Source organism: Kitasatospora sp. NBC_01300, from assembly GCF_041435235.1.
Taxonomy (GTDB): domain Bacteria; phylum Actinomycetota; class Actinomycetes; order Streptomycetales; family Streptomycetaceae; genus Kitasatospora.
This window is the reverse complement of the sequence record NZ_CP108408.1, coordinates 1-111,534: the sequence shown is the minus strand read 5'-3', so window position 1 is coordinate 111,534 and position 111,534 is coordinate 1. Positions and strand designations below refer to the sequence as shown.

111 protein-coding genes and 1 pseudogene (1 of these 112 only partly in view) are annotated in these 111,534 nt (G+C 74.4%); 56 read left to right on the top strand and 56 right to left on the bottom strand.

Features of this window, described 5'->3' with window-relative positions; genetic code table 11:
• A protein-coding gene (locus OG556_RS00560) for a hypothetical protein (protein ID WP_371515282.1) crosses the window boundary here: on the top strand, window positions 1-507 show its 3' portion. 234 nt of this gene lie to the left of the window's left edge; the window shows 507 of its 741 coding nt (coding positions 235-741); its start codon lies off the left edge, out of view; its stop codon occupies window positions 505-507.
• Between the two features lie 22 nt (window positions 508-529).
• Here OG556_RS00560 and OG556_RS00555 read toward each other — a convergent pair whose 3' ends face one another.
• Window positions 530-1,273 (bottom strand): class I SAM-dependent methyltransferase, encoded by a 744-nt coding sequence (locus tag OG556_RS00555; RefSeq protein WP_371515281.1) that lies wholly within the window; start codon window positions 1,271-1,273, stop codon window positions 530-532.
• A 269-nt stretch (window positions 1,274-1,542) separates the two neighbouring features.
• Here OG556_RS00555 and OG556_RS00550 point away from each other — a divergent pair, with 269 nt between their 5' ends.
• Window positions 1,543-1,857, top strand: coding sequence for a hypothetical protein (locus tag OG556_RS00550; protein ID WP_371515280.1), 315 nt, complete (start codon window positions 1,543-1,545; stop codon window positions 1,855-1,857).
• Here OG556_RS00550 and OG556_RS00545 read toward each other — a convergent pair.
• Window positions 1,841-2,326 (bottom strand): Ser-Thr-rich GPI-anchored membrane family protein, encoded by a 486-nt coding sequence (locus OG556_RS00545; RefSeq protein WP_371515279.1) that lies wholly within the window; start codon window positions 2,324-2,326, stop codon window positions 1,841-1,843. The genes OG556_RS00550 and OG556_RS00545 overlap by 17 nt on opposite strands.
• Before the next feature lie 241 nt (window positions 2,327-2,567).
• Here OG556_RS00545 and OG556_RS00540 point away from each other — a divergent pair, with 241 nt between their 5' ends.
• Window positions 2,568-2,846 (top strand): hypothetical protein, encoded by a 279-nt coding sequence (locus OG556_RS00540; RefSeq protein WP_371515278.1) that lies wholly within the window; start codon window positions 2,568-2,570, stop codon window positions 2,844-2,846.
• Between the two features lie 137 nt (window positions 2,847-2,983).
• On the opposite strand, the gene cynR is transcribed toward OG556_RS00540, so the two are convergent.
• Window positions 2,984-3,892, bottom strand: coding sequence for a transcriptional regulator CynR (gene cynR, locus OG556_RS00535; RefSeq protein WP_371515277.1), 909 nt, complete (start codon window positions 3,890-3,892; stop codon window positions 2,984-2,986).
• Window positions 3,893-4,015: 123 nt separating this feature from the next.
• Between cynR and OG556_RS00530 the strand changes: the two genes are divergently transcribed.
• The 3 genes from OG556_RS00530 to OG556_RS00520 all read left to right on the top strand — a co-directional run bounded on the left by OG556_RS00530 (window position 4,016) and on the right by OG556_RS00520 (window position 5,767).
• Complete coding sequence (locus tag OG556_RS00530; protein WP_371515276.1) at window positions 4,016-4,630, top strand: carbonic anhydrase; 615 nt, start codon at window positions 4,016-4,018, stop codon at window positions 4,628-4,630.
• A gap of 90 nt (window positions 4,631-4,720) precedes the next feature.
• Complete coding sequence (cynS, locus tag OG556_RS00525; protein ID WP_350881326.1) at window positions 4,721-5,191, top strand: cyanase; 471 nt, start codon at window positions 4,721-4,723, stop codon at window positions 5,189-5,191.
• A gap of 75 nt (window positions 5,192-5,266) precedes the next feature.
• A complete protein-coding gene (locus OG556_RS00520; RefSeq protein WP_371515275.1) occupies window positions 5,267-5,767 on the top strand; it encodes a nucleoside deaminase in 501 nt (166 codons plus the stop codon).
• Window positions 5,768-6,061: 294 nt separating this feature from the next.
• Here OG556_RS00520 and OG556_RS00515 read toward each other — a convergent pair whose 3' ends face one another.
• Window positions 6,062-6,784: a histone deacetylase gene (locus OG556_RS00515; protein ID WP_371515274.1), complete on the bottom strand. Its 723-nt coding sequence runs from the start codon at window positions 6,782-6,784 to the stop codon at window positions 6,062-6,064.
• Window positions 6,785-7,106: 322 nt separating this feature from the next.
• Between OG556_RS00515 and OG556_RS00510 the strand changes: the two are divergent.
• The 4 genes and pseudogenes from OG556_RS00510 (at window position 7,107) to OG556_RS00495 (ending at window position 12,919) form a co-directional block, all read left to right on the top strand.
• Window positions 7,107-11,089: pseudogene (locus OG556_RS00510) on the top strand (Pls/PosA family non-ribosomal peptide synthetase).
• A gap of 97 nt (window positions 11,090-11,186) precedes the next feature.
• On the top strand, window positions 11,187-11,399 hold the full coding sequence (locus OG556_RS00505; protein ID WP_371515273.1) for a DUF4287 domain-containing protein: 213 nt from the start codon (window positions 11,187-11,189) through the stop codon (window positions 11,397-11,399).
• Between the two features lie 338 nt (window positions 11,400-11,737).
• The gene (locus tag OG556_RS00500; protein ID WP_063352909.1) at window positions 11,738-12,325 is read left to right on the top strand and encodes a hypothetical protein; all 588 of its coding nucleotides are present in this window, start codon (window positions 11,738-11,740) and stop codon (window positions 12,323-12,325) included.
• An 87-nt stretch (window positions 12,326-12,412) separates the two neighbouring features.
• Window positions 12,413-12,919: a DUF6882 domain-containing protein gene (locus OG556_RS00495; RefSeq protein WP_371515272.1), complete on the top strand. Its 507-nt coding sequence runs from the start codon at window positions 12,413-12,415 to the stop codon at window positions 12,917-12,919.
• Window positions 12,920-13,034: 115 nt separating this feature from the next.
• On the opposite strand, the gene OG556_RS00490 is transcribed toward OG556_RS00495, so the two are convergent.
• The 4 genes from OG556_RS00490 to OG556_RS00475 all read right to left on the bottom strand — a co-directional run bounded on the left by OG556_RS00490 (window position 13,035) and on the right by OG556_RS00475 (window position 15,981).
• Window positions 13,035-13,676, bottom strand: coding sequence for a flavin reductase family protein (locus OG556_RS00490; RefSeq protein WP_371515271.1), 642 nt, complete (start codon window positions 13,674-13,676; stop codon window positions 13,035-13,037).
• Between the two features lie 272 nt (window positions 13,677-13,948).
• Window positions 13,949-14,581 carry a carbonic anhydrase gene (locus tag OG556_RS00485; RefSeq protein WP_371515270.1) on the bottom strand — a complete coding sequence of 211 codons (633 nt, stop codon included), beginning with the start codon at window positions 14,579-14,581 and terminating at the stop codon, window positions 13,949-13,951.
• Between the two features lie 237 nt (window positions 14,582-14,818).
• Window positions 14,819-15,442 carry a PASTA domain-containing protein gene (locus tag OG556_RS00480; RefSeq protein ID WP_371515269.1) on the bottom strand — a complete coding sequence of 208 codons (624 nt, stop codon included), beginning with the start codon at window positions 15,440-15,442 and terminating at the stop codon, window positions 14,819-14,821.
• On the bottom strand, window positions 15,442-15,981 hold the full coding sequence (locus OG556_RS00475; protein WP_363378197.1) for a SigE family RNA polymerase sigma factor: 540 nt from the start codon (window positions 15,979-15,981) through the stop codon (window positions 15,442-15,444). Before OG556_RS00475 ends, OG556_RS00480 begins: the two co-directional genes overlap by 1 nt.
• 337 nt (window positions 15,982-16,318) lie before the next feature.
• On the opposite strand from OG556_RS00475, the gene sigK (OG556_RS00470) reads away from it, so the two are divergent.
• Both sigK (OG556_RS00470) and OG556_RS00465 read left to right on the top strand, forming a co-directional pair.
• Complete coding sequence (gene sigK / locus OG556_RS00470) at window positions 16,319-16,945, top strand: ECF RNA polymerase sigma factor SigK (protein ID WP_371522508.1); 627 nt, start codon at window positions 16,319-16,321, stop codon at window positions 16,943-16,945.
• Between the two features lie 341 nt (window positions 16,946-17,286).
• A complete protein-coding gene (locus OG556_RS00465) occupies window positions 17,287-18,255 on the top strand; it encodes a MerR family transcriptional regulator (protein ID WP_371515268.1) in 969 nt (322 codons plus the stop codon).
• Between the two features lie 510 nt (window positions 18,256-18,765).
• On the opposite strand, the gene OG556_RS00460 is transcribed toward OG556_RS00465, so the two are convergent.
• From OG556_RS00460 to sigK (OG556_RS00445), 4 genes are all read right to left on the bottom strand, one after another.
• On the bottom strand, window positions 18,766-19,464 hold the full coding sequence (locus OG556_RS00460) for a fasciclin domain-containing protein (RefSeq protein WP_371515267.1): 699 nt from the start codon (window positions 19,462-19,464) through the stop codon (window positions 18,766-18,768).
• A 74-nt stretch (window positions 19,465-19,538) separates the two neighbouring features.
• Entirely contained in the window at window positions 19,539-21,200 is a 1,662-nt protein-coding gene (locus OG556_RS00455) for a molybdopterin-dependent oxidoreductase (protein WP_371515266.1), read from the bottom strand.
• A gap of 209 nt (window positions 21,201-21,409) precedes the next feature.
• Window positions 21,410-22,159: an anti-sigma factor domain-containing protein gene (locus OG556_RS00450; RefSeq protein ID WP_371515265.1), complete on the bottom strand. Its 750-nt coding sequence runs from the start codon at window positions 22,157-22,159 to the stop codon at window positions 21,410-21,412.
• Complete coding sequence (sigK, locus tag OG556_RS00445; protein ID WP_371515264.1) at window positions 22,156-22,740, bottom strand: ECF RNA polymerase sigma factor SigK; 585 nt, start codon at window positions 22,738-22,740, stop codon at window positions 22,156-22,158. The genes OG556_RS00450 and sigK (OG556_RS00445) overlap by 4 nt, the downstream gene beginning before the upstream one ends.
• A 439-nt stretch (window positions 22,741-23,179) precedes the next feature.
• On the opposite strand from sigK (OG556_RS00445), the gene OG556_RS00440 reads away from it, so the two are divergent.
• From OG556_RS00440 to OG556_RS00430, 3 genes are all read left to right on the top strand, one after another.
• Entirely contained in the window at window positions 23,180-24,682 is a 1,503-nt protein-coding gene (locus OG556_RS00440; RefSeq protein WP_371515263.1) for an SDR family oxidoreductase, read from the top strand.
• 122 nt (window positions 24,683-24,804) lie between these two features.
• On the top strand, window positions 24,805-26,127 hold the full coding sequence (locus OG556_RS00435) for a deoxyribodipyrimidine photo-lyase (RefSeq protein ID WP_371515262.1): 1,323 nt from the start codon (window positions 24,805-24,807) through the stop codon (window positions 26,125-26,127).
• Window positions 26,128-26,347: 220 nt separating this feature from the next.
• On the top strand, window positions 26,348-27,175 hold the full coding sequence (locus OG556_RS00430) for an alpha/beta fold hydrolase (RefSeq protein WP_371515261.1): 828 nt from the start codon (window positions 26,348-26,350) through the stop codon (window positions 27,173-27,175).
• 27 nt (window positions 27,176-27,202) lie between these two features.
• Here the strand turns inward: OG556_RS00430 and OG556_RS00425 are convergent, their stop codons facing one another.
• The 3 genes from OG556_RS00425 to OG556_RS00415 form a co-directional block, all read right to left on the bottom strand.
• A complete protein-coding gene (locus tag OG556_RS00425; RefSeq protein WP_371515260.1) occupies window positions 27,203-28,312 on the bottom strand; it encodes a PP2C family protein-serine/threonine phosphatase in 1,110 nt (369 codons plus the stop codon).
• 146 nt (window positions 28,313-28,458) lie between these two features.
• Window positions 28,459-29,265: a hypothetical protein gene (locus tag OG556_RS00420; protein WP_371515259.1), complete on the bottom strand. Its 807-nt coding sequence runs from the start codon at window positions 29,263-29,265 to the stop codon at window positions 28,459-28,461.
• Between the two features lie 212 nt (window positions 29,266-29,477).
• Complete coding sequence (locus OG556_RS00415; protein WP_371515258.1) at window positions 29,478-30,119, bottom strand: TetR/AcrR family transcriptional regulator; 642 nt, start codon at window positions 30,117-30,119, stop codon at window positions 29,478-29,480.
• Between the two features lie 48 nt (window positions 30,120-30,167).
• Here OG556_RS00415 and OG556_RS00410 point away from each other — a divergent pair, with 48 nt between their 5' ends.
• The gene (locus OG556_RS00410) at window positions 30,168-31,031 is read left to right on the top strand and encodes an alpha/beta fold hydrolase (protein ID WP_371515257.1); all 864 of its coding nucleotides are present in this window, start codon (window positions 30,168-30,170) and stop codon (window positions 31,029-31,031) included.
• A gap of 185 nt (window positions 31,032-31,216) precedes the next feature.
• Complete coding sequence (locus tag OG556_RS00405; RefSeq protein ID WP_371515256.1) at window positions 31,217-31,684, top strand: NADAR family protein; 468 nt, start codon at window positions 31,217-31,219, stop codon at window positions 31,682-31,684.
• Between the two features lie 35 nt (window positions 31,685-31,719).
• On the opposite strand, the gene OG556_RS00400 is transcribed toward OG556_RS00405, so the two are convergent.
• Window positions 31,720-32,547, bottom strand: a complete 828-nt coding sequence (locus tag OG556_RS00400) for a BPL-N domain-containing protein (protein WP_371515255.1) — start codon at window positions 32,545-32,547, stop codon at window positions 31,720-31,722.
• A 256-nt stretch (window positions 32,548-32,803) separates the two neighbouring features.
• On the opposite strand from OG556_RS00400, the gene OG556_RS00395 reads away from it, so the two are divergent.
• On the top strand, window positions 32,804-33,316 hold the full coding sequence (locus OG556_RS00395) for a cupin domain-containing protein (RefSeq protein WP_371515254.1): 513 nt from the start codon (window positions 32,804-32,806) through the stop codon (window positions 33,314-33,316).
• A gap of 257 nt (window positions 33,317-33,573) precedes the next feature.
• On the opposite strand, the gene OG556_RS00390 is transcribed toward OG556_RS00395, so the two are convergent.
• Window positions 33,574-34,326, bottom strand: coding sequence for a hypothetical protein (locus OG556_RS00390; protein ID WP_371515253.1), 753 nt, complete (start codon window positions 34,324-34,326; stop codon window positions 33,574-33,576).
• 467 nt (window positions 34,327-34,793) lie between these two features.
• Between OG556_RS00390 and OG556_RS00385 the strand changes: the two genes are divergently transcribed.
• From OG556_RS00385 to OG556_RS00375, 3 genes are all read left to right on the top strand, one after another.
• A complete protein-coding gene (locus tag OG556_RS00385; protein WP_371515252.1) occupies window positions 34,794-35,027 on the top strand; it encodes a hypothetical protein in 234 nt (77 codons plus the stop codon).
• 18 nt (window positions 35,028-35,045) lie between these two features.
• The gene (locus OG556_RS00380; RefSeq protein ID WP_371515251.1) at window positions 35,046-35,846 is read left to right on the top strand and encodes a helix-turn-helix domain-containing protein; all 801 of its coding nucleotides are present in this window, start codon (window positions 35,046-35,048) and stop codon (window positions 35,844-35,846) included.
• Window positions 35,847-35,925: 79 nt separating this feature from the next.
• Window positions 35,926-36,366 carry a hypothetical protein gene (locus OG556_RS00375; RefSeq protein WP_371515250.1) on the top strand — a complete coding sequence of 147 codons (441 nt, stop codon included), beginning with the start codon at window positions 35,926-35,928 and terminating at the stop codon, window positions 36,364-36,366.
• Between the two features lie 36 nt (window positions 36,367-36,402).
• Here OG556_RS00375 and OG556_RS00370 read toward each other — a convergent pair whose 3' ends face one another.
• From OG556_RS00370 to OG556_RS00360, 3 genes are all read right to left on the bottom strand, one after another.
• Entirely contained in the window at window positions 36,403-37,677 is a 1,275-nt protein-coding gene (locus tag OG556_RS00370; RefSeq protein WP_371515249.1) for an MAB_1171c family putative transporter, read from the bottom strand.
• Complete coding sequence (locus OG556_RS00365) at window positions 37,674-38,261, bottom strand: ParH-like protein (protein WP_371515248.1); 588 nt, start codon at window positions 38,259-38,261, stop codon at window positions 37,674-37,676. Before OG556_RS00365 ends, OG556_RS00370 begins: the two co-directional genes overlap by 4 nt.
• 188 nt (window positions 38,262-38,449) lie before the next feature.
• Window positions 38,450-38,896 carry an XRE family transcriptional regulator gene (locus OG556_RS00360; RefSeq protein ID WP_371515247.1) on the bottom strand — a complete coding sequence of 149 codons (447 nt, stop codon included), beginning with the start codon at window positions 38,894-38,896 and terminating at the stop codon, window positions 38,450-38,452.
• A gap of 357 nt (window positions 38,897-39,253) precedes the next feature.
• Between OG556_RS00360 and OG556_RS00355 the strand changes: the two genes are divergently transcribed.
• The 5 genes from OG556_RS00355 to OG556_RS00335 all read left to right on the top strand — a co-directional run bounded on the left by OG556_RS00355 (window position 39,254) and on the right by OG556_RS00335 (window position 43,550).
• Entirely contained in the window at window positions 39,254-39,892 is a 639-nt protein-coding gene (locus OG556_RS00355) for a PH domain-containing protein (RefSeq protein WP_371515246.1), read from the top strand.
• A gap of 140 nt (window positions 39,893-40,032) precedes the next feature.
• The gene (locus tag OG556_RS00350; protein WP_371515245.1) at window positions 40,033-40,578 is read left to right on the top strand and encodes a hypothetical protein; all 546 of its coding nucleotides are present in this window, start codon (window positions 40,033-40,035) and stop codon (window positions 40,576-40,578) included.
• A 121-nt stretch (window positions 40,579-40,699) separates the two neighbouring features.
• The gene (locus OG556_RS00345; RefSeq protein ID WP_371515244.1) at window positions 40,700-41,530 is read left to right on the top strand and encodes a trypsin-like serine protease; all 831 of its coding nucleotides are present in this window, start codon (window positions 40,700-40,702) and stop codon (window positions 41,528-41,530) included.
• Between the two features lie 128 nt (window positions 41,531-41,658).
• Complete coding sequence (locus OG556_RS00340) at window positions 41,659-42,657, top strand: aldo/keto reductase (protein ID WP_371515243.1); 999 nt, start codon at window positions 41,659-41,661, stop codon at window positions 42,655-42,657.
• Window positions 42,658-42,692: 35 nt separating this feature from the next.
• Window positions 42,693-43,550 (top strand): DUF4253 domain-containing protein, encoded by an 858-nt coding sequence (locus OG556_RS00335; RefSeq protein WP_371515242.1) that lies wholly within the window; start codon window positions 42,693-42,695, stop codon window positions 43,548-43,550.
• A 64-nt stretch (window positions 43,551-43,614) separates the two neighbouring features.
• Here OG556_RS00335 and OG556_RS00330 read toward each other — a convergent pair whose 3' ends face one another.
• From OG556_RS00330 to OG556_RS00315, 4 genes are all read right to left on the bottom strand, one after another.
• Complete coding sequence (locus tag OG556_RS00330; RefSeq protein ID WP_371515241.1) at window positions 43,615-44,508, bottom strand: helix-turn-helix transcriptional regulator; 894 nt, start codon at window positions 44,506-44,508, stop codon at window positions 43,615-43,617.
• 27 nt (window positions 44,509-44,535) lie between these two features.
• A complete protein-coding gene (locus OG556_RS00325; RefSeq protein WP_371515240.1) occupies window positions 44,536-45,342 on the bottom strand; it encodes an SDR family oxidoreductase in 807 nt (268 codons plus the stop codon).
• 466 nt (window positions 45,343-45,808) lie between these two features.
• Window positions 45,809-46,615: a class I SAM-dependent methyltransferase gene (locus OG556_RS00320; protein WP_371522506.1), complete on the bottom strand. Its 807-nt coding sequence runs from the start codon at window positions 46,613-46,615 to the stop codon at window positions 45,809-45,811.
• A gap of 62 nt (window positions 46,616-46,677) precedes the next feature.
• On the bottom strand, window positions 46,678-46,887 hold the full coding sequence (locus OG556_RS00315) for a DUF397 domain-containing protein (protein ID WP_371515239.1): 210 nt from the start codon (window positions 46,885-46,887) through the stop codon (window positions 46,678-46,680).
• Window positions 46,888-47,065: 178 nt separating this feature from the next.
• Here OG556_RS00315 and OG556_RS00310 point away from each other — a divergent pair, with 178 nt between their 5' ends.
• The 4 genes from OG556_RS00310 to OG556_RS00295 all read left to right on the top strand — a co-directional run bounded on the left by OG556_RS00310 (window position 47,066) and on the right by OG556_RS00295 (window position 49,357).
• Window positions 47,066-48,280 (top strand): helix-turn-helix domain-containing protein, encoded by a 1,215-nt coding sequence (locus tag OG556_RS00310; RefSeq protein WP_371515237.1) that lies wholly within the window; start codon window positions 47,066-47,068, stop codon window positions 48,278-48,280.
• A gap of 85 nt (window positions 48,281-48,365) precedes the next feature.
• The gene (locus OG556_RS00305) at window positions 48,366-48,560 is read left to right on the top strand and encodes a hypothetical protein (protein ID WP_371515236.1); all 195 of its coding nucleotides are present in this window, start codon (window positions 48,366-48,368) and stop codon (window positions 48,558-48,560) included.
• Window positions 48,560-48,808, top strand: a complete 249-nt coding sequence (locus OG556_RS00300; RefSeq protein ID WP_371515235.1) for a hypothetical protein — start codon at window positions 48,560-48,562, stop codon at window positions 48,806-48,808. The genes OG556_RS00305 and OG556_RS00300 overlap by 1 nt, the downstream gene beginning before the upstream one ends.
• A 75-nt stretch (window positions 48,809-48,883) precedes the next feature.
• Window positions 48,884-49,357, top strand: a complete 474-nt coding sequence (locus OG556_RS00295; RefSeq protein ID WP_371515234.1) for an NUDIX domain-containing protein — start codon at window positions 48,884-48,886, stop codon at window positions 49,355-49,357.
• 107 nt (window positions 49,358-49,464) lie between these two features.
• Here the strand turns inward: OG556_RS00295 and OG556_RS00290 are convergent, their stop codons facing one another.
• Window positions 49,465-50,418 carry a hypothetical protein gene (locus OG556_RS00290; protein ID WP_371515233.1) on the bottom strand — a complete coding sequence of 318 codons (954 nt, stop codon included), beginning with the start codon at window positions 50,416-50,418 and terminating at the stop codon, window positions 49,465-49,467.
• Between the two features lie 152 nt (window positions 50,419-50,570).
• Window positions 50,571-51,026: a MarR family transcriptional regulator gene (locus OG556_RS00285; protein ID WP_363586814.1), complete on the bottom strand. Its 456-nt coding sequence runs from the start codon at window positions 51,024-51,026 to the stop codon at window positions 50,571-50,573.
• Between the two features lie 163 nt (window positions 51,027-51,189).
• Here OG556_RS00285 and OG556_RS00280 point away from each other — a divergent pair, with 163 nt between their 5' ends.
• Window positions 51,190-52,677 (top strand): MFS transporter, encoded by a 1,488-nt coding sequence (locus tag OG556_RS00280; protein WP_371515232.1) that lies wholly within the window; start codon window positions 51,190-51,192, stop codon window positions 52,675-52,677.
• A 204-nt stretch (window positions 52,678-52,881) separates the two neighbouring features.
• Window positions 52,882-53,205 carry a DUF1330 domain-containing protein gene (locus OG556_RS00275; RefSeq protein ID WP_371515231.1) on the top strand — a complete coding sequence of 108 codons (324 nt, stop codon included), beginning with the start codon at window positions 52,882-52,884 and terminating at the stop codon, window positions 53,203-53,205.
• A 13-nt stretch (window positions 53,206-53,218) separates the two neighbouring features.
• Here the strand turns inward: OG556_RS00275 and OG556_RS00270 are convergent, their stop codons facing one another.
• The gene (locus OG556_RS00270; RefSeq protein WP_371515230.1) at window positions 53,219-54,172 is read right to left on the bottom strand and encodes an NAD-dependent epimerase/dehydratase family protein; all 954 of its coding nucleotides are present in this window, start codon (window positions 54,170-54,172) and stop codon (window positions 53,219-53,221) included.
• Window positions 54,173-54,332: 160 nt separating this feature from the next.
• On the opposite strand from OG556_RS00270, the gene OG556_RS00265 reads away from it, so the two are divergent.
• Complete coding sequence (locus OG556_RS00265) at window positions 54,333-55,967, top strand: ALF repeat-containing protein (RefSeq protein ID WP_371515229.1); 1,635 nt, start codon at window positions 54,333-54,335, stop codon at window positions 55,965-55,967.
• Window positions 55,968-56,036: 69 nt separating this feature from the next.
• Here the strand turns inward: OG556_RS00265 and OG556_RS00260 are convergent, their stop codons facing one another.
• Together OG556_RS00260 and OG556_RS00255 are read right to left on the bottom strand one after the other, a co-directional pair.
• A complete protein-coding gene (locus tag OG556_RS00260) occupies window positions 56,037-56,330 on the bottom strand; it encodes a hypothetical protein (RefSeq protein WP_371515228.1) in 294 nt (97 codons plus the stop codon).
• On the bottom strand, window positions 56,320-56,568 hold the full coding sequence (locus OG556_RS00255; protein WP_371515227.1) for a hypothetical protein: 249 nt from the start codon (window positions 56,566-56,568) through the stop codon (window positions 56,320-56,322). The genes OG556_RS00260 and OG556_RS00255 overlap by 11 nt, the downstream gene beginning before the upstream one ends.
• 271 nt (window positions 56,569-56,839) lie before the next feature.
• Here OG556_RS00255 and OG556_RS00250 point away from each other — a divergent pair, with 271 nt between their 5' ends.
• Window positions 56,840-57,664 carry a hypothetical protein gene (locus OG556_RS00250; protein WP_371515226.1) on the top strand — a complete coding sequence of 275 codons (825 nt, stop codon included), beginning with the start codon at window positions 56,840-56,842 and terminating at the stop codon, window positions 57,662-57,664.
• Window positions 57,665-57,687: 23 nt separating this feature from the next.
• The gene (locus OG556_RS00245; protein ID WP_371515225.1) at window positions 57,688-58,209 is read left to right on the top strand and encodes a peptidylprolyl isomerase; all 522 of its coding nucleotides are present in this window, start codon (window positions 57,688-57,690) and stop codon (window positions 58,207-58,209) included.
• A 50-nt stretch (window positions 58,210-58,259) separates the two neighbouring features.
• Here the strand turns inward: OG556_RS00245 and OG556_RS00240 are convergent, their stop codons facing one another.
• The 5 genes from OG556_RS00240 to OG556_RS00220 form a co-directional block, all read right to left on the bottom strand.
• Window positions 58,260-58,868: a response regulator gene (locus OG556_RS00240; RefSeq protein WP_371515224.1), complete on the bottom strand. Its 609-nt coding sequence runs from the start codon at window positions 58,866-58,868 to the stop codon at window positions 58,260-58,262.
• Entirely contained in the window at window positions 58,865-60,088 is a 1,224-nt protein-coding gene (locus OG556_RS00235) for a sensor histidine kinase (RefSeq protein ID WP_371515223.1), read from the bottom strand. The genes OG556_RS00240 and OG556_RS00235 overlap by 4 nt, the downstream gene beginning before the upstream one ends.
• An 11-nt stretch (window positions 60,089-60,099) precedes the next feature.
• A complete protein-coding gene (locus OG556_RS00230; RefSeq protein WP_371515222.1) occupies window positions 60,100-60,522 on the bottom strand; it encodes a hypothetical protein in 423 nt (140 codons plus the stop codon).
• Between the two features lie 183 nt (window positions 60,523-60,705).
• Entirely contained in the window at window positions 60,706-61,806 is a 1,101-nt protein-coding gene (locus OG556_RS00225; protein WP_371515221.1) for an RICIN domain-containing protein, read from the bottom strand.
• A 75-nt stretch (window positions 61,807-61,881) separates the two neighbouring features.
• On the bottom strand, window positions 61,882-62,997 hold the full coding sequence (locus OG556_RS00220; protein WP_371515220.1) for an alpha/beta hydrolase: 1,116 nt from the start codon (window positions 62,995-62,997) through the stop codon (window positions 61,882-61,884).
• 307 nt (window positions 62,998-63,304) lie between these two features.
• Here OG556_RS00220 and OG556_RS00215 point away from each other — a divergent pair, with 307 nt between their 5' ends.
• On the top strand, window positions 63,305-64,399 hold the full coding sequence (locus tag OG556_RS00215) for a LuxR C-terminal-related transcriptional regulator (protein WP_371515219.1): 1,095 nt from the start codon (window positions 63,305-63,307) through the stop codon (window positions 64,397-64,399).
• A 51-nt stretch (window positions 64,400-64,450) separates the two neighbouring features.
• On the opposite strand, the gene OG556_RS00210 is transcribed toward OG556_RS00215, so the two are convergent.
• Complete coding sequence (locus OG556_RS00210) at window positions 64,451-67,198, bottom strand: M4 family metallopeptidase (protein WP_371515218.1); 2,748 nt, start codon at window positions 67,196-67,198, stop codon at window positions 64,451-64,453.
• Between the two features lie 285 nt (window positions 67,199-67,483).
• On the opposite strand from OG556_RS00210, the gene OG556_RS00205 reads away from it, so the two are divergent.
• Window positions 67,484-68,137: a class I SAM-dependent methyltransferase gene (locus OG556_RS00205; RefSeq protein WP_371515217.1), complete on the top strand. Its 654-nt coding sequence runs from the start codon at window positions 67,484-67,486 to the stop codon at window positions 68,135-68,137.
• Here OG556_RS00205 and OG556_RS00200 read toward each other — a convergent pair.
• The 4 genes from OG556_RS00200 to tgmA form a co-directional block, all read right to left on the bottom strand.
• Window positions 68,116-69,567, bottom strand: coding sequence for a helix-turn-helix domain-containing protein (locus OG556_RS00200; RefSeq protein WP_371515216.1), 1,452 nt, complete (start codon window positions 69,565-69,567; stop codon window positions 68,116-68,118). The two genes, OG556_RS00205 and OG556_RS00200, sit on opposite strands and share 22 nt — an antisense overlap.
• A 284-nt stretch (window positions 69,568-69,851) precedes the next feature.
• Entirely contained in the window at window positions 69,852-70,994 is a 1,143-nt protein-coding gene (tgmC, locus tag OG556_RS00195) for an ATP-grasp peptide maturase system methyltransferase (RefSeq protein WP_371515215.1), read from the bottom strand.
• Entirely contained in the window at window positions 70,991-71,956 is a 966-nt protein-coding gene (gene tgmB, locus OG556_RS00190) for an ATP-grasp ribosomal peptide maturase (RefSeq protein ID WP_371515214.1), read from the bottom strand. Before tgmB ends, tgmC begins: the two co-directional genes overlap by 4 nt.
• Window positions 71,956-72,216 (bottom strand): putative ATP-grasp-modified RiPP, encoded by a 261-nt coding sequence (gene tgmA, locus OG556_RS00185; protein WP_371515213.1) that lies wholly within the window; start codon window positions 72,214-72,216, stop codon window positions 71,956-71,958. Before tgmA ends, tgmB begins: the two co-directional genes overlap by 1 nt.
• A gap of 278 nt (window positions 72,217-72,494) precedes the next feature.
• On the opposite strand from tgmA, the gene OG556_RS00180 reads away from it, so the two are divergent.
• The 4 genes from OG556_RS00180 to OG556_RS00165 all read left to right on the top strand — a co-directional run bounded on the left by OG556_RS00180 (window position 72,495) and on the right by OG556_RS00165 (window position 75,391).
• Window positions 72,495-73,328: a Scr1 family TA system antitoxin-like transcriptional regulator gene (locus OG556_RS00180; RefSeq protein WP_371515212.1), complete on the top strand. Its 834-nt coding sequence runs from the start codon at window positions 72,495-72,497 to the stop codon at window positions 73,326-73,328.
• Window positions 73,321-73,521, top strand: coding sequence for a DUF397 domain-containing protein (locus OG556_RS00175; RefSeq protein ID WP_371515211.1), 201 nt, complete (start codon window positions 73,321-73,323; stop codon window positions 73,519-73,521). The genes OG556_RS00180 and OG556_RS00175 overlap by 8 nt, the downstream gene beginning before the upstream one ends.
• 282 nt (window positions 73,522-73,803) lie before the next feature.
• Entirely contained in the window at window positions 73,804-74,802 is a 999-nt protein-coding gene (locus OG556_RS00170) for an NAD(P)H-dependent glycerol-3-phosphate dehydrogenase (RefSeq protein ID WP_371515210.1), read from the top strand.
• Window positions 74,803-74,929: 127 nt separating this feature from the next.
• Entirely contained in the window at window positions 74,930-75,391 is a 462-nt protein-coding gene (locus OG556_RS00165) for an SRPBCC family protein (protein ID WP_371515209.1), read from the top strand.
• 48 nt (window positions 75,392-75,439) lie between these two features.
• Here OG556_RS00165 and OG556_RS00160 read toward each other — a convergent pair whose 3' ends face one another.
• The 4 genes from OG556_RS00160 to OG556_RS00145 all read right to left on the bottom strand — a co-directional run bounded on the left by OG556_RS00160 (window position 75,440) and on the right by OG556_RS00145 (window position 79,497).
• Complete coding sequence (locus OG556_RS00160) at window positions 75,440-76,117, bottom strand: response regulator (RefSeq protein WP_371515208.1); 678 nt, start codon at window positions 76,115-76,117, stop codon at window positions 75,440-75,442.
• Window positions 76,114-77,490, bottom strand: a complete 1,377-nt coding sequence (locus OG556_RS00155; protein WP_371515207.1) for a sensor histidine kinase — start codon at window positions 77,488-77,490, stop codon at window positions 76,114-76,116. Before OG556_RS00155 ends, OG556_RS00160 begins: the two co-directional genes overlap by 4 nt.
• A gap of 190 nt (window positions 77,491-77,680) precedes the next feature.
• The gene (locus OG556_RS00150) at window positions 77,681-78,532 is read right to left on the bottom strand and encodes an ABC transporter permease (protein ID WP_371515206.1); all 852 of its coding nucleotides are present in this window, start codon (window positions 78,530-78,532) and stop codon (window positions 77,681-77,683) included.
• Window positions 78,529-79,497 carry an ATP-binding cassette domain-containing protein gene (locus OG556_RS00145; RefSeq protein ID WP_371515205.1) on the bottom strand — a complete coding sequence of 323 codons (969 nt, stop codon included), beginning with the start codon at window positions 79,495-79,497 and terminating at the stop codon, window positions 78,529-78,531. Before OG556_RS00145 ends, OG556_RS00150 begins: the two co-directional genes overlap by 4 nt.
• Window positions 79,498-79,832: 335 nt before the next feature.
• Between OG556_RS00145 and OG556_RS00140 the strand changes: the two genes are divergently transcribed.
• The 4 genes from OG556_RS00140 to OG556_RS00125 all read left to right on the top strand — a co-directional run bounded on the left by OG556_RS00140 (window position 79,833) and on the right by OG556_RS00125 (window position 83,702).
• On the top strand, window positions 79,833-80,792 hold the full coding sequence (locus tag OG556_RS00140) for a hypothetical protein (protein WP_371515204.1): 960 nt from the start codon (window positions 79,833-79,835) through the stop codon (window positions 80,790-80,792).
• A gap of 77 nt (window positions 80,793-80,869) precedes the next feature.
• Window positions 80,870-81,790 carry a hypothetical protein gene (locus tag OG556_RS00135; RefSeq protein ID WP_371515203.1) on the top strand — a complete coding sequence of 307 codons (921 nt, stop codon included), beginning with the start codon at window positions 80,870-80,872 and terminating at the stop codon, window positions 81,788-81,790.
• Window positions 81,787-82,677 carry a hypothetical protein gene (locus tag OG556_RS00130; protein ID WP_371515202.1) on the top strand — a complete coding sequence of 297 codons (891 nt, stop codon included), beginning with the start codon at window positions 81,787-81,789 and terminating at the stop codon, window positions 82,675-82,677. The genes OG556_RS00135 and OG556_RS00130 overlap by 4 nt, the downstream gene beginning before the upstream one ends.
• Entirely contained in the window at window positions 82,674-83,702 is a 1,029-nt protein-coding gene (locus OG556_RS00125; RefSeq protein WP_371515201.1) for a hypothetical protein, read from the top strand. Before OG556_RS00130 ends, OG556_RS00125 begins: the two co-directional genes overlap by 4 nt.
• A 48-nt stretch (window positions 83,703-83,750) precedes the next feature.
• Here OG556_RS00125 and OG556_RS00120 read toward each other — a convergent pair whose 3' ends face one another.
• Complete coding sequence (locus OG556_RS00120) at window positions 83,751-84,674, bottom strand: endonuclease/exonuclease/phosphatase family protein (RefSeq protein ID WP_371515200.1); 924 nt, start codon at window positions 84,672-84,674, stop codon at window positions 83,751-83,753.
• A 204-nt stretch (window positions 84,675-84,878) separates the two neighbouring features.
• The gene (locus OG556_RS00115; RefSeq protein WP_371515199.1) at window positions 84,879-85,529 is read right to left on the bottom strand and encodes a M15 family metallopeptidase; all 651 of its coding nucleotides are present in this window, start codon (window positions 85,527-85,529) and stop codon (window positions 84,879-84,881) included.
• Window positions 85,530-85,711: 182 nt separating this feature from the next.
• Here OG556_RS00115 and OG556_RS00110 point away from each other — a divergent pair, with 182 nt between their 5' ends.
• Both OG556_RS00110 and OG556_RS00105 read left to right on the top strand, forming a co-directional pair.
• A complete protein-coding gene (locus OG556_RS00110) occupies window positions 85,712-86,383 on the top strand; it encodes a response regulator transcription factor (protein ID WP_371522504.1) in 672 nt (223 codons plus the stop codon).
• Window positions 86,380-87,513 carry a sensor histidine kinase gene (locus tag OG556_RS00105; protein WP_371515198.1) on the top strand — a complete coding sequence of 378 codons (1,134 nt, stop codon included), beginning with the start codon at window positions 86,380-86,382 and terminating at the stop codon, window positions 87,511-87,513. The genes OG556_RS00110 and OG556_RS00105 overlap by 4 nt, the downstream gene beginning before the upstream one ends.
• A gap of 45 nt (window positions 87,514-87,558) precedes the next feature.
• On the opposite strand, the gene OG556_RS00100 is transcribed toward OG556_RS00105, so the two are convergent.
• The 3 genes from OG556_RS00100 to OG556_RS00090 form a co-directional block, all read right to left on the bottom strand.
• Entirely contained in the window at window positions 87,559-88,227 is a 669-nt protein-coding gene (locus tag OG556_RS00100) for a hypothetical protein (RefSeq protein ID WP_371515197.1), read from the bottom strand.
• Window positions 88,228-88,392: 165 nt separating this feature from the next.
• The gene (locus OG556_RS00095) at window positions 88,393-88,998 is read right to left on the bottom strand and encodes an SGNH/GDSL hydrolase family protein (RefSeq protein ID WP_371515196.1); all 606 of its coding nucleotides are present in this window, start codon (window positions 88,996-88,998) and stop codon (window positions 88,393-88,395) included.
• A 137-nt stretch (window positions 88,999-89,135) separates the two neighbouring features.
• Window positions 89,136-90,239: an NADH:flavin oxidoreductase/NADH oxidase gene (locus OG556_RS00090; RefSeq protein WP_371515195.1), complete on the bottom strand. Its 1,104-nt coding sequence runs from the start codon at window positions 90,237-90,239 to the stop codon at window positions 89,136-89,138.
• 304 nt (window positions 90,240-90,543) lie between these two features.
• On the opposite strand from OG556_RS00090, the gene OG556_RS00085 reads away from it, so the two are divergent.
• Window positions 90,544-91,869, top strand: coding sequence for a cytochrome P450 (locus tag OG556_RS00085; RefSeq protein WP_371515194.1), 1,326 nt, complete (start codon window positions 90,544-90,546; stop codon window positions 91,867-91,869).
• A gap of 103 nt (window positions 91,870-91,972) precedes the next feature.
• On the opposite strand, the gene OG556_RS00080 is transcribed toward OG556_RS00085, so the two are convergent.
• Window positions 91,973-92,248: a hypothetical protein gene (locus OG556_RS00080; RefSeq protein WP_371515193.1), complete on the bottom strand. Its 276-nt coding sequence runs from the start codon at window positions 92,246-92,248 to the stop codon at window positions 91,973-91,975.
• A gap of 257 nt (window positions 92,249-92,505) precedes the next feature.
• Between OG556_RS00080 and OG556_RS00075 the strand changes: the two genes are divergently transcribed.
• Together OG556_RS00075 and OG556_RS00070 are read left to right on the top strand one after the other, a co-directional pair.
• Window positions 92,506-95,019, top strand: coding sequence for a BTAD domain-containing putative transcriptional regulator (locus OG556_RS00075; protein ID WP_371515192.1), 2,514 nt, complete (start codon window positions 92,506-92,508; stop codon window positions 95,017-95,019).
• Entirely contained in the window at window positions 95,004-95,864 is an 861-nt protein-coding gene (locus OG556_RS00070) for a hypothetical protein (protein ID WP_371515191.1), read from the top strand. The genes OG556_RS00075 and OG556_RS00070 overlap by 16 nt, the downstream gene beginning before the upstream one ends.
• On the opposite strand, the gene OG556_RS00065 is transcribed toward OG556_RS00070, so the two are convergent.
• From OG556_RS00065 to OG556_RS00040, 6 genes are all read right to left on the bottom strand, one after another.
• Complete coding sequence (locus tag OG556_RS00065; protein WP_371515190.1) at window positions 95,851-97,134, bottom strand: serine hydrolase domain-containing protein; 1,284 nt, start codon at window positions 97,132-97,134, stop codon at window positions 95,851-95,853. The two genes, OG556_RS00070 and OG556_RS00065, sit on opposite strands and share 14 nt — an antisense overlap.
• 289 nt (window positions 97,135-97,423) lie before the next feature.
• Window positions 97,424-100,129: a M4 family metallopeptidase gene (locus OG556_RS00060; RefSeq protein ID WP_371515189.1), complete on the bottom strand. Its 2,706-nt coding sequence runs from the start codon at window positions 100,127-100,129 to the stop codon at window positions 97,424-97,426.
• A gap of 367 nt (window positions 100,130-100,496) precedes the next feature.
• Window positions 100,497-101,219 carry a MarR family transcriptional regulator gene (locus OG556_RS00055; RefSeq protein WP_371515188.1) on the bottom strand — a complete coding sequence of 241 codons (723 nt, stop codon included), beginning with the start codon at window positions 101,217-101,219 and terminating at the stop codon, window positions 100,497-100,499.
• A 273-nt stretch (window positions 101,220-101,492) separates the two neighbouring features.
• Window positions 101,493-102,797 carry an RNA polymerase sigma factor gene (locus OG556_RS00050; RefSeq protein WP_371515187.1) on the bottom strand — a complete coding sequence of 435 codons (1,305 nt, stop codon included), beginning with the start codon at window positions 102,795-102,797 and terminating at the stop codon, window positions 101,493-101,495.
• Window positions 102,797-103,216 carry a YciI family protein gene (locus OG556_RS00045; RefSeq protein WP_371515186.1) on the bottom strand — a complete coding sequence of 140 codons (420 nt, stop codon included), beginning with the start codon at window positions 103,214-103,216 and terminating at the stop codon, window positions 102,797-102,799. Before OG556_RS00045 ends, OG556_RS00050 begins: the two co-directional genes overlap by 1 nt.
• A gap of 169 nt (window positions 103,217-103,385) precedes the next feature.
• Window positions 103,386-104,240 carry a LysR family transcriptional regulator gene (locus OG556_RS00040; protein ID WP_371515185.1) on the bottom strand — a complete coding sequence of 285 codons (855 nt, stop codon included), beginning with the start codon at window positions 104,238-104,240 and terminating at the stop codon, window positions 103,386-103,388.
• A gap of 80 nt (window positions 104,241-104,320) precedes the next feature.
• Between OG556_RS00040 and OG556_RS00035 the strand changes: the two genes are divergently transcribed.
• The 6 genes from OG556_RS00035 (at window position 104,321) to OG556_RS00010 (ending at window position 110,154) form a co-directional block, all read left to right on the top strand.
• Window positions 104,321-104,830: a cupin domain-containing protein gene (locus OG556_RS00035; RefSeq protein ID WP_371515184.1), complete on the top strand. Its 510-nt coding sequence runs from the start codon at window positions 104,321-104,323 to the stop codon at window positions 104,828-104,830.
• A gap of 953 nt (window positions 104,831-105,783) precedes the next feature.
• Window positions 105,784-107,073, top strand: a complete 1,290-nt coding sequence (locus OG556_RS00030; RefSeq protein ID WP_371515183.1) for a hypothetical protein — start codon at window positions 105,784-105,786, stop codon at window positions 107,071-107,073.
• Between the two features lie 120 nt (window positions 107,074-107,193).
• Entirely contained in the window at window positions 107,194-107,520 is a 327-nt protein-coding gene (locus OG556_RS00025; protein ID WP_371515182.1) for a hypothetical protein, read from the top strand.
• A 186-nt stretch (window positions 107,521-107,706) separates the two neighbouring features.
• Window positions 107,707-108,270, top strand: a complete 564-nt coding sequence (locus OG556_RS00020; RefSeq protein WP_371515181.1) for a hypothetical protein — start codon at window positions 107,707-107,709, stop codon at window positions 108,268-108,270.
• Window positions 108,271-108,589: 319 nt separating this feature from the next.
• Window positions 108,590-109,534 (top strand): dihydrolipoamide S-succinyltransferase, encoded by a 945-nt coding sequence (locus OG556_RS00015; RefSeq protein ID WP_371515179.1) that lies wholly within the window; start codon window positions 108,590-108,592, stop codon window positions 109,532-109,534.
• On the top strand, window positions 109,534-110,154 hold the full coding sequence (locus OG556_RS00010; protein WP_331742790.1) for a hypothetical protein: 621 nt from the start codon (window positions 109,534-109,536) through the stop codon (window positions 110,152-110,154). The genes OG556_RS00015 and OG556_RS00010 overlap by 1 nt, the downstream gene beginning before the upstream one ends.
• A 57-nt stretch (window positions 110,155-110,211) precedes the next feature.
• On the opposite strand, the gene OG556_RS00005 is transcribed toward OG556_RS00010, so the two are convergent.
• On the bottom strand, window positions 110,212-110,697 hold the full coding sequence (locus OG556_RS00005) for a hypothetical protein (protein WP_331742788.1): 486 nt from the start codon (window positions 110,695-110,697) through the stop codon (window positions 110,212-110,214).
• Between the last annotated feature and the right edge of the window lie 837 nt (window positions 110,698-111,534).

The following is a 111,534-nucleotide window of genomic DNA, read 5'->3' as shown; positions in this document are numbered from 1 at the left end:
TTCCACACGGGGCTCCAGGCGCCCAACTGGCTCGGCTTCACGCTGGAGGGCGACCGCCTGCGCCTGGCCGGCGACGTGCGCTACTTCGCCCGGGCGGCGGGCCCGGGCGAAGTCCCCGACCCCTGGCCCGGGTTCCACGCCGACCTCGCCGAGCACTGCGAACGCCAGGAGCGCAGCTACCGGGCGCACCGCGACAGCTTCCGCCGCGAGGGCCGGCTCGTCCACCTGGGTGACGACGGCCTGCCGCACCCCGGCCGCACCGGCGAGATGGCCCTCCTGGACCAGCTCGGCGGCTACGCCGACTCCGCCGGCAACTGGATCGAGACCGACGTGTTCCCGCTCGACTACGACGGCGACCGCACCTGGCCGGTCGGCCCGTCCGGCCGCCGCTTCGAGTTCGTGGCGGCGGTGCCCGGCTGGCACTACCGCGGCAGCGGCGCCGACTGGATCATGCTGTTCTTCGAACCCGTCGACCGGCTGGCCCTGTTGACCTTCGACTGGAGCTGAGGCACGGACGGCGCCGGGCCGGTCAGACGCGGCAGCGCAGCAGTTCCAGCGGCGGGCTGGCGAGGAGGTCCGCCCAGAAGTCCTCGCCGAACTCGCGCAGGCCGGCTTCGGACACCTGCAGCGGGACCCACTCGGCGTCGCGGAACCCGGCCGCCCGCAGGCACTGCTCGTAGACCTCGCGGCGCGGGGCCGCGCCCACGATGCTGATCGGCTGCGGGTCGAGGAGGGCCGTGATCCGCACCCGCGGGCCCGTCTCGATCTCCTCGCCGGTCGGCTCGCAGCGGAACCCGTACTTGTCCAGGGAGGGGCAGTCGAAGCGGTAGTCGGGCTTCTGGGCGAGCACGAAGAACTCCCCGCCCGGCACCAGGCTCCGGTGGATGGTGCGGCACATCCGCTCCATCGCCGCGACGTCCTCGGCGTAGTTGAGGCACTGCACTCCCAGCGCGATGTCGAACTTCCGGTCGAGGGGCCGCAGTTCGGAAACGTCGCCGACCTCGTAGCGCACGCCCAGCGGCTCGCGCCGCTCGATCGCGCGCGCGGCGGCGACCATCTCGGCGGAGATGTCGACGCCGAGGACCTCGGTGGCGCCGCGCCGCTTGAACTCCCTGCTGTAGAAGCCGGTACCGCACGCCAGGTCGAGGACCGACCGGCCGGCCACGTCCCCGACCAGGCCCAGGAAGCTCGGCACCTCCCCGTAACGGATCATGGGCAGGGACTTGAACCCCTCGAACGCCTCGCCGATCCCGTCGTACTGCTGCACGCCCACGTGCCGCCCCTCCTGTGCGTCGCCCGCCGGGTCGCGGCCGTGGCGGAAAGTCTCCTCCGCCCCGCCGGGCCGCCGTACTGGCAGATGGCACAAAGAAGTTGGCCGGCGCATCGGGGGCGAACCCCCCTATCGCCCAACACCGCTCTCCGGAGGGGCGGGGAAACGCCGTCGAAGGTCCATTCGAGTGACGTCCCGCGTCCTCGCGTGTCCGAACGGCCACACTGGCACCGCTGAGGAAGCCAAGCCCGCCGTTCAAAGGAGACGAGTCCGTGAAGAGCCTCGGAAGGACGCTGGTCACCGTCGGTGCCGCTGCGGTTCTGTGCATCGCAGTCCCGTCCAACGCCCAAGCCGCGGAGGGGACTTTCACCTACATCAGCAACAACCAGGAGCACACGCTGGAGAACCCCGAGGGCGACCGGTGCTACGACCTCGGCCGCCGCGTCACCGAGCTGTACAACGACACCGACGCGGAGGCGACCGTCTTCCTCGGCGCCGGCTGCCGGGACGAGGTCAAGACCATCAGGCCGGGTGGTTCGAGCGCCCAGAGCGGCATCCGCTCGGTCAGTTTCACCGACGACGAGTAGCCGGCGCACCCGGCGGCGGGGCGGTCCGGCCGTCCGACGCGATCGTGAAGGGCTCGGACCAGTTGCCGGAATCACCGGACAGGACGACCCGGTAGTCGTCTCCAGGGGGGACGTCCGGCACGGTCACCTCCATCCGTCCCAGCAGGATGTCGAAGTCACGGGCGAGGACCCGGTCGAGGAGGGTGACGCCGCCCGCGCGCAAGGCGATGGACCCCGTGCGGTTGGTGATCTGCGCCGGCGGATCCGAGACGTCCCAGGTGACTTCGACCCGCTCGCCGACCCGCCAGAGCGCCCCCGCCCGAGGGGAGAGAATGCGCGGCACGTAGACGTCGCGCCGGGACGCGCGCTCGGCGGAGTGGGCGGCCACCGCCGGACCGGCGGCCTGCGCCGGCACCGTGGCGAGCAGGCTCGGCATGGCGGCGGCGGCCAGAGCCACCACGCCCAGGACGGGCCGGTTCCAGATCCTCATGGCCTCAGTGTCCCGGTTCGTCCCCCGACGAGCGCACGGACGGGCGCCGCTTCCCTCGATCGGGGGAACGGTCGTCGGCGACGGACGGCCCGTGAGGGGGGCGTGGCCCGAGGCGTGAGGGCGGCAAGCGGCCCGTCAGCCGCGTGACGGGGTGTGCGGTGCGGGCGTCACGGCCCCTTTCCCGGTGCGGGTCGGTCGCCTACGGTGGGCCACCCCGAAGACTGAGGAGCGGAGGTTCCCTGTGGCGGAGGACGAGGCGACGACGCAGTACCGCAGCTACGCCTGGGAGGACGAGCACGGCGTCAAGTACGTGGCCGCCTACCCGGGCGACGAGGAGGCCGACGAGGAGCGCAAGGCCGAGCTGCGGGCGTTGGGTGCCCGCGTGTCGGCGGACCTGGTGGCCGAACAGCAGGCCGAGCGGGAAACCGAACAGCAGGCCGAGCGGCGGAGGGCCGGGCGGGCGGCCGGGCGCGCGGGGCCGGCGCTGCGCCTGATCCGTGGTGGGGGCGGCTCGTCCTGAGTGCGTGACCGGGCCCGCCGGTGCGCAGGGCGCGGACGGGCGGGCGGAGCGGGAAGTCGGCCGGGCCGACTTCCCGCTCCGCGGTCGTCGGGGTGCTCTCTCTCCTCCCGGGCGGGGGCCGCCGGGCGCGGCCCGCTTCAGGCCGGGCCGTCGGGGGTGTGGTCGAAGGTGTGGGCGCGGTGTCGGGCGAGGTCGCCGAAGGAGCGGGCGGCGGCGCTCTGGTAGGCGGTGTCCCGGCGGAGCAGGGCGACGGCGCGCGAGGGGAGCGGCGGGTCGACCGGGACGGAGCGCAGGTGCGGGTGTTCGCGGGTGGTGGCGTCGGGCAGCACGGTGGCGAGGCCGGTGCGTTGGACGATCGCGACGAGCGCGCTGACGGAATTGGCCTCGATGGCGGTCCGCGGCCGGACCCGGTGGTCGGAGAGGAACCGGTCGATGTGCTGCCGGGTCGCGAAGTCGCCGCTGAGCAGGGCGAGTTGCTGGTCGCCCAGTGCGCGGACCGGGAGCGGGCCCGAGTGGGCCGCGTACGGGTGGTCGGAGGCGACGACGAGGCCGAGGTGCTCGGTGAACAGGGTGGTGGCGGTGATGGCCGGCAGGTGCGTTCCGCCGAAGGCGATGCCGAGGTCGAGCTGGTCGGCGGCGAGCTCGGACTCGATGCGCTCCTGTGCCAGCTCGCGGACGTCCAGGCTGATCCCGGGGTGGCGCGCGTGGAAGTCCCCGATGAGCGGCCCGGTCAGGTAGGCGGTGAAGGTCGGGGTCACGGCCAGGCGCAGGGTGCCGCGTGAGAGGTCCTTGACGTCCCGCACCGCGCGCTCGGCCGCCGCGAGGTCGCGCAGGGCCCGGCGCGCGTAGTGGGCGTAGGCCTGGCCGGCGTCGGTGAGGCGCACGGTGCGCCCGGAGCGGTCGAGGAGCTGCACGTGCAGCGAGCCCTCCAACTGCTTGATCTGCTGCGAGAGGGTCGGCTGCGAGACGTGCAGGGCCTCGGCGGCGCGGGTGAAGTTGGCGTGCTCGGCCACGGCGAGCAGGTACCGGAGGTGGCGCAGTTCCATGAGCCAACTATAGGCAGCGCTGATGGCAATGATGGCTACTGCGTCTTGGACGCTATAGGCGCAGGTCATGCATCGTGGAGGTCATCGGCAGGCACCAACGGTCGTCGAAGAAGGAGTGACCTCATGAACGAGATGGCGCAGGGTTTCCAGCGGTTCAGTCGGGAGGTGTTCCCGACCCGGGCGGCACTGTTCAAGAAGCTCGCCACCACCCATCAGCCGACCGCGCTGTTCATCGGCTGCTCGGACGCCCGGGTCGTGCCGGAGCTGATCACCCAGACCGATCCGGGCGAGCTGTTCGTCATCCGCACCGCCGGCAACCTCGTGCCCCCGTACACCCGGGGCGCGGACGGTGTCGCGGCGAGCATCGAGTACGCGCTCGGCGTGCTCGGGGTCACGGACGTGATCGTCTGCGGGCACTCCGCGTGCGGCGCGATGACCGCCCTCGCCTCCGGCGGCGACCTCGCGGGCCTGCCCGCCGTCGCCACCTGGCTGCACCACGCGGACGTCGCCAAGGCCCGCACCGACGCGGCCGAGCATCCGGCCGGCGCGGAGCGGGTCGCCGCCCTGGTGAAGGACAACGTCCTCGCCCAGCTGGCGAACCTGAGGACCCACCCGTCGGTGGCCAAGGCCCTGGTGCAGGGCAGGGTGACCCTGCACGGCTGGGTCTACGACATCGGATCCGGCTCCGCCGAGACGCTCGACACCGACAGCGGACGGTTCGTCGCCCTGGCGGGCTGACCACCGCCGTCCCCTCCGACCGTTCCCTCCCACCACCCCCAGACCAGGTCCGGGCACCCGCCCCGGACCCAACCCCGAAAGGCCCACCCCATGGTGCACGCGCAGTTCGACCAGACCGCCCGTCAGCAGCTCGCCCTGGAGGTCGTCGACGCCAAGACCCGCAAGGACCTCACCTGGCAGGAGCTCGCCGACACGACCGGCCTGTCCGTCGCCTTCGTCACCGCCGCCCTGCTCGGCCAGCACGCCCTGCCCGCCGACGCGGCCAAGGCCGTCACCGAGCTCCTGGGCCTGGACGAGGACGCGGCCCGGCTGCTCCAGACCATCCCGCTGCGCGGCAGCATCCCCGGCGGCATCCCCACCGACCCGACCATCTACCGCTTCTACGAGATGCTCCAGGTCTACGGCACCACCCTCAAGGCCCTGGTCCACGAGCAGCTCGGCGACGGCATCATCAGCGCCATCAACTTCAAGCTCGACGTCAAGACCGTCGAGGACCCCGAGGGCGGCCACCGCGCCGTCATCACCCTGGACGGCAAGTACCTGCCCACCAAGCCGTTCTGATCCCCGTGCGGGCCGGGGCGGCCGACAGGCCCCCCGGCCCGCCGCCCCACCCCCGACCAGCAGGGAACCGCCACCGTGGACTTCGCCCAGCACACCATCGACCTCGCCCGCCGCAACGTCGCCGAAGGCGGGCGCCCGTTCGCCACCGTCATCGTCAAGGACGGCGAGATCCTCGCCGAGAGCCCGAACAGGGTCGCCCAGACCGGCGACCCCACCGCGCACGCCGAGATCCTCGCCATCCGCGACGCCTGCACGAGGCTCGGCACCGAGCACCTGACCGGCACCACCATCTACGTCCTCGCCCACCCCTGCCCGATGTGCCTGGGCTCGCTGTACTACTGCAGCCCCGACGAGGTCGTCTTCCTCACCACCCGCGACGACTACGAACCGCACTACGTCGACGACCGCAAGTACTTCGAACTCGCCACCTTCTATGCCGAGTTCGCCAAGAACTGGGACGAGCGCCGGCTGCCGATGCGCTACCTGCCCAGCGACGCGGCCATCGACGTCTACCGGGCGTGGCGCGAGCGCAACGGCGGCGAACGCCGCGTCGCCGGCGCGCCCGTCGCGGCCTGACGAGGGCGCACACGATGCCCGAGCCGATCGAGAAGGCCGCGTGGATCCGGCTGGAGAACGGCCGGGTCCACGCCGCCGTGGACCTCCCCCTGCTCCTGCACGGCCAGCGCTCGAGCTGAAGGGCGCGATCTTAAAACCGCCTTTGACGAAGCCGCCGGGTGGCCGCCGCCGGCCGCCGCCACCCGCCGGCGGGAAGTGCCGCTCCGCCCGTGCGGTGGCCTGGCGCTTCCTTTGCCTGATGTGGCCGGAACCCGTGTAGTTGTCACCGTACGGTCACCACGGGGTGAACAACACCTAAAGGTCCAGACCACCGCCCAGTACGGCCAGGACGTCCGCCGCGTTCCAGTGCCCGGCGGCGCCCGGGCGGGAGGCCAGGTAGTCGGCGCAGCGGCGCGCGTTCCAGCCGTGGGACTCGGCCAGGCCCGCGGCCAGGGTGCGCAGATAGGGCGCCGAGGGCGGATTGAGTTCGGCGCCGGCCAGGCCTTCGGGGGCGGTGAAGGTCAGCAGCGGGTGGCCGTCCAGCTCGCCCGCGTGCACCAGCGTCTCGTACCGGCCGGGCCCGAGCCGGTCGCGTCCTCGGGCGAGGGTGCGGGTGAGGTCGAGGTCGGTGCCGGGGCTGCGGCGCATCTCCTGGGCGGCGATGTCACTGAACTGACTGATCGTCATCAAATAGATGCGACAAGGAAGTTCATCCGAGGCGTCCGGATCGTAGAAGCCGCTGCCGCCGCCCCACACCGCCGACTCCCGCGCGAAGTACAGCGTGCCGGGCAGCACCGCGGCCACGTCCCGGCGCGGCGGTCGGTGGTCGCGGCAGCCGGGGTAGGTGCGCGCGCCGCCGTCGGGGCGGCCGCCGCGCAGGTAGCAGGCGAGCCGGGCGGCGTGCAGGTTCGACCCGTACGCCGCGTACCAGACGAGCCGCGCGCCGCCCTCCGCGCCGCCCTCGGGGCCGCCGGCCGTGCTGCCGGACGCACCGCCCCCGCCCTCGGCCGGCCACCGGCGGGATCCGGCCACCACCATCGCTAAACCTCCAGATTTGGTGGGTCCGCTTTCACTACCGGTAGCGTCCCCGCCGCTATGGCGTAGACCACTCTTCGCCTTCCCGTCATATGCCTCCTGCCTCTGGCGATTACCCTTCGCCACCGAAAGCGATCGAAAAACCCCGAAATGACTTTCGAATCGTTCCCTGATGCCCCCATATGTCGCCGAAAATGAAAAGTTCCTTTGACTCCACCTTCACGGCATCCAGCGGGCTCCCAGTCGAGTCATGGTGAGTGAGGCACCACGCAAGGTGACTCCCCGCATTCATCCTTATGACTACTCCCAGCCGAGGACACTCCTTATGGACGCACGCCAGGACATGGCAGGCCCGGGAACGCTGAACCGTCCCGGGCCCGCTCACGCCGCCGGTTGGCCGGCCGTCCGGCCCGCGCACCCCCGCAGCCTGCTCGACATCGTCACCGCCACCGCCGACGCCCACCCGCACGCACCCGCGCTGGACACCGGCACCGCCGTACTCGACTACCGCGCCCTCATGCACGAGGTCGACACCCTCGCCGGCGTCCTCGCCGGGCACGGCATCGGTGCCGGAGACCGGGTCGGCGTGCGCATCCCCTCCGGCACCGCCGACCTGTACGTCGCCATCCTGGCCGTGCTGCGCTGCGGCGCCGCCTACGTGCCCGTCGACGCCGACGACCCCGACGAGCGCGCCGACATGATCTGGCAGGACGCCCAGGTGTGCGCCGTCCTCGGCGCCGAACGCCGACTCGCCCCCGGCTCCGCGGCCGGGCCCGGCGGCAACCCCGCCTGGCCCACCCCCGACGACGACGCGTGGATCATCTTCACCTCCGGCACCACCGGCCGCCCCAAGGGCGTCGCCGTCACCCACCGCTCCGCGGCCGCCTTCGTCGACGCCGAGGCCCGCCTCTTCCTCCAGCAGCAGCCGCTCGGCCCCGGCGACCGCGTCCTGGCCGGCCTGTCGGTGGCCTTCGACGCCTCCTGCGAGGAGATGTGGCTGGCCTGGCGCCACGGCGCCTGCCTGGTGCCCGCCCCCCGCTCCCTCGTCAAGGCCGGCACCGACCTCGGCCCCTGGCTCGTCGAGCGCCGCATCACCGCCATCTCCACCGTCCCCACCCTGCTCGCCCTGTGGCCGCAGGAGTGCCTGGACGCCGTGCGCCTGATCATCGTCGGCGGCGAGGCCTGCCCCGCCGAACTCGTCGAGCGCCTCGCCACCCCCGGCCGCGAGTTCTGGAACACCTACGGCCCCACCGAGACCACCGTCGTCGCCACCGCCGCCCGCATGCTCCCCGGCCAGCCCGTACGCATCGGCACCCCCCTGGACGGCTGGGAGATCGCCGTCGTCGACGCCGCCGGCCACCCCGTCCCCTGGTACGAGACCGGCGAACTCCTCATCACCGGCATCGGCACCGCCCGCTACCTCGACCCCGCCAAGGACGCCGAGAAGTTCAGCGCCCACCCCGCCCTCGCCTCCCCCCGCGTCTACCGCAGCGGCGACCTCGTGCGCAACGACCCCGAAGGCCTCGTCTTCGTCGGCCGCGCCGACGACCAGATCAAACTCGGCGGCCGGCGCATCGAACTCGGCGAGATCGACGCCGCCCTCCAGGCCCTGCCCGGCATCCGCGCCGCGGCCGCCGCCGTCCGCAAGAGCCCCGCCGGCGCCGACCTCCTGGTCGGCTACCTCGTCGCCCAGCCCGGCACCACCCCCGACCTCACCGCCGCCCGCCAGCACCTGCTCGGACGCCTGCCCGCCCCGCTCGTGCCCGTCCTCGCCCTCGTCGACTCCCTGCCCACCCGCACCTCCGGCAAGGTCGACCGCAACGCCCTGCCCTGGCCGCTCGCCACCACCGGCACCGCCACCCCCGGCACCGCCGCCCCCTGGACGGCACCGCCGGCTGGCTCGCCGGCCGCTGGGAGAGCATGCTCGGCATGGCCCCCGGCCACGGCGACGACTTCTTCGCCCTCGGCGGCTCCAGCCTCACCGCCGCCCGCCTCGTCTCCGAACTGCGCACCCGCCACCCCGGCGTCTCCGTCGCCGACCTCTACGCCCACCCCGTCCTCGGCGACCTCGCCGACTACCTCGACAACCTCGCCGGCCCCCCTCATCCCGGCGGCGCCGCGCACACCCCCGCCCCCGCCCCCACCCGCACCGTGCGCCGCACCCCCGCCAGCGCCGGCCTGTGGCAGACCCTCATCCTGCTCGGCGTCTTCGGCATCTCCGGACTGCGCTGGATCCTCGCCCTCACCGCCTTCGACAACCTCATCGGCAACCACCTCAGCTGGGCCCCGCACACCTCCTGGTGGCCCGTCGCCGCCGGCCTCCTCCTCTTCTACAGCGCCCCCGGCCGCACCCTCCTCGCCGCCGGCGCCGCCCGCCTGCTCACCGCCGGCCTGCGCCCCGGCACCCACCCCCGCGGCGGCCAGGCCCACCTGCGACTGTGGGCCGCCGAACGCGCCGTCACCCTCTTCGGCGTCGGCGCCCTCGCCGGCACCCCCTGGGCCCTGCGCTACGCCCGCGCGCTCGGCTGCCGCATCGGCACCGGCGTCCTCCTGCACACCCTGCCCCCCGTCACCGGCCTGGCCCGCATCGGCGCCGGCGCCACCGTCGAACCCGAAGCCGACATCGCCGGCTGGTGGCTCGACGGCGACACCCTCCACCTGGGCCACATCGACATCGGCGACGGCGCCCGCATCGGCGGCCGCTCCACCCTCATGCCCGGCGCCCGCATCGGCGCCGGCGCCGACATCGCCCCCGGCTCCTGCGTCACCGGCGCCGTACCCGCCGGCGAACACTGGCACGGCTCCCCGGCCCGGCCCTCCACCGAGGCCCGCACCACCTGGCCCGCGGCCACCGCCACCCCCCGCTCCCGCTTCTGGAACCTCGCCTACGGCGTCGGCCTGACCGTCTTCGGCCTCCTGCCGATCATCGCCGCCCTCCCCGCGCTCGCCATCGTCTTCACGATGGTCGACACCGACCGCACCCTCACCGCGGCCCTCCTCCAACTCCTGCCCGCCACCATCCCGCTGGCCGCCCTCACCCTGGTGTGCCACGCCACGCTGATAGCGACCACGGTCCGCCTCCTGTCCATCCCGCTGCGTCCCGGCTTCCACCCCGCCCACGGCCGCGTCGCCTACTGCGCCTGGGCCGTCACCCGGCTCAGCGACACCGCCCGGCGCACCCTCTTCCCCTTCTACGCCAGCCTCTTCACCCCGGTGTGGCTGCGCCTGCTCGGCGCCAAGGTCGGCCGCCGCGTCGAAGCCTCCACCGTCCTGGCCCTGCCCGGCCTGATGCGCGTCGACGACGGCGCCTTCCTCGCCGACGACACCCTCGTCGCCCCCTACGAGCTGCGCGCCGGCTGGCTGCACATCGGCCCCGCGCACGTCGGGCGCCGCTCCTTCGTCGGCAACTCCGGCATCGTCGGCCCCGGCCGCCGACTGCCCGACAACTCCCTCGTCGGCGTCCTGTCCGACACCCCCGTCAACGCCCCCGAAGGCTCCTCCTGGCTCGGCCGCCCCGCCTTCGCCCTGCCGCGCGTCGCGGCCGCCGGCGGCGACGCCCGCACCTACAACCCGCCCCGGCGCCTGATGTGGGCCCGCGCCGGCGTCGAACTGTGCCGCCTGCTGCCCATCGTCCTCGCCGCCCTCCTCGGCGACCTCGTCCTCGCCACCCTCCAGGAACTGCGCGACGACTACGGCCTCCCGCGCGCCCTGGCCGCCGCCGGCCTCGTCCTCATCGGCGCCGCCGTCATCGCCTGCCTGGTCACCACCGCCGCCAAGTGGTTGCTCGTCGGGCGCTTCCGCGTCGCCGAGCACCCCCTGTGGTCCACCTTCGTGTGGCGCAACGAGCTCTACGACAGCTTCGTCGAGGAACTCGCCATGCCCTTCGGCGGCTCCAGCATCACCGGCACGCCCTACCTCAACGCCTGGCTGCGCAGCCTCGGCGCCCACATCGGGCGCGGCGTGTGGTGCGAGACGCACTGGCTGCCCGAGAGCGACCTCGTCACCGTCGAGGCCGGCGCCAGCGTCAACCGCGGCACCGTCCTGCAGACCCACCTCTTCCACGACCGGGTCATGCGCCTGGGCCCCGTCCACCTCGGCCCCGGCTCCACCACCGGCCCGCACTCCATCGTGCTGCTCAACTCCTCCCTCGGCGCCGGCACCACCGTCGGCCCCGCCTCCCTGGTCATGCGCGGCGAGAACGTCCCCGGCACCACCCGCTGGCTCGGCAACCCCGTCGCCGCCTGGAACGCCGACCCCGCCCTCGTCCCCGTCGCCGGGCGGCGGGCCAAGCGCAAGGTCGGAGTGTGATGCAGATCACTGCTGCTGGGCGATGAGTTGACGATGCGGTCGCGGTCCTACCTGGGTAGACCGCGACCGCATCCGTTCCCGAAAGGGCGTACCGACCATGACCGCCACCCCCGCCAAGGGCCCCGCCGGCTACTTCCCGTCCATCGAGAAGAAGTACGGCCGACCCGTCGCCGAGTGGAAGGACCTCATCCGGGCCTCCCCGCTCGGCAAGCACATGGAGCTCGTCGCCTGGCTCAAGACCGAGCACGGCCTCGGCCACGGCCACGCCAACGCCCTCGTCGCCCACACCCTCGCCGAAGCCGCGGCCTGAGCCTGCCGCCCGGCTCCGGCTCTGCTGGTGATGCCCGTCGCCCGGCTCTGCTGGTGACGCCCGGCCTGCGCCCCGTGGCGGATGGCGGATGGTGGGCCGGCGGACGACGACGACGGGGCCGGGGCCGCCTGCGGCACGATCGGGAAGCAGGCGGCCCCGGACCCGGGTCGTTCCGTACGGGCGGGGCATCGACCGCGATGCCCGTACGGCTGCGGTCGGGACCCATTCGACGACTTCAACAGCACTTGAAGTCAAGCCCCCGGCGGCCCGGGGCGCCGGAGGGCGGGGTAGCCTCGCTCCCGGCGGGGGCCGGCGGACGAGGTTTCAGGGGCGGTCGAATGGAACAGCAACAGCGCGGCTACTGGCGGGTCGCGGACGGTTCGGCGGTCAGCTCCACCCAGGCCCAGGTCGCCTGGACCAGGGCCGCCTACCCGGCCCTGGTGGACGTGGCCCGCCGCTACCACGCGGTGATCACCTACTCCGAACTGGCCGAGACCGTGCAGGAGGCGGCCGGGGTGCGCACCCGGGTGCACCAGCGCACCTGGATCGGCAAGGTCCTGGCCCTGGTGGTGCGCGAGGCGCACCGCCGCGGGGACCCGCCGCTGACCGCACTGGTGGTCCACTCCACCGACGGCATGGTCGGCGTCGGCTACCAGGAAGTGCTGGCCGTGGCCGGACAGCCGCCGCTGGCAGCGGACATGGACCGCGAACACCACGCCGCCGCCGCCCGCCTCGCCTGCTACCGGCACTTCGGCGCCCAGCTCCCCGCCGACGGCGGCACCCCCGCCCTGGCCCCGCGCCTGCAAGCGGCCGTCAACCGCAAGGCGGCCGCCGCCACCCCGCCCCGCCCCCCGGCGATCTGCCCCTCCTGCTTCCTCCAACTGCCCGCCACCCGCATCTGCGACTCCTGCGGCGCCAGCGCGTAGGGGCCTTCCTGCGGATCACGCCGGGCCCGGACGGAGCAGCAGGCCGAATGGGATGATCTTGCCGGCAGTTCCGTACGAGGAGGCACGGTGGACGATCACTCGAAGCACGACCACTCCCGGTGGGAGGGCGTCGTGATCGCGGCCCGCGAACGTGCCCGCTCGCGGCAGGCCCTCATGGTCGAGCGCTTCGGACTGTCAGGTGACGTGCAGTACCACTGGTCGATGGACGACGCGCGGATCACCTGGTCGCGCAGGAGGAAGTGGTCGCGCAGGAGCGAGGTGTTCCTCACCGGCCGGCTCACGATGATCGGCAGCGTCAGCCTCGCCCGGCAGACCTGGCTGTGGTCCTGGGCGAACGAGTCGCTGCCGCCCGCCGTCCTGGGCGACATCGAACGGGTGCGGCGCTTCGGCGAGGACAACGACTTCCCCGTCCTGCCGTGGCCGGGCTTCGACTCCCACCCCGAACTCGTCGCCGAGGCGCGGACGGTCGCGGCCTCGGTGCTCGACGCCGACGGGCTGTGGATGGAGTCGGCGGACGACACCGAGCTCCACTTCCTGCTCCACGACCTGGTGCCCGCCGCGGCGGCCGACTAGACGGACGGGCGGGAAGCCGGGCGGTCGGGCGGGCGCTCGGCTGGGTGGTCGGGTAGGCGGACGGCTCGTCGGACGGCCGGGCGGGCGGCGGGGCCCGCGGACCCGCGGCGGGGCGTCAGGCCCGGACACCGGCGGGCAGGCGGCCCGGCATCTGCCAGCCCTCGGCGAGCCGGGAGGGGGCGAGCCGGCGCCCGTCGCCGAAGAACTCGCAGAACTTCATGATCAGCGGATCCCAGCCGAGCGGGTCCACGTAGTGGTCCGTACCGGGCACGATCAGGCGCTCCTCGACGTGCGCGCGCACCACGGTGACCTCGAAGGCGGTGCAGTGCGGGTTGCCCGCCAGCGGCGCGGCCGCCTCCAACCTGCACTCCAGCTGGACCGGGCACTCGGCGACGCGCGGCGCGCGCACCAGCTCCGACGGCTGCTCGGTGAGCCCGGCGACGGCGAACTTGCCCCGCTCGAAGCGGTAGCCCTGCTGCCGCCGGTGCTCGGTCACATCCGGGTTGGCGGTCAGCAGCGCGAGGGCGTCGACGGCGTCCACCTGCCCGGAGGAGGGCAGGTTGAGCACGCACTCGCCCTCGCGCCGCAGGTTGACGGCCGTCTGGGCGGTGTTGCCCAGGCCCAGCACGCAGGACTGCCCCAGCCACCACGCCGAGGACATCGGCGCCAGGTTGGCGCCGCCGTCCTCGTTGCGCGAGCTGATCAGCACCACCGGGGTGCCTAAGTAGAGGACCTTGAGGTCGGTGGCCTTGTGCACGGGAGCCGTCCTTGGGTGGGGAACCGTTGCCGGCCTCCGACTCTGCCCCCGCCCGGGAGGGGGCGCTGGCGGCGATCGGACACCGCGTTCCCGGCCCCGGCGGGGGCGCGCGGCCCTACGCCGGACGGCCCTACGTTGGACGGCCCCGCACGCATCGGCTCGGCCCGACACGCCGGCAAGGCCCGACACGCCGGCAAGGCCCGGCACGCCGGCAAGGCCCGGCACGCCGGCACGGCCGTACGGGCGGGTTCAGCGCCCGTACGGGCCGGCGGTCAGAACGCGGCGCTGACCGGACCGCGGGCGGCCACCGTACGGGCCTGGCCGTCGCGCAGCCGGTAGGACAGACCCACGACGGCCGCCGAGCCCTCGGCCACCTTGGCGGCCAGCAGCTGGGAACGCTCCAGCAGCAGGTCCACGGTCTGGCGGATGTGCTCGTCGACGATCCCGTCCGGGTCCTCGATGCCCGCGGCCCGGGCCGACACCACGCTCGGGGTGACCCGCTCCACCACGTCCCGCACGAACCCGCCCGGCAGCCGCCCTTGGTCCAGCGCATCCATCGCCGCGCCCACCGCGCCGCACGAGTCGTGCCCCAGCACCACCACCAGCGGGCACTCCAGCACGCTCACCCCGTACTCGATGCTGCCCAGCGCCTCCGCCCCGGTGACGTGCCCGGCCGTCCGCACCACGAACAGGTCGCCCAGCCCCCGGTCGAAGATGATCTCGGCCGCCAGCCGGGAGTCCGAACAGCCGAACAGCACCGCGAAGGGCCGCTGAGCCGGCGCGAGGGCGGCCCTGCGCCCGGCGTCCTGGTTGGGGTGCTCCGGGCTGCCCGCGACGAAACGGGCATTGCCCTCCATCAGCACCCGCATCGCCTGGTCGGGGCCGGATATCGGTGAGGAGATCATGCCTGCACCCTAGATCGCCGCAGGTGGGGCCCGCAGCAGGGGGGCCGGGGCAGGGGACCGCCACCGCGTCGCTCCTCACCCGGCCGGCCCGGTCCACAGCCCAGTCGGCCCAGTCCACGGCCCGCCCGCCCTGCTGCGGCCGGCCTCGCCCGGCCGCTTCGCCGCCCGTGTGGCGGGAGGCCGGGGGATGTCGTCAACTCGCCGCCTGAGTGGCGGTGTTGGGCGTGACGGTGCCGGTCAGCGGCCCGGCCTGCCCTTGGAGACGAACACCTGGACCGTCGAGTGCTCGGGCGCGGTGTGGCCGGCCTGCGGCGCGGAGTTGATGACCGACCCGGCGGGCACGTTCCAGTCGGTGAACTCGTGGACCTCGTAGCGCAGTCCCGCCGCCTCCAGCGCCCTGACGGCCGCGTCCTTGGCCAGGTTGACGACCGGCGGCACACTCACCTGCACCCCGTCGGTCGGCTGCATCACCGGGGAGGGGGTGCCGAAGGCCATCGACGGCCCGGGCGCGGGAGCGGACCCGGCGGGGGATGGCGCGCCGGAGGACATCGGCGCCGAGGCGTTCGCGGGGCCCGCGGGCAGGCCGCCGGAGGGCGACGGGCCCGAACCCGGCGCGAGCAGTGCCGCACCCGTGCCGATGGCGACCACCGCGGCCGCCGCCACCGCGCCGCTGAGCACGGTGCGACGGCGCACCGTGCGCCGGATGGCGAGGGCATCGATGGCGGGGGCCGGGGTGTTGTCGGCGAATGCGGTCATGGCGGCGAGGAGTTCCTTGTCGAAGTCGTGGTCGAAGCCGGGGCCGGGGTCGAAGCCGGGGTCGGGGGAGGGGTGGTCGGGATCGTGGGACGGGAAGCGGGTCATCACGCACCTCCGCGCGAGGTCGGCGGCGCGGACGGGACGTCCTGCCGGGGCAGTGCGGCCCGCAGTTTCGCGAGGCCGCGGGCGAGTTGGGAGCGCACGGCGCCGGGGGAGATGTCCAGCGTCTGCGCGATCTCCTGGTCCCCCAGGTCGTGGAGGTAGTACAGGACGACCACGGTGCGCATCCCCATCGGCAGCGTGTGCAGCGCCGTGACGAGCTCCGCGCGCAACTCCACCGACCGGTAGGCGTCGCGCGGGTCCGCGTGCTCGGCGCCGGGCGCCGCGCCGGGCCGCTCACCGGAGCGGCTCAGCCGCCGCCACCGGTCGTTGACCAGGTTCACCAGGATCCGGCGCACGTACGCCTCGGGCGCCTCCGCGGCCGCCACCCGCCGCCAGTTGCGGCAGGACCGTTCCAGCGCCTCCTGGACGAGGTCCTCCGCGGTGTGCGCGTCCCCGGTGAGCACGTACGCCGTCCGGAACAGCGCGCCCGAACGCTGCTGTACGAACTCGACGAAGTCGATCCCGGGACTGGCCCTGCGCAGCCTCACCCGCCGCCCTCGCTCTCTTCACTCTTCTCACTCTTCCGCCGTCACCTTCGCCCCCATGACGGCCCCCGGCACCGCCCTGCTGCACCGCCACCGCGAAAGTGACGCGGCTCACAACGCTTCGAAGCCGGACGGGCCGGACCACCGCGGCAGCCCGGGGAGCGCACGCGCGGGCACACGCACGGGCACAACGATGCGCAAACGATGCGAGTAGCCCAGGCGATGGCCGCTCCGAGACGGTCGCCATGTGCACGCACTGATCGACCGGCCGGCACCCCGGCCCCCGGCGCCCCGGCCCCCGGCAGGCGAGACGCCCCGCACCGAACCCCCCGGCATCGAACCCCCGGGCGACGGCGGGCAGGCCGGGCTGCGCGCCCTGGCGGCACGCGTGGCCGGCGGCGACGAACGGGCCTTCGAGGAGCTGTACGCCGCCACCGCCGGAACCGTCCTGGGCCTGGTGCTGCGGGTGCTGCGCGACCACGCCCAGGCCGAGGAGGTCACCCAGGAGGTGTTCCTCCAGGTGTGGCGGGAGGCGGCGCGCTACCGTCCCGAGCGCGGCGAGGTCCTGCCCTGGATGCTCACCCTCGCCCACCGGCGCGCCGTCGACCGGGTCCGCTCCGCCCAGGCCGCCGCCGACCGCGACCGCACCGCCGCCCTGCGCGCCTACACCCCGGTCTTCGACGAGGTCGCCGACCAGGTCGAACACGACCTGGACCGCGGCCGGGAACGCGAACGGCTCCGCCGCGCCCTGGCCACCCTCACCGACGTCCAGCGCGAATGCCTGCTGCTGGTCTACTACGGCGGCCGCACCCAAGCCCAGGCCGCCGAAGCCCTCGGCGCCCCCCTCGGCACCGTCAAGACCCGCATCCGCGACGCCCTGCTACGCCTGCGCACCCAACTCGCCGACCCCCCACCCCACCCGGCACAGCCCCGCACCTGCACCTGCCTGCCGAATCTGTAGACCGACCTGCATATTCCTCTCGGGCCCGCGGTCGTGGTGCGCGTAGGAAGTCGACGGGTCCGACTTCCTGTGCGCGTCGGCGGCAAGGTTCTGTGCCCGGGCTCGCACCTGCCGGGGGCCTCGGCGCGCCGGGGAGTGAATCTGTAGACCGACCTACATATTCCCTCCAGGTCCGCAACCGGGGTGTGCGTAGGAAGTCGGCGGGTCCGACTTCCTGCGCGCACCGACCGCTTCCGCGGGACGAGTCCTGCTGTGCCGCCCCGCATTCGCGACGCCCGCCGCCCCGGCCCGCCCCGCATAGGCTCACGTATGTGCCCGTCCCCGTCCCGGTCCCCGTTCCCGTGACTGCCTCCGCCGGCCGGCCTCCGGCCCAGGCCAGCCTGACCACCGGTGCCCTCGCCCGCATGCTCGGCGTCTCCCCGACCACCGTCCGCTCCTGGGAACGCCGCTACGGCATCGGTCCCGCCCGGCGCGATCCCGGGCGACACCGCCAGTGGAGCCCGCGGGACGTCGCCGTCCTGGCGGAGATGTGCCGTCTGACCGCCCGCGGCGTCACCCCGGCCGAGGCGGCCCGCCTCGCCCTCGCCGCCGAGGCCCCAGAACCCCCCGAGGCTCACGAACCGCCGCCGCCTGCCGGCGCACCGGCAGGCGGCGGCGGGAACACCCTGCCCGTCGGCACCGTCCGCCCCGAATGCCGGGGGCTGGCCCGCGCGGCCGTTCGCCTCGACGCCCCCGAGCTCGCCCGGATCCTGCGACACAGCGTCGACACCCTCGGCCCGGTCGCCGCCTGGACCGAGGTCATGATGCCCGCGCTGCGCGCCGCCGGCCGCAAGTGGGCCGCCGAGGGCGAGCGCTACGTCGAGGTCGAGCACCTGCTGTCCTGGCACGTCGCGGCCGCTCTGCGCCGCGCCGCCGACCGGGTCGAGCCGCCGCAGGGGCCGGCCGTCCTGCTCGCGGGCATGCCCGCCGAACTGCATGCCCTGCCGCTGGAGGCGCTGGCCGCGGGGCTGGCCGAACGGGGCCTGCCGTTTCGGATGTTCGGCCCGGCCCTGCCGACCGAAGCGCTGCTGGAAGCGGTCCGCCGCACCGGCCCGCCCGCCGTCCTGCTCTGGTCCCAGGTCGCCCGCACCGCCGACCGGGCCCTGGCCCGCCGTGTCGCCGAGACCGCGTGGGGCCCCCACGGTGCCCGCACCCGTCCCGTCGTCCTGACCGCCGGCCCCGGCTGGACCGGCTCCCGCCGCCCCCCGGGTGCCCTGCGCCCCCGTGACCTGCCCACCGCCCTCGACCAGCTGGAGCACCTGCTGCGCTGACCCCCGCCTGCCGGTGTGGTCATGTGGCGCGGTTCCACAGGCCGGCTCGCGCCGCTGGCTTCGGGCATGAATATACCGACCGGTCTACAGATTTGATCGCGCCCACAGTGCCCACAGTGCGCACAGGAAGTCGGCCTGCCCGACTTCCTGTGCGGGGCGCCGCAAAGGGGCAAAAATATATCGGTCGGTCTACATATTCGGCTGCGCGGACGGTGGGTGGGCGGGCGGGGGCCGGGCGGTGGGAGCGGTTCGGCGCGCGCGAGAAGTCGGACCTGTCGACTTCTCACGCGGCCGGAATCGTGGAGCACGAGAAATATGCCGGTCGGTCTACATATTTCCCTGGCGGGGGCCGCAACGCCGCAGTGCACAGGAAGTCGGCGGGTCCGACTTCCTGTGCACGGGCGGGCCTGCGGGGTCTGCGGGGCCTGCGGGGCGTGGGGAGGTGGGGGTGCGGCCCCCGGTTACCGGGGGTTGTTCGCCGGGGGCCGCGGTTCATGGGCTGATGCCGGGTCAGGAGGCGGGCATCAGGACGGTGTCGACGATGTAGACGGTGGCGTTGGCGGTCTGGACGTCGCCGCACAGCACCTTGGCGGCGGAGTTGACGGTGAAGTCCGGGGCGGCGCCGGTCACGGTGAGGTCGTCGGAGGCCAGGGTCTTGTGCCCGCCGGCGAGTGTCGCCGGAGCCAGGCGCTGGGGGACGACGTGGTAGGTGAGGATCTTGGTGAGCTTGTCCTTGTCGGCGAGGACGGCGTCGAGGTCCTTCTTCGGGAGCTTGGCGAAGGCGTCGTTGGTGGGGGCGAAGACGGTGATGTTCTTCGCGGAGTTGAGGGTGTCCACCAGGCCGGCCTGCTTGACGGCGGTGACGAGGGTGGACAGCAGCGGGTTGTTGGAGGCGGCGGTGGCGACCGGGTCCTTGGCCATGCCGGTGAAGCTGCCCGCCCCGTCCTTGGGGACGGCCGCGCACGCGGTGCCGAACGGCTGCCCGGCCGTCACCTGCTCGGCGGCCTGGGCACCGGAAGCCGGGGCACCGGAAGCCTGGGCACCGGACGGCTGGGGCGCGGCGGCCGCGGTGGTGCTCTTGGCCGTGTCCGAGGACTTCGCCTCGCCGCCGCCGCCACCGCTGCTGCTGCACGCGCTCAGGGCGGCGGCCAGCAGGCCGGCGGCGAGGACGGCGGCGAAGGGCTTGCGGACCAGGACGGTCGTGTTCATGGACGGATTCTCCTGTCAGGGGGCATCGGGCGGATCCCGGGTGCCGAAGGGGTGGGGAAGTCGTGGGAGTGGGGTCAGGTGACGGTGACGACGACGCTGTGCCAGCCCGTCGCCCCCGAGGGGTAGGGGGGTGTGCGGGTGGCGGGCTGGACGGCCCCGGTGCCGTCGGTGGCACGGGCCTCGAGGCGGTGGGTCCCGGGGGCGGCGCCGGTCCAGGTGTGGGTCCACTGGCGCCACAGGTCGGGCCCGGCGTCGGCGGCCAGTTCGGCCTGCCGCCAGGGCCCGCCGTCGACGCGCACCTCGACGGCGGCGATGCCTCGGTGGGTGGCCCAGGCGGTGCCGGCCACCGTCACGTCGCCGGGCGGTACGCGGGCGAACGGCGCGGGCACGTCGATCCGCGAGGCGGTGCGGACCTCGCCGGTGCGGTCCCAGCCGCGCTGCACCCAGTACGGGTCGCGGGCGGCGAAGGTGGTCACCTCCAGGTCGACGAGCCACTTGGTGGCCGAGGTGTAGCCGTAGAGGCCGGGCACCACCGTGCGGCAGGGGAAGCCGTGCTCGACGGGCAGCGCCTCGCCGTTCATCGCCACCGCGAGCAGCGCCTGGCGCCCGTCGAGGAGCGTCTCGACCGGGGTGCCGATCGTCATGCCGTCCTGCGAGCGGCCGACGAGCTGCTCGGCGCCGGAGCGGACGCCGGCGCGGCGCAGCAGGGCGGGCAGCGAGGCGCCGAGCCAGCGGGTGGTGCCCGCGTAGGGGCCGCCGACCTCGTTGGAGACGCAGGACAGGGTGTGGTCCAGCTCCTCCAGCCCGAGGGCGAGCAGGTCGTCGAAGCCGATCAGCAGCGGGCGGTCGACCAGGCCGTGCAGCCGCAGCGACCAGGCGCGCGGGTCGATGCGCGGCAGGGTCAGGGCGGTGTCGACGCGGTAGAAGTCGGCGGTGGGGGTGATGAACGGGGGCAGGCCGGGGACCGTGGCGCCGACCGCGCGCGGCAGTGGCGGCGCCGGGCGCAGCGGCGGCGGCAGGCGGACGGCGGCGCGGGCCGCGCTGACGTCGCCGCGCCGGTCGGACAGGACGCGTCCGGCCGTGCCGAGGGCGGCGGCCGCGCCGATCGTGGCGCCGGCCGCCAGGACGCGCCGCCGCCCGGGCCCGGTCGGCCGGACCGGGCCCGAGCCGGGGGAAGGGCCAGAGGAAGGGTCAGAGGAAGGGCCAGAGGAAGGGCCAGGGGAAGGGTCGGGGGAGAGGCCGGGGGAGAAGGCGGGTCGGGTCAGCCACCACAGCACGGCGACCGCGCCGCCGGCCGCGGCGGCGGAGGGCAGCAGGTCGGTGGGGACGGCCTGCGGGCGGGCCAGCGCGGCCCAGGCGCCGAGGCCGCCGAAGGCCGCGAACAGGGCGGCCGCCGCACCGCGACGGCGTACGGCCAGCACGCCGAGGGCCGCGGCCGCGAGGCCCATGACGGTGTAGATCCCGCCCAGCAGGACCGCCTTGTCGCCGGTGCCGAACCGCTGGACCGCCCACGTCTTGACGGCGGTGGGCGCGAGGTCGATCGCCGCCGAGCCGATCGCCACCACCGGTGAGGCCTGGGGGCGGGTGAACGCCGCCGCCGCCTCACCGGCTCCCACGGCCGCGGCGGCGGCCGCCAGCCCGCACAGCGCCGCCACGGCCGGCCCGGCGGCACGGGTGCGTGCTCGGGGGAGGGCGCCCGGCGGGCTGCTGCTCGTCTCATCGGTCACGGTCCTCATTCGGCGGTCCGGCTCCACCGGATGGGTGCGAGTCCGGATACCCCCCGATCGGGTGACATCGCTCTGGCCGGGTGACACCGCCCGGTCAGGGGTGAGGGCCGCTCAAGGGGCGCCCGAGCACCCCTTGAGCGGCCCCCTCACCGTCTCCTGACCCCCGCCCGGCCCGGCCTGACCCCGGCCCGGCCGTCCGCCCGGCCCGGCCCTCCCGCTCAGGTGAACGGGATCAGCAGGACCGGCGCCCCCGTGGGGTGCGCGGAGCCGGCCGAGGGCTCCACCGTGACCCCGATGCCGCGCGCGCCGTCCAGGGGGCCGTCCAGCAGGAACGCGCCGTCGCCCCGGGGCATCAGCCCCGCCGGGCGCATCGCGGCGCCGTCGTCGAACCACAGCTCGTACGCCGTGCCGTCCGCCGGGGCGGGCAGGCCGGAGGCCAGGAGGACGGCCCGGCCCTTGTCGTGCGACCAGACCACCGCCCCGCTGCCGGTGCCGCCGGCCGCCGGGCCGCTCGCCCGCCGGGCGTCGGGTGCCGTCAGCAGCCCGGTGACCTGGTCCTGGTGCCGCTGCAGCGTGGCGGCGAGAGCCCTGGCCCGGTCCGCCTCCCGGTGCTGCTGGACGGCCACGCCGCCGAGGGCCGCGGCCGCCGCCAGACAGGCCGCCAGCGCCAGCCGGGGCCAGCCGCGGGCGAGCCGCCCGGGGCGCCGGGCGCCGTCGGGCCCGGCCGCGGCGCGCGGCGCCTCCTGCCGGACGGTGTCCAGCGCGCCCATCACCCGCGACTTCAGTTCCCCGGGCACCGCGACGGCCTGCGCGGCGCCCAGCCTGGCCAGCGTCGCCGTGAACTCGGCGACCTCCCGGGCACAGGCCGGGCACTGCGCCAGGTGGCGTTCGAACTGCGCGCGCTCGTCCGCGTCGAGGGCGTGCGCGGCGTAGGCGCCGGTCAGCGTGTGCAGGTCGGCGCCGCTCATGCTCCCACTCCCAGGCAGTCGCGCAGCCGGATCAGCGCGTCGCGCATCCGGGTCTTGACGGTGCCCAGCGGCGTGCCGAGCAGTTCGGCGACCTGCGGGTAGGTGTACCCGCGGTAGTAGGCCAGCGTGATCGACTCCCGCTGCAGCTCGGTCAGCCCCTTCAGGCAGCGCCGCACCTGCTCGCGCTCCAGCCGCCCCTCGACCTGCTCGGCGACCTCGTCGAACGCCGGCGTGTGCGAGGCGGCGGCGGCCCGCCGGTCGCGGTCGGCGGCCGCCTGCGCCGCCCGCACCCGGTCCACGGCGCGGCGGTGGGCGATGGTCAGCACCCACGCCAGCACCTCCCCGCGCTCGGGCCGGTAGCGGGCGCAGGTGCGCCACACCTCCAGCATCACCTCCTGCGCGACCTCCTCGGACTGCGCCGGATCCCGCAGCACCCGGCGGACCAGCCCCAGCACCGGGCCCGCCACCGCGTCGTACAGCCGACCGAACGCCTCCCGGTCGCCGAGCGCGGTCCTGCTCAGCAGCTCCTTGAGGTCGGTGCCCGGACGCCCCGGCCCGGACAGGTGGACGACCGTGCTCATCCGGCCACCTCGTGCTCGCAACACACGGGCGACGGCCCCGGCCAGTGAACGGTGGGCATGGGCACGACCTCCAGGGAATCCCGGCCGGGCGGACACCCGGCCGGGCCGACGGAACACGGCGACGTCAGGCGTTCGAAGCCGCACCCGGCGCGGATTGCCCGCCAAGGACACCGGATTCCCGGCCCCCGCGCCCGCACGGCTCCCGGCCCCCGCGCCCGCACGGCTCCCGGCCCCCGCGCCCGCACGGCTCCCGGCCCCCGCGCCCGCCCCGGCCTCCCCGCCCCCGCGCGCACGCCCGGGCGCCCGCAGGAGACCCCTGGGAGACTCGAATCCCCGGCCGTGTCCAATCCCCGGCCGCGTCCGCTCCGAACACCCCGGCAGCGCCCCCGCGCCTGGCGGGGCACGGGGGGCGCACCCGCCCGCACGAGAGGAGCCGCAGGTGGACGAGCCGACCCGGACGCGCCCGCACTGCCTGGTCACCGGCGCCACCGGCTACATCGGCGGGCGCCTGGTGCCCGAACTGCTCGCCGCCGGGTACCGGGTGCGCTGCCTGGTCCGCGACCCGCTCCGGCTGCGGGACCAGCCCTGGCGGGCCGACGTGGAGGCCGTCACCGGGGACGTCACCCGCCCCGAGACCCTGCCCGCGGCCTTCGACGGGATCGACGCCGCCTACTACCTGGTCCACTCCCTGGGCACCGGGCCCGGCTTCGAGACCCGGGACCGGCAGGCCGCCGAGGCCTTCGCCGAGGCGGCCGCCGCCGCCGGCACCCGGCGCATCGTCTACCTCGGCGGACTGCTGCCCGCCGGGGTCCCCGAACCGCACCTGTCGGCCCACCTGCGCTCGCGCGCCGAAGTGGGCCGCGCCCTGCGCACGGGCGGCGTCCCCACCGCCGAACTGCGGGCCGCGGTGATCATCGGCTCCGGCTCGGCCTCCTTCGAGATGCTGCGCCACCTGACCGAACGGCTCCCGGCGATGGTCACCCCCCGCTGGGTCGACACCCGCATCCAGCCGATCGCCGTACGCGACGTGCTGCGCTACCTGGTCGGCGCCGCCGCCCTGCCCCCCGAGGTCGACCGCACCTTCGACATCGGCGGGCCCGACGTGCTCACCTACCGGCTGATGATGCGCCACTACGCCGAGGTCGCCGACCTGCCCCGGCGCCTGATCGTGCCGGTGCCCGTGCTCTCCCCGCGCCTGTCCAGCCACTGGGTGGGCCTGGTCACCCCCGTACCGGGCTCGCTCGCCCGCCCGCTGGTGGAGTCGCTGCGCCACGAGGTGGTGTGCCGCGAACACGACATCGCCTGCTGGATCCCCGACCCGCCCGAGGGCCTGACCGGCTTCGACCGGGCCGTGGAACTGGCCCTGCGGCGCATCCGCGACGCCCAGGTCTCCACCCGCTGGTCCTCCGCCTCCCTGCCCGGCGCGCCCAGCGACCCGCTGCCCACCGACCCCGACTGGGCCGGCGGCAGCCTCTACCAGGACCTGCGCCGGCGCCGGGTGGCCGCCGACCCGGCCGCGCTGTGGCGGGTGGTGGAGGGCGTCGGCGGCGAGAACGGCTGGTACTCCCTGCCGCTGGCCTGGGCCCTGCGCGGACGCCTGGACCGCCTGGCCGGCGGCGTCGGCCTGCGCCGCGGCCGCCGCGACCGCCACCGGCTGCGGGTCGGCGACGCGCTCGACTTCTGGCGGGTCGAGGAGATCGAACCCGGACGCCTGCTGCGGCTGCGCGCCGAGATGCGCCTGCCGGGCCTGGCCTGGCTCGAACTGCGCGTGACCCCCGACGGCGACGGCGGCGCGCTCTACCAGCAGCGGGCGCTGTTCCACCCGCACGGACTGGCCGGCCACCTCTACTGGTGGTCGGTGGCGCCCTTCCACGCCCTGGTGTTCGGCGCCATGGCCCGCAACATCACCGAACGCGCCCGACCCGCCCGACCCGCCGCCTGACACCCCCACCCCGCACCCCCCACCCCGCACCCCCCACCCGCACCCCCCACCCGCACCCCCCACCCACACCCGCCTCCCGACACCCGACACCCGCACCCGCACTCCACCGCACGAGGCCCCCGATGAGCACCGCCGTCGTCCTGTTCACCCAGGACCTGCGCCTGCACGACAACCCCGCCCTGCACGCCGCCCGCACCCGCGCCGACCAGGTCGTCCCCCTGTTCGTCCTCGACCCGGCCATCGCCCGGGCCGGCTTCGCCGCCCCCAACCGGCAGGCCTTCCTCGCCGAGAGCCTCGCCGACCTCGACCGGGCGCTGCGCGCCGCCGGCTCCCGCCTGGTCCTGCGCCACGGCGACCCCGCCGAACAGGCCGCCCGCCTGGCCGCCGAGTGCGCAGCCGACACCGTCCACACCAACGCCGGCGTCTCCGCCTTCGCCACCCGCCGCGAACACGCCCTGCGCCGCGCCCTCGGCGAGCGCCTGCACCTGCACGACGCCGCGCTCACCATCGTCCCCGCCGGCCTCGTCACCCCGGCCGGGCGCGACCACTACGCCGTCTTCACCCCCTACCACCGCGCCTGGCAGCAGGCCCCCCGGCGCACCGTCCTGCCCGCCCCGCGCACCCTCGCCACCCCCGACGGCCCCGCGAGCGCCCCGTTGCCCGCCGCCCCCGCCGGCACCTCCCCGGGCCGCGCCCCCGGCGGCGAGAGCGCCGCCCGCCGCCGCCTGCGCGCCTGGAACCCGGACGACTACGAGCAGTTGCACGACGACCTCGCCGCCGACGCCACCTCCCGCCTCTCGCCGTACCTGCACTTCGGCTGCCTGTCCGCCACCGAACTCGCCCACCGCGCCGGGAAGTCCGACACCCCCGGCGCGGCCGCGCTGGTGCGCCAGCTCGCCTGGCGCGACTTCCACCACCAGGTCCTCGCGGCCCGCCCCGACGCCGCCCACGCCGACTACCGCCCCCGCCCCGTCCGCTGGTACGACGACGAACGCGAGCTCCAGGCCTGGCGCGAGGGCCGCACCGGCTACCCGATCGTCGACGCCGGCCTGCGCCAACTCGCCCACGAGGGCTGGATGCACAACCGGGCCCGCCTGCTCACCGCCTCCTTCCTCACCAAGAGCCTGCGCCACCACTGGCGCCCCGGCGCCGCCCACTTCCTCGCCCTGCTCGTCGACGGCGACCTCGCCAACAACCAGCTCAACTGGCAGTGGGCCGCCGGCACCGGCACCGACACCCGCCCCAACCGCGTCCTCAACCCGCTGCGCCAGGCCGACCGCTACGACCCCGACGGCGCCTACGTGCGCCGCTGGGTCCCCGAGCTCGCCCACCTGCCGGCCCGGGACGTCCACCGCCCCTGGGAGCTCGCCGAGCCCCCGGCCGGCTACCCGGCGCCGCTGCTGCCCCCCGACGCCCTCGGCACCCGCATGCGCGAGAGCGGCTGAACCGCCCTCACCCGGAACTCACCCGCCCTCACCCGGAACTCGCCCGCCCTCACCCGAACGGCGTAGCGCCGCGTCCGCTCCCGCCCGGGCCCCGGCCGCCGCGGGATGCGGGCCCCACCCGCCTCCCGTTGGATGAAACCCGCGGCCCGGCAGGCCGCCCCCGGCAGGTCACCCCGGCAGGCCGCCCCACCCCCGGCGCACCACCCGAAGGAGCAGGAGCATGCCCATCTCCAGGACCCGCGACGGCGTCGAGATCTTCTACCAGGACTGGGGCAGCGGGCGCCCCGTCGTGTTCATCCACGGCTGGCCGCTCAACGGCGACGCCTGGCAGGACCAGCTGAAGGCCGTCGCGGACGCCGGCCTGCGGGCCATCGCCCACGACCGGCGCGGCCACGGCCGTTCCGCCCCGGTCTACGGCGGCTACGACTTCGACACCTTCGCCGACGACCTCGACAGCCTGCTCACCGGGCTCGACCTGCGCGACGTCACCCTGGTGGCCCACTCCATGGGCGGCGGCGAGCTCGCCCGCTACATCGGCCGCCACGGCACCGGGCGGATCCGCTCCGCCGTCCTGCTGTCGGCGATCACCCCGTCCATGCTCCAGGGCCCCGACAACCCGCACGGCGTGCCCGGCACCGTCTTCGACGACATCAAGGCCGGCATCCTCACCGAGCGCTCCCAGTTCTGGCAGGACACCTCCGTCAACTTCTTCTCCGCCGACCGCCCCGGCTCCCGCGCCACCCAGGGCAACCGGGACGCGTTCTGGTTCATGGCGATGCACCAGACCATCGAGGGCGGCGTCGACTGCGTGGACGCCTTCGGCTACACCGACTTCCACGAGGACCTGGCCAGGTTCGACATCCCCACCCTGATCGTGCACGGCGACGACGACCGGATCGTCCCCGTCGAGGCGACCGCCCGCCGGGCCGCCCGGATCATCCCCGGCGCCGTCCTGAAGGTGTACGAGAACGGCTCGCACGGCATCGCGATGGTCCCCGGCGACAAGGAGCGCTTCAACGCCGACCTGCTGGAGTTCCTCAAGCAGTGAGGACACCCCAGGGGAGCCCCGGCAGTCTCAGGGCGCGCGGCGCAGGGACAGCGCCGTGACGTCGTCGCGGCTGCGGCCCCCGCTCCAGCGGCGGGCCTCGCGGTCCAGGGCCTCGGGCAGCAGGGAGGCGGGGGCGGCGGCGAGGGCGGCCAGGCCCCGCTCGACGGGGTAGAACGCGCCGGTGGCGTCCTGGGCCTCGGTGATCCCGTCGGTGAGCAGCACCAGCACGCCGTCCTCGGGCAGCGCGAACCACCGGACGGTGCGCACCTCGTCGGCCAGTTCCGCCAGCCCGAGCGGCACCCCGGCCGGCAGCGGCACGGCCTCGACCCGGCCGTCGTGCAGCAGGTAGGGGGCGAGGTGGCCGCAGTTGACGGCCTGCACGTCCGCGCCGCGCTCCACGCCCAGCACGGTCGCGGTGACGAAGCGCTCGCTCTCGCCGCCCTGCACCGCGTACGCGTTGTGCCGTTCCACCGCCGCCTCCAGGGCGTCCGCGACGCCGGTCAGCGCCGGCTCCCGGAAGGCCGCCTCCCGGAAGGCGCTCAGCACCGCGAAGCCCGCGCCGATCGCCGGCAGGCCCTTGCCCTGCACGTCGCCCACCAGCACCCGGGTGCCGTACGGGGTGTCGGCGACGTCGTACAGGTCGCCGCCGACCAGGGCGTCCTCCTCCACCGGCCGGTACAGCCCGTACAGCTGGACGTCGGGGGTGAGCACCGGCAGCGGGCGCAGCAGCTGGCGTTGCAGGGCGACGGCGGTCTGCCGCATCCGGAACAGCTCCCGCTCGCGCCGCACCCGGCGCGCGCACAGCCCGACCACGGCCGCCTCGGCGCCGACCACCCCCACCAGGGTGCCCACCCGGGCGGCCAGCGAGGACGGCGGGAACAGCACCGTGCTGACCGCCACCACCCCGGCCACCCACACCGAGGCCGCGACCGTCTGCGCGACGGTGCCCAGCCCCGCCAGCAGGGCCGGCAGGAACACCAGCAGCAGCACCAGCCGGGCGCTGGTGCCGCTCGCCACCTGGGCGAGCAGCACCACCGCGGTGGAGGCCAGCACCCCCAGCACCACCGCCCGGTTGCCCGGCGCCCGCATCTCCCCGCCGTCCCGCTCCCCGCTCCCGTCCCCGTCCGCGCCGCCCACCCCGCCGTCCTCTCCGCCGCCTCGCCGTCCCCCCAGGCATACCGGCGGCCCCACCCGGCCGCCAGCGCAGCCCGCCCGGACGGGCGAGCGCCCGCCCGGGAGCGCCCGCCCGTGCCCCGGCGGTCAGGCTGCCCGCGGCCCGGCCGTCAGGCGCAGGTGCTGTCCGCGCAGAGCTGCCACGGCTCCCAGGAGACGAACCGGTCCGCCTCGGTGGTCCGCCAGGAGCGGTCGCGGTTCCACTCGCGGACGGTCACCCGCAGCCGCCCGTCCGGCAGTTGGACGATCGAGGACGGCGCGCCCAGGCCCGCGTTGGGGTCCGGCAGCCGGGGCAGCCGGCGCACCGGGCCCCAGGAGTCCCGGGCGTCGCCGTCCTGGCTGCGCACCTCCATGGCCGCGTTCGTGTCGGCGCCGGAGGCGAAGACGTGCAGTCGGCCGTCGCGTTCCCTGAAGAGCGTGAGCCCGCCGTGGTAGGGCGGCGGTGACAGCTCGAAGTTCTCGGTCGGGGTCCAGGAGCCGCCGGGCGCGGGCAGGACGGTGTGGCAGAAGCCGCCGTAGGAGGCGAAGAACACCTCCAGGGCGCCGGCGCTGTTCTCGACGGCGCTCACCTGGTACAGCTTCGGGCCCACGGGGGTGGCGCTGACGCGCTCCCAGCCGCCGTAGGCGCCCCCGGGCGCGTCCTGGGAGCGGTGCCAGACGAAGGGCAGGAGGGAGGCCGCCGAACTGTCGTAGAACTGCTGGAACTGTTCGGTCCGCCCGTCGGAGCGCGGCGTCTCCAGCAGGGTGTTCGGGAGGGCGGTACTGGCCAGGCCCTGGGCGGTCGCGTCGGCCCCGCACCCGGCGGCGACGCCCGGCGCGGGGGCGGTGCCCGCCGTCGTCGTGGCCCACGCGGTCGTTCCCGCGAAGGCCACGACCAGCACACCCGACAGCACGGCTTGCGGAAGTCTCCTGTACACGGTCGGTGAACCTCCCCATTCGGTAACGGAAAAGGAGTGCCCGGCAGGGGAGTCGGCCGCTTTCGCCGGCCCCTCGCGCGGGACCGGCACATTCTCGTGCACCGGCGCCGGGGCGGACAGGGCGCCTGCGGGGCGGCCGGACGGGATCCGGCCGAACGGTGGCCCGCCCCGGCGGCGGGGGAAGGCCGGCCGGTCCGGGGGGGGGTGACAGGTCAGGCGGTCGGCAGGTCCGGGGCAGCGTCACCGCGGGGGCGGCCGCGGAACAGCTCGTCCAGGTGGTGGGTGAGGATCGCCAGCGCGGCGTCGCCGGTGCGCTGGCCGCCGAGCACGCTGGAGCCGAGGCCGTTGACCATGGCCAGCAGCCCGGCGGCGGTCATCTCCGGGTCCCTGGCGGGGTCGATCTGCCCGTCCTGCTGGGCCGCGCGGACCTGCTTGGCGAGGAAGCCCTCCAACAGGTCGGGCTGGGGCGTCCCGTGCTTCTCCACCAGCGCGGGATCGCTGAGCACCAGCGTGTAGTACGCGGCGTAGGTGCGGGTGATCCGGCGGCTCTCCGGGTCGGTGGGCAGGATGCTGGACAGGACCGCGGTCACCAGGCCGCGCGGCGTGGGCGGGGTGGCGGCCGCGGTGATCCACGCCGCCATGCGGGCCTGGAGCTGGGCGCCGAGCCGCTCCAGCGCGTCCAGCAGCAGCCCCTCCTTGGTCGTGAAGTAGTACTGCACCAGCCGCAGGGAGACGCCCGCCTCGGTGGCGACCGCCCGCATGCTGGCCGCCTGCAGCCCCTGGGTGTCGGCGATGCGCAGCAGTGCTTCGGCGATCTGCCGCCGGCGTTCCTCGTGATCGACCCGCGCGTTCATGAACGACCTCCCTGGTACACCCGTATCATGCCGTGATACACATGTATCATGCGAATCAGCCAGTTCAAGAACGACCAGGCCGGGGACCGGTTTCGCGCCGCCTACGAGCGGGCCCTGACGGAACTGTGGCCCGGGCCACGGACGGCGCTGGACCTCCCGACCGCGTTCGGGACCACCCGCGTCTACCGCACCGGCCCGCAACACGGCGAGCCGATCGTGCTGCTGCCCGGCTCGGGCGGAAACGCACTGATGTGGCACCGCTACATCGACACGCTGGCCCGCCACCGCCCGGTCATCGCCGTCGACACGATCGGCGAACCGGGCGCGAGCGTGCAGAGCGCCCCGATCGCCGACGGCCGGGACGCGGCCGCCTGGCTGGACGAACTCCTGACCGCACTGGAGGTGACGGACGCCCAGGTCGTCGGCTGCTCCTACGGCGGCTGGCTGGCGCTCCACCACCAGATCCACCACCCCGGGCGGGCCGCCTCCCTCACCCTGGTGGACCCGGCCGGCTTCGCCGACATCGGCGCCCGCTTCTACGCCTGGGTGATCGCCGGCGGCCTCGCCGCCACCGCGCCGCGAGCGCTGCGCCCCCGACTGGCCCGCCTGGTCGGCAACAGCGCCATCCTGGAGACCGAGCTGATGGCCCTGATGCGCGCGTCGATGGGCTTCCGCCGCGCGCTCCCGGTGCCCCCGGTCCTGTCCGACGAGGAACTGCGCCGCCTGGACGTCCCCGCACTGTTCCTGCTCGGGGAGCGCAGCGCCATGCACGACGCGCACGCGGTCGCCGAGCGCCTCGGCCGCCTCGTGCCCTCGGCCCGGACGGAGATCGTGCCCGGCGCCGGCCACGCCCTGCCGACCGACCGGCCGGACCTGGTGGCCGACCGCGTCCTGCACCCCGCCGGGCGGTAGCGCCACCGGCCGGGCCCGGGGGCTCCCGCTGCGCACCGTCCCGCTGACGGAGCACCACGTGAACCGCGCCGCCCCCGCCGAGGCCCGTCGAACCCGCGCCCGCGACCGGACGAAAACCGGTTGCGGGCGCGGCCGCACGCCTGCGACCGTACGGATCCCGCCAACGCCCCCTCCGCGAGGCCCCGATGACCATCTACTTCTACGGCGCCGACGAAGCCCCGCACGGCTGCTTCTCCAACTTCTCCCCCCACCCCCTCCACCTCGACGGACACCTCTGGCCCACCTCCGAGCACTACTTCCAGGCCCAGAAGTTCGCCGGCACCCGCCACGCCGACCTCGTCCGCCGCGCCCGCACCCCGCTGCGCGCCGCCGAACTGGGCCGCGACCCGGCCGGACCGCTGCGCCGCGACTGGGAGCGCGTCAAGGGCGACGTGATGCGCCGGGCGGTGGCGGCCAAGTTCCGGGAGCACCCGGACATCCGCGCCGTCCTGCTCGCCACCGGCGACGAGGAACTCGTCGAGGACACCGGCACCGACCACTACTGGGGGCGCGGACGCACCGGCACCGGCAGGAACATGCTCGGCCGCATCCTGATGCGCACCCGCACCCGGCTGCGCGCCGAGTTCCCCGCCGGACCCGCCGAGCGGGCGTGACACCGCAGCTCACCCGCAGGCGAGTTGACGGAACGTCAGGACGAGGGGGCTGCCGCCATCAGGTCGTGCAGCAGGTCGTCGCCCAGGCCCAGGCCGGTCTTCGACTCGTCGGGCAGGTGGTAGTCGCGGTACCAGTCCGCGGGGGCCTCCGGGTGCGGGCCGCTGACCGCCACCCGGCCGGCGCCGTAGGGGGCGATGACGGCGGCGGCGCGGTCGTTGGTGTAGCGGGCCAGGACGTCCACGCCCGGGCCGTCGACGTCGAAGTACGGGCCGTCCTGGAAGTACATCCGCTGCGGGCGGCCGCGCCAGGCGACGTCGACGAGGCGGTCCTGCTCGTCGGTGACGGTCGCGCCCCGGGAGCGGATGTACTGCCCGGAGTCGCCCGGCAGGAGGTCGTAGCCCGGGTCGCCGGCCAGGTAGCCGCCCATGCACAGGCCCAGGTAGCGCCCGCCGCCCCGGACGTAGTCGCGCACCAGCTCCGGCGAGAAGCCCGGGTCGCGCTGCATCAGGCCCCACGCGGTGCTCACCTCCTGCCCGTTGGTGCCGCCCGGCTGCACGTACAGCGCGGCGCCGGCCAGCACGCCCGCGCCGAAGCGCAGCCGCTCCTCGGGGCCGACGTAGCGCACCGCGAAGCCGTCGCGCTCCAGCAGCTCCCGCGCCGCCTCCGGGCAGCCCTCGCAGGCCGCCGGGCCCCGGTAGACCAGTGCGAGCGGCCGCCCGTCGGCGGCGGCGACCGCGTCGTCGCCCGCGCCGTCCCCCGGGCCGTCCGGTACGGGGGAGGTGCCGCAGGCGGACGCCGTCAGCAGTGCCGCCGCCACCGCCAGGGCCGCGGCGGCCCGCCCGGGCCGCCGCCCACCCCTCATGACCGGCACTCCCGCCATCGCCGACACCCTCCCCGCGCCCTACGCCGTGTGCAGCGACGACGCTACGGGCACGGCGGCCCGCGCCGCACATCCGCCCCCCGAACGGGTGCCACCGCGCTGTCCGCGTTGACGGGACAGGGGCCCGGGGCAGTGGCGCGGGCGGGCGGGCCAGGCGGACGCGGCCCGGGAATTGACCCATGAAAGCGGCATTCGATTGCCACCTGATGGCCGGTCTTTCCGGTTCTAGCCTGGTCCCATGACGACGAGCAACACCGCCCCCGCCGCCCCCGTGCTGACCCGCCACGCCGAGGCCGAGACCTGCGCCGACCCGAGCAGCACCATGACCCTGCTCGCCGACTCGGCGCACACCGAGGGCGGGTTCACCAGCTACCGCTCCACCTTCGCCCAGGGCGCCGTCGGCGCCCCCGCGCACTTCCACACCCGGGCCTGGGAGCTGTTCTTCGTGATCGGCGGCTCGCTGCAGGTGCTGGTCGGCGAGGAGGTCACGATCCTGGGCGAGGGCGACTTCCTCGCCGTGCCGCCGCACACCCCGCACGCCTTCGCCGCCGCCCCGGGCGCCGAGGCCGACGTCCTGTTCGTGTTCACCCCGGGCATGGACCGCTTCGACTACCTGCGCCTGCTGGGCCGCGTGATGCGCGGCGAGACCGACCCGGGCGCGATCGCCGCCTCCGCCGGGCGCTTCGACAACCACTACGTCGACAGCCCCGCCTGGCGCGCCGCCCTCGACCGGAGCGCCGCCCCCGCCTGAAGCCCCCGCCCCCGCCTGCCCCCGCCCGGGGCCCGTGACGGCCGCTCCCGGCGGGCCGGTGCGGGCCGGGTGTGGAACGGTGGAGGCCGGGGGTGTCCTGGTTGCGAGAGGAGTGGCCATGTCGTCGAAGCGTCGCCGCAAGAAGAAGGCCCGGGCCCGGCGCGGGGCCAACCACGGCCGCCGGCCCCAGTGCTGAGCGCCTGAACCGTGCGCGCGGCCGGGGCGCCGCCCCCGGCCGCACCGGCCGCACCGGCCGCTCAGGCCGGTTCGCGCCCGCGCCCGCGCGGCACGGCGTGGTACGTGCAGGTGTCCGTCCAGCCGTGGCCGAAGGTGAGCACCAGTACCGGGCCCCGCCCCTCGGCGCGGGCGGCCCGCAGCAGCGCGCCCGGGTCGCCGTCCGGCGGGATCTGCTCGTGCCGGAAGCACACGTCGCTGCCCGTGCGCGGCCAGTGCGGGTCCGGGCGGGGGATGCCGGGCAGGTCCCAGACCAGGGTGGCGTCGGCGGTGGACAGGCTCGGGCCGGGCATCCGCCGGCCGTCGGGGAAGAGGCCGCGGTCGCGGTGGTAGCGCAGCGCGTAGGCGACCGTGCCCGGTGAGTACGGCGGTTCGTCGCCCCAGGTGTTCGGGAAGCCCCAGTCGGCCAGGCCCGCCGCCTCGATCCTGGGCAGCACGGCGGTGACGTCCTCGCCGGTGGCGAAGTAGGCGGCGGCGCTCATCCGGCAGACCAGCACGCCGCGGCCCTCGGCGGTGGTGGTGAGCAGGCCGAGCGAGGAGGGGCGGTCGCAGTGGTCGGCGACGCGGGTCAGCAGGTGCGTCACACCCTCCACCGCGGCCAGGCCCTCGACCAGCCGGCGGATCCGCTCGCGCTCGGCGGCCCGCAGCGCCTCGGCCCGCGGCGAGGAGGCCAGGGCGCGCAGCCGGCGGGTGGTGGGCAGGCGGGCGCGCAGCGCGTCCCGGGCCCGTGCGGGCTGGGCCAGCAGCAGGCCGAGCAGGTACTCGAAGCCGTTCACCGGTCGGGGTCCTCTCGGGCCGGGGGAATGGGGAAATGCAGAGAGACCGCTCGGGCCGCTGGGGCCGGGCGGTCTCTGCTGTTCGGACGGGCCCATGCGCCAACACGGCCCGCTGCCGGTGTTCCCGAAAATGTTGGAGTAGACAGCGCCCCCGGGCTCCTGACCCGCAGGTCTGGATGACGCTGCTGCACATCGTCACATTCAGCCAGGACGGCTACAAGGGCGAGTTGCACAAAAATGCATCAAATTCCGGTTTCGAGTTCCTGAACTGCACTGATATCACAGGGTTGTGACGAGATTGCGGGCCGGGACCGGGATTCTGGCGCATCAATCTTCGCGATGTTCACCGAACCGATTGGGAATCACCCGTACGCCTGACAGAGTGTTGCGCGAAACGGGTTCCTCGCGTGACGCCAACCACCGAAGTGCCCGTCCGTTGGAGTAGACGGTGATATAGGAGGTCCTCGATGACGAGGAAGCGGAAGAAGAAGCGCACCCCCGCCCACTGCGCCGCCGGCCACCCGGCGCCGCCGCGACCGGGCCTGCCCTGGCCGTCCGGCCCCGCGCAGACGGCCGTGGTCGTCGTGGTGGTCGTCGTGGCCGCCGCCCTGGTGAGGACGGGCATGTCGGCGGGAGCGGCGCTCGAACTGGCCGCCGGCGGGCTGCTGTTGAATGCCAGGCTCCAGCAGGGGCGGGCCTAGAAGGAACGCCGGACCGCGATGGGACGCCAGGAGAAACCGATCGCGGCGACCGAGCCGGCCCTGGGCCGGCTCGCCGCGTTGCTGCGCGAGCAGCGTGAAGAGGCGGGGCTGACCTACCGTCAGCTCGCCGACCGGACCAACTACCACCCGACCACCCTGCAACGGGCCACCAGCGGCCGGACCATGCCGAACTGGGAGGTCGTCGAGGCCCTCACCCGGGCCTGCGACGGCGACCTCAAGAAGGCCCGCCGCAAGTGGACCCAGGCCAACTACTGGGCCCACGTCCCGCGCCCCTCCGGGGCCCAGCGCCGGGCGCCGCGACGGTTCAACCCCGAACAGGTCGACTCCCTCGCCGACCTGCGACGGGCGATGCACGAGATGCGGCGCAAGGCCGACTGGCCCTCCCTGGAGGAGCTGGACCGCCGGGCCCGGGCCGGGGGAGGGCGCCTGCCCTCCAGCACCCTGGCGCTGGTCCTCAGGGGTGAGGCCCCGCTGCGCAAGGCGGTGTTCCTCACCTACATGGAGGTCTGCGGGGTCAAGGAGGCCCGCCGCGCACTGTGGGCGGCGGCCTGGGAGCGGACGAACAATGCCCGCACCCCGGCACCGGTGAACTCCCGCACGTACCAGCGGGAGTTCACCCGGGCCATGCAGTCCTCCAGCAGCGGCACCTCGACGGACATCCTGTTCAAACTGTGGGTGACCCTGCGCAACAGCCTGGCCGCCGACCGCGCCGACCGCGCCGAGGACGCCGGCCACCCCGGCCACTCCGCCGGGACGGGCCGCGACGGCACCGGCGACAACCCGCCGGTACTCGTGTGACCCGGTCCGCGGACGGGGACGCGCCACCAGCGCCCCGTCCGCGGACCAGCACCCACCCGCGCCACCTCGGGAATCAACCATGCCGACACCACCACGACAGCCGACCACCGCCACGACCACCACCGCCACGACCATCGCCACCGGACCGGCGCTGGGCCTGTGGGCGCTGTACGACCTCCACCTGCGCCACTACCTCGACTACGCAGCCCTGCTGCTCCCCGCGGCCGACGCCCCGCTGGCCGTCCAGGGCGCCTTCGACGACCTCAGCGGCCACTGGCTCGACGCCCTGGCCACCGCCAGCCCGGCCGCCTGCGCCTGGCAGGCGGTGCGCCGACGCGTCTGCGCCCTGGCCGGCCCGCGCCCGCTCGGCCCGGTCGCCCACCTCACCGCCCCCCAGCAGGACGTCCTGCTGCTGCACCTGGTCCTCGACCTGCCCGCCGTCGAGGTCGCCGCCCTGACCGGCACCGAACCGGGCGCCGTCCACGTGCAGCTGCGCTCGCTGGCGTCCGTCCGCCGGTAGCCGCCGCCCCGGGCCGCCCCCGGCCGGCCCGGCGGCTCATCGCACGGGGCTCGCGACCGGGTCGGGGTCGGGAGCGGCGGGGGAGGGGGCGGCGGCGCGGGCACGGGCGCGGACCTCGGCGACGGCCGGGCAGGTGGCGTAGACGCGGGTGAGGTGGGCCAGCTGGTCGGCCTCGGACTCCAGGTCCTGCCCCAGGGCGTGCGGCGGTTCGGCCGCCGGGGCGGTGCGCGGGGCGTCGGGGTTGGGCCGGGCCCCGGCGGCCGCGCGTTCCAACGCGGCCGCCAGCGCGGCGGCCTCGGCGGTGGCGCCGGCCCGGGCGGCGGACGGGGGAAAGCGCGAGGAGGCGGCGGCGAGCCACCGCGGGGTGCGCGGGTCGAGGTGCTGGCGCAGGATCAGCCGGGCGTCGTGGATCTCGATGATCCGCCGGTACAGGGCGAACTGCGGGTCGCGCGGCGGCAGCAGCGGCAGGCGGCTGGCCGGGGCGAGCGCGATCTCCGGCAGCACGGTGTGCAGGTCCCGCCAGAGCGGGGCCAGCGCCCGGTAGCGGCGGTGGGCGCGCAGCCAGCCGCGGACGGCGGCGTGCGCGGCCGGCCACACCGTGGTGCCCAGGCCCGCCGCGAGCAGCGCCACGCACAGCAGGCCCAGGACCCCGCACAGGGCGTCCTCGGCGCCGGCCTGGGTGCCGGTGGCCGCCGCCTGGACGACGTCGTCGACGCCCCAGGCGTTCCACAGCAGGCCCGCGACCAGGCTCAGGGTGAGCAGCCGCAGCCCGCTGCGCTGGCGCCCGGGCGCGGCGGCGCGGGCGAGCCGGGCGAGCTGGCGCAGCAGGGCGGTGAGGCAGTGGGCGAGGTAGAGCACGCCGGCGGCGGTGTACCCGGCCAGCGCCAGACGGGCGTCGGTGGAGGGCGCGGCGGTGAGGTCGGAGGCGTCCAGGCCCGGCGCGGCGGCGACGAACAGGACCGCCCGCACCCCCAGGACACCGGCCAGCAGGGCCAGCTGGCGGCGCACCGCACGGCGGGGAAGCTCGGGATCGCGCAGGACGCCGGCCAGCAGCCGGATCGCGCAGGCCGCGCCGATGCGCAGCACGTCGCCGAGCAGGACGGGCAGGGCGGGCGCGATCCCGAGCCGGTGCAGCTGGTCGGCGGCCTGGACGGTGGGCGGGGCGAGCAGCAGCAGCGCGGCGGCGAGCAGCGCGGTGGCGTAGCAGCTGTAGCGGGCGATGGCGCGCGGGTTGGTCCGGCGGCCGCGGGCGAAGTGCCAGGCGCTCAGGCCGAAGAACAGCGCGACGCCGTAGAGGACGAGGCCGCTCACGGACGCCCCGCCGCCCGGCTGCCGGCCGCCCGGTCGCCGGCGGGCCCGGGCCCGGACCCGGACCCGGGCTCGCCGGCGAGCAGGACGTCCAGGACGTCGAGCGAGTCCGGGTGCGGGGCGGGGCCGGGCGGGTGCGCGGCGTCGGCCTTGGCGGCCCGGCTGAGGATGAGGGAGGCCAGCAGCTCGGCCTCGCGCTCCTGGGGCTCGTCGTAGCCGGTGCGCCCGAGCACCCGCCGGACCAGGTCGGGGGACAGGTGCGGCAGGAGGTCCGCGGCCGGGCCGAGCGGCGCGGAGCCGGCGTGGTCCAGGAGCAGGTGGGCGATCTCGTGGACCAGGATGTGCCGGCGGTGCAGCGCGCTGGTGTCGGCGGTGTACAGGATGTAGTCCGCCTCCCGGGTGGACACCAGCAGCCCGCAGGGCGCGTTGGGCCGGGCGGCCACCGGCAGCAGGTCGATCGGCCGCCCCCGCCGGCGGGCGACTTGCTCCAGTAGCACGGTGGTGTCGAACGGGCTCGGCAGTGCCAGCTGTTCGGCCATCCGCCGGCAGCGGCGCAGCGCCGATCGGTAGCACCTGTCGTCCCGCACGCTGTGTTCCCCTTCTCGATCAGCGGCCCCGTTCCCCCCGATCTCCCGACCGCCGTGGCTCCGCCTCCGTGCCTGGCCCCCGTCTTCGTAGCCCCCGTGCCCCGTCCGCCCCGCGCCCCGTCAGCCCCGGACCCCGTCCGCCCCGCCGACGACTCGCGACCCGCGGCCCCGCGCCCGCGCCGCCGGCGTCAGGGCGCCGGGTTCCGGCGGGCCGCGTCCCGGCGGGCGATGACGTCGATCAGCTCGCTGACCGTGTCCAGGCCCTCGGAGGAGAGGCCGACCGCGCGCAGCGCCAGGCTGCGCACGCCCGCGTCGCGCAGCGCGCCGAGCAGCGCGAGCTCCTTGGCGATCTCCGCGCCCTGCCGCTCGTCGAAGAAGTACGCGGGCGGGACCTGGAAGAACTGGGCGAGCGCCTCCAGGTGGCGCTTGGTCGGGTTGTCCCGGCGCCCGGTGCGCAGCTGCCACAGGTAGGTGGTGGAGAACGACTCCCCGGTCGCCTCGCGGCAGGCCCGGGCCACCTCTTCGTTGGTGTACTGCTCGCGGTCGGGTCTGCGGACGGTGTGGAACAGCGCCTCGATCCTGGCCGCGAGCCCGGACAGTTCCACCGGCCCGTCCTCCCGGTTCGATCCCGCCATGGCCCGCCCTCCTCACCGGGGCCCCGCACGTCTCCTCCTGGCGGGCGGGCAGGGCCGGCCAGGTCACGATAACCCAACGGCATCAGCTGGCGTGGATCACAAGATACCGCCAATCAACGTCAGTTGACCCCTCCACCGGCGGCTGACATCCTGGACCGCAGGCAGGCCAGTCGACCTGACTGGCCATCAAGTCCATTCGTGTTAAAGACATTTGACGTTTCCCCCGGATCGGCCGAACGATCTCGGCAGGCCGGTAGTGTGACCGACTCCCCTGGGACCGCCAGGCAACGACGCCCGACACGGGACCGGCCGAACCGACCGGCCCCGCCGACGGCACGACGTGGGAAGGGGGCGCCCGTGAACACGGCGCCGCGACACCAGACGGTGCGGCTCGGCTTCCTGTGGCGAGCCGCCGGCGCCCCCATCGGCTGCGTGCTCGCCCTGGCGATGGGCATCGTGCTCGCCGACAGCGGGGACGCCGGCCGGATGGGCGCCGTCCCCGCGCTGCTGCTGTCGAGCGCGGCCGTCCTGGGCGTGGCCCTGCCCGTCCCGTACGGCTTCTGGCTGCGCGCCGACGACCACGGCCTCACCCTCGTGCGGGCGTTCGTCCCGCGCCGCTACCGGTGGCGCGACATCCAGGGGCTCACGATGGACGCCGGGCAGGACGCCGACTCCGGCGCCCACCGGCTCGTCCTGCTGCTGCGCCTGACCCCGGCACGCCGCCGGACCGCCCGCGCCGCCCGCACCGCCCGCGACGCACACCTGTACGGGCCGGTCCTCGGCATCCTGGGCACCACCCGCGACGGGCTGCCGCGCGGCACCGAACCCCGCCGCCTCGCCGAACTGTTCGACCTGCTCCGGCGCCACGGCGTCCCCCTCGACGACCGCCGCTACGCCGACCTCGTCCTCACCGCGCACGGCTACCCGGCGCTCGCCCACACCGCCCCCGGCGCGTCCCTCTCCGCCCGCCCCGCCGCCTGCCCCGACGCGGCCTGAACCGGGCCCCGGCCGGTCCCTCGCGGTCCGCCCCGGCCCTTCGGGTCACCCACCGCTGAGCCGCCCACCGCCCCGCAGCCGTTGACCCCGACGGAAGCGCGCCCGCCCGGACGGCGCGCCAGGACGTCAGGAGTGCGGCGATGCTCAGGTTCCACGGCGCGTGGCGGATCACCGTGGTCGGCAAGAACGCCAGCTTCGACCAGCGCGCGGTGGTGCGCGGCCCCTACGGCACCCGGATGCTGCCCGGCCGGGTCGGCGCCAGCCTGGAAGTCGAGGAGGACAGCTGGACGCTGACCCTGGAACACCACCTGTGGGGCCGCAGCTGGCAGCCGAACCTGCGCGTCACCCCCGGGCCCGTCACCGAACGCGACGGCGTCCGCAGCCGCCTGCTGACCAGCAACGACTGCCACTGGCCCGACAAGCCCCTGGACTACGTCAACTTCGTCGTCCGCCTCGACCAGAGCCTCGCCCCGGCCCCCGTCCTCGCCCCCGTCCGGGCCGTGCGCCCCGCCGACTCCCTGCCGCCCCCCGCGCCCCGGGCCATCCGCACCTCCTCCGGCGACGTCGGCGACTTCGGCGCCCCCGCCTCCCGGCCCGCGCCCGCCACCCGGCCCGCGGCCACCCCCGCGCCCAGGCCGGCGCAGGCGCCGGGCACCAACGCCCGGCCCGCCGCGACCCCCTGGTAGCCAGCCGCCGTGCCCGGGGGCTAGCCCCCGGGCACGGCGGCCCGCTGCCCGGATGTCCCGGACCGGCGCCTCAGGGTTGGCTGGACGCATCCGAACCAGCAGATCCGAAAGGCCGTCACCCGTGCTCCAGCGCAAGACCGTCCGCCGCCGCGCCGCCCGTGCCACAGCCGTCGCCGCCCTCGCCGCCGCCCTGGGCGCCACCGCCATGACCGGAAGCGCCCAGGCGATCGTCAACGGCCACGACTCCACCGAGCGCTACTCGTTCATGGCCACGATCCCGATGAGCGCCAAGCAGATATCCGACGGCACCTGCGGCGCCACCCTGATCGACCCCCAGTGGGTCCTGACCGCCGCCCACTGCGTCCAGGGCTACCCGGGCAGCGAGCTGAAGCTCGACGGCACCGTGCGCATCGGCAGCGCGCACCGCAAGAGCGGCGGCACCGTCCGGGCCATCACCCGCACCGTCGTCCACCCCGGCTTCAGCTTCGGCGACGGCCAGACCCGCCCCAACTACGACGACCTCGCCCTGGTGCGCCTGGACCGCCCCGTCGCCCAGCGGCCCATCGCCGTCGCCCAGCGCCCCGGCCCGCCCGGCACCCCGACCCGGCTGCTCGGCGTCGGCACCGTCGTCGACACCCCCAAGTTCGAGGACATGGTCTTCCCCGACCGCCTCCAGGAACTCGACACCCGCCGCGCCGCCGCGACCGACTGCGCCCCCGGCTACGCCGGCCCCACCCGCCTGTGCACGACCAGCCCCACCCCGCAGGCCATGGCCTGCTTCGGCGACTCCGGCGGCCCGCAGATCCAGCGCGGCCGCGGCGGCCGCTGGGAGCTCATCGGCACCACCTCCGGCCCCGGCGCCCCGGGCGTCCCCTGCTCCGAAGGCCCGGGCCTGTACACCGACGTGCGCGCCTACGCCGACTGGATCCGGGCCACCCTCGCCGCCGGCTGACCCGGCTGACCCGGCTGACCCGGCTGACCCGCCTTGGCCTGCCTCGGACTGACTGACTGACCGGCCGATCCGGCCGACCCGACGGTAAAGTCCCAGGTGAGCACCGTCGCGCCCGAGGAGACCCCGCCATGCCGACCGACCCCGCCACCGGAGCCGCCGCCGACCGCCCGCCGATCGCGCGGTACGGCCTGGGCACCGCAGCCGTCGGCCGACCCGGCTACATCACCCTCGGGCGTGACGGCGACCTGCCCGCCGAACGCACCGTCGAGGCCCTGCGCGACCGCACCCACGCCCTGCTCGACGCCGCCTACGCCGCCGGCGTCCGCTACCTCGACACCGCCCGCTCCTACGGCCGCGCCGAGGAGTTCGTCGCCCAGTGGCTCGCCGAACACCCCGAGGCCGCCGCCGAGGTGACGGTCGGCAGCAAGTGGGGCTACACCTACACGGCCGGCTGGCAGACCACCGGCGTGGCCGCGCACGAGGTCAAGGAACACTCCACGGCGGTGTTCGACCGCCAGATCCACGAGACCCGCGCCCTGCTGGGCCCGCACCTGGACGTCTACCTGGTCCACTCCGTCACCCCCGACAGCCCCGCCCTGACCGACACCGCCCTGCACGCACGCCTGGCCGACCTGGCCGGGCAGGGCGTACGGGTCGGCCTGTCCACCAGCGGCCCGGCCCAGGCGGACACCATCCGCGCCGCCCTGGCCGTCACCGCGGACGGCCGCCCGCTGTTCACCGCCGTCCAGGCCACCTGGAACCTGCTCGAACCCTCCGCCGCCCCCGCCCTGGCCGAAGCCCACGCCGCCGGCTGGCTGGTCGTCGTCAAGGAGGGCATGGCCAACGGCCGCCTCGCCGGGCGCAACGCCACCGGGGACGACACCGCCGCACTGCGCGCCCTCGCCACCCGCACCGGCGCGCCCCTCGACGCCCTCGCCCTGGCCGCGGCCGCCGCCCAGCCCTGGGCCGACCTCGTCCTGTCCGGCGCGGCCACCCTCGACCAGCTCGCCTCCAACCTCACCGCCGCCACCCTGCACCCCACCCCCGACGACCTGGCCGCCCTCGCCACCCTGGCCGAACCCGCCCCGGCGTACTGGCGCACCCGCGCCGCCCTGCCCTGGGCCTGAACTCCCGTGTCAGTGGCCGCCCCTACGGTGTCCGCATGACCTCGGACCTGTCCCGTCTCCTGCCCGCCACCCTCCCGCCCGGCCGCCTGGTCGGCGGCGAGGACGGGCCGGAGCCGCTGCTGTGGATCAGCGACGCCCCCGCCCCCGCCGGCCTGTGGCAGCAACTCCACCGCGCCCACCCGCAGTCCGGCCTGTGGCCGCTGCTGTTCGTCCCCCTCGGCGACGGCGCCGACTACCGCCCCTGGCTGTCCGGCGAACTCTTCCCGGCCTCCGCCTCCGACCCCACCCTCTACGACCCCGACGCCCTGCTGCGCCGCTGGTGGCAGCAGCTCGGCGGCACCGGCGAGGACAGCACCGGCGAGGACAGCACCGGCGAGGACGCGCCCGGCGAGGACGGGCCCGAGGGCCCGCTCGACGCCGAGGACGCCGCCGAACTCCGCGCCGCCCTGGCCCCCTTCGGCCCCGCCTGGCCCGGCACCGCCCCCGCCGCGGCCGTCCCCGACGGCGCCCCCGGCGTCGAGGCCCGCGGCCTGGCCGACGTGCTGCTGTCCGTACGGGACGCGCGCCTGGGCCTGGTCCGGGCGGGCAGCGGCGCCGAGGCGCTGGCCGCCTGCGGGTGGAGCGGCCCGCTCAACCACGAGGACGACACCGCCAAGATCGCCGCCGTGCTCGCCGACTGGGAACGCCGATTCGGTGCCCAGGTCGTCCAAGTCGGTTTCGACACGCTGGAGTTGAGCGTCGCCGTCCCGCCTGCCACGCTCGCCGAGGCCCTTCCGCTGGCCGCCGAGCACACCGCCTTCTGCCCCGACCTCGTCTTCCAGGGCACCGGCACCCTGACCGCCTACGCCGAAGGCCTCGTCGCCTCTTACCAGTGGTCGTTCTGGTGGGACTGACCCCGGCGCCCGTTCCCGCCACCGGGCCCGGATCCACCGGACCAGTACGGCTGGAAGGGCCGGACTATCCGTTGTGTGCTTCGAGCCCGGTCGCCGGTGCCTGCTGGGTGGCCGCCCACGACGCCAGGAGCGCCAGATTGTCGGCGGCCGGTGTGCCCGCGGGTGCGGTGTAGACGTTGAGGTGCAGTCCGGGTTCGGCGGGCAGTTCCAGGGACTCGACGTCCAAGTCGAGCCGGCCCACGATCGGGTGGCGCACGCGCTTGCGGCCGGACCGGTGCAGCCGCACGTCCTGGGATGCCCACCGCTGCCGGAACAGCTCACTGGACGTCGACAGTTCGCCGACCAGGGCGATCAGCTCCTCGTCGTGCGGATCGCGGCCGGCTTCCATGCGCAGCTTCGCGGCCACGGCACCGGCGATCTGGTCGTAGTCGACAAAGAAATCCCTGGCCGCCTCGGGGTTCAGATAGACGAACCGCGCGGTGTTCGCGGGCCGTCGCGCGTCGGCCGGCACCGGTGAATACAGCGCGCGAGCGAGTCGGTTCGTGGCGAGCACGTCGTAGCGGCCGTTACCGATCCAGGCCGGCGCACCGGAGATCGCGTCGAGCACCTGCTGCAGCGTCGAGCGCACCGCCACGGCAGGCCTGCGCCGGCGCGGTCCGCCGGGCGCCGTGGACCGGCGCGCGAGGTGGAACAGGTGGTCGCGCTCGGCCTCGTCGAGTTGCAGGGCCGAGGCCAGCGCGTCGAGCACGCCGTCGGAGACACCGGCGAGGCGGCCGCGCTCCATGCGCACGTAGTAGTCGACCGATACCCCCGCCAGTAGCGCCACCTCCTCGCGGCGCAGACCCTTGACCCGACGGTTGCCGCCGTAAGCGGGCAGGCCCGCCTGCGCGGGTGCGATGCGGGCGCGACGCGAGCTGAGGAACTCCCGGATCTCGGTGCGCAGATCCATCGTGGCCATCCCCTCACCGTGAGCCGGTCCCGCAGTCTAAGGGGTGCCCGATGCGGTCGTCGCGATGCCGCCGTCCACCGGGATGACGGTGCCCGTGAGGTAGGACCCGGCCCGGCTGGCGAGAAACACGGCGACACCCGCCATGTCGTCGTCGCGGCCGATCCGGCGCAGAGGGGTCGCCGCCGCGATCGTGTCGCCGACGGCGTCGAGCGTGGACGCCGTCATCCGCGACGGGAACATTCCCGGTGCCACCGCGTTCACCGTGACGTGCTGCGGGCCCAGCTCCCTGGCGAGCACCCTGGTGAGTTGATGGAGTGCCGCTTTGCTGCTGGCGTACGAGTAGTTGGGCGACTGGGCCACGTGGATGGCGGCGATACTGCCGATGTTGATGATCCGCGCGGGATCATCGGCGGTGCCCGCCCTGCGAAGTGCGGGGAGCAGCGCCTGCACCAGCCAGAACGGCGACTTGAGGTTGAGGTCGATCACCGTGTCCCAGGCCTCGTCCGGGAACGTCGCCAGCGGCTCGCGCCACATCGCCCCCGCGTTGTTGACAAGGATGTCCAGGCGTTCCGAGTCGGCCTGGACAAGACCGGCGAGGCGCTGACACTCGTCGTGCCTGGACAGGTCGGCGGGGATCGCTCGAACGTCGCCGAATTCGGACAGCAGATGCTGTGCCTCCGCGCACGCGTCTGCCTTGCGCGAGCTGATGACGACGCGGGCGCCCGCCTGGAGAAGGCCGCGCGCCATCATCAGCCCGATTCCCCTGGTGCCGCCGGTGACAAGGGCGTACTTCCCACTCAGGTCGAAAAGTTCCGCGTGAGTGGTGAATTGATCGTCCGCCATTGGTCTCCGCCTGTTCTGTCGTGGAAGAATTCGCCGACACGGTCGCGCATTCGGGGCAGCTGAATTGAACCGATGGGGTTAAAGCTGCGGCGTGTGTCCATGGTGGCAGGCGTTTTGGACGTCCGGGAGACCCTGGTGATACGGGTACTGTGAGAGCCCCCCTCGCCTGAAGCGCCGGCCCCGGCACCCGTTCCCACCGCCGATTTCGGGGCCGTCGGGGGCGTCGAGCCACCGCAGGCCGTGCCTCGCCAGGCCCGCCCACCGTCCGGGCAGATGTGGTTCAGCGTCGGCTCGTCGTCCAGAGCGAGAGTGTCAGGCGCCGCCGCCCCGGCCCGGGCCGGCGGCACCATCGAGCAGTATCGGTTGGCGCCGAATTCGCCGGCTCGGATGGCGGTGATGAATGCCTGCCAAGCGGCTGGTGGGAAGTTGAGGGGGCCCATCGGGAAGGTTTGGCCGGGGTGGCACTTCAGCGTGCGGTGACCCAGTACGCTGCGAGCGGGCGGTTGCCGTGCGGTGCGGCGACGGCCCGCAGGACGTCGCTCTGGCTGAGGACGAGTTGCCGTACCGGTTCGGGCAGCGCGGCCAACCGTTCTCCTCCGGTGATCAGGTCGAGACAGGCGCTGATCTCCCAGTCCGCGTCCTGGAGTCCGTCGGCGTCGACCGGCCCGTCGCCGTCCGCCGTCCAGCCCGCCTCGGGCAGGAGCCGCAGCAGCGCCTCGCGGGAGAAGGCCGTGCGGATGTTGCCCTCGCCGTGTGAGCCCGCAGCCTCGATCTGGCCCTGGATCAGTACTGCGAGCAGGTGCGCCAGCTGGTCGCCGCAGGAGGGCGTCAGGTCCCACTCGGCGAACCACAGCCGCCGCGCCCAGGGCCGCACCCGGGCCAGCGTGTCGCGCAGCTGCCCGAGCGAGGCGAAGTACCAGGAGCAGTGGGCGAGCACGACGTGGTCGAAGGCGTCGGAGGGGAAGTCGACCGACAGGTCGCGGACATCCGTGCTGAAACGGAAGTCGATGCGCGGCCCGACCGGGCTCGTCGCGAGCCGGGCCGCCGATTCCCCGAGCGTGACCGGCGCCCCGTAGGTCGGATCGGCGACATCGACGGCCACCACGCGTCCCTGGGGTCCGACAGCCTCCGCGAGGACGGCGGTCATATCGCCCTGCCCGCAACCCAGTTCGAGGACGGTGGAGCCGGGCTCGATGTCCCAGCTCTCCACGAGTGAAGCGCGGTGGCGTGTCTGCATCAGCTGAGCATCCGGGCTGTGGTCGGCAGCGGCCATGGTCTTCACGAGCAATGGAATCCTGGCGTGGAGATCGGAGTGCTTCACACAATCCTCAGTGGCTAGTCGGCGAACCGGTGAGGACGAGGATATGAGACGCCCCTTGGCGGCGCCTGCGATTTCTCGCTCGAGTCCTCGGCGGGGAAGAGGAGATCCGGGCCGTGAGGGTCCTGGGAGTCGCGGACGGGTGTCACGTTGGCGAAACCCTCGGCCACCTCGATGCATTCGCCGCCCTGGCCACTGTGCGAACTCTTGCGCCAGGTGGTTGCCATCTCGTTGCCTTGTGCGGGTGGAGTGGGAAGTCGGTGGGGATGACTTTCCACTCCGGCGTCGGGTTAGGCTTCCCGGCCGCCGCCCCCAGATGGGGGCGGCGGCGCGTGGGTGGTGAGTTGGGGTGCGGGGTTGGCAACTCGCGCTGGTCGGGGCGTGCGTGCGCGTAGTGTCGGAAGCATGGCGAGCGATCATCTTGGGGATCGGGTCAAGCGGCTGCGGCGCTTGGCCGATCTGACGCAGGAGGGCCTGGCTGAGAAGTCGGGCGTGTCGGTGGATGTGGTTCGGAAGCTTGAGCAGCAGCGGAAGCATTCGGCACGGCTTCCGACACTTCACGCGCTGGCCAAGGGGCTTGGTGTTGAGCTGACTGCGCTTCTGGGCGATCCGCCGGCAGTGCCGTCGACAGGTGATGCGGACCCGCCTGGCCTGGTCGCGGTGCGGCGGGCGATCATGCCGCCCTTGTTCACGCCGCTGCCGGTGGCGGACGGCGTGGAGAAGTTGTCGATTCCGCTGCTGCGTGGCGAGATCGCAGAGGCCTGGACCCTGTATCACGCAGCCGACTTCGGCAGGGTCATGGAGACGTTGCCGGCGATAATCGCGGATGCCCGCCTCGCCGCGGCCGTGGGCCGCGGCGAGGACCGCCTGGCCGGTAACCATGCGCTCGGCAAGGCTCTCCAACTGGGCGGGCATCTCGCGATCCGCCTCGGGAAGACGGATCTCGGCCTGTCCAGTCTCGAACGGGCAATAGCGGCAGCGGACTCGGCGGAAGACCCGCTGCTGGGAGCGATGATCTGCAACTCGGTGGCCTGGGCGTATCAGCGCCAGAACCGGCTCGGCGACGCGCAGACGCTGGCCATCCACGCAGCGGACGGAGTGGAGAACGAGCACTCGTCGAAGGCGGAGGGGCTCAAGGTGTGGGGCGGACTGATCATGTCCGCAGCGACCAGCACGGCCCGAAGCGGCGACTATGACGGGGCATCCGAGATGATGCTGACCGCAGAGCAGGCGACCAGACGCCTTTCGAAGCTTCCTGCCTCGGCCGACGGCCGGATGGTCAGCGTGTTCAACAGCTCCTCGGTGCGCATCGAGCGGGTTCGGCTCGCGGTCCAATTCGCCCGGCCGGAGGAAGCCTTGGGGCTCGCGAAGGGAATCAGGCTCAGCAACGACACCCCGGTGTCCTGGCGGACCTGGCTGCTCCTGGACGTAGCGCGCGCGTACACGGACATGGGGGACGCGGCGGGAGCGGTGTCGACCTTGGAGAAGCTCCAGCGAGTAGCGCCGGGCTGGATGCGGCATCACACCCTTGCCGTGGCCATCGTCTCCGACCTCTGGGCGGGTCCGGCGCGCCCGCCCGGCCTGAAGAGGCTTGCCCGCTCCCTGGGGCTGACTGACTAGATCCCAAAACTAGGACGTTCCGTCCCTGTTGATTGCGTGGCCACCACGAGAACCTCTCCGTACGAACACAGAGAGGAGCCGTAAGGTGACTGTTGGTGTCAAGCTCCACGGCTACGGGGTGCGGTGGGACCCGGAGGGCCGGTGTTACCGGGTGCGGAACGAGACGACGGGGGAGTGGCTGCGCAGCGGTACCTCGGGTGAGCTGGCGTCCTTCTCCTCGTTCTCCGCCGCCTTCAGCGCCTGGCGGGGGTTCGAGGTTCGGCGGCAGGTGGGGGCGTGATGGGATCCGCCCTCGACCGCGCCACGGCCGACCAGCGGCGGCAGGCAGCCGACGTCCTGGACGACCTGACGACCGTCCTCGCCCTGGGCGGGGTGAAGTTGCCCTCCGTCGAAGTCGACTGGGAGCACGGCCGCAGGACCGGCTGCTACCTCATCGGCCTCGGCTGCGCCCACCCGTCCGAACTCCTGCGGGTCGTCGACCTGCTCCGCAAGGGGCTGCGCTACGAGCGCCTCACGCATGACGGCTGAACTCCTCGTCCGCCTCCTTTGGTTGGCGGGCTTCTCCCTCGTACTCCTCGCAGCCCTCAGAAGGTGAACCACCCGATGCGCGACCCCCGTCTCCTCGCCAAGCCGCCGGTGTGCCGGCTCGGCTGCCTCGTCCTCGTCCGCAACCCGCGCGGCGACGTGCTCCTCGTGGACCCGGACTACATGGACGGCCTGATCCTCCCCGGCGGCGCCGCGAAACCGAACGAGCCCCCGCACCTCGCCGCCGCCCGCCACCTGCACGCGGAGACCGGCCTCAACCTGCGCCTCGCCGACGTCCTGGCGGTCGACTTCACCCCCGCCGACCGCTACCTGGAACGCCTCAACCTCGTCTTCGACGGCGGCACCCTCACCGAGCACGCCGCCGCCCACCTCACCGTCCCGCCGCAGCACCGCAGCGGCCTGTTCGGCGCCCGCTTCGTCCCCGTCCGCCGGCTCCCCGACGTCATGGCCCCCTCCCAATCCGCCCGCGTCAGCGAGGCGTTGGCGGGCCGCGCCCTGCCCGTCCTCCTCCACGGCCAGCGCGCGACCTGACCGGTACCGCCGGGAACCAGGTGGCCGACTCGGGGTCGGTGCGCACTTCGGCAATGAGAAGGGGCGGGCGCCGGGGTCGGCGCCCGCCCTCCCTCGTCCGGGTGCGGTCAGCTCCAGGGGTTGGCCGGCTGGTCGGTGATGGCGGTCCAGAAGCGGCCGCCGACGGGCAGGGTGCCGTTGGCCCACAGGCCCCAGCCCGAGGCGTCGTGGAACTCGGCCATCCGGAAGCCGGCGCCGAAGTAGCCGGCGCAGAGCTGGTCAGCGGCTGCCCGGCTGGTGAGCTGGCTGCCGGAGGTGGGGATGGTGGCCTTCACCTCGCCGCCGGCCCAGCTGTGGAAGCCACTGGTGGGCACGCCGGAGGGGGCGGGGCGGCCGTCCTGCTTGAGGCACAGCACGGGCAGCTGCGCGGTGGCGGGGGTGTCGCCGCTGTACGCGTTGCTGCTGTTGTCGTTGCCGACGTGCACGACGTTGTCGGCGCGCTGCTCAAGGGCGGCCCAGGTCATGCCGTTGTGGGTGGCGACGCCGCCGAACAGGGCCTCGTAGGTGTTGCGGGCGATGTCCCACTCCTGGTACCCGCCCTGGTTGCAGTCGAACATGTAGAGCCGCCAGCCGCCGCCGATCCTGTGCTCGGTGTTGTCCAGGCACTGGGAGGTGGAGATGTTCTGCAGCCGGATCCCGAGCAGGCCGTAGCGCGGCGTGCTGTCGGCCGCGGTCCACGGCGTGACCCGCCACATCTGCGAGGTGTTGTTGGCGTAGCACTGGACGCCGGAGGGGGTGCTGTCGACCGTCAGGCAGGAGCGCTGGTCGGCGGCGTTGTTGACGGTGTAGACGCTCGGCAGGCCCGGGACGGGCTTGAACACCCACTGGCCCGGGTTGTCGGACGGCGCGCAGGGGTGCAGACCCTGCCCGCCCCATATCGCGCCGTTGGGACAGCGCTCGGACTTCTGGTTGAACAGGACCGTCGAGGGGGTGTCGGCCGAGGCCGAGCCGCCCGGGACCAGCACCAGGCCGGTCAGGGCCAGCGCGATGCCGAGGACGATACGCCGGACTAGCGAACGCACAGTGCTCTCCAAGGAGGGGAGACGACGAGGGGCGGCGGCCGGTCCGGAGGGCCCCCCGGGCCACCCGGTCCCGTCCGCCGCGGTCAGCTTGTCAGCGCGCGATCAATCGCCGGTATCCCAGTTTCCTGGGGGGTCGTTCGACACCCGACTGGTCAGGGGCGCGGCCAGGGGCGCCCGTCGAGGTGCTCGATGTCGGTGTTGAAGCGGCGCAGGTAGGCGGCGAAGGTGGTGACGTCCTGGGCGGACCAGCCGGCCATCACCCGGTCCAGGGCCTCCACGTGGGCCTCGCGCTCCTCGTCGAGGCGGCGGTCGCCCTCGTCGGTGAGGCGGAACTTGCGGGCCATCCCGCCGTCGGGGTCGGCGATCCGCTCGACCAGGCCGGCCCGGGTCATGGCGGCGGTCTGCCGGTTGAGGGTGGAGGCGTCGAGGTTGAAGGCCTCGCTCAGCTCGCCGATGGACATCGGGCCCTGGATGCGGATGCGGCTGAGCAGGATGTACGCGCTGCGCTCCAGGGTGCTGCCGCGCGGGCGGGCGGCGGACTGGCTCAGGTAGTGGTGGCGGCCGAGCACCATGTACTCGAACTCGACCAGGTCCGTACGTTCTCCCATGCCGTCGTCCTTCGCCCTTCACCCTCATCGCCGCACCGCTGACCTGCGGGTTTCGCGGGCCTTGTCCAGTATGGCAAAGGGGTGTGACGGCGGTACCCGGCGATGTAGTGTGCTCGATGCACATAATATGCACGATACACATTTCGTTCCCGAGGAGCCCGCCATGGACGGCCCCCAGCCCGGCGGCACGACCGCCCCCACCGCCCCGGTCGCCGGTACCACCCCCACCACCGGCATCGTCGCCACCCTCGCCTTCACCGGCACCGTGGCCGCGATCATGCAGACCCTGGTCACCCCGCTGATCGGCGAACTGCCCCGACTGCTGCACACCACGCCGTCCAACGCCTCCTGGGCGATCACCGCGACCCTGCTCGCCGGCGCCGTCTTCGTCCCGATCAGCGGACGCCTGGGCGACCTGCTGGGCAAACGCCGCATGCTCCTGGCCTGCTGCGTGCCGCTGTTCATCGGATCGGTCCTGTGCGCCCTCGCCTCCGCGGCCGTACCGATGATCATCGGCCGCGGCCTCCAGGGCATGGGCATGGGCGTCGTCCCGCTCGGCATCAGCCTGCTGCGCGAAGTCCTGCCGCCCGAACGGCTCGGCTCCGCCATCGCCCTGGTCAGCGCCTCGATGGGGATCGGCGGCGGCCTCGGCCTGCCGATCGCCGCCGCCGTCGCCCAGTACGCCAGCTGGCGGGCCCTGTTCTGGGGCGCCGCCGCCCTCACCCTCGTCGTCGCCGCGATGATCCGCTTCCTCGTCCCCGCCCCCGCCCGGCGCCCCGCCGGCGGCCGCTTCGACCCCGTCGGCGCGGCGGGCCTGGGCGCCGGACTGGTCTGCCTCCTGCTGCCCGTCTCCAAGGGCGCCGACTGGGGCTGGACCGACCCCCTCACCCTCGGCCTGTTCGCCGCCGCCGTCGTCCTGCTCCTCGCCTGGGGCCGGTGGGAACTGCGCTGCCCCGAACCGCTGGTGGACCTGCGGGTCACGGCCCGCCCCCGGGTCCTGCTGACCAACGCCGCATCCGTCCTGGTCGGCTTCGGCATGTACGCGCAGGCGCTGATCATCCCGCAGCTGCTCCAGCTCCCCGAGGCCACCGGCTACGGCCTGGGCCGCTCGATGCTGGCGATGGGCCTGTGGATGGCGCCCTCCGGCCTGATGATGATGGCCGTCTCACCACTGGGCGCACGCCTGTCGGCCGCGCGCGGCCCCAAGTTCACCCTGGTCGCCGGCTCCCTCGCGATCGCCGCCGGATACGGACTCTCGATGGTGCTCATCGGCTCCACCTGGGGCGTCCTGGTCGTCACACTGGTGTGCAACAGCGGCGTCGGCCTGGCCTACGGCGCGATGCCCGCACTGATCATGAGCGCCGTGCCGCTGTCCGAGACGGCGTCCGCGAACAGCTTCAACACCCTGATGCGCTCGCTCGGCACCTCCGTCTCCGCCGCCGTGGTCGGCGTGGTCCTCGCCCAGCTGACCACCACCCTCGGCGGCCACACCCTGCCCTCGGAGAGCGGCTTCAGGGTCGGCCTGCTGATCGGCTGCGGCGTGGCCCTGGCCGCCGCCGCGGTCGCCGCCACCATCCCCGCCCCGCCCACCGGGGCCGCACCCGCCACCGCCCGCCCGGCACCCGCCGCCACGGACACCGCCACGACCTGACCGCCCGACCCGGCATGACCTGACCACCCGCCACGACCCGACCACCCACGACCCGACCACCCGCCAGACCCGCCCCCGGCAACCCGCCGGGGGCGGCCGCGCTACGTACCCCCTACCGATCCGCGACGGATTCGCCCCCACCGCCCCCACCCGTACCGTCGGAGACCACGCACACCGGACCAACCCCCCCCCAGGAGCACAGCGATGACCGCCTACGCGATAGCCCAGGTCCACTCGGTCGAGTTCGGCCCCGACATCGTCGAGTACCTCCAGCGCATCGACGCCACCCTGGACCCCTTCGACGGACGCTTCCTCATCCACGGCGACCGGATCGAGACCGTCGAAGGCACCTGGGGACAGGACCTCATCCTCATCGAGTTCCCCGACCACCAACGCCTGCGCGCCTGGTACGACTCACCCGCCTACCAGGAGATCCTCCCGCTGCGCACCCGCCATATGAACGCCGACGTGGTCTTCGCCCGGGGCGTGCCCGCCGGCTACCGCGGCGCCGACGCCCTCAAGCACTGACCGGCCCGGGGGCTCAACGCCCCTGCGCCCGCTCCCGCCACCACCGCACCGTCGCCTCCACCTGCTCCTCCAGCGCGGTCGCGCGCACCGCGAACGCGGCCTCGTAGGCGGAGGAGTCCACCACGAACGGGCGGTCGAACTGGTAACGGACCTCCCGCAGTTCACGCAGCAGTGGGGAGAACAGCCCCGCCGCGCCCAGCAGCGCCTGCGGGAGCCGGCGCACCGCGACCGGTCCGACGCCCGCCTGCGCCGCCAGCCGCTCCACCATCGCGCGCACCGGCAGCGCGGGGGCCGTCGGCACGTGCCAGGCCCGCCCCCAGGCCCGCTCCTCGCCCGCGACCTCGGCCAACGCCCGTGCCACGTCCGGCAGGTACGTCCAGCTGTGCGGCGCGTCCGGGTCGCCGAGCACCGCGATGTTCCGGCCCTTCAGCAGGCCCGGCATCACCCGCGAGGCCAGGTGCCCGCCGTCCGTCACCCCGGGGCCGAAGAAGTCCGAGGCCCGCACCTCGACCGCCCGGATCCGCCCGGCCCCGTGCAGCGCCCGGGCCTGCTCCCACGCCGCCGCCCGCACCCGTCCCTTGGGGCCGGCCGCGGCCAGCGGCAGGTCCTCGGTCATCGGAGCCCGCACCGGGCCGTATCCGTAGAGGTTGCCGAGCATGACCAGCACCGCCCCGGTGGCCTCGGCCGCCGCGCACAGCGAGGAGGCCAGCGCCGGCCACCGCGCCGCCCACTGCGGCAGCGGCGGCGCCGCGCAGCCGTAGATCGCCGCCGCGCCGCGTGCGGCCTCCGCAAGCCGCGCGCGATCGCCCGCGTCCAGCGCCACGTGCTCGATGCCGGGCACCGGGGCCCCGCCCCGCGCGGGGCTCCCCGACCTGGTGACGACCCGTACGGTGTGCCCCTGCCCGGCCAGCAGGCGGGCGGTGGCGGCCCCGGCGGGCCCGTATCCGACAACCACGTGGAAGCTCATCCGCCCCACCCTAGGGTCTGGGGCCGCGCGGGCGCTGCGGGGTGCTGCGAGTGCTGCGGGGGTGCGGTGCGGGCGTTAGCAAATACTTGGTATGGCAACCGTAAAAGACGATCTATGCTGGCGGACGTTCACAATCTCTCCGCACAACGCAAGGTGCTGAATGAAGCTGCCCCGGGTGTCCGCCGTCGTCGCGGCCGCCGTCCTGGCCCCCACCGTCCTCTTCCCGTCGATGGCCTCCGCCGCCGACAACCCCCAGCCGGCCGGCGTCTCCGGCCCTGACACCGCGTCCAAGGGTGCCGAGGACCAGGCAACGGGCCAGGAGGAGCACGACCGCGCCGAGGTGCGGCGCGTCCTCGCCGACAAGGAGAGCGGCCCGGGCGTGCGCGAGGCCGCCCAGAAGGCGCTGAACGGCACCGCCGCCGACCTGCGGCACTTCCTGGACGTCGAGCTCCACGACCAGCGCGTGATCGACAACCGGGTGAGGGCCTACCAGGTCCTCGCCGTCGGCGGGCCGGCCGTCAAGAAGGCCGCCACGGCCGCCCTGCGGGGCGGCACCGCCGAGGACGTCGCGAAGTTCCTCAAGGAGGGCCAGTTCATCGCCCGCGCCGAGGACGAGGACCGTGCCAAGGTCCAGAGCATCCTGGCCGACAAGGAGACCGGCCCGGGCGTGCGCGAGGCCGGGGAGAAGGCCCTCGCGGGCACGGCCGCCGACGTGCGGCACTTCCTGGACGTCGAACTCGGCGAGTGGCGCCAGCGCGACAACCGGCTGAAGGTCGTCTGGATCTCCAACGATGCCGGGCCGGTGCTGAAGAAGGCCGCCGAGAAGGCGATGTACGGCAGCAGCCAGGAAGTCCTGGACTTCCTGAACGAGGGCCAGTTCATCGCCCGTGCCGAGGACGAGGCCCGCGCCAAGGTGCAGAGCATCCTGGCCGACAAGGAGACCGGCCCGGCTGTGCACGAGGCCGCCCAGAAGGCCCTCGCGGGCACGGCCGCCGACGTGCGGCACTTCCTGGACGTCGAACTCGACGAGCGGCGTCAGACCGACAACCGGGTGATGGTCGCCCGGATCTTCGACGGCGCCGGGCCGGCGGTGAAGGCGGCCGCCCGGAAGGCGATATCCGGCAGCAACCAGGAAGTCCTGGCCTTTCTGAAGGAGGGCCAGTTCATCGCCCGCGCCGAGGACGAGGCCCGCGCCAAGGTGCAGGGCATCCTCGACGACAAGGAGACCGGTCCGGGCGTGCGCGAGGCGGGGGAGAAGGCCCTCGCGGGCACCGTCGCCGACGTGCGGCACTTCCTGGACGTCGAGCTCCCCAAGCAGCGGGCCGACGACAACCGGGTGAAGCTCGCCCAGATCATGTCGGCCGGCGGGCGGGCCGTGCGCGAGGCCGCCGGCCGGGCGCTGGACGGCACCGACGAGGACGTCGTGAAGTTCCTGAAGGAGGGCCAGTTCACGGCCCGCGCCGAGGACGAGGCCGCGAACAAGCCGGCCCCGCAGCCGGCCCGGCCCGCCGAGCAGCCGCAGACCGCCACCGGCGCCCAGTCGGCCGTCCAGCCCGCCGCCCTGACCACCACGACGGGCACCACCGCGGGCACGACCACGGGCACGACCACGACGGGCACCACCGCCGGGACGGCCACGGCCACCACGGGCGCCACCACGGTCACCACCCGCCCCGGCCAGCTCGCCGCCACCGGCACCGAGGGCCTCGGCTGGGAGGCCGGCGGCGCCGCCGCGGCCCTGGCCGCGGGTGCGGCGCTCGTCGTCGCCTCCCGCCGCCGCTCCACCGAGAGCTGACGCCCCCGACCGTCCCCGTCCCCGGCCGCCCACGCGGCCGGGGACGCCCGGACGTCCGGGGCCGCACGCTCAGCCGCCGGGGCGGCGCCCGGCGATCGCCCGGGCGGCGAGTTCCGCGCGCCAGCGGGCCGCGTTGCCGCCGTCCAGCTGGCCGGCGAAGGCGCGCCGCGCGGCCTGCACCAACTCTGCCGAAGCGTGCGGGTACGCCTCCCAGACCGCCCAGAGCGCGTTCTCGGTGTCCTCGTCCAGGCCCGTGCAAGTGAGCGGCCCGGTCCCGGACAGGGTCTCGGCCAGCACCGCCTCGAAGACCCGCCGCAGCCGTTCGTCGTCGTCGCGCCCGCGGGCGGGGCGCTCAGCCGCCATCGCTGCTGCCGCCGCCACCGCTGCCGCCATCCCCGCCGCCACCGTCGCCGCTGTCACCGCCGCTCAGGCTCCGGTTCCGGCGCCGGCTGCGCGCGGAGCGGCGCAGCAGGGACCCCGAGGCGAGCGTCACGGACGCCACGGCGCGCACCCAGCGGGGGCCGCCGCGTTCGGCCCACACCACGCACACGCACCCGCCGACCACGATCACCAGGACACCGACCAGCACGGCACCGACCACGTCTCACCCCATCTCCCGTCCATCCCGTTTCCGGGCCGATCCTCTCAAGCCGAGCCCCCCGCCCGCGCCCCCGACCCCCCTAAACCGGGCCGATCCGCCACACAAGTGGACACCAGGCCCGTCCCGCAGGGAAGTTGGCGCCACGCGGGCTCCGCCCGACCCGCGCCCCGTCCCACCCCCCGTCCCACCCCCCTGACCTGCGCCCCAGTGCGGCCGAGTACCCGCCGTGTGCCAGGATGCCGACACCGATCCCCTCGACCGGAGACCTTTCTTGACGATTCGCCGCACCACCGCCCTGGCCGCCGCCGCGACCGTGCTCTCCCTCACCGCGCTGACGGGCTGCAACGACGACGCCGCCCCCTCGGCGGCCCAGGCCCCTGCGGCCCCGCAGGCCACCACCCCGGCCGCGACGCCGACGACCCCCGACGCGGCCCCGACGTCCGCCCCGGCCTCGGCATCGGCCCCGGCGTCCGCACCCACGTCGGCCCCGGCCGAGGCGCCCGCCGGCGGGGTGATCGACCCCGAGCAGGCCCTCGCCCAGGCCGCCCGCACGCCCTACGCGGCCACCCAGGACTTCCGCACCGAAGGCGGCCCGCTGGTCGCGACCACCACCGGCCGGGTCAACCTCAACGGCAAGGTGCGCACCGGCCGCCTCACCGAGTCCCTGGGCACCGGCGGCGGTTCGGCGGGCGACCCGGTCGTCGTCACCGAGGACGCGGCGTACATCAAGTCCGGCAGCGGCTGGCGCAAGTCCCCCCTCGCCAACCGGATAGCCGACTACCACGGCTACGCGAAGGCCCTGCTGGCGCTCGGCCCCGCCGCCCGCAAGGGCATGGAGGAGCAGAACGGCGCGCCCGCCTTCCACCTCTCCGGCACGCTCGGCGTGGAGCAGCTGCGCGCCGTGGACGCCGAGCGCTACCTCAACCTGAAGCGCATGGGCGTGGGCGTGGCGTCCTTCCAGCTCGACCAGTGGATCGACGCCCAGGGCCGTACCGTGCGCTTCGACCAGCACGTCGACATCAGGGGCACCGCGACGCGCACCTACGGCACCTTCCGCGACTTCGGCCCCGTCGAGCCGGTCCCCGCCCCCAACTGACCACCCGAGCAAAGGATTCCGCCATGGCCAAGGGCCTGTTCGCGACCCTGCACACCACCCTGGGCCCGATCCGGCTGGAGCTGTTCCAGTTCCACGCGCCGAAGACGGTCCGCAACTTCGTCGAACTCGCCGAGGGCGCCCGGGAGTACACCGACCCGCGCACCGGCGAGCCGGGCAGCGGCCCGTACTACGACGGCACGCTCTTCCACCGCGTGGTGGCCGGCTTCATGGTCCAGGGCGGCGACCCGACCGGCACCGGCACCGGCGGTCCGGGCTACGCCTTCGCCGACGAGTTCCACCCCGAACTGCACTTCACCAGGCCCTACCTGCTCGCCATGGCCAATTCCGGCCCGGGGACCAACGGCTCGCAGTTCTTCATCACCGTCGGCACGCCCGCCCACCTGAACCGCCGGCACACCATCTTCGGCCAGGTCGCCGACGCCGACTCCCGGGCCGTCGTCGACGCCCTCGCGGCCGTCCCCACGGACGGCGAACGCCCCGTGGAGGACGTCGTGATCACCGAGGTCACCGTCGAGCGGCTCTGACGCCCGCCTCCCGGTATCCCGGGAAGCCCTGCGCCCGTCGTGCGGCGGTGTCACAGCCAGCCGCGGTCGTCGGCGGTGCGCAGGGCCTCGGTGCGGTTGCGGCTGGAGGTCTTGGCGATGGCGGAGGAGAAGTAGTTGCGCACCGTGCCCTCCGAGAGGTAGAGCTTGCCGGCGATCTCGGCGACGCCGGCCCCGGAGCGGGAGGCGTTCAGCACGTCGCGTTCCCGGGCGGTGAGCGGGGAGGCGCCGGCCGCGAGGGTGGCCGCGGCCAGTTCCGGGTCCACCACGCGTTCGCCCGCCGCGACCCGGCGGATGGCGTCGGCGAGCACTTCGGCCGGGGCGTCCTTGACGACGAAGCCGACCGCGCCCGCCTCCATCGCCCGGCGCAGGTAGCCGGCGCGTCCGAAGGTGGTGAGGATGACGACCCGGCAGTCGGGCACCTGCTGGGCGAGGACGGCGGCGGCGGCCAGGCCGTCGAGTCCGGGCATCTCGATGTCCAGGAGGGCCACGTGGGGCCGGTGTTCGCGGGCCGCGTCGACGACCTGGTCGCCGCGTCCGACGGCGGCGACCACCTCGAAGTCGTCCTCCAGGTCGAGCAGGGCGCACAGCGCGGTGCGGACCAGTTCCTGGTCCTCGGCGAGCAGCAGGCGGATCGTCATGTCGTCCCTTTCCGGGCGGGGGCGCGCCCGTGGCGGGCGCCCGGCGGGACGGTGACCAGCAGCCGCCAGCCGCGCGGGCTCAGCGGGCCGGCTTCGACGGTACCGCCGGCCGCCGCGACCCGTTCCCGCAGTCCCCTCAGGCCCTTTCCGACCCCGTTGCCCTCGCCGGTCCCGCCGACCCCGCCGGTCCCACCGGTTCTGCCGTCCGCGCCCGTCCCGTCGTCGCGGATCTCCACGGAGGAGCCGGTGACGGTGACGGTGCAGCGGTCGGCCCGGGCGTGCCGGACCACGTTGGTCAGGCCCTCGCGCACCACCCAGCCGAACAGTTCCCCGTCCTGCGTGGCGACGGGGTCGGTGGACGTCGGCAGGTCGGCGACCACCCCGGCGGCGCGCAGCAGTTCGCGTCCGCGCGCGAGTTCGCCGGCCAGCGTGACGTCGCGGTAGCCGGTGACCGCGGCCCGGACGTCGGCCAGCGCCTGCCGGGACAGCGACTCCACCGCGGCCATCTCCGCCAGCGACTGGTCGAGGTCCTTGGCGGCGAGGCGCTGGGCCAGGCGGGACTTGACGGTGATCGCGGTGAGCGAGTGCCCGAGCAGGTCGTGCAGGTCGCGTGCGATCCGGTTGCGTTCGGCCTCCGAGGCCAGCCGTGCCACCTCGGCCCGGGCGGCCACCAGGGCCTGGTTGGTGGTGGCGATCTCCGCGAACGCCCCCGTGGTGAGCACGGTGAACAGCAGTGCCAGCGCCTGGAAGGCGCCGGGCCCGGCGTGCCAGGCGGGCACCGCCCACGGCACCAGCAGCGCGGCCAGGGTGGCGGTGACGGTCACCAGGGTGGCGTGGCGGCGCCGCAGCACGGCGACGAAGGAGACGACGACGGTGGCGAGGTAGAACGCGTTCTCGTGCGCGAACGGCAGCGCGGCCAGGAACAGCGCGCTCATCACCGCCAGCAGCAGGAGCACCTGCCGCCGCCGGCCGTGGATCATCGCGGTGGCGGTGAGGACGAAGCAGAGGCAGAACGCGCCGACGACCGCGTACCCGGCGACCAGGGCCGCCCCGGACACGTTGCCGCCCACGGCGACGGCGGTCAGGCACGGGTAGACCAGCATCCCGGCGCCCAGCATGGTCCGCCGCCAGCCCTGCACCCACCGCTGCGGGGCGCGCTCCCCTGTGGCGCGCTCCGCGGCGGCGGGCCCGGGGAGGGCCGCCTGCGTGTCCTCGTCCACCCTCGCCTGCCTCACGTCGCGTCGGATCGCGCGAACAGGGTACGCAGGTGGCGTCCGTTGATCACGGCGGCCACCCCCGCCAGCACCAGCCCGCACAGGGCCTGCTCGGCCTTCATCCAGAACGGGAAGGTCCCCGGCACGCAGATGATCACGACGATCGCGGCGATCATGACGGCCGAGATGATCCGCAGCCGCCGGTAGGCCGCGTGCGAGCCGCGGGCGGCCCGGGTGGTGAACAGGTACGTGACCACGGCGCTGGCCACGACGAGGGCGCCGCGGATCCACACGGCCGGGTTCACCAGGTCGGGGTGGTCGCGCAGGGCGTAGGCGGCCGCCAGGGTGACGACGCTCAGGCCCAGGTAGGCGGACACCAGTCGCCTGATGGTGCGGAAGGCCCGAACGGTGTCGGGGTGGTTCACATCGGTGGAGGTCATGCCCCCATGCTGTCCGCGCCGCGCCCCCGCCCGGCAGTGTGCTGCCACACCGGCCGGCCGTGACAATTGTCAGCAGGTCAGGGCGGGGAAAGGCACGTCAGGGCGGGGAAGGGCCCCGGGGGAAAGCGGGGCCGCCGCCCGGCGGGGCCGGGCGGCGGCTGGCTGTCGGTCGTGCGGTGGGGCTCAGGTGCAGCTGGTGAAGGTGGGGCTGGTGTTGGCGATGTAGAGGGTGGCGCCGCCGCTGGGGTCGGAGGTGAGCGGGATGGTGATGGTGTCCTCGGCGGTCCACGGGAAGCCGCGGGCGTCGAACGTCCAGTTGCCGGTGACCTTGCGGGCGAGCTCGGCCAGCGTCACCCAGCCGTACTGCTGGGGCGGGACGTTGACGGTGACGCTGTTGTTGACGGTGGTCGAGCCCTGCCAGATGTTGCTGTAGTTGACGCTGGTGGTGACCGCCGCCTTGAAGACCTCCCCGGCCGTGCCGCCGATCTCCGACCCGATCTGGCCGCCGATGGTGCTGGACCAGCCGCTCATCGTGGTGACCGCGAAGTTCTGCTGGGCGGCGCTGCTGGTGTTGTTGAACCAGATCGAGGAGACGCAGATCTTGGGCAGCGGCGCCGCGGGGGCCTCGCTCTTGACGGCCCAGGAGCAGGAGGAGACGTCCTTCTGGCACTGCTTGGCGGCGTGGTCGATGGCCAGGCTGCGGGCGGCCTGCGGGAAGCCGGTGGACCACTGTTGGTTGGCGGTGCCGTTGCAGGTGTACTGGTCGGTCCAGGCGTCGTCGTACTGGGCGCCGAGCAGCAGGTCCAGGCAGGTGTTGTCGCCCAGGTGGCGGATCATGAACGCGTCGGCGGCCCCGGCGACCGGCTGCAGGAACCACCGCTGGCTGGCCTGCCCGGCGCAGGTCTGCTGGCGCAGGGCCGGAGTGAAGAAGGCCAGGTCGATGCACTTGCCGGTGTCGTTGTTGACGATGGTGAAGGAGAAGTCGGAGGGGTCGACGCTCAGCCGCCAGGACTGGTGGTAGCCGGGCGCCGAGTTGGTGACGATGTAGGCGCCGTCGCCCATGGTGCCGTTCTGGACGTCGAGTTGGCGCCCGTTGCTGAGGGACTTGATGGTCAGGCACTGCTGCGGGGAGGCGCAGGCGGCGGCCGGCGCCGTGGCGGCGTGGGCCCGAGAGGTCGCGAACGGGGCGGCGGTGAAGCCCAGGGCGGCGCAACAGGCCACCAGGACGGCCGCGATCAGGCGCAGCCAGGGAGCCGGTCGGCTCGGGGTCGTGGCGGAGAGCACGGGGTCGGGTCCTTTCGTCGGGAACGGGGAGAGGGAGAGGGGAGAGGAGTCGGAAAGAAGGGGAGGGCGGGCCGGTCAGGCGGCGGCGAAGGCCGCTTCCAGGCGCGGGACGTAGTCCACGAGGTCCTGCGCCCAGCAGCCCGCGCTGTGGCCGCCGTTGCAGGCGGTGCCCCAGCCGGCGCCGTTGCCGTAGTCGACGTAGTGGTAGCGGTAACCGAGGGCGTCCAGGCGGTCCTTGAGGCGCTTGGCTGTGCCCTCGGCCCAGAACTCCATGTCGGAGGCGCTGCCGTTGCCGTTGCCGGTGTAGACCGCGATGCCGGTGTCGGCGAGCGCGCCCGCCCGGGAGACCGGGTCCGCGGCGTTCCAGCGCCAGTCGGCGTTGAACACCGGGTACGGCGAGCCGAAGATCGCGTCGCTGGAGACGGTGGGGCCGAAGTCGAGGCCGCAGGGCTTGCCGTCGCTGGGCCCGCACAGCACGGTGCCGACGTTGGTCAGGGTGGCGACCACGGCGCCGCGGATGATCATCTCGTTCACGGAGAGGTCGTTCGCGCCGGACATGGTGAGGACCTGGCCGAACAGCTGGGGCCGGTCCTGCGCGTAGTGCAGCGCGCCGAAGCCGCCCATCGACAGGCCGCCGACGGCCCGGCTCCTGCGGCCCGTCAGGGTGCGCAGGTTGGCGTCGATGAACGGGACGACCTGGTCGAGGTGGAAGGTCTCCCAGTTCTGCGCCCCGGCGGCGGTGTTCTGGTCGAGCCAGTCGGTGTACCAGCCGCGCAGGCCGCCGTCCGGGATGACGGTGATCATCGACTGCGCGGCGGTGAGGGCGGGGTAGGCCAGGGCCGGGTCGCTCGGGTTGTCCGAGGCGCCGTGCAGGAAGTACAGGACCGGGTAGCGCTTGGCCGGGCTGGCCGCGTAGTCGGCGGGCAGCAGGATCCGGATGGTGTGCTCCCCGGCGACCTGGGGTGTGGTGACGGTGAGCACGAAGTTGGTGGCGCTGCCGGTGGCGGCGCCGACCTGGGTGAGCCCGAAGCCGTCCTTCATCGGCGGCGGGGCGGGGGCCTCGGCGTGCGCGGCGGGCACGCCCAGCAGCAGGAGGCAGGCGGTCAGGGCGGCGACGGCCGTCCTGGCGTGCCGGAGCCGGGCGCGCAGGGGCCGCGCGGGCGGGCGCCGGGCGGGCTGGGCTGGTGTCAAGGGTCGTCCTTGGCCGTGAGGGTGCAGCGGGTCCCGGGGGGAACCGCTGGAGCTGTCTGAGCACCGACAACTCTTGCGAGATCACCGCGCGGTCCGCCAGAGCGACCTGCGGCGCACCTGGGCCACTGGCGCATGTGCGCCACCGGCGTGGGTAGCCTCCGACGGCCCGTCCGGGCGACACCGGCACACGACAAGCCGACAAACCGACGAGCGGACGGGTCGACACAACGGCACAACGGCACAGCGACACAACGGCACAGCGCCGAGCTGACACACCGATACGCCGACACACCGATACACCGACACGATGACGGGGGACGTCGTGCACGACGTGCTGGATCCAGACTCCGAACGCGGCCGGATCTACCGCTGCCTGGTCGGCCGTCCGCAGGCGCGGGCGGCGGAGCTGGCGGCCGGGGTCGGCCTCGGCGAGGGCGCCGTCCTGGCCGTGCTCAGGGAACTCGCCGACGAGGGAGTCGTCGTGGCCTGCAACGGCGAGGGCCCGCGCGGCGACGGCCACCGCGATGACGGCCGCCGCGGCGATGGCCGCCGCGGCGATGGCCGCCGCGGCGATGGCCCGCGCGACGACCGTCACCGCGACGACGGCCACCGCGACCGCGCCTGGGAGGCGCTGCCGCCCGGCCGGGTGGTCGAGGCGGTGCTGCAGAGCGACGCCGTCCGGCAGGCCGCGGCGCGCCGGGCCGGGGCGGAACTGGAACGCCTCTACCGCTTCGCCCGGCGCGACGCCGGCACCTACGGCGCCCTGGAGGTGGTCGAGGACGCCGCCCAGGTACTGGCGGCCAGCCGGCGCCTCCAGCTCGCCGCCCGCCACCAGGTGCGGGTCATCGACGTGCCGCCCTACTCCGGCAGTTCGGCCTACTACCTCGACCAGGAGGTGCTGCAGCGCCAGCGGATGGCCGCCGGGGTCGTCTACCGCTCGATCTACCACGGCTGCGCCTTCGACGACCCGGTCGCGGGCCCCAACATGGCGCGCATGGTGGAGGCGGGGGAGCAGGCCCGCACGCTGGACGAGCCGCCGCTCAAGCTGGCCCTGGGCGACGACGACCTGGCGATCGTCACGCTGGCGGCCGACGGGCGCCCGGGCGTCGTCTCGCTGCTGATCCGGCCCTCGGGCCTGTTGCGGGCGCTGGCCGCGGTGTTCGAGACGCTCTGGCGGCTGGCCGTCCCGGCGTCGGTGTCCGCCGTCGACCTGCAGATCGGTGAGCGGGACCGCCGCATCCTGACCCTGATGGCCAGTGGTGCCACGGACGACGCCATCGCCCGGCGGCTGGGGCTGGGGCGGCGCACGGTGGTGCGCCGGGTCTCGGCGCTGCTGGCCCAGCTGGGGGCCACCACGCGTTTCCAGGCGGGCGTGCAGGCGGCCCGGCGCGGATGGCTGTGAGCCGTCCGCGCCGGGCCGGACCCCTGGGGGGCGGGGGTCAGGGAGAGGTGGTCAGCAGGTGCCCGCCGCGCGGTCGCGCACGACCAGGTCGGTGCGGCCGGGGGTGGAGTCCAGCCAGACCACCCGGGTGCCCTGGTCGGCGGCGGGCTGGTCCTGGCCGCCCCGGTCGCAGGAGAGGCGCTGCGGGGTGCCGCCGCCGACCGGGAGCTGCCAGAGCTTGGGCAGTGCGGCGTTGGTCCAGCCGCCGGCGGGCTTGGTGCTCTCGACCTTGTAGGTGAGGGCCTGGTCGGAGGCGGTGAGGCTGCCGCCGCGCGTCGGGGCGTTCGGCGAGTCGGCGGCCAGCACCTCGGTCACGCCGGAGCCGTCCAGGGCGCCGGAGCGGACGGAGGCGCGGGCGTTCGCGCCGGCGGGGGTGTCCAGCCACAGCAGCCGTCCGCCGGCGAGCCGGGCGGAGGAGGCGCTGGTCGCGGCGGCGCCGGGGGCGGCGTGCGCGGTGTACTGGGCGGTGACCTTGCCGGCGGCGATCGAGTAGACGGTCGGCGCGGTGACGTACTGCTGTCCGTCCTGCCAGGACTCGGTCCAGGCGAGGTAGCCGTCCTTGAGGGTGAGGTCGTCCGGGTGGTGCCCGTCGGCCAGCGGCAGTTCGACCGCGGGGGCGCCGTCGTGGGACAGCCGGATGCTGGTGCGGTGGGTGGTGAAGTCGTTCACGGTGAAGGCGATGTCGCCGCCGGAGACCTGGGGGCTGCCGGGCTCCGTCCCGTCGGCGAGGAACAGGCTGCGGACCGGGCCGGCGCCGGACAGCGGTGCGGCCAGCAGTTCGCGGCTGTGGTTCTGGGCGGTGGTGCCGATGGCCTTCCACACGGCGGTGGTGCCGTCGGTGGCGGGCCAGCTGTGGTAGCGGCCGTCGTCGGGGCTGAGCCGGACGGGGGCGCCGCGTCCGGTGGTGGAGCCGGTGTACAGCGCGGTGGTGTCGGAGCGGGTGCCGCCCGTGCCCTTGACCGGGTCGGGGGCGGGGGCCATCGCCACCCAGTGCCCGCCGCCGGCGGCCGGGGGCGCCATCGAGTAGGAGAGGTTGCGGGCCAGCGTGCGGCTGTCCATGCCGATCCGGCTCTCCCAGCCGGGCTTGATCCCGTGCGCGTCGAACGCGGCTGCCACGGTGCGCAGTTGGGCGTGGCTGAGGCCGAGGTCGCGGCCGGCGGCCAGGGTCGCGTTGCGCCCGGCCACGAAGTCGTCGAGCGGGGTGAGGTAGGCGGTGAGCGCCCGGTAGACCACCCGGTCGGCGGTGAGCGGGTCGAGGGTGCGCCGGATGTCCCACAGGGCGCCGCTGAAGATGGTGGCGTTGAGGTGCTGTCCGCCGTTGTCGACCGTGCCGCCGAGGTAGTCGTTCACGGTGGTGCGGTGGTCGTCCATCCGGCGGTCCGCGCAGGCCTGCGGGGTGCCGGTGCGGCACTTGCTCTCGCCGAGCAGCGCGGCCGCCGGGTCGTCCATGGACATGCCGCGGGCGGTGACCTCGATGGCGTTGCCGAAGTAGTCGGCGAGCCCCTCGTTCATCGCGCCGGCCTGGCCCATGCCGGCCAGGTCGGCGGTGTTCGATATGACGCCGTGGGTCATCTCGTGCCCGGCGATGTCGAGGGCGGCGGAGAACGGGTAGTAGTCGGGGCCCCCGCTGCCGTAGACCATCTTCTTCCCGTCCCAGTACGCGTTGGCGTAGGGGGCGCCGTCCTGGGTGACGTTGACGACGGAGGTGATCGCGCCGCCCTTGCCGTCCAGGCCGTTGCGGCCGAACCGGTCGTGGTAGAAGTCGTACACGATACCGGCGTTGACGCTGGCGTCGGTGGCGCCGCTGGTGCCGGCGGAGGCCGGGAAGTCCGGGCCGGGGGAGTGGGCCGGGGGGAGGTCGGCGGGGATGCCGCCGCCGAAGTCCATCTCGTCCCGGCCGCCGGCGTCGTAGGTGGTGATGGCGGCGGGCCGGGTGAGGTCGGTGAGCTGGTAACTGCCGTCCGGCAGGCGGGCGATGTTCACCTTGGTGGAGTTGCCGCGGGCGTCCGGCGCGGTCCCGGTGGCGGGTTCGAGGCCGGCCGCGGCGCTCCCGGCGGGCGGCGCCGCCGCCGGGAGCGGGGCGCGGGTGTCGTAGGCGAGGGCGACCACGCCGACGGTGGCGTCCACGAAGACCTCGCGGGCCGCGGGCGCCCCGGTCGCCGGGTCGGCGGCGTGCACGGTGAAGCGCTGGGCGAGCCGGCCGGCGCCGTCCGGCAGGACGACCAGGCCGTGGTCCTCGGCGGTGGCCGCGGCCCGGGCCTTCGGGTCCTGGACGGAGCCGAGCGCCAGGTCGCGCAGGGCGGCGGCCGGGACGGTGGCGGTGGTCGGCACGGTCAGGCCGGTGAAGTACTTGCCGCCGACCGACTCGACGCGCTGCCCGGCGCCCTCGCCCGTCAGGTGCACCAGGTACTGCGCGCCGAACACGGGCACGCCGTCGTGGCGCTGCTCGAACCTGACGGTGCGCCGGCCGTCGGGGGTGCTCTCGGAGCCGACCTCGGCCAGCTCGCTCGGGTCGACGTGGTAGCGGTCGCCGTGGGCCGCGAGGTGGGCGCGGGCGGCGTCGGCGGGGCTGCCGACGGCCGGCTCGGCCAGGCCGGTGACCAGCTGCGGGGCGGCGGTGTCCTGACCGGCCACCAGGGAGGGCACCGGGTCGGGGGCGGCCGCGGGCCCGGCCAGGGCGGGCGGCGCGGCCAGGGCCAGCGCCACCACGGCGGTGGCGCTGATGCCGAGTGCTGTGGACGTGCGGGAACGACGGGGCACGGAGGTCCTCTCGCAGGGCCGGACGGTGGTCGCGGCGGGCCGGCCGCGCCGGACCACCGCGACGATCACGATAAGTCATCCAACGTCATATGTCGATAGACTTTCTATGTGTCCGGGGAGGGCCGGAACCCGACCCCGCGACCGACCCCGCGACCGGCCTCGCAACCGGCCTCGCGACCGACCTCGCGACAGGCCCCGCGAGCGGCCCGGAAACCCCCAACCCGCCCCGCCCGGCGAGCGATTCGTTCAAGACGCCACCACACCCCCCGGCCGACACTGACCCCCATGACCGATCGCGCCTTCACCCCCGCCGCCGGCCGCCTCGGCCCCGTACGCTTCTACGACCCCATCGTCTCCCTCACCCGCGAACGCCTGTGGCGCAGCCTGCTCGCCATGCACGTGGCCCCCCGCCCCGACGACGTGATCCTCGACGTCGGCTGCGGCACCGGCTCCCTGGCCGTCCTCCTCGGCCGCGTCGAACCCCGCGCCCGCGTCATCGGCGTCGACCCCGACCCCACCACCCTCGAAGTGGCCCGCCGCAAGGCCGCCGCCGCCGGCGTGACCCCCGAATGGCACCTCGGCATGGGCGACGCCGTCGCCGACCTCGTGGGCGCCGAAACAGCCGACACCGTCGTCTCCAGCCTCGTCCTCCACCAGTGCCCCATCCCCATGAAAGAGGCCGTCCTCGCCTCCATGCACGCGGCGCTGCGCCCCGGCGGCAAGCTCGTCATCGCCGACTTCGGGCGCCAGCGCACGGCCGCCATGCGCCTGGCGTTCCGCATCGTGCAACTGGCGGACGGCAAGGAGGACACCCAGCCCAACGCCGACGGCATCCTGCCCCGGCTGATCAGCGAGGCCGGCTTCCACGGCGTGCGCGAGACCGAGACCGTCGCCACGCTCACCGGCTCGCTGTCGTTCTACGTCGCCCGCCGCGCGTAGGCCGCGCCCGCGTCGCCCGCCGGGTCCTGGCTGCCCGCCGGGTCCTGTCCGTCAATCGCGCTGTCCGCCAGGCCGCCCGCCCGGCCCGAGGCGCGCAGCACCGGGAGCACCGCCGACGGCGTCAGCCCCGTCATCTCCCGCATCTGGCGGCTGAAGTGCGCCTGGTCCGCGAAGCCGCCCGCCAGCGCCGCCTCGGCGAGCGTGCGCCCCTCGCCCAGCGCGTCGGCGGCGCGGGCCAGCCGCCGCCAGATCCGCCAGCGCGCCAGCGGCACCCCCAACTGCCGCCGCGCCAGCGCCCGCAGGCGCTGCGGCGACAGCCCCACCCGCGCCGCCAGCCCCGGCAGCGCGACCCGGTGGTCCGTCAGCGCCTCCATCGCCGCCCACAGCCGCACGTCCACCTCGGCCGACGGCAGCACCCCGGACGGACGCAGGTCCTCCTCCGCCAGGCCCCGCCACTGGGGTGCGACGGTGACACCGTCACCGCACCCCGCCCGCAGCCGGTCCGCGAACGCGCAGTGCGGATCGACGAAGAACGCCGACACCTCCCGCACCGGCGCCATCCGGTGCCACACCATCGGCGCCACCACCACCGCCGCGCCCCGGTGCCGGACCCCGTCCCCGTCCACGATCGTCACCTCGCCGCCCGCCGACGCGACGGCAACCTGGAACGCGGCGTGCCGATGTGACGTACTGTCCGCCAGCGGCCCCCGGTACAGCGCGTACCCCGCTCCCACGACGAAGCGCCGCCCGATCCCCTCCCACTGCCCCATCCGCCCGATGCTGCCAGAGCACCGCACCCACCACCCCGGATTCCGGCCACCCCCAGGAACCGCCGGACCCGCGTACCGCCGCAGGCCCACATCGCGGGCCTTCCACGCCAGGAACGCCGAGAACCGGACCGTGCCCGCCAGCCCGGCCAGGGCGAGCGCGATCCACAGCGGGATCCCGAGCAGGCTCGGCCGGCTCGTGATCATCCGCTCGCCGGCGAGCCACACCCTGGTCTCGTGGCCGTCCGGATACAGCTTCCCGGTGGGCCGCTCCTCGCTGAACTCCCGGTCGCCGGCGCTCCAGTGGTACGTGCAGCCGTAGACGTCGTGGCCCTGGTTCTGGTCGTCCAGCTCCCGGCCCGTCGTCCGGCAGCCCGTCACGGTGGCCGTGACGTGGGGCGGTTCGTGCAGCCTGGTCCGGACGGCGTAGGCGGCCTGCGCCGCCGCGAACACCGTGCCCAGGGCGAGCACCAGCAGTAGTACCAGCGCCACGCAGGAGACGACGTAGTCGGTGGTGGAGACCCGACGCAGCAGCGGCAGCGAGGCACCGACGGCCGCCACCAGCGCGACCCCGCACACCACCAGCCACCACCGCCGATCGCCCGGCAGGTCCTGCGACCCCGCCCACACCACCGGCCCGGCCGCACCCCCCAGCACCGCCACCCCCGCCACCACACCCACCGCACACCGCCGGTGCAGCGCCCCCCACTCCACAGCAGCCCCGCGCCCCACCCCGCCCCCTCTCCCCGCCGCCCGCCCGACCCCGCCACCCCCGAGGACGCCCCCACCCGACGCCACGGTTTCGGCCCGCGCCCGGTCCACCCCTTGTCAGCCGAGCGGCACGCGGGCGGCGGCGTCGACGATGGGCCGTTCCTCTCGCAGGACGGGAGGATTCCGTGACGGATCGATCATGGAACGACACGGCTCGGCGCAGGGCTGAGCCAGGCTCATACGGGCAGATCCCATCCGGGCCCGTCCTCGGTGCCGAGCCAGACCCGCTGTCCGGCCGCCGACACGGTGATCCCGAAGCGATCCTGGTGCGGCTCACCGGCCGCCTGCCAGGTCTCAACCGCTTGCTCGACCCGGTCCCACAGGGCGACGGGCCCGCGCTGAGTCACGGCCCACCCGTCGGTGGGGTCGGGCGCCGTCCGGGCCTGCGATCCGGTGGCCAGGTCCCAGAGGATCTGTTGAGCCCCCACACCCATGCGGATTGCCCCGGGTGCGGCAAGCTGGGCTACCCAAGCGCCCGTCCAACTGTCCAGCGTCGCCGGGTCGATGCGGGTCGGACGCTCCTTGCCGGGCAGGAGGTCCAGCGTCGGGCGGGGCGGTCGGTCGTGCGGGCGGGCGATCATGAAACCGGTCTGGCCGGTCAGGAACCGGCCGGTGGCCTCGCCGGGTCCGGTCACGTCGAGCAGCACGAGGGCGTTCGCGTAGCTCCACCCGGAGAGGGTGACCAGGATTCGGCCGCCGGGCTTGACCTGGTGGAGCCAGGCGAGGGGGATGTACCGGACGGAACAGGTGGCGATGATCCGGTCGTACTGCCCGCCGTCCGGGTCGCCGCGCAGCCCGTCACCGATGATCAACCGGGGGGAGAACCCCGCAGTCCTGATCGCCGCCGCCGCTGCCGCGCCGACTGCGGGGTCGTACTCGATGCTGGTGAGGTCGGCGTCCCCGAGGCGGTGCGCGCCGAGGGCGGTCGAGTACCCGGTGCCCGTACCGATCTCCAGTACCCGGTGCCCGGCCTCGGCGCCCAACTGCTGCCACATGCGCAGTACGACGGACGGGAGGGTGGACGACGATGACGGGATACCTGGCACGGTCCCCCCAGCGGTGTCCTCGGGCCCGATGCGGCCGTCGAGTTGGGTCACCAGCGTCTGGTCGTCGTAGATCCCCACCAGCCACCCGGGATCGCCCTGACGGACGGGTCGGTAGAGAGTCGGAACGCTGCCGGCGACCGGAGCGAAGTAGGTTCCGACGAAGAGCTCTCGCGGAACGGCCCTCACCGCGCTGTCCCACTCGCGTTCGGTCAGCGTGCCGTCCTCGGTGAGCCTGTCGGCCAGAGCGGTGCGGAGTTCAGCCGGTGTGCTCATGCGTCACGGCCTTTCTGTAGCTGGTTGGCGAGGGCGTGGGCAATCGCCTCGGTGGTCTCGGCCGGTTGCCATGCCCACTGGCCGTTCGGGTTGCATTCGAGGAAGTACCAGTCGCCCGAGGCGGTCACGGCGAAGTCGAACGCGCCGTAGACCAGACGAAGTTCTCCGAGGTAGGCGGCGACCGAACGTGCGACCGGCTCGGGTACGTCGATCGGAGTGCACGTCATCCGGTCCTGGCGGCGCCGCCAGTCGAGGTCGGGGCTGTCGATCCGGACGCCGAACAGGCGGTTGCCGACGGCCGTCACCCTTGCGTCGAACAGCTTCGGCACCTTCGCCTGGAAGAGGTGCGGGCAGGCGGACACGGCGTCGGTGATGTCGGCCGGATCGACCTCGCGCACCCACACGGCGTGAGGCCGCCCGCCGACCGAGTAGGGGATGTTCCACAACGGCTTGTACACCGCCCCGGCGGCCTGGGCCGCCACGAACTCCCGCGCCTCGTCCGCGCTGTTCGTGATCACCGTGTCGGGGACCGGGAACCCGCAGCGCTGCGCGGCCGCCAGTTGTGCCGGCTTGTGCTCGGCCGCACGGTTGGCCCAGGGATGGTTCACGTAGTGCGCGGCGGGGAGCGAGGCGAGGATGCCGCCCGCACCCCACAGGGATTGCGCGGCGGCGAACCGGCGGTCCTGGCCGTCCAGTTCGGAGGGCCCCTCGTAGGGTGAGGCCCGGCGCACCCAGACGGACCGGACATCGGAGAGGTCGAGCTCCCGGCTGGCGGTGCGCAGGGTGCCCCGCTGCCGGCCCGTGCGGTACGTGGCGATCAGCGAGGCACCCGTGTGCAGGTCGGTGCCGGGATCGAGCCGGACCACCGGAACCCGGCGCTCGGCGAGCACCCGCAGTACCGCATCCGCGGTCACGTCAAGGGGATTGGTCAGCACCAGCACCGACCCGCTTCGGTCGTTCATCAGCCGTTGCTCTGGTCCTGGTCGTAGGACTCGGTGCTGTCGGCGTCGGTCGGCCCGCCCGGGTTTCCGTCGGGCGTGGTCGTGGTGGGCGTCAGGCCGCTCGTGCTGGTGCCGTGCCCGCCCAACTCGACCGTGCGTCCGTGCTCGTCCACGATCACCGCAACCTGCGTCTCGGGGTCGATGACGGGCGTGGACTGCGGGACCGGGACGGTAGCCGTGAACGGCCCCATCCGGGTGGTACCCCACGGTGCGGTTGTCATCTGTGCTGCGCCTCCATTTCGTGGTGGTGCCGACAGGATCAACAACTCGGCCGGTTGGCCGAGTTGTTGATCCCCCTCGGTCGGAGCGGACCTCAAGTCCGCAACCGGTTCGCCGACCTGCGGGCGGCATCGCGGCCTCGGGGACACGGGGTTGCGTTTGCGCGCCACGACGGCGACTCCGTTCCGTAGTCCGACGACTACTGGGGACGTCAACTGTCCTCTAGGCTGCGGAGCTGTTCAACTTGTCCCACGGTGTCAGATTGGTAGGACGAACAGCCTTGAACAAGCGGGAACTTGGCCCTCCGACATCCCCAGCCGCCGAGTTCGGCGTACTGCTCCGCACGTCGCGCGAGCAGCGAGGATGGACCCAGGAACACCTTGCCGAGCTGATCGGCTGTACGTCGTCGTACATCTCCGCGCTCGAGCACGGCCGAAGGAAACCAAGTCAACAGATCTCAACGGCACTTGATCGAGTGTTCGAGTCTGGAGAGCGGTTCCTCAGGGAGTGGAGTACGTCCGGTCGACGGGTCTTGTTCGAAGGCTTCGACGAGTACCTGCGCAACGAAGCGAAGGCCATCGCCCTGAGGCTGTTCGAGATCAACCTGGTTCCGAGTTTGCTCCAAACGCCCGAGTACAGCCGAGTTTTCCAGGAGGCGGCTGTCCTGCGGGGGATCGCAACTCAGCAGCAGGCCGACGAGCGAATCGAGAAGGTGCTGCTCCGACAGCAGGCCCTCGCCCGAGATCCGGCGCCGCACGTCCAGGTGGTGATGGACGAGGGGGCGCTACGGCGGCCGATCGGTGGTCGGGACGTCATGGTGGCGCAACTCAGGTACCTGGAAGCACTCGCCGCACGTCCCCGATTCCTGGTGCAGGTGTGCCCTACCGCAGCAGGCGAGAACCGCCCGTTCGGGCATCCCATTACGTTGCTGACCATGCCGAACAGGGCCATCGTGGGGTACGGCGAGACGCAGCGGCGCGGCTATCTCGAACGCGATCCGGAGACGTTGGCCGAGTGGGTCAGTGAGTACGATCATCTCCAAGCCGAGGCGCTGCGCCGGGCAGCGAGCGTCGAGTTCATTCGAAACGTGCGGAAAGGCTTTGAGCATGGATGATCGCAATGCCACCTGGCACAGGAGCTCCTACAGCACCCAGGGAGGGAACTGCGTCGAGGTCGGTGCGAACGTCGTCCACACTGTCCCGGTCCGCGACTCCAAGGATCCCCACGGTCCCGCGCTGGTCTTCTCGGCCGACGCCTGGTCGAGCTTCGTCGTCGCCGTCCGCTCCGGAGAGTTCGGCGACGTCTGACATACGGGTGCCGCACTGAGGCCCCGCCACCCTGGAAACCGCTGGGAAACCTGTCTCGCTCATGACCCGCACGCCCAGAACCGAACGGTAGGCGGGCGGCATCGCCACACCCGAGGCCGCCCCCCACCCGACGCCACGGTTTCGGCCCGCGCCCGCATGCTGCCCACTCTGGGCGGGCGCCGCGCCGTCGCGCTCACCCTGTGCCGCCGCTGACCGGCGTCTCCGCCCCCAAGGCGCCAGTAGGCTGCCCCTCAGCTCCCCACCAGCACGCGGAGGTAGAGGATGACCCGGGTCGCCGTACTGTCGGCAGGATCGTGGGGGACCGCCTTCGCGCTGGTTCTCGCCGACGCCGGATGCGACGTCGTCCTGCACGCGCGCCGCCCCGAGGTCGCCGACGGCATCAACACCCGGGGAGTCAACCCCGGCTACCTGCCCGGCGTCACGCTGCCCGGCACGGTGAAGGCCACCACCGGAGCCGACATCGCCCTGGCCGGAGCCGACGTCGCCGTCCTGTCCATCCCCTCCCAGACCCTGCGGGCCAACCTGGCCGCGTGGGCGCCCCTGATCGAGCCGGACACCCTGGTCGTCAGCCTCATGAAGGGCATCGAGCTCGGTACCGGCCGGCGCATGAGCGAGGTCATCGCCCAGGGCGCCGCTCTCGACCCCGCCCGCGTCGCCGTCCTGTCCGGCCCGAACCTGGCCCGCGAGATCGCCGCCCGCCAGCCCGCCGCCAGCGTCATCGCCTGCACCGACCACGACGCGGCCCGCCGACTCCAAGGGGCCTTCCGCACGCCGTACTTCCGCCCCTACACCCACACCGACGTCATCGGCTGCGAACTCGGCGGCGCGGTCAAGAACGTCATCGCGCTGGCCGTCGGCCTGGCCGCAGGACTCGGCCTCGGCGACAACGCCAAGGCCACCCTCCTGACCCGCGGACTCGCCGAAACCGCCCGCCTGGGAACGGCGCTCGGCGCCGACCCCGCGACCTTCGCCGGCTTGGCCGGCCTCGGCGACCTCACCGCGACCTGCCTCTCCCCGCTCTCCCGCAACCGCACCTTCGGCGAACACCTCGCCCGCGGCCTGACCATCGACCAGGCCGCCACCGCCACCGGCCAGACCGCCGAAGGAGCCAAGTCCGCCTACGCGGTCCTCGACCTCGCCCGACGGCACCAGGTCGAGATGCCCATCACCGCACTCGTCGTCGCCCTCCTCGACGGCACCGTCACCACCGACCGCGCCGTCGACCTGCTCATGGCCCGCACGCCCAGAGCCGAACGGTAGGCGGGCGGCATTCTCGCACCCGAGGACGCCCCCGCCCGATGTCACGGTTTCGGGCGGCGCCCGGTCCTCATCGGTGAACAGGGCGCGGTCGACACCCGCGCCCCCCGCTGCAGGAGAGGGCCGAGCCATGGAAACCGTGACCGTGCGACGGGTCATCGCGGCGCCGATCGCCGAGGTGTTCGACTGGTGCGCCACGAGCACCAACTACACCCGCTCCCCGTTCGTGCTCAGGGCGCGCCTGGCCCGGCCCGGCGAGGGCGCGCCCTACGGGGTGGGCGCGGTGCGGCTGCACACCTGGCTGATCGGCTGGTTCAACGAGCGGATCACCGCCTACAACGCCCCGCACGGCTTCGACTACACCGTCGACCGCAGCTTCCCGCCGGCCCGGCACGAGTTCGGCCGGATGACCTTCGAGGAGGTCCCCGAGGGCACCCTGGTCGTCTGGACGACCGGCTTCGCGCTCCCCGTCCCCCTCGTCGGCGCGGCCTTCGCCCGCCGGGTCGGCAAGCCCCTCATCGCCCACGTCTTCGGCGCCATCCTGGCCGCCGCCGCCACCGACCTCGAAGCCGCCCCGAAGAAGCGCCCCTGACACCGCGGCGTCAGGGGCGCGGCTGGAGCGCGGCAGGAGCGGGACGGTTCAGGTCGGCGGGTTCGGCCGGTTCAGGCCGCGGTCGTAGGCGAAGATCACGGCCTGCACCCGGTCCCGGGCGCCGATCTTCGACAGCACCCGGCTGACGTGCGTCTTGACGGTCGACTCCGCGAGCACCAGGCGCTGCGCGATCTCGCCGTTGGTCCAGCCCCGGCCGACCGCGACCAGGATCTCGCGCTCGCGCTCGGTCAGGGCGTTCAGCCGCGGGTCGTCCTCGGCGGCCGCGCCGGGCGGGCGCACGGGCAGGTGGTGGGCGTAGGCGTCCAGGAGGCGCCGGGTGATGGCGGGGGCGACGACGGCGTCGCCCCCGGAGACGGCGCGGATCCCGGCCAGGAGGTCCTCCGGGCGGGCGTCCTTGAGGAGGAAGCCGCTGGCGCCGGCGCGCAGCGCGGCGTGGGCGTACTCGTCGAGGTCGAAGGTGGTCAGGACGAGGATGCGCGAGCGCCCGCCGGTGGCGACGATGCGCCGGGTGGCCTCGATGCCGTCCATGCCGGGCATCCGGATGTCCATCAGGACGACGTCGGGCCGCAGGTCGGCCGTCAGGCGTACGGCCTCGGCGCCGTGCGCGGCCTCGCCGACGACCTCCGTGCCGGGCTGGCTCTCCAGCAGCATCCGGAAGCCGTACCGCTGGAGCGGCTGGTCGTCGACGATGAGGACCGTGGTCACGTCAGGCCGCCTGTCGGGTCGGGGTCGGGATCGGGGGTGAAGGCACCGGGGCCGCCGGGGCGACCGGGGCCGTCGGGGCCGTCGGGCCCGTCGGGGGTGAGGTCGAGGACGGCCTCCACGGTCCATCCTGCCCCGGGCCCGGGCCCGGCGGTGACGGTGCCCCCGTACAGTGCCGCACGTTCGCGCATGCCCGTCAGACCGTGCCCCTCCTCGCCCGCCGCCCCGCCGCGCACCGCCCCGCCGGGCGGACCGCCGTCCTGCACCCGCACCCGCAGCCGGCCGCCCTCGGCGGCCAGCGTCACGTGCACCCGGGTCTCGGGCCCAGCGTGCTTGAGGGTGTTGGTGAGCGCCTCCTGGACGATGCGGTACGCCATCAGCTGCACCCCGCGGTCCAGCCGCCCCACCTCGCCGCGCGCGGTGTACACGACCTGCGGCCCGGCGGCCCGGATGCGCGCGCACAGCCCGTCGAGGTCGGCGATGCCCGGCTGCGGCGTGAACTCGGGGCCCTCGCCCTGGTCGCGCAGGACACCGAGCATGCGCCGCAGCTCGCCCAGCGCCTGGCGGCTGGTCTCCCCGATCAGCAGCAGCGCCTCCCGGCCCCGCTCGGGGGAGGCCTCGGTCGCGTACGCGCCGCCGTCCGCCAGGGTGATGATCACGGACAGGTTGTGGCCGATGATGTCGTGCATCTCCCGGGCCACCCGGGTGCGCTCGGTGGCGGTGGCCAGCCGGCTGCGCTGGTCGCGCTCGACCTCCAGCCGCGCCGCCCGCTCGCGCAGCCCGGCGAGCTGGGCCCGGCGGATGCGCACCGCGATGCCGACGGCCACCGCCGCCGTCGCCGCGCTGAACAGGAAGAACAGCGCGTCCCCGACCGGCAGCCCGCCGGACAGCTCCACCGCGACCAGCGCCGACGCGCCGGTCATCGCCGCGCACGCCCACGCCAGGTGCCGCAGGCTCCCGTGCAGGGCCAGGCTGTAGAGGGCGACGAGCAGCGCGACGTCCGCGCGCAGCGCGACCCCCAGCGACCACTGCAGGACGAACACGGCCGCGACCGCCGCGAACGCCGCCGCCGGCCGCCGCCGGCGCCACAGCAGCGGCAGCAGCAGCCCCGCCTGCAAGGCCAGCATCGCCGCCAGCGGCGGACGGGCGAAGACGATCCGGTGCTCGCGCGCCCGCTCCCCGCCGTCGTGGAAGGGCAGCAGGTCCGGCAGGCAGAACAGCAGGAAGACCGCGGCCACCACCGCGGTGTCCAGCACCCACGGGTGGTCGCGGTCCGCCTGGCGCGCCCGCTGCCCCAGCCGGGCCAGGCGCGCGAACACCGGGTGCCCCGACAGCGGGTCGCCCCCCGCCCCCGCGGCGGTGTCGTGCTCGCTCACGGCGTCACCTTCGTCCAGCTCGTCCGCAACGGGCGTCACCTTCGTCCCACTCACCCGCACCTTCGTCCCACTCACCCGCAACGGGCGTCACCTTCGTCCCACTCGCCCCGCAACGGACACGAAACGGGCCCGGTGCGGCACCCGACTCGAACGGGCACCGCACCGGGACGTCCACGCAGTCTCCCAGCCCTCAGGCGTCGCTGCGCACCAGGCGCACGGCCGCGCCCGCCAGGGCGAGCACCGTCCACAGCAGGAAGACCGCCAGCCCCGCGGCGGGCGACAGCGTTGTCGCGTCGTGGTGCAGGGCGAACAACGCCTGGCCCGCGTTGCTGGGCAGGTACGGGCTGATGTGGTCCTGCCAGGACGAGGGCAGCAGCGAGATCAGGCCGGGGACCAGCATCAGCGAGGCCACCAGCACCGAGATGCCGCCCGCCACCGACCGCAGCAGCGCGCCCAGCGCGACACCGATCACGCCCACCAGGGCGAGATAGAGCCCGGCCCCCAGCAGGCCGCGCAGGACGCCGGCGTCGGAGAACGTCATCGCCGCGCGGGTACCGGAGAGGATGCCGCTGTCGGCCGCGAAGGCGACGAACACCCCGACGGTGCCCAGCAGCAGCACCACCACCCCGTACACCGCCGCCTTGGACCACAGCACCGGCAGCCGGCGCGGCACCGCGGCCAGGGTGGAGCGGATCATGCCGGTGGAGTACTCGCCCGCGGCGACCAGCACGCCGAGGACACCGAACGCCAGCTGCGCGAAGTTGGTGCCGAACAGCGACAGGCTCAGGGCACTGGCGTCGGCGAAGTCCCCCCGGTCCATCGGGCGCCCCGAGGTGATCCTCGACTTGAACTGGAACGCGGCGATCAGCCCGAACGCGACCAGGAACAGCAGGCCCAGGCCCAGCGTGATCCAGGTCGAGCGCAGCGACCACAGCTTGGCCCACTCCGAGCGCAGCACGCGCACGGGCGTCACCCGGTAGGCGGGGCGCGCGGGCCGCAGGCCTGCGGCCTCGGACGTCTGGCTCGGTGCGATGGTGCTCATGCCGCGCTCCTCGGGGACTCGGCGCCGGCACCCGCACTGGCGGCGGGCCCGGTCGCGGTGGTGGTGCCGTGGTACTCCACGGCGTCCCTGGTCAGCTCCATGAACGCCTCCTCCAGGGAGACCGTGCGGGTGGTGAGCTCGAACAGCGCGATGCCCTGCTCGGCGGCCCGCAGGCCGATCTCCCGCGCCGCCAGGCCGGTGACGAGGAGCTCCTCCGAACCGGAACGGCCGGTGACCTCCACACCCGGCCCGGCCAGCGCCGCGCGCAGCCGGGCCGGATCGGCGCTGGCCACCTTCACCACGTCGCCGCCGGCCTGGCGGACCAGGTCCTGCACGGTGGTGTCGGCCAGCAGCCGGCCCCGCCCGACGATGATCAGGTGGTCGGCGACCAGCGCGACCTCGCTCATCAGGTGCGAGGACACGAAGACGGTGCGGCCCTCGGCGGCCAGCGAGGTGAGGAGGTTGCGGATCCACAGCACGCCCTCCGGGTCGAGACCGTTGACCGGCTCGTCCAGCATCACCGTCGCCGGGTCGCCCAGCAGCGCCGCCGCGATCCCCAGCCGCTGGCCCATGCCCAGCGAGAACGCCCCGGCACGCTTCCTGGCCACCGACTGCAGCCCCGTCAGCTCGACGACCTCCTCCACCCGCGAGCGCGGGATGCCGTGGGTGTGCGCCTGGGCCATGAGGTGGTTGAACGCGGAGCGCCCCGGGTGGATCGACTTGGCCTCCAGCAGCGCCCCGACCTCCTGCAACGGCGCCGCGTGCGCGGCGTAACGGCGCCCGTTGACGCGCACCGAGCCGCTGGTGGGAGCGTCCAGCCCGACGATCATCCGCATGGTGGTGGACTTCCCGGCGCCGTTGGGCCCGAGGAAGCCGGTGACCGTGCCGGGCCTGACCGTGAAGTCGAGCCGGTCGACGGCGGTCTTCTCCCCGTACCGCTTCGTCAGCTGGTGCGCCTCGATCATCGCTCACCCCTACGCTCCGGGGCCGGACCGTCCCGGCCTCCCTCACACTCCACGCTAGGTGCGGCGCCGGCGCGATCCGTGGTACCCCGGACCGATCATCGGAGTGGGCACGGTACCGCGGTACCACGCCAGGACCGCCTGTTGCGGTTACATCACGACGTGTCCGATTCATCGAGTATTGGACCGGAGTGCGGCGATTAACTTTGTTGGCAGTGATGCGAACGGTCTCTCATAATTCCTGCTGAGACGCGTGATGGACGGTCCGGAGAACCGCCGGGGAAGCGGTTTGCGAGGAAGTCCGCGCGCGAGATCCCACATTTTCCCGGGGGAGTTCCTTGTCCGCGCCCGAAAACGAGACAGCCGCCGTTCCGGAGCAGCCCGACGCTGCACCGGAACCGGCCGCCGCACCGCAGCACCCCGCCGCACCGCAGCACCCCGCTGCGCCGCAGCACCCCGCCGTACCGGAGCACCCCGCCGTACCGGAGCACCCCTCCGTACCGCAGCCCGACGCCGCGCCGCAGCCCGCCGTCGCACCCGAACCGGCCGCGCGCCGGCTGCCGCGCGCCGTCGGCGTCGTCCTGGCCACCGCCGGCCTGCTCGCCGTCACGGCGACCAGCGCCGCGGTGACCGTCGCCGTCGGCAGGCCGGACGCCCGCCCGGTGGCCGCCGCCGCACCCGCGCCGGCCGCCACCACCGCCAGCCCGAGCCCGACGCCCTCCGCCACCCCGGTACCGGTGCCGACGCCCACCGCCGCCCCGACCACCCCCAAACCGGCCAGCACCGTCAAGGGGAGCGTCAACGGCGGCAAGCACGAGGGCGACCTGCGCTACTTCCTGCTCCCGATCCCGGACGACGGCGAGTCGTACGGGCCCGCGGACGGGATGACCATGACCAACGACGACGTCACCGACCTGTTCGGCAAGCAGGACGGCATCATGGACATCCTCGGCTCGTACGGCTACCAGTCGGGCGCCACCCGGATGTACCGGACGGCCGACGGCAAGGCCGAGGTCACCGTCACCCTGCTGCGCTTCGGCTCCACCTCGATGGCGCGCGAGTTCGTCCAGGGATACACCCTCAAGTCGCAGGACCCGATCGACATCGACGGCGACCCGAACGCCCACGGCTACCTGCACAAGCCCAAGCAGCAGGCGTACACCGGCTCGATGACCGGCATCTCCAGCCAGGGCGACGTCCAGTACACGATCGACGTCGAGGTGAAGGGGACACCGGACAAGGCGCTGCTGAGCGGGCTGATGAAGCGCCAGCGCGAGTGGCTCGCCTCCGGCGGCTGAACGCAGCTGAACGCGGCTGAACCCGCGCCGCCGCCCGCCCCGACGCCGTCCTCCCCATCCTCCTCTGGAGCCACCCCGTGACCACCGAACCCGCGCTGCCCCCGCCCGGCACCGCGCCGGCGCCCGCCGCCCCGCCGCGGCCCCACGCCGCACCCGCCGAACCGCCTGCCGCCGAACCGCCTGCCGCCGAGACCCCGGCCGCCGAATCGCCTTTCGCTGCAACGCAGTTCACCACTGAACCGCCGTCCGACGTGTCGGCCCCCGAGCTCCTGCCGCCCGCCCCCGAGCGGGCGCCCCGCGCCCCGCGCCGCCCGCGCCCGGTGCTGCTGGCGGTGTCCGGCCTGGTGCTCGGCACCCTGGTCGGCGGCGGCGTCGGCTACGCCGTCCAGGCCCAGCGCCCGCCGACGCCGCTGCCGCCGATCCAGGTCGCGCGCCCGTCCTACCCGGCCGTGGCGGTCGACCCGACCGCCTACGCCGCCCAGCAGCCCAAGCCGCTGGCCATCGACGGCGACCTGCGCAAGCTGCTGATCGGCGCCCCGGACGGCAGCACCGCCTGGGGAGAATTCCCGGACAAGCCGAGCTGGGTGTCGGTCGGCGAGCTCGCCGAGTACAGCGACAGCGCGGTCCGCGACTTCAAGGACCTGAACTCCCGGGGCTTCCGGCGCGCGGCCGAGGTGGACTGGAAGAAGGGCGACGCCAGGTACCGCGTGTCGCTGGTCCAGTACGCGCCGGACCACGCCGACGAAGCCGCCACGCACGCCGTCGGCACCACCCGCAACCTGAAGCCGTTCGCCGACGTCGCCAACGGCGCCAACGGCGGCTACCGGGTGGACGAGGAACCCAGGTACTGGGCCGACAGCGCCGATCGGTACTACTACGGCCAGGCCGTAGCCCAGCGCGGCACGGTGGCGATGGTGGTGGAGGTCTTCGACTCCAAGCCGGTGAACCCCGACGTCGTGAAGGACCTCGCCAAGCAGCAGTGGGAGCGGCTGGTATGACCGACAACAGCATGACCGGGACCCCGGCCGCCACACCGGCGCCGACCGCCCCCGACGCGGCCCCGGCCGCCACCGAACAGCCCGTCGCCGGGCAGCAGTTCGCCGCCGATCCGGCCGCGCCGACCGCCACCGCGCCCGCCGCCCCGCGCCCCGCCTCCCGCCGCCTGCTGCGTGCGGGCGCCGCGACGGCCGCGGCGGCGCTGGCCGGGGTGGCCATCGGCGTCGGCATCATCAAGACCCAGTACGACGACCCCGCCCCGGCCGTCGCCGCCGGGCCGTCCGCCGCGCCCGTCCCGACCGCGACCGCCACGCCGTTCGGCGCCAAGTCCAACGGCAACCACTTCGGTTCGCTGCGCGACCTGCTGCTGCCCGTCCCGGCCGGCTACGAACCCGGCCCGGACGAGGGCGGCTACGGCAACGACACCGAACTCGGCGCCGAGTTCCTGTCCGCCGAACTGGACGACGAACTCCAGCAGATCCCCAAGGACAAGCGCGACAAGCTGCGCTCCTACTGGGAGGGCCTGCACGTCAAGGCCACCGGCGTGCGCACGTACCGGACCACCGAGGACGACCTGGTGGTCGGCCTGAAGCTGCGCCAGTTCAACCAGCAGGAAGTGCAGAAGCTCAACGAGTACACCGCGGTCTTCACCGGCGACACCGGCCTGTTCCGGATCGGCCCGGAGATCCCGGGCCACCCCGAGGCGCACTGCTACCTGATGCCGGCGCCGCCGTCCGCGCCGATCGACTACCTGGAGTGCTCGGCCGCCGAGGGCGACCTCCTGGTGGTCATGAACGTCGAGGGCGTGGCACCGCTGCCCAAGGACCGGATCGTCGCCCTCTTCACCCTGCAGCTCGACCGCCTCGCCCGCCCGGGAGCGTCCGCATGACCGACCACGCCACCCCGCACGAGCCCGCCGCGGGCACCCTCGCCGAGACCCTCGCCGAGACCCCCGCCGAGATCCCCGCCGCTCCCGCCGCCGCTCCCGCCACGGAGACCCCTGCGGAGACCCCCGAGGAGCACGAGGCCCGCCTCGCCCGGCGCAGCGCCCGCCGCAGGGCGGCCGCGCGCTGGGCCACCGCCACCCTGGTGTTCGCCCTCGCGGGCACCGGCGCCGCGCTGGCGGTCACCGCCCCCGAGCGCACCGACCTGCCCGGCCTGGCCACCCCGGGCGACGGCCGCTACACCTTCCCGCCGCTGACGCTGCCGCCGCTGCCCTCCGGCAGCAGCGCGCCGGAGCGTACGGGCGGCAAGAGCGCCCTGCACGCCGCGGACCTGCGCTACCTGCTGCTGCCCGCCCCCAAGGAGGCCGGCGGCAGCCTCACCCCGGCGCTCTACCCGGTCCCCACCGCCTCGGCCACCGGCACCCCGTCGGCGAGCGCGACCCCGAGCCCGACCGCCTCCGCCTCCGCCTCGGCGTCGGCCTCGGCGGGCGCGAGCCCGTCCACGGCCCCCGCCGGCCAGGCCCCGGCCGACTGGGTCACCTGCGACGCGATGCTCGCCGACCAGCGGGACCCGGCCGCGCTCCGCGAGCTGCTCCTGCGGGACGCCTGCCGGGCGGCCACCGTCCGGGAGTGGACGGCCTCCGACGGCACCCGCACCCAGATCCGGCTGCTGCGCTTCGGCGGCTCCTTCGAGTCCTGGAACGTCTTCTCCTCCCTGCGCTCCGACGCCAGGCCCAATGCCCTGCCCGGCGCGAAGGGCACCTCCCACAGCGCCTGGGACACCGTCGAGGGCGTCCACCTGGACGCCCAGGAGAGCACGGCGAAGGGCGCCAAGGGCACCCCGAACGCCCGCGTCGCCTACCTCTGCGCCTCCGACCTCGTCGCCGTCGTCACCATGACCAACCCCGACGGCGTCCCGGACGCGGCCTTCCGCCAGGTGGTCACCCTCCAGTCCGACCTCCTCGCCTGACACCGGCCCCCTCGCCCGCCACCCCCGCGCCTGCCGCCCGCACGCCCCTCACGGCGTCAGCCGGGCGGCGGCGGGCAGGTGGTCGCTGGAGGTGGCGGGCAGGGTCCAGGCGGCGGTCGCGGACAGGCCCCGGGTCATGACGTGATCGATCCGGGCCAGCGGGAAGACCGCCGGCCAGGTGAACCCGAAGCCGCTGCCCGCGCTGTCCTGCGCGGAGCTCAGCCGGCTGGTGACCGGGGCGAGCGCGTGGTCCCCGGCGGCGGTGTTGAGGTCGCCCAGCAGCAGCACCCGGCGCAGGGGCTCCTCGTCCAGCGCGGCGCCGAGCGCGGCGAGGTTGCGGTCGCGGTGAGCGGTGGCGAAGCCGGTGATGTTGAGCCGGACGGAGGCGAGATGGACCACGAACACGGCCAACGGCCCACCGGGGGACTGGACTTCGGCCCGCAGTGAACGGCTCCAGCCCGGGTCGATGGTCAGCCGCCGTGCGTCGGTCACCGGGTAACGGCTCCACAGCGCGACGGTGCCGATCCGCGTGCGGTGCGGCAGTTCGGCGTCCAGCACGTGTTCGTAGACGGGCAGCGCGGCGTCGGTGACCTCCTCCAGGGCGACCAGGTCGGGGCGGGCGGCGAGCAGCGCCCGGGCCGTGCCGGCGGGGTCCGGGTTCTGCGCGCTCACGTTGTGGGTGACCACGGTCAGGCCCGCACCTCCGGCCTGGCCCGCGCCGCCCCCCGGCGGCGGGCCGCCGCCGGCGAGCACCGGCCCGAGCACGACGGCCCACACCGCGGCCAGCACCACCGCGGCGCACGCCGGCACCGGCGCGCGGCGCAGCGCGGCGGCGATCAGGACGGCGGGCACCACGAGGCCGGCCCAGGGCAGGGCGCTCTCCCACAGGCTCCCCAGCTGGACGCCCAGGCTCGGCACCCGCCGGTGACCGGCCAGGGCGAGGGCGGTCAGCAGGGCCACGGCGGCGGCCACGGGGCCGCGCCGCCAGCGCCCGACCGGCGGACGCCGCTGCCGCCGCTCCCGACGGCGTCGACGGCCGCCCGGGCGGGAGACACCCGCCGGGTCGCCCCCCGCCTCCGGGCCCGCCCCCGCCCCCGCCCCCGGCCTTGAGACCGCCCCGGCCCCGGCCCCCGCCCCCGGCGCGAGCCCCTCCTGCGATCGGATCATGAACGCCCCCTACCCGGCCGCGTCGGGCAACAGGGCCGGGCAGGTCCCGCCAGGGCTGGTCAGCAGCTCGAAGTGCCAGATCTCGTTGCCGTACACCTGGCAGAGCCCGTACCGCGCGCCGTGCTGGATCAGCCAGTAGTCGGCATTGGTCGGGCCGATGTCGATCGCCTTGCCCGAGACGTGCGCCGACTTCTCCGGCGTGTTCACGAACTGCCTGGCCCGCTCCAGACTCCCGTACTTGGCCACCCCCTTGTCGAGCAGCCGCTGCTGGTACTCCTTGCTGCGCCAGCCCGAGGTGACGGTCATCTCGATGCCCTGGGCGCGCGCGTCCCGGGCGGCCTGCTGGACGGCTTCCAGCAGCGGCCCGTCCAGGTTGCCCACCGCCGGCGCCCCGGTGTCGAACGGGGTCAGCGTCGTGCCGTCGGGTATGTCGCCGTCCGCCCCCGCCGAGGAGCCGGGCCCCGGAGCGGGGGAGGAGGAGAACGGCGCGACGGTGGCCGCCAGGGTCCGCAGCGCCGCCTCGGTCGCCGGCGGATCGGCGGCCGCGCAGGCGCCGGCCAGCGCCAGCACCACCACCGCCCCGGTGCCCACGGCCATCGCCCGCCGTCCGCCCCCCGCCGTCCGCCCCCGCGTCGCCTCCTGGCGCGTCGTCCCGTCCATCGCTGCCTCCCGGCGCTCGTCGTCTCGCCGCGACGGGGAAACCCGGCGGCCACACCATGAGAGGAAATGCGGTGTTACCAGGACGTCTGCACTAACCGATACGTTTTCGATAGGCCCGTTCGTGTCCAATGGACACCGACGGCAACGGCATCGACAGCAAGAGCGGGACGGGAGAACAGCGCGTGCGGGTCCTGGTGGTGGAGGACGAGATCTACCTCGCCGAGGCGGTCCAGGCGGGCCTGCGCCTGGAGGCGATCGCCTGCGACATCGTCACGGACGGCGACGCCGCCCTCGAACGCCTGGCCGTCCACACCTACGACGTCGTCGTCCTGGACCGCGACATCCCCGGCACCCACGGCGACGACGTCTGCCGCACCATCGTCGAGCACCGCCTGGGCTGCCGCGTCCTCATGCTCACCGCCGCCGCCCGCCTCGACGAGAAGGTCGCCGGCTTCGAACTCGGCGCCGACGACTACCTGACCAAGCCCTTCGACCTCGCCGAACTCGTCGTGCGGCTGCGCTCCCTGGCCCGCCGCCCCGCCCAGGCCGCGCCCCCCGTCCTCGAATACGCCGGACTGCGCCTGGACCCCTTCCGCCGCGAGGTCTACCGCGACGGCCGCTACGTCGCGCTGTCCCGCAAGCAGTTCGCCGTCCTGGAGGTCCTGATGACCGCCCGCGGCGGCGTCATCAGCGCCGAGAACCTCCTCGAACGCGCCTGGGACGAGAACGCCGACCCGTTCACCAACGCCGTCCGCATCACCATCTCCGGCCTGCGCAAACGACTCGGCGAACCCTGGGTGATCCAGACCGTGCCCGGCGTCGGCTACCGCCTCACCGACGGCACCCCCACGTGAGCGCCCCGCCCCGCACCCGCCCCGCGCCGCGGCCGCGCCGCCTGACCGCCCGCCTGCGGCTCACCCTCAGCTACACCCTCTTCGCCGTCATCACCGGCACCCTCTGCCTGGCCGTCGTCTACGTCGGCATGCGCTACATCCCCAACTACCCGCTCACCTCCTCCAACCCCCGCGACCGCCTCTCCGCCCCCTCCCGCCAGGAGATCCTCCGCTCCCTGCTCACCATCTCCGGCTACGCCCTGGCCCTGCTCACCGCCGTCGGCACGATCGGCGGCTGGTTCATCGCCGGCCGCGTCCTGCGGCCCCTCCAGGACATCACCGGCGCCGCCCACCGCGCCGCCGGCGGAGCACTCGAACACCGCATCGCCCTCGCCGGCCCCCGCGACGAGTTCACCGACCTCTCCGACGCCTTCGACGAGATGCTCGAACGCCTCCAGCGCTCCTTCGACGCCCAGCAGCGCTTCGCCGCCAACGCCTCCCACGAACTGCGCACCCCCCTGGCCATCACCCGCACCATGCTCCAGGTCGCCGCCGCCGACCCGGCCCGCCAGGACTGGACCACCCTCGTCGCCCGCCTCCAGGACACCAACCAGCGCGGCATCGAGATCAGCGAAGCCCTCCTCCAACTCGCCGACCTCGGCCACACCGCCCCCGAACTCGAACCCCTCGACCTGGCCCGCACCACCCGCGACGCCCTCGCCGCCGTCCAGGAGGAGGCCGCCGCCCTGGGCGTCACCGTCACCACCGACTGCCGCCCCGCCCCCGCCACCGGCAACCCGGTCCTGCTGCGCCAGGCCGCCGTCAACCTGCTGCAGAACGCGCTGCGCCACAACCTGCCGACCGGGGGATCCGTCACCGTCACCACCGGGGCCGATCCGGACCGCCCCGGCCGGGTCCGGCTCGCCGTCACCAACACGGGCCCCCGCCTGGCCCCCGAGACGGTCCCCACCCTCACCGAGCCCTTCCTGCGGGGCCGCGGGCGCACCGCCCAGTCCGACCCCGCCCGCCGCGGTCACGGCCTCGGCCTGGCCATCGTCGTGGCGATCGCCGACGCCCACCACGGCGACCTCGGCCTCACCCCCGGCCCCGGCGGCGGGCTGCACGCCACCCTCAGCCTCCCGGCCCGCTGAGCCCGGCCCGCCGAGCCCCGCCCGCCGTCCGGCCGCGCCCCGGCCTCACCCCGTCGGCTGCCCGGGCCGGCCCGGCACCCACAGCGGCGCCGGGCCGCCGAGCGCCATGTACCGGGCCGCGTCCTCCTCCAGCCACCCGTCCACCCGGCCCGGGTCGCCGCCGCACGACTCCACCAGTGCGGCGGCCGCGATCCGGGCGCAGGCCAGCATCAGCGCCAGGGTGTCCTGTCGGTGGTGCCGCTCCCGGACGTACGCCTCGCCCCGCTCGTCGATGCGCCGGCCGTGCGCCTCCCCGTCCCCGCCCCCGTCGTCGGCGGTGACCGCCTGGACGCCGTGCCACACCAGGGCGAGCGCGGCCGGTTCGGCCGGGTGCGCCACCTCCGCCCGGCCCGCCTGCTCACGGGCCTCCGCCGACCGCCGGCCCAGCCACTCCAGCACCGCCGGCACATCCCCCTCGCGGGCCTGGAGCACCAGCTCCGCCGCCCGGTACGCGAGCGCCCGCAGGACCTCCCCGGCCGGCACCCGCAGCCCCGGCACCGGCGGCTCGCCGAACGCCAGCCAGGCGTCCGCGAACGACGCCGCCCGCACCGGCCCCAGCCACGCCGGAGCCCCGGCCGCGTCGCCCACCCACTCCTGCGCACCCAGCCGGACCAGGCCCGCCGCGGCAAGCCGCGCCGCGTCCCCGTCCAGCCCGCACAGCCGTCCACCCCTCACCGCGCACCCCCGTCAGCGCCTTCAATCCCGTGACGGGCACATCCCACCACACCAGGACGCAAGCGAACTAGACAGGGACCCGACAAAAATTTCCGGCGCCGCCCAGCCGCCGATCAGCCCAGGACCAGCGGCAACCGCCCCGCCGGCGCGCCCAGCGCGCCCCGCTCACAGGGCGGTGAGCTCGCCCAGCCCCAGTGTGCGCAGCGTGTGGTCGGCCAGGTGCAGGTGGCCGACACCGTTGGGGTGCGTGGGGTCGTCCAGCCACGGGATCGCCTCGCCGTCGGGGAACTCGGCGAGCCAGTACGCCTCGTGGTCGACGAGCAACGCGCCCGTCTCCGCGGCGAGTTCGCGCACGGCCTGGCAGTACGCGGGCAGCTCGGGGCGGGCGGCGCGCCCGGCGTGGCTGGCCACCAGCGGCGTGTGCAGCACGATCTGCGCGCCGGCGGACCGGGCGACGATCTCGCGCATGGCGTCGCGGAACTCCCCGAGCCCGTCCGGCCCGGCGGGGGCGTCGTTGGTCCCCAGCGAGAGCGACAGCACGTCCGGCGCGAACCGCCCGATGACGAAGTCGTACGCCCCGAGGACGTCGGTGGCCCGCCAGCCGGACACGCCGGTGTTGACCACCACGTCCGTCAGCCGGCCGAGTTGCCAGCTGAGGCGTTCCTGTACGTGCTCCACCCAGCCGCGCGCGCCGTGGGTGTGCAGGGCGGCCCGGGTGATGCTGTCCCCGGCCGCCACCCAGGTCATCGCACCGTCCGACAGTTCGACCATGTGACCGTCCCCCTTTGATGGTTCGTCCCGTGCCGCGGTCCCCGCCGCGGTACCCGAAGAGTTGATCACAGGTTGTCCGGAACCGGCGGGCGGCGGGCGGGCCTTCACGGGCCCCCGCCGCCCGTACCGGGGCGCCGCTACGCGCGGTGGTACTGCACGGGGACGGGGACCCGGGCGCCGAGTTCGGCGGCGGCGCGGCGCGCCCAGTACGGGTCGCGCAGCAGCTCGCGGCCGAGCAGGACGGCGTCGGCCCTGCCGGCGGCGAGGATGTCCTGGGCCTGGACGGGGTCGGTGATCAGGCCGACGGCCGCCACGGGCATGCCGGCCCCGCTGCGCACGGCTTCGGCGAAGGGCACCTGGTAGCCGGGTCCGGCCTCGATCGTGGCGTCGGGGACGAGGCCTCCGGTGGAGACGTCCATCAGGTCCACGCCGTGGGCCAGGAGTTCCTTGGCGAGGCGGACGGTGTCCTCCGAGGTCCACCCGGTGCGGCCGTCCTGGGGGTTCTCGGTGAGCCAGTCGGTCGCGGAGACGCGGAAGAGGACGGGCAGGTCCTCGGGCCACGCCGAGCGGACGGCGTCGACGACCTCCAGGGCGAAGCGGATGCGGCCCTCGAAGGAGCCGCCGTAGGCGTCGGTGCGGTGGTTGCTGTGGGGGGAGAGGAACTGGTGGATCAGGTAGCCGTGGGCGCCGTGGATCTCGACGGCCCGGAAGCCGGCGTCGAGCGCGCGCCGGGCGGCGTCGGCGAACTGCCGGACGATCCCGCGGATCTGCTCCTCGGTGAGTTCGTCGGGCCTGGTGTGGGTGGGGGCGAAGGGGAGGGCGCTGGGGGCGAGCGGCGTCCATCCGTGGGCTTCGTCCGGGGCGAGGGCGCGGCCGCGGTCGATCCAGGTGCGCTCGGTGGACGCCTTGCGGCCGGCGTGGGCGAGCTGGAGCGCCGGCACGGTGCCCTGCGCCGTCAGGAAGGAGGTGATCCGCCGGAAGGCCGCGACCTGGGTGTCGTTCCAGATCCCGAGGTCGTAGGGGGTGATGCGGCCTTCGGGGCTGACGGCGGTGGCCTCCATGATGATCATCCCCGTGCCGCCGGTGGCGCGTGCCGCGACGTGGGCGAAGTGCCAGTCCGTCGGGGCGCCGGCCGCGTCGCCGTCCGGAGCGGCGCTGTACTGGCACATCGCCGCCATCCAGACGCGGTTGGGGATGGTCAGGGTCCTCAGGGTGTAGGGGGTGAAGAGGGTGGTGCTCATGGGCGGACTCCTGTCGCGGGGCGAGGCGGGTGGGGCCGGTGGCGCGAGAGGCGAGGGGACGCCTCCCCGGGTGATTGCAGGTGCACTTTGTCTGACACAACAATAGTTGCGCACGCTGATTGATGGCAAGCGCTGGCCACTTTGCCCGGACCCCCGGCCTGCCACCCACCGCCGCCCGACCCGGCGCCGCCACCTGCCGGCGGACGCGCCCCCACGCGATCCTGGTCCCCACGGCCGTCGGCACTGCGCCGCCCGCGTCCACCGCCCGGGCGGCGGCTCCGGCCATGCGACACCAGGAGGTCCGATGAAGATCCCCGGTCCCGACCCCCGGCCGGACGGCGGCGTCGGCGCCATCGCGCAGGCCGGCGGGCTGCACACCTACCAGCTGTGGCTGCACGCCGAGTACGGCCCCGTGGCGCGGTTCCAGCTGCCCGGCGCCGAGACGGCCGTCTCGGTCGCCGACCCGGTGCTGCTGGAGGCCACCGCGCACCTGGACCGCCGCCCCGAGCGCCTGTTCTCCTTCCTGGACCCGCTGTTCGAGGCCGGCAACCTCCAGGTGCTCCCGGCGGACGAACACGCCCCGTGGCGCCGCACCCTGCTCTCGGTCCTGGCCGGCCGCCCCTCCCACGAGCAGGCCTTCGACCGCTTCACCGCGCTCGCGACCGGCCTCGCGGACCGCTGGGCCGCGCGGGGCGCGCGGGGCGAGGCCGTCGCGCTGCAGCAGGACCTGACCGCCCTGTCCCTGCGGATGATCTGCGCGTACGCCCTGGGCGGCGAGGTGGAGGGCCCGGACGCCGTCGCCGCCGCCTTCGAGGAGGTGCTCGCCGACTACCTGGAACGGCTCTACCAGGTGCCCTGCGCCGTCGACCCGCAGGAGCGCGCCGAGCGGACCGCGCGGGCGCTCGCCCTCCTGCGCGCGACGGTCGACCGGGTGATCGCGGCCCACCGCGACGGCGCCCGCGCCGACCGCAGCGACCTGGTCGGCGCACTGGTCGAGGCCGGCCAGCGCCCCGCCCGGATCCGCGACACCGTCCTCGCGGCGATGCTCGCCGCCCACCACACCACCGGCGTGGCCGTCTCCTGGACCCTGCACCTGCTGGGCCGCCACCCCGAGGCGGCCGCACGCGTCACCGGGGAACTGGACCGCGTGCTCGGCGACCGCCCGGCCCCCGGGTACGCCGACCTGAGGCGCCTGCCGTACCTGCGGACGGTCCTCCAGGAGTCGATGCGCCTCTACCCGCCCGGCCCCTACGGCGCGCGCCAGACCACCGAGGCACTCACCCTCGGCGCGTACGAGGTCCCCGCCGGGGCGGTGGTCTTCTACCCGTTCTGGGCCGTCCACCTGAACCCCGACCACTGGCCCGAGCCCGAACGGTTCTGCCCCGAGCGCTTCACCCCGGAGCAGGCGGCCGGACGCGCGCGGCTGGCCTGGGTCCCCTTCGGGTTCGGCCCGCGCAGCTGCGAGGGCGCCGCCCTGGCCATGGTCGAGTGCGAACTGCTGCTGGCCGTCCTCCTCAAGCGCCTGCGCTTCCGACCCGTGCCGGGCCACCGGGTGGTCCCGGCCGAACGGTTCGTCCTCTGGGCGGCCGACGACATCCGCATGCTCGTCAGCCCGCGCCGGGCCGCCTGAACACCGCAGGGCCGACGGCGCGCCCGGCCCGGCCCGGCCCCGGGCGTGCGGGTGCCCCGGGACGAACCGTCCCGGGGCACCCGGCATGGGGGAGCGGCGGGGATCAGCCCGCGAGGCTGATACCGGTCTCGGTGGCGTAGCCGGCGACACCGTTGGGGCCCACCGCGACGGCGGCGTCGAGGAACGAGGCACCGTCAGGACCGAACTGGACGTCGGTGATGTGCAGGGCACTGCCGTTCGGGCCGACGGAGAACGCCCCGTGGTCGTAGTTCAGGGAGGGGATGTTGTCGGGCGTGTCGGCGGAGGCGATGGTCGCCCCGCCGAGAACGATCGGGAGGCAGAGGGCGGAGACGGTCAGGACGCGGCGCGCAGTACGCATGGGGGAAGAGCCCTTCCAGATAAGGGTGGTGATGGTCGATCGGCCCGCCACGAAATGGCGGCCTGTCACCATCCACACACATTCGTATGCGGAGCGCGACCGGGGATGGCTGTCCGGGGCTACCGGTTCACCCGGGCCCCCCATCGCCGCCCCGAGGACGCGACGGGCCGCCGCCCCGGGCGCCGCCCACGGCCCGGCCGGGCGAGCGCCGACCGGCGACTTGACGATCGAACCGGTGCTGCTGCGATAGTGACCCGGTGCGCGTCGGCCTGCTCGGACCCCTGGTACTGGACGCCGGAGCGGGCCCGCTGCCGATCGGCGGCGCGCGGCTGCGGGCGCTGCTGGCCTGCCTCGCGCTGGACGCCGGCCGCGCCGTCCGGCCGCAGGCCCTGGCGGACGCGCTGTGGGCCGAGGCGCCACCGGCCGACCAGGCGAACGCCCTGCAGTCACTGGTGTCCCGCCTGCGGGGCGTCCTGGGCGACCCCGCGCTGCTCACCTTCGGACCGGCCGGGTACCGGCTGGCCGTCGAGGCCGCCGCGGTGGACACCGCCCGGTTCGAGCAACTGGCCCGCTCCGGAAGGCACTTGCACGCGCAGGGCCGGCCGGCCGAGGCCGCCGCCGCCCTGCGGGAGGCCCTGGCCCTGTGGCGCGGCCCCGCGCTGGCGGACGTGCGCGAGGCGCCGTTCGCCGACGCCGAGGCCCGGCGGCTGGAGCGGGCGCGGCTGGCCGCCCTGGAGGACCGGATCGAGGCCGACCTCGCGCTGGGCGCCGGACCGGAGCTGACCGCCGAACTCGAATCGCTGACCGCGCGGCACCCGCTGCACGAACGGCTGCACGCCCAGCTGATCCGGGCCCTGGCCGCCGCCGGCCGGGGCGCCGAGGCCCTGGCCGCCTACCAGCGGCTGCGCGCCCGGCTGGCCGACACCTTCGGCAGCGACCCCGGTCCGCAGCTGCAGGCGGCCCATCTCGCGGTCCTGCGCGGCGAGCTCCCGGCACCCCCCGACCACCGGCCGCCCCCCGACCGCCGCGCGCCCGCCGACCGGCCGCCACCCCAACAGCCGCCACCCCAACGGCCCGAACCCCGCCGAGCACGGCCGCCCGGCAACCTGGACGCCCCGCTGACCAGCTTCGTGGGCCGCGAGGACGACATCCGCCGGGTGGCCGAGCTGCTCGGCCGAGCCCGCCTGGTCACCCTGGTCGGACCCGGCGGGTCCGGCAAGACCCGGCTGGCCACCACCGTCGGCCGCCGCCTCACCCCGACCGGCGGGGTGTGGTTCGTCGCCCTGGCCCCGGCCGGCCCGGCGGACGTGCCCCGCGCGGTGCTCGACGCCCTGCGCACCCGCGAGGCCGACCTGCCCGAGAACGCCGCCGCCCCGGCCCGCCGCCCCGGCACCCCCGAGGAGATCCTGGACCGCCTGACCGAGGTGCTCACACACGACGACCCGGTCCTGGTACTGGACAACTGCGAACACGTGATCGAGGCGGCGGCCGCGCTGGCCGAGACCCTGCTCGGCCGCTGCCCCGGGCTGCGGGTCCTGGCCACCAGCCGGGAACCGCTGCGCATCGACGGCGAGAACCTGCACCCGGTGCTCCCCCTGGAACTGCCCGCACCCGGCTCGACACCCGAACAGGCCCGCGCCTGCGCGGCGGTCCGGCTCTTCCACGACCGGGCCGCCGCCGTGTGCCCCGGCTTCGCCGAGGAGGACGGCGCGCCGGCGGCGGCGGTCGAGATCTGCCGCCGCCTGGACGGCCTGCCCCTGGCGATCGAACTGGCCGCCGCCCAGCTGCGCACCCTGCCCGCCGAGGTGGTCGCCGCCCGGCTGGACGACCGCTTCCGGCTGCTCACCCGGGGCAGCCGCACCGCCCTGCCCCGCCACCGGACGCTGCGCGCCGTGGTGGCCTGGAGCTGGAAGCTGCTGGCCCCCGACGAACGGGCGCTGCTGGAACGGCTGTCGGTGGCGCCCGCCGGCTTCACCGAGGACGCGGCGCAGGCGATCGGCGGGCTCGCCGCCCCGCACCCCGACCACGACGCCCCGGCCCGCGACGTCCGGGAGCTGCTGGCGGCGCTGGTCGACAAGTCGCTGCTGCACCCGCTCGGAGCCGCCGCCACGGGCGAGCCCCGCTACCGGATGCTGGAGACCATCCGGGAGTACGGCCTGGAGCAGCTCACCCGCCGCGGGGAGGACGGCGCCGCCCGCGAACGCCACTGCGGGTTCTTCCTCGCCCTGGCCGAGACCGCGGAGCCGCGGCTGCGCACCCGTGACCAGCTGTGCTGGCTGGCCCGGCTGTCGGCCGAGCGGGACGACCTGCTGGCGGCGATCCGCTGGGCGGTGGAGTCCGGGGACGCCGCGACGGCGGTCCGGTTCGGCGCCGCACTGTGCTGGTTCTGGTCCATGCGGGGCTATCCGCCGGAGTCGCTGGACCTGCTGGAACGGGTGCTGGAGGTCCCCGGGCCGGCCGATCCGGCGGCCCGCGCGCTGGTGGTCGCGACGTACGAGGTCGGCACCGAGTCCATCGGCCGGCCGGAGGACAGGGCGGCCGCCTTCGGCCGGATCGAGGCGGCGATGGCGGGCGTCGACCCCGCTGTCCACCCCCTGCTGGAGCTGGCCCGGATGGCCGCGACCATCGCCGACCCGCAGCCGCCCCCGCACACGCCCGACCCCCTGACCCTCCAGCCCCCTCGGATTCCCCGGGCTCCCCGGACCTCCCGGACGGCGGGCGCAAGGACCCCTCCAGCGGCCCGTTCACCCTGCTCGTGCGAGGCCTGCTGACCCTGCACAGCGGCGACGTCACCGAGGCGACGGGCTTCCTCGTCCGCGCGCTGGCCGGTTTCGAGGCGCTCGGCGAGCGGTGGGGCATGGCGTCCGCGCTGAGCACCCTCGGTTCGCTGCGGCGGCGCTCCGGCGACCTGGCCGACGCGCTGGCGATGAACGAGCGGGCCACCCGCTACTTCCAGGAGCTCGGGATGCAGGAGGACACGGTCGACAGCGATGTCCAGGCCGCCCTGACGCGCGCCCAGGCCGGGGACGCGGACGGCGCGCGGCGGCAGCTGGCGGGCCTGCTCGACCAGGTGGCGCAGGCCGGATGGGCCGAGCCCCGGGCCCTGGTGTGCCTGGGCCTGGCCCAGCTGGAGTGGCGGGCCGGGCGGCGGGAGCCGGCCCGCGCGCACGCCCTGGCCGCCCTGGCCCAGGCCCCCGGAGGCCAGCCGGTGCCCTCGCACCTCACCGCCCTGCTGCTGGGCGTGCTCGCGCAGCTGGACGCGGCGGACGGCCTGCCCGACGCGGCGGTGCGCCGGCTCGACGACCCGGCGGTGCACGCGGTGCTGACCTGGAACTCGGCGGTCGCGGCCCGGATCGCCGTGGCGGCCGCCGACATCGAGCTGTGCTGCGGCCGGCCGGGGGAGGCGGCGCACCTGCTCGGCGCCGCCGACCTGCTGCGGGGCTCGGACGACCTCGGTGACACCGACGTGCGCAGGATCGCCGGGCGGGCCACGGCCGACCTGGGAGCCGCCGGGTTCGCGTCCGCCCACGCCGCGGGTGCGGCGATGACGCGGACCGAGGCCAGGGACCTGCTCTCCACTCTCATCACCGCACCCGCCCCCGTCAGCGAGCCGTAGCCGTAGCCGTAGCCGTAGCCAGAGCCGGAGCTGAAGCCGGGGCCGGGGCCGGCTTGCCGAACATGGCGCAGGTCACCGCACTCTGCAGGGCCTGGCCGGCCGCGGCGAGCTTCGCGTCGGCCCCGAACTCGAACAGGAACTCGGTCGAGATCAGGACGGTGGCCGTACGGCTGCCGGTGCCGTCGGTGAGGTTGGTGCTGGAGTACCCGGTGATTCCCCCGTCGTGGGCCCAGACGGTGCCGCAGGGGGTGCGGACCGTCCCGATGCCCAGGCCGGAGCCGGGTCCGTCCACCGGGTTCTGCGGGTCCACCGGCACGGTGGTGCGCAGCTGCGCCAGCTGGGCCGCGGGCAGCAGCCCGCCGGACATCAGCGCGTTGTAGAAGCGCGACCAGTCCTGGGCGGTGGACACCACGGCCCCGGCCGCCCCGCCCCAGCCCGGGTCGTTGCCGGAGACGTCCACCCGGCCGTCGCGGTGCACCCCGGCCACGTCCCGGAACGCGGCGGGCACCTGCGCCGGCATGTGGGCGGCGTCCGGCTCGTAGCCGCGCACGTAGCGCCCGCGCCAGCTGCCGTCCGTGGCGAGGTAGGTGTGCTTCAGGTCCAGCGGCCGGGCGATCCGGTCCCGGAGCAGGTCGGCGAGGCTCGCCCCGGTGACCCGCTCCAGGACGGCGCCGACCGCCGCGTAGTCGGTGTTGCTGTAGGACCACCGGGTGCCCGGCGGGAACAGTGCCGGGCGCTTGACGCCCACGGCGAGCAGTTCGGTGGAGGTCCACCGGTGCGGGTCCTTGCCGAGGATCGACGGCAGGACGGCGGGGTCCTCGGTGTAGTCGGGCAGGCCGCTGGTGTGGTTCAGCAGCATCCGCAGTGTGATCGCCCGGCCGCCGGGCACCTGGCCCGGCAGCCACGCCTCCACCGGGTCGGTCAGCGCGAGCCGCCCCTCGGCGGCCAGCTGCAGGGCGATCACGGCCATCATGGTCTTGGTGTTGGAGCCCATCCGGAACTCGTCCCCCACCGCGAGCCGCTGGTCCGCCGCGGCCCAGGGGGCCTGCTCGGCGATCTCGACGGGCCGGCCCCGGCCGTCGTCCACCCGCACCACCACCCCCGGCGCCCCGGCGGCCACCAACTGCCGTGCCAGCTTCTCCAGTTGGACCCGCTGCGCCTCGGCCCCGCCCCGGGTCGAGGAGGGCGCGGACCCTGCGGCGGCGGGCAGGGGGGCCGGGAGCGCCGGTCCGGCGGCCAGCCCCACGGTCAGGGCCGACGCGGTCAGCACGAGCGGCGCCAGCCGCAGGCGGCGCGACCACCCCGTGCGGGACGGCGAAGGGGCTGCCGAAGAAGGAGTGGAAGAAGGCGGGGGAGTGGCTGACGACATGGATGCGGTTCCCTCTGCTTGCCGGGTGATCTGGACGGCCCCAGCCTGTGGCCCGCCGCTGGCAAACCGCGCACAGCGCGCTGGCAGGCGCCCGCCGTCCACCCCGGATCCGCCGTCCACCCCGCCGTCCACCCCGCCGTCCGCCCCGGTGCCCGCCGGCACCGGGGCGAACCGCGCAGCCGCGCTCGGATCAGCAGGTGCCGGCCGGGCGGTCGCGGACCACGAGGTCGTTGCGCCCGGCGGTGGCGTCCAGCCAGACCACCCGGGTGCCCTGGTCGGCGGCGGCGTGGAACTGGCTGCCCCGGTTGCAGGAGACCCGCACGGGGGTGCCGCCGCCGACCGGCAGCTGGTACAGCTTGGGCAGGGCGGCGTTCGACCAGCCGCTGCTCGGCTGGGCGCTGCGGTGCATGAAGGTGACGGCCCGGTCGGTGGCGGTTAGCTCCATGTCCGCCGGGGTGTACGGCGAGTCGGCGGAGAGCAGGTCGCGCACGCCGGAGCCGTCCAGGGCTCCGGAGCGCAGGGCGGTCGGGCGGGTGCGGTCGGCCGGGGCGGCCAGCCAGAGCAGCCGGTCGCCCGCGAGCAGCGGGGAGGCGAGGTACGGCGGGTCGGTGCCGTTCGGGGTGCTCACCGGGTACTGGGCGGTGACCTTGCCGGCGGCGGTCGAGTAGACCGTCGGCGCCTGGACGCCGGCCCCGTCCACCGTCCAGGACTCGATCCAGCCGAGCAGGCCGTCCTTGAACGCGAGGGACGTGAGGCTGTGGCCCTCGGGCAGCGGGAGTTCCACGGGCGGGGCGCCGTCGTGGGAGAGGCGGACCCGGGTGCGGCCGGTGTCGTTGTCGGTCACCGTGAAGGCGATGTCCCCGCCGGACACCTGGACGCTGCCGGGCGACTGGTCGGCGGAGTGGAACACGCTGCGCACCGGGCCGCCGGACAGCGGGCGGGTCAGCACCTCCGTCGCCCAGGTGCCGGTGGCGTCGGGGCCGATCGCCAGCCAGACGGCGGACTTGCCGTCGGTGGCGGCCCAGCCGTGGATCCGCCCGTCGTCCGGGCTGAGCCGGGTCGGGGTGGCGGCGGTGGTGGTGGAGCCGGTGTACAGGGCCGTCGCGCCCTTGCCGTTCGGGTCGGTGTTGCCCATCACCCAGTGGCCTCCGCCCGCGGCCGGTCCGACCGGGGCGGAGGTGCCGGGCAGCAGCGGGCGGGTGTCCGTCCCGAGCCGGCTCTGCCAGCCGGCCTTGATCCCGTGGGCGTCGAACGCGGCGGCCACCTTGCGCAGGTCGGCCTTGCCGAGCTTGAGCGACTTCCCTGCGGCGAGCACCGCGTCGCGCCCGGCCACGAAGTCGTCCAGCGGGGTGAGGTATTCGGCCATCGCCCGGTAGACGAGGCGGTCGGCGGTGAGCGGGTCGAGGGTGCGCCGGATGTCCCACAGGGCGCCGCTGAAGATGGTGGAGTTGAGGTGCGCGCCGCCGTTGTCCAGGTCGAGGCCGGCGCCGAGGTAGTCGTCCACGGTGGTGCGGTGGTCGTCCAGGCGGCGGTTCGCGCAGTCCTGGGGGGTGCCGGTGCGGCACAGGTTCTCGCCGAGCAGCGCGGCCGCCGGGTCGTCCATGGACATGCCGCGGGCGGTGACCTCGATGGCGTTGCCGAAGTAGTCGGCCAGCCCCTCGTTCATCGCGCCGGACTGGCCGTCGCCGATCAGGTTGGCGGTGTGCGAGATGACGCCGTGGGTCATCTCGTGCCCGGCCACGTCGAGGGCGGCGGAGAACGGCAGGAACCTGGCGTTGCCGTTGCCGTAGATCATCTTCTGCCCGTCCCAGGCGGCGTTGGGGAAGGGCTTGCCGCGGTTGCTCACGTTCACCACGGAGACGATCGGGCCGCCCTTGCCGTCCAGGCCGTCGCGGCCGAGCCGGTCGTGGTAGAAGCCGTACACGGCGGCGGCGTTGAGGTGGGCGTCGGTGGCGCCGCTGGTGCCGGTGGAGGCCGGGAAGTCCGGGCCCGGGGAGGCGACGGGCAGGCTGCCGTCGGGCAGCCGGCCGCTGACCTCGTAGTAGTCCCGTCCGGTCGCGTCGTAGGTGGTGATGGTGGCGGGCCGGGTGAGGTCGACGAGTTGGTAGCTGCCGTCCGGCTGGCGGGATATGTTCACCGGCACGGTACGGCCGCGCAGGTCGGGGGCGGTCCCGGTGGCGGGCTCGGCGGCGGCGGTGCCGCGGGCGGCGCCGGCCGCTGTGTCGTCGGCGCCGCCGACCTGGTACGGGGCCGAGGCGTCGTGGGCGAGGGCGACCACGCCGAGCGTGGCGTCCGCGTAGACCTCGCGGACCGGCGGCTCGCCGTTCCCCTGGTCGGCGGTGTGCACGGTGAAGTGCCGGGCGAGTCGGCCGGTGCCGCCCGGCAGGACGACCAGGCCGCGGTCCTCGGCGGTGGCCCCGGCCCGGGCGCGCGGGTCCTGGGTCGAGTCGAGCGCCAGCTTGCGCAGCACCGCGTCCGGCACGGCGGGGGCGGTCGGCGCGGTCAGCCCGGTGAAGTACTTGCCGCCGACCGACTCGACGCGCTGGCCGACCCCCTCGCCGGTGAGGCGGACCAGGTACTGCCCGCCGAGCACCGGTATGCCGCCGTGGTACTGCTGGAACCTGACGGTGCGCCGGTCGGCGGCCGTGCGCTCGACCGCGAGCTCGGCCAGCTGCCCCGGGTCGACCCGGTACCGGTCCGCGTGGGCCGCGAGATGGGCCCGGGCCGCCTCGACCGGAGCGCCGGGCGCCGCCTCGGACAGCCCGGTCACCAACTGCGGGGCGCCGGTGCCCTCCCCGGCCACCAGGCCGGGGACGGGATCGGACTCGGCGCTCGGGCCCGGTGGCGCGGCCAGGGCGGGGGAGGCGGTCACGGTGAGCGCCAGTGCCAGACTCAAGGCGGCGCCCGAGCCGAGCGCCCTGGCCACTGAACGGGAACGGTGGTGCACTGCGGTCCTCCACGGAAATCGGCAGTGACGGCAGCACGACAGAGCTGCCTTTCACGGAGGAACGGGGCACCGGACAGGCCCGGTTCAGCCGCTTGCGGCCGCTGCCGGTCGTTTGCGCGAGCCCGCCATCGCCGTCCGTCCCGTCCCCGACGGCCCCGGCCGTCGGCATGCCCCGGGGGCCGACGGCCGGCCCGCCGCGGCCGCCTTGTCGAAGGCCCGCCGCGGATCCGCGGATACGGCACCCGATCGGGTGCGGAGCCCACCCGCCCGGACCATTGCGCATCTCACCCGACCGCCCGGCAGGGGGTGCCCGGGATCAGCCGATCCGTGATCCGGGCCGGCTCTCCTCGCGCCACTGCCGCACGGAGCGCACGATGTCCTGGCCGATCCGCTCCAGGAGGGCCGCGGCGTCGTCCATCCGGGCGCCGGCCGGGGTGCCGGGGCCGAGGGTTTCGGCGCCCTGGCGGGCGATGCCGGCGAGCGTCGTGTTCCGCTCGGCGCTGGCCAGCAGTGCCCGGTACCAGACGTCGTCGTCGATGACGTACTGCTCCCGGCGCTGCTGTTCGCCGCGTTCGCGGCGGATCAGTGCCTGGCCTTCCAGGTAGCCGACGGCCTTGGAGACGGCGGCCGGGCTGACCTGCAGCCGTTGCACCAGTTCGCCCGCGGTGAGGCTGCCGTCGTCGGTGACGTACAGGCAGGCGAGGACCCGGGCGGCCATCCTGGGCAGGCCGCTGTGCACCAGCAGCTCGGCCAGCTCGTCGGCGAATTCGCGGACGGCCTGCGGGTCGCGGCCCTCGGCCGGCGGTGTGGCGGCGGCGGTCCGTCGGGCGGTCGTGCCGCTGCGGCGGGAGCGCTGCGCGGTGGCGCGCTGGGCGTGTTCGGCCCGGTAGTCGGAGGGCCCGCCGTTGCGGGCGATCTCGCGGGTGACGGTCGAGGTCGGCCGTTCGAGCTGCCGGGCGATCTCGCCGTAGCCCAGCCCTTCGGCCAGTCCGGCGGCGATCCGGTGGCGGTCCTGCGGGGTCAGCCTGGCTCCGGGCATCCGTCCTCGTCTCCTTCCGTCGCCTGAACAGTACCCGTCCGCCCGGTCCCCCGTTGCAATGGACTCGCACGGTTCCGCCGCACCCGCCGGGCGAGTCATGACAAGGAGAAACCCGCTATGACCTGCGAATCTATCCACCACCGGCAGGGCCGGCATTGACCACTGCGTGAACTCGTCCGGTGCTCCCTCCCGCCCCGTGGGCACCACACCGAGGGGGGTGCCGCCTGCGGAACCACCACCCGTGCAGCCGTCACCCCCGCCCCTTCCCCGGTGTCACGGCAGCGCGGCCGCCTTGCGCAGCAGCACCGCCCGCTCGCGGGTGTTGCGGCACAGCCGGGCGGCGAGCTCCAGCTCGGCGCGGGCCTCGGCGGTGCGGCCGAGCCGGGTCAGCAGTTCGCCGCGCACGGCCGGGAGCAGGTGCGAGCCCGAGAGCCGGCCGGAGGCGGCGAGCTCGTCGACCATGTGCAGCGCCTGCTGGGGTCCGTCGGCCATGGCGACGGCCACGGCCCGGTTGAGTTCGACGACGGGGGAGGGGGCCACGCGGCCGAGTGCCTCGTAGAGGAGCACGACGCGTTCCCAGTCGGTCTCCGGCACCGAGGGCGCGACCGCGTGGCAGGCGGCGATCGCGGCCTGGAGGCCGTAGGGGCCCAGGCCCCGGCCGGTGGCGGTGGCCCGGCCGAGTGCGGCCAGGCCGCGGTGGATCGCGGAGCGGTCCCACCGGCGCCGGTCCTGGTCCTCCAGGAGCACCGCCTCCCCGTCGGGTCCGGTGCGGGCCGGGAAACGCGCGGCGGTGAGTTCGAACAGTGCGAGCAGTGCGCACGCCTCCGGTTCGGCGGGCAGCAGGGCGGCCAGGGTCCGGGCCAGCCGGAGTGCCTCGTAGGCGAGGTCGGGGCGCAGCAGGTGGTCGCCGGCGGTCGCCGTCGAGCCCTCCGTGAAGATCACGTACAGGACGCTCAGGACCGCGCCGAGCCGTTCGCGCCGCTCCTGGGCCGGCGGCAGTTCGAACGGCACGCGCGCGGCGGCGATCGTCTTCTTCGCCCGGGTGATCCGGGCCTGGACGGTCGCGGTGGGCACGAGGAACGCCCGGGCGATCTCCTCGCTGGACAGGCCGCCCACCACGCGCAGGGTGAGCGCGACCCGGGCCTCGGGGGAGAGCACCGGGTGGCAGGCGGTGAACATGAGCGCGAGGACGTCGTCGTCGACCCGGTCGGGGTCCCACGGGAGTTCGTGCGGCGGGTCGGACGCGGTCGCCGGGCCGGAGCTGAACTGGCCCTCGGCGAGCCGGCCCGCGAGCAGGGTGTAGCGCTCGTCGAGGGCCGAGGCGCGGCGGAAGGCGTCGACGGCCCGCCGCCGGGCGGTCGTCAGCAGCCAGCCCACCGGGCTGGCGGGCACGCCGTCGCGTGCCCAGCTGACGAGTGCCTCGGCGAGGGCCTCCTGGGCGACGTCCTCGGCGAGCGCGAAGTCCCCGGTGTAGCGGGCCAGTGCGCCGACGATCCGGGCGGACTCGATCCGCCAGAGGGCCTCGGCGGCCCGCCGGGCCGATTCGGTGCTCGGCGGGCCGTCGGGGGTGGTGGGCATCAGTGCTGGCCGGTCCGCTCGCGCCAGGCCCGCTCCTTGGCGATCCACTCGTTGTCCTGCGGGAACTCCTCGATGCCCGGCACGCGGCGGATCTCGACCTTCGAGCCGGTGACGGCCGGGAGCCGCTTGGCCCACTCGACGGCCTCCTCCTTCGACGCGACGTCGATCACGTAGAAGCCGCCGAACAGCTCCTTCGTCTCGCCGTACGGGCCGTCGGTGACCACCGGGGCCTGTCCGCCGAAGTCGACCACCACGCCCTGGGAGGGGTCGTCCAGTCCCTCGGCGGCGACGAGCACGCCCGCCCGGATCAGTTCCTCGTTGAAGCGGCCCACCGTCTCGAGCATCTCCTCGAAGGGCGTCTCCATCATCTTCGCGACGCTCTCGTCGGTGCCCCGCATGATCAGCATGTACTTCGACATCGTCACTCCTTGCTCGGGGGCCGTCTTTGGGCCCTCTCCATCCCAGGTCGAACGGCGCGGCCGCGGATCGACACGGCGGGCGGATCCGGGCCGCTTTTTTTTCGACGGACGCCACCCTCCCGCAGGTCGCCGTCCCCCCACACCTGGAGGTGCTCACACCTGGCGTTGCTCACCCCTGGCGGTACGCGGCCGTCGCGATCTCGGCGAACGAGCGGACCAGCGGGTTGGTGTCGCCGTCGTTCCACGCCGCGACCACCGGGCTGGGCGCCATGTCGGCCAGCGGCACCACGGCCAGGTTCTCGGGCAGGTCGTGTCCGAGCGGGGCCAGGCCGACGGTGCTGTTCCAGAGCACGGCCTGGAGGCACTCCTGGACACCGCGCACCACGGGGCCCTCGCGCGGGGTGCCGCCGTTCCAGTACGACTGCCACAGGGGGTCGGTTCCCGGGGGGAACTGGAACCAGCGGCGGTCGGCCAGGTCGGCCAGTTCCAGGCGGCCGCGCCGGGCCAGCGGGTCGTCGGCGCGCAGGACCGCGCCGACCGGGTCGGTGCGCAGCACGCGCACCGCCAGGGCGGTGTCGTCGAACGGCGCGCGGGTCAGCGCGACGTCGACCAGCGCGGCGCGCAGCCCGCAGGTCGGGTCGGTCAGGTCGGTGTCGCGCACGCGGATCTCGACGCCGGGGTGGCTGCGGCGGAAGGCGGCCGCCAGCCTGGTGATGCCGGGGTCGGTGCCGTCGCCCAGGATGCCGACGGTCAGGGTCGCGGCGCCGGCCGCCGCGGCCACGCGCGCGCGCAGGCGCTCGGCCCGCCCGAGCAGGTCCCGCGCCTCCTCCAGCAGCACGGCCCCCGCCGGGGTGAGGGCGACGCCGGCGGGGGAGCGGGTGAACAGCAGGGCGCCGCTCTCCTGCTCCAACCGCTTGATCGCCCGGCTCAGCGGCGGCTGGCTCATGTGCAGGCGGGTCGCGGCCCGGCCGAAGTGGAGTTCCTCGGCGACCGCCACGAAGTAGCGCAGGGTACGTAGCTCCACGCTGCGACGATACCCCCCGGGTATCGGCGTGGCGCAACGGGTCTTGGACACCGGCCCGGCCCCGGCGGTGGACTCGGACCATGACCGACACAGCGAAGACCAGCGAACCGCAGGCCGGCCCCACCGTCTCGGTGCTCGCCCCCGGCGACGGCGAGACGATCGTCCTGGGCACCACGCGCATGCGCGTCCTGGAGGACGGCAGCCACACCGGGCACCGCCTGGCGATGACCGAGTCCCTCCTCGCCCCGCACACCCCCGGACCGCCGCAGCACCGCCACGCCCGCCACGACGAAGCCTTCTACGTCATCTCCGGCACGGTGCGCTTCACCGTCGGCGACCAGCACCACGACGCGGGCGCGGGCACGTTCGTGATGGTCCCGCCCGGCGCCCCGCACACCTTCGCCAACGTGAGCGACCACAGCGCCGTCATGCTCAGCGTCTTCACCCCCGACCTGTACCTGCAGTACTTCCGGGACCTGCGGGACGCGGCCGCCGCCGGCGCGCCGCCGACCCCCGAGGCCGGCCTGCGCACGATGAGCCGCTACGCCACCGAGCCCGCCGCCGACGGTGACCGTGAAAGGACGTCATGACCATCGCCTACTGGCTCCTCGCCACACCGTGTCAGTTCTTTTTCTAGTTCCAACACCAGTAAGCCTGTGAGCTGTGGTGCTGTAGTTCTGCGGAGGACAATCTGTCGGGCTTTGTGAGCTGCGGCTTTGGGCGTGTCGGATCCGTATTTCATGGGCATGTCATGCGGTTGACGTGCTGTGCCGTAGTTAGGTTGAGAATGTCGTAACTACAGGGATAACTACCTGCCGTTGCAGCAGTTGAAGTCGTGGGTTCTGCGGCTTGGTGCGGGGCCGTGCCGCTGCCGCCGTCCGGGTCGGGGTGGCTGGGGTGGGGGCAGGTGCAGGTTACCCCGTGGTCGCGGAAGTTCGGCTGCCGCCGGACTCGGGCCTTGATGGCCCTTTCCGTGCCCTCGTGTTGCAGTGGTTGCCGTAGGCGGGTTGAAGGCCGGCGGGCGCGGGGCGTGGTGTGTCCGGATGGGTCTGGTGCGGGCCTGTCGCTACTGGGATGTGTTGGTGATGTCAGGTTCTGGCAGCGTCATGGGGAGGGAGACGGGTTCGATTCGGACCCGTGAGGTGTTCCGCAGTCGGCAGGTATGGCTGAGGCGCGGATACTGGCTGGGTGCCCGTGTACAAGGAGTCCAACGTCCGCCTGCCGTTCTGCGCTTTGGAGGCCTTGGCCGTCGTTGCGCGGCGGTGGGGAACGTCACGGGACGAGGCGGTGCGCCGGCTCCTCGCGCAGTATGTGGAGGCCCAGGAGGAAGTCGACCCGGATGATCGGTGCACCCACATTTCCACCGTCCTGCGCTACCCGCCCCCGCCGCGCTGGCGACGGGAGCCGATGGAGAGCGGAGTCCTTCGGCTGCGCGCCGACGCAGGCCTGTTGGAACGGGCCCGCGCTGCGGGGCTGAAGTTGCCCGGGCAGCACGAACGCGCCCACCGGGACTACCAGGGCCGGATGCTGGACCGACGCGGTGATGACTGCGATCGCGACCGTGGGGCCCTTCACCGACGACTTCCTGGGCGACTTGATGCCGCTGCTGCGCCATCGCGCGGCGCTCGGCCTGTGGCGGCTGACCACCGCGGTCACCAGCACCGTCCCGGAGCAGAAGGTTCTGGTCGAGGCCGAAGCCATCCGCAGCCGCATGATGTACGAGACGCTGCCGCGCGATCACCTCACCCCCGAACAGGAGCATCTGCTGCTGGTGGCCGACGCCTTGGAGGAGGACGTGGCGTGGCACTCCCCGGAGCGATTCCGGGCCGCCGCCCGCCTTGCCCGCCGCCTGCTCGCCGGCCCCGCCGCGGAAGCCGGAGAGCGGATGCTCCACGACCAGGCCGATGAGTGGAGCGAGCAGTACCAGGACGCGCTGCAATCCGAGGACCCCGCCGCGCTCTCGGGGGAGAGCCCCACGTACGACTGGACCGGACGCGGCGGCACCGCGGTGTGGAGGGCTCATCGCCGCGTCGACCTGCAGGACTTCGAGGACTGGCTGGTCGGCCGCGAGAGCACCGAAACCGAGCACCTGATGCCCCGCCCCGGCTGGCTGCTGCGTACTCCGGCCGCCTGGCGCGCGCAGGCCCCCGCCGGCCGGGGAGAACTGCCCGAGCCCTACGCGGCCTGGGTCGCCCAAGGACGGGCCCTGGCCTTCCCCTACCGCAACAGGCAGGCGGTGTGGCCGCTGCAGTGCTGTCCGGGCACGGCCGCCGGAGAGCCAGTACCGGGGATCGCACCGCTGATCCGCCCGGCGGCAGCACTGCGGTCCGAGACGGTCGCCAGCTTTATCGAAGCCACCCTCATCGACTGGAACCATGAGTTCGACGAAGATCCCTCCCTCCCCATCCGGCTCGACCTCCCCGCGGACAAGGCACAGGCCTTCGGCTTCATCACCGGCCAGCAGAAGCTCGACGCCATGGCCGAAGCCCGCCGAGCGACCCTGAAGTGCATCGACGACGCCCTCGACGAGTTCAAGGACTTCGGGCACGACGAAGAGACACTGAAGCTGCTCCGGGAGGTCCGCGGCAGCATCCGCGAGTTCCGCCACCGTGCCCGGCAGTTCGACAAGCGCATCGCAGCGAAGGTCACCCAAGTCCGGGCCGCATGGCGCTGGCCCGGTCCCTCGGTGGCCGCCAGCGTCCTCGACGGCACCCGGGCCGAGGTGGTCGAGTGCCTTGCCGGCGAAGCTCACCGGCGAAGCGGCCTGCTCGTGGAGTACGCGCAGCACGAAGCCTGGCAGCAGGCCTTCGATCGGTATGGCCGCCGGATGTGACACCCACCGATACAACTGGGTCCTTGCCGCGCTGAAGAGTGGACTCGGAGCCGGGCACCACAACCCGGATTCCGACGCCCCGCGCACCACCTTGGTGCGCTCGCCCTGCAGGAGACCCACATGAATCCTGGCAATCGCCCCGTCATCCCGTCCACCGCAGGAGGCATCGCCGCCGTCGCACTCGCCGTGACCGGCGCGCCAGGACCGGTAACAGCCCTCGCCTTCGGCTGCTTCGCCCTCAGCCTGATCGTGATCGCCCTCCAGTCCGTCCTTCCGCAGGAGCCCAAGTACCTGCTGGCCTGGTGGCGCGCCCGCTGGCGCCACCAGCAACTGCGCCGCGAAGCCTCACGCTGGCAGTCAGATATGCCCGGTTCGGCCGGACCGCGCGAGGAGCCACAGACCAGTGAAACCAGCGAGAACCGTGACGCGATCTCGGCACAGCGGTGACCTTGACGCCCACATCCGCCACGAACACCCGGACCGGCCGAACCGACGGCACAAGGCCTGCAGGGATCTCGGCCAGTCGGATGCAATACGCGAACCGATCAGGCCACGCTCGACTGCAGCCAGGACCTGCCAGAACTCGGGCCCGTTCAGACGCGTACGGCCGAAGCCCCCCCGTCCGAGGAAGGAGTGTCGCTACGCTCACCCAACGAGCAGCGGCACGCCACCGAGGAGGGCGGACTCATGGGCCGTCAGAAGCCGGGCAAACCCCGCCGCAGTTCGAACGACACGCACAATCACCCGGGCCTTCCTGCGGCGATGCTGCCGCACTTCGACGGCCCGGACCCCAACGGTGCCCTGTTCAGGGCCGTCATCGGCGCAGCACTCGAGTCCTGCACGTCCTGCCAGGACGCGACACTCACGCTCCTGGTCGAGGACCCGGCGACCTGTGCCCGCCTCGTGCAACTCGCGTGCGGCATGTTGGCCGAGTTCGAGGGAGGCCTGCCGGCCGACCAGACCGACCCCGACGTGTCCAGCTTCGCCAGCGTTGCCTTCCGCCGCCTCGCCCGCGCCACCCAGGACACCACCGCCCAGGCCGTGTTCCGCGAGTGCGAGCAGATGACGCCCCGCGAGCGTCGCGACGCCGCCAACACCGCCCTGGACACCCTCGTCGGCTACACCCACCTGCCCTCGCAGGATCTCGCCCAACTGAGGCGACTCCTAGCCCAGAACCAGGGCGGCAGAGCCTTCTGACGCGTCGCGCGCCGCGCTGCCGCGCAACCCCTACGCCACCCACCACCCGGCGCCGGAGGCGCCCACACCGGCCTCCCCTTGGCCCACTGCCGCCGTCCCCGGCCACACCACCCAGAACACCCCCGCTGCGCCCCGGCCCGACGCCGACGCCGAGGTCACCCCGGCCACCGCGGCCGCCCTGGACACCCTGACACCCGACCAGCCCCCCACCCACCCGCTGCGCCCGACCCGGGACCACGCGCCGCGTACGACCACCTCCAGGCCCGCCCGCACCAACGGCGGGAACTACGCCGGCCGGGACTACGGCTACTACCTCGACATGATCAGCTCGGTCGTCGACCAGGCCCTCCAGGAACACGACGGCGACACCAAGGCCACCATCGCCGCCCTGGAAAACAAAGCAATTCCCAACGCAATGGCCCTCTTCGAAGCAACCCGAGTCGGCGGAAACTACGAACACACCGTCTATCCCGAACGCCTCGAATTCCTCAGCAAGAAGACCAAGAAGGGAGCCGACGACATCTGGGAAGGCCGCCACAAGTGGGAGAACGGCCCACTCATGACCCAGCTCAAGGACGGCACCCTCACCAGCGTGGCCGTCGACGTCCTCGACACCAACGCCGCCTACTGCAGCGCCCTGAAGGCTTGGCTGCCCATCGGCTCCCTCGTCCACCAGCCCAACGGCGGCTTCGACCCCAAGCGCTCCGGCGTCTACCTCCTGCCCGAACGCCCCACCTGGCACCACCCGCACCTGCCCGACCCGATCGGCAACCGCCGCGAGCCCGGCCCGGTCTTCCTGGACGACGCCACCATCCGCCTCCTGATCCGCTGCCACAAGCTCGACCTCTGCGATCCCCCGTACATCACCCAGGCCTGGACCTCCGGCGCCTCCGAGAACATCGCGGAGAAGTTCCGCCGCGTCCTCACCACCGCCCGCGAGAAAGCCGTCCTCGAAGGCGATAAAGTCACCGAAGAATACATCAAGGCCATCTACTCAATTTTTGTCTCTACCATCGGCGAATCCACCACCAACCGCGACCTCCGCCGACCCGACTGGATGCACATCTTCCGCAGCCAGGCATTCGCCAACCTCTGGTACAAGGCATACCGCGCCCACGAACACGGCCTCACCATCGTCCGCCTCCGCGGCACCGACGAACTCCACATCACCGGAGATTTCCCCTGGCGCACGGTATTCGAAGAAGGCCGCCTCACCACCCAGCTGAAGCTCAAGACCCAGTACACCCTCGGGAAGGCCGCCTGATGTCGACCGACGGCTGGAAGAACTTCGGCAAATACGGCGCCGCCGACGACCCCGAAAACCGCCACGGAAAAATCGTCCTCGCCCGCGCCCTCGAAGACGCCCTGGAACGGATGATCATCGAAGGCGGCATCAAATCCCCCGTCACCACCCGCCGGGGCCTCACCGCCCGCATGAAGTACCTCACCACCACCCAAGGCGGCGCCCAAGCCATGGCCGACGCCGGCATCACCGCCGTCCCCAAGACCATCAGCGCCTGGACCAAGGGCAAGCAACACCCCCTACCCGCCAACCTCGACGCCATCGACACCGCCTACTGGAACCTCCGCGCCGCCAACATCCTCAACAACCCCGGCGCGTTCAAGCAGCACCTCAACAACGCCGGCAAGGGCACCCGGGTCGAGATCCACCCCATCAACCAGGACGTCGTCGACGAACCGCGCCGCCGCGACAACCTGCGCCTCCGCACCCTGCAGGTCCGCTACGTCTGGGACGAAGCCGTCGACGCCATGGTCGCCGGCGACATCGGCAAGCTGGAGGAGATCTGGGACGACGTCATCGCCGACCTCGACTCCGACTGGGGCGCCTACACCTACGTCCGCCACATCGGCCTTGGCGCCTGACCACCCCCACCAGCCGCGCGCCCGCCCCACCGGGCTGCAGCTGCGCCCCACCCCAGCTCAGACCAGCACCACCGGGCACAACAGCGCGTACATTTCCCCCGCAGCTGCGCCTCCGCGATGTCCCAAGGGCCGGTGATGCAGCCAGCCAGGGCGAAGAAGGCACCGTGGCGGCGCGCGGTACGGCGCCAGACGCGCGAGCTGTTCAGACCGCCCTCGTAGAAGCAGACGCCAGCCCGGCCGGTCACCGTCCTGGACGTTGCCGGCCACGTCCAGGACGGCCGACCAGCCGACCGCCGGCTCCGCCCAGCCCTCGAAGTCACCGAACCGCGCCCACCCGCCGGACGCCAGCCCGGCCAGGTGCGAATCCGGCCCGCGGCCGCCGGCCAACGCGAACGTCTCGACCCGGTGCGAGGCCGCGAAGACCACCTGCGCCCGCTGCCCCTCGACGGCCCACGCCTGCATGCCCAACGGCCGCAACGGCTCGCTGCCGACATCGACGGCGTACATCGTGCCGCCGTCCACCGGCGCCGCCTCGTCGCTCACACCCAGGCCAACGAGCCCGCCCCCCGAGGTAACCCAGTCAGCGACCGGCCCCGCCCCGCTGTGCACCGCCGGGGCCCGGGCCGGAGCTCCACCACCTGGCCGAGCAGCAGCCGGCCGAGCCGCCCGCCGGCGGCACCGCAGCCACCCCGTGCCTCCGAATGCCCGGCTACTGAAGGAATTCTCGGTACAATTCTCGAAGCGCCGCAGCATGAATCCCCGGTACAACCTGGAGGGGAGACGGGGCATCAGGCGGAATTCCCTGACCGTGCAATTCTGATACAGGCTCAGGCTGATAGCGCCCGGTACAACTTCCCCGTCTGCAGTGGGAAACACGTAGGATATGAAGGGTCATCATCCCGATACAGGCGACCGTCAATCAGGCGCGTTACAGAAAATGCCCCCGATGCCTGTACAGGGCCCGATTGGGGCGCTAGAAGTGCCTCACTGGTTCAGACCAGCTAGCAAGTCCCTTATCTGACTCAGAGTCACAGATCCTCTGGCCAATGACTTGTAACGACGCGGGTGCCGTGACAAAACTGGAGCCCGGTACAGAACAGGGCAGGCGCCCGGAGGGCGTCCCCCCGAAGGAGCTGGCCGGCCCCGGGAGTAGCCCGCTCGCGACAGGCAAAGCCCGAGAGCACAGAAGAAAAGCCCAGTTCAGAGCCCTAAAGAACCGTCTTCACGAGGGAAAAGGCCAGCCAGGGGGTGTTCGGAATCGGTACAAGGGCCGGCCCCCGGGTAGCCCACCGACAGGCGAGAGTTGTACCGGAACCCTCCCCAGTTAGACAAGAGCCACGGAGTGGCGTTACAGCATTCCGTCACGGTAGTGACGGCGCG

Coding starts and splice junctions, on each gene's coding strand:
- OG556_RS00230 (WP_371515222.1), bottom strand. CDS start 60,522: ATGACCTCCACCGATGTGAACCACCCCGACACCGTTCGGGCCTTCCGC.
- tgmA (WP_371515213.1), bottom strand. CDS start 72,216: ATGACAACCGCACCGTGGGGTACCACCCGGATGGGGCCGTTCACGGCT.
- OG556_RS00035 (WP_371515184.1), top strand. CDS start 104,321: ATGACCGACACAGCGAAGACCAGCGAACCGCAGGCCGGCCCCACCGTC.
- OG556_RS00275 (WP_371515231.1), top strand. CDS start 52,882: ATGACCGCCTACGCGATAGCCCAGGTCCACTCGGTCGAGTTCGGCCCC.
- OG556_RS00435 (WP_371515262.1), top strand. CDS start 24,805: ATGAGCACCGCCGTCGTCCTGTTCACCCAGGACCTGCGCCTGCACGAC.
- OG556_RS00515 (WP_371515274.1), bottom strand. CDS start 6,784: ATGGTGGTGGCCGGATCCCGCCGGTGGCCGGCCGAGGGCGGGGGCGGT.
- OG556_RS00145 (WP_371515205.1), bottom strand. CDS start 79,497: ATGATCGAGGCGCACCAGCTGACGAAGCGGTACGGGGAGAAGACCGCC.
- OG556_RS00505 (WP_371515273.1), top strand. CDS start 11,187: ATGACCGCCACCCCCGCCAAGGGCCCCGCCGGCTACTTCCCGTCCATC.
- OG556_RS00375 (WP_371515250.1), top strand. CDS start 35,926: ATGCCGACACCACCACGACAGCCGACCACCGCCACGACCACCACCGCC.
- OG556_RS00055 (WP_371515188.1), bottom strand. CDS start 101,219: ATGCCCGGAGCCAGGCTGACCCCGCAGGACCGCCACCGGATCGCCGCC.
- OG556_RS00170 (WP_371515210.1), top strand. CDS start 73,804: ATGACCCGGGTCGCCGTACTGTCGGCAGGATCGTGGGGGACCGCCTTC.
- OG556_RS00315 (WP_371515239.1), bottom strand. CDS start 46,887: ATGGCAACCACCTGGCGCAAGAGTTCGCACAGTGGCCAGGGCGGCGAA.
- OG556_RS00405 (WP_371515256.1), top strand. CDS start 31,217: ATGACCATCTACTTCTACGGCGCCGACGAAGCCCCGCACGGCTGCTTC.
- OG556_RS00310 (WP_371515237.1), top strand. CDS start 47,066: ATGGCGAGCGATCATCTTGGGGATCGGGTCAAGCGGCTGCGGCGCTTG.
- OG556_RS00280 (WP_371515232.1), top strand. CDS start 51,190: ATGGACGGCCCCCAGCCCGGCGGCACGACCGCCCCCACCGCCCCGGTC.
- OG556_RS00240 (WP_371515224.1), bottom strand. CDS start 58,868: ATGACGATCCGCCTGCTGCTCGCCGAGGACCAGGAACTGGTCCGCACC.
- OG556_RS00010 (WP_331742790.1), top strand. CDS start 109,534: ATGTCGACCGACGGCTGGAAGAACTTCGGCAAATACGGCGCCGCCGAC.
- OG556_RS00285 (WP_363586814.1), bottom strand. CDS start 51,026: ATGGGAGAACGTACGGACCTGGTCGAGTTCGAGTACATGGTGCTCGGC.
- OG556_RS00265 (WP_371515229.1), top strand. CDS start 54,333: ATGAAGCTGCCCCGGGTGTCCGCCGTCGTCGCGGCCGCCGTCCTGGCC.
- OG556_RS00385 (WP_371515252.1), top strand. CDS start 34,794: ATGACGAGGAAGCGGAAGAAGAAGCGCACCCCCGCCCACTGCGCCGCC.
- OG556_RS00360 (WP_371515247.1), bottom strand. CDS start 38,896: ATGGCGGGATCGAACCGGGAGGACGGGCCGGTGGAACTGTCCGGGCTC.
- OG556_RS00395 (WP_371515254.1), top strand. CDS start 32,804: ATGACGACGAGCAACACCGCCCCCGCCGCCCCCGTGCTGACCCGCCAC.
- OG556_RS00450 (WP_371515265.1), bottom strand. CDS start 22,159: ATGAGCGGCGCCGACCTGCACACGCTGACCGGCGCCTACGCCGCGCAC.
- OG556_RS00085 (WP_371515194.1), top strand. CDS start 90,544: ATGAAGATCCCCGGTCCCGACCCCCGGCCGGACGGCGGCGTCGGCGCC.
- OG556_RS00325 (WP_371515240.1), bottom strand. CDS start 45,342: ATGGCGGACGATCAATTCACCACTCACGCGGAACTTTTCGACCTGAGT.
- tgmC (WP_371515215.1), bottom strand. CDS start 70,994: ATGAGCACACCGGCTGAACTCCGCACCGCTCTGGCCGACAGGCTCACC.
- OG556_RS00500 (WP_063352909.1), top strand. CDS start 11,738: ATGGAACAGCAACAGCGCGGCTACTGGCGGGTCGCGGACGGTTCGGCG.
- OG556_RS00530 (WP_371515276.1), top strand. CDS start 4,016: ATGAACGAGATGGCGCAGGGTTTCCAGCGGTTCAGTCGGGAGGTGTTC.
- OG556_RS00215 (WP_371515219.1), top strand. CDS start 63,305: ATGACGGGGGACGTCGTGCACGACGTGCTGGATCCAGACTCCGAACGC.
- OG556_RS00095 (WP_371515196.1), bottom strand. CDS start 88,998: ATGGTCGAACTGTCGGACGGTGCGATGACCTGGGTGGCGGCCGGGGAC.
- OG556_RS00245 (WP_371515225.1), top strand. CDS start 57,688: ATGGCCAAGGGCCTGTTCGCGACCCTGCACACCACCCTGGGCCCGATC.
- OG556_RS00270 (WP_371515230.1), bottom strand. CDS start 54,172: ATGAGCTTCCACGTGGTTGTCGGATACGGGCCCGCCGGGGCCGCCACC.
- OG556_RS00080 (WP_371515193.1), bottom strand. CDS start 92,248: ATGCGTACTGCGCGCCGCGTCCTGACCGTCTCCGCCCTCTGCCTCCCG.
- tgmB (WP_371515214.1), bottom strand. CDS start 71,956: ATGAACGACCGAAGCGGGTCGGTGCTGGTGCTGACCAATCCCCTTGAC.
- OG556_RS00045 (WP_371515186.1), bottom strand. CDS start 103,216: ATGTCGAAGTACATGCTGATCATGCGGGGCACCGACGAGAGCGTCGCG.
- OG556_RS00090 (WP_371515195.1), bottom strand. CDS start 90,239: ATGAGCACCACCCTCTTCACCCCCTACACCCTGAGGACCCTGACCATC.
- OG556_RS00335 (WP_371515242.1), top strand. CDS start 42,693: ATGACCTCGGACCTGTCCCGTCTCCTGCCCGCCACCCTCCCGCCCGGC.
- OG556_RS00300 (WP_371515235.1), top strand. CDS start 48,560: ATGGGATCCGCCCTCGACCGCGCCACGGCCGACCAGCGGCGGCAGGCA.
- OG556_RS00015 (WP_371515179.1), top strand. CDS start 108,590: ATGATCAGCTCGGTCGTCGACCAGGCCCTCCAGGAACACGACGGCGAC.
- OG556_RS00485 (WP_371515270.1), bottom strand. CDS start 14,581: ATGATCTCCTCACCGATATCCGGCCCCGACCAGGCGATGCGGGTGCTG.
- OG556_RS00030 (WP_371515183.1), top strand. CDS start 105,784: ATGACTGCGATCGCGACCGTGGGGCCCTTCACCGACGACTTCCTGGGC.
- OG556_RS00165 (WP_371515209.1), top strand. CDS start 74,930: ATGGAAACCGTGACCGTGCGACGGGTCATCGCGGCGCCGATCGCCGAG.
- OG556_RS00295 (WP_371515234.1), top strand. CDS start 48,884: ATGCGCGACCCCCGTCTCCTCGCCAAGCCGCCGGTGTGCCGGCTCGGC.
- OG556_RS00320 (WP_371522506.1), bottom strand. CDS start 46,615: ATGGCCGCTGCCGACCACAGCCCGGATGCTCAGCTGATGCAGACACGC.
- OG556_RS00115 (WP_371515199.1), bottom strand. CDS start 85,529: ATGGACGGGACGACGCGCCAGGAGGCGACGCGGGGGCGGACGGCGGGG.
- OG556_RS00130 (WP_371515202.1), top strand. CDS start 81,787: ATGACCGACAACAGCATGACCGGGACCCCGGCCGCCACACCGGCGCCG.
- OG556_RS00340 (WP_371515243.1), top strand. CDS start 41,659: ATGCCGACCGACCCCGCCACCGGAGCCGCCGCCGACCGCCCGCCGATC.
- OG556_RS00545 (WP_371515279.1), bottom strand. CDS start 2,326: ATGAGGATCTGGAACCGGCCCGTCCTGGGCGTGGTGGCTCTGGCCGCC.
- OG556_RS00205 (WP_371515217.1), top strand. CDS start 67,484: ATGACCGATCGCGCCTTCACCCCCGCCGCCGGCCGCCTCGGCCCCGTA.
- OG556_RS00430 (WP_371515261.1), top strand. CDS start 26,348: ATGCCCATCTCCAGGACCCGCGACGGCGTCGAGATCTTCTACCAGGAC.
- OG556_RS00480 (WP_371515269.1), bottom strand. CDS start 15,442: ATGACCCGCTTCCCGTCCCACGATCCCGACCACCCCTCCCCCGACCCC.
- OG556_RS00330 (WP_371515241.1), bottom strand. CDS start 44,508: ATGGCCACGATGGATCTGCGCACCGAGATCCGGGAGTTCCTCAGCTCG.
- OG556_RS00410 (WP_371515257.1), top strand. CDS start 30,168: ATGCGAATCAGCCAGTTCAAGAACGACCAGGCCGGGGACCGGTTTCGC.
- cynS (WP_350881326.1), top strand. CDS start 4,721: ATGGTGCACGCGCAGTTCGACCAGACCGCCCGTCAGCAGCTCGCCCTG.
- OG556_RS00455 (WP_371515266.1), bottom strand. CDS start 21,200: ATGAGGACCGTGACCGATGAGACGAGCAGCAGCCCGCCGGGCGCCCTC.
- OG556_RS00175 (WP_371515211.1), top strand. CDS start 73,321: ATGGATGATCGCAATGCCACCTGGCACAGGAGCTCCTACAGCACCCAG.
- OG556_RS00400 (WP_371515255.1), bottom strand. CDS start 32,547: ATGAGGGGTGGGCGGCGGCCCGGGCGGGCCGCCGCGGCCCTGGCGGTG.
- OG556_RS00150 (WP_371515206.1), bottom strand. CDS start 78,532: ATGAGCACCATCGCACCGAGCCAGACGTCCGAGGCCGCAGGCCTGCGG.
- OG556_RS00460 (WP_371515267.1), bottom strand. CDS start 19,464: ATGAACACGACCGTCCTGGTCCGCAAGCCCTTCGCCGCCGTCCTCGCC.
- OG556_RS00125 (WP_371515201.1), top strand. CDS start 82,674: ATGACCGACCACGCCACCCCGCACGAGCCCGCCGCGGGCACCCTCGCC.
- cynR (WP_371515277.1), bottom strand. CDS start 3,892: ATGGAACTGCGCCACCTCCGGTACCTGCTCGCCGTGGCCGAGCACGCC.
- OG556_RS00050 (WP_371515187.1), bottom strand. CDS start 102,797: ATGCCCACCACCCCCGACGGCCCGCCGAGCACCGAATCGGCCCGGCGG.
- OG556_RS00380 (WP_371515251.1), top strand. CDS start 35,046: ATGGGACGCCAGGAGAAACCGATCGCGGCGACCGAGCCGGCCCTGGGC.
- OG556_RS00025 (WP_371515182.1), top strand. CDS start 107,194: ATGAATCCTGGCAATCGCCCCGTCATCCCGTCCACCGCAGGAGGCATC.
- OG556_RS00350 (WP_371515245.1), top strand. CDS start 40,033: ATGCTCAGGTTCCACGGCGCGTGGCGGATCACCGTGGTCGGCAAGAAC.
- OG556_RS00415 (WP_371515258.1), bottom strand. CDS start 30,119: ATGAACGCGCGGGTCGATCACGAGGAACGCCGGCGGCAGATCGCCGAA.
- sigK (WP_371515264.1), bottom strand. CDS start 22,740: ATGAGCACGGTCGTCCACCTGTCCGGGCCGGGGCGTCCGGGCACCGAC.
- OG556_RS00260 (WP_371515228.1), bottom strand. CDS start 56,330: ATGGCGGCTGAGCGCCCCGCCCGCGGGCGCGACGACGACGAACGGCTG.